The following is a 113401-nucleotide window of genomic DNA, read 5'->3' on the forward strand; positions in this document are numbered from 1 at the left end:
GGCGATCCACCAGGCGATCGCACCGATGATCGGCACGAGCATCACGTTCAGCATCCACAGCGCCTTCGCGGTGTCCTCCATCCGGGTTCGGGCGAGCTGCGACGCGACGACGAGGACGACGATCAGCTGGATGAGTCCGAGCGCCAGGAGGAAGTAGGGCATGGCCGAACTGTCGGGCAGCCCCCGGATGCTGGGCCAGACGCAACATGCCCGCATCCTCGGGTGCCGGGCGGCTGCGCCCGTGCCCGCCGCCGGCTTCGTCGGCTCCACAGGCGTTCGGGCGGGGATGTCCCTTCGCAGCGCGTGTGGTCATGTGGTCATGTGGTCGCGGGCGGTGTGGTCATGTGGTCATGTGGTCGCGGGCGGTGTGGTCATGTGGTCGTGTGGTCGGCCGCGCCAGGGCGAGACCAGGACCGGGACGGGCACCGAGACCGCGACCCACTCCCGCTGCCGGCGCCGGCGACGCAGTGGGTGCGGCCGATCGATCGTCTGCCGGATTCGACACCGTCGACGATGCACGAGGCCCCGGGCCGCAGGTCATGCACCTGCTCCCGGGGCCTCGCTCGGTCGTCGCCGACGGCGGTTGCCGCCCGGCGCCCGCGCCGCCCTTCGGGTCTGGCGCCGAGCCTTCGGAGACGACGGGCGTCGACGGGCGTCGACGACGAACGTCGCGGACGACTAGTACTTGGAGATCACCTTGATGCCGGCCGGGCCGACGGGCACGTCGACGTAGCATCCGGCGTCGTAGGCGGCGTTCCACGCCGACTTCTGCAGCGAGTGCGCGGTCGAGAGAGCGAACGAACGGGTGCCCGCGTAGCGGCAGAGCTGGTACCAGGTGTTGCGACCGACGATGCCGTCGGACGTGAGGCCGACGTAGCTCTGGAAGCGGCGCACGTTCGTGCTCGTGTTGGCGCCGAAGCTGTTGTCGACGGCGAGCTGGTAGCCGCCGTAGACCGAGCCGCGCGAGTAGGCGATGCCGTTCAGCATGCGCTGGATGTATCCGACGCAGGTCGCGTACCCGCCCGAGGAGTACTGGTAGGCGGTGCAGCCCTTGCCGGTCGACCCGGTGTTGGCGCTGGCGGCGGTGGCCGGCGCGACGGCGCATCCCACGGCGATCGCGAGCGCGAGCGCTCCCCCGGCAAGTCGGCTCTTGAGTGTCTTCAACGCACGCTCCCTCTCATGTTCGCTCGGCACGCCTCGGCGGCCGGTCGCCCAGCGCGGCTGCTGGGCGCGGTCAGCGTATCCAGCGGCGCGAGACCCCGGGAATGGGCAGGACTCCCCACCCGCGGCGGGCGCTCGAGCGGGCTGCGCTCAGATCCACCCCTGCTGCCATGCCGTCTCGGCGGCCTCGTGGCGCGAGCTGGCATCGAGCTTCGTCATCGCCGACGAGAGGTAGTTGCGCACGGTGCCCTGCGCGAGGTGCAGGCGCTCGGCGATCTGCTGCACGCTCATGGTCGAGCGGCTGAAGCGCAGCGCGTCGAGCTCGCGGTCGGTGAGCGGGCAGCGCTCGGCGGTGAGGGCGGCGGCGGCGATCTCGGGGTCGATGTAGCGCCGCCCGCCGGCGACGTCGCGGATGACGTGCGCGAGCTCCTCGGCCGGCGTCGACTTCGGCACGAATCCCGACACCTTCGTCGCGAGCGCCCGCCGCAGCACGCCCGGGCGCGCGTGCCGGGTGACGATGACGACGCGCGTCGAGACCTGCGCGAGGATGCGCGCCGCCGCCTCGAGGCCGTCGGCCTCGGGCATCTCGAGATCGAGCAGGCACACGTCGGGACGCGCCGCGATCGCCTGCTCGACGGCGGCGACGCCGTTGTCAGCGCTCGCCACGACCTCGATGTCGGGCTCGAGGTTCAGCAGGGCGACGAGCGCCCCGCGAATCAGGTGCTCGTCATCGGCGATCATGAGCCGGATGCCACGCGCCGCATCGCTCTCGACCGCACCGACCGCTGCCCCGTTCACGCCGCGACCCCCGCTCGCACGGGCACGGTGGCTCGGAGCTCGAAGGTGCCGGCCGAGGCATCCTCGTCGTGTTCGAGCGTGCCGCCGACGGCGGCGAGCCGATCGCGCAGGCCCGCGAGTCCCGAGCCCGGCGTGCGCGCCGCGGTGGTGCGAGCGGTGGCCGGCGCCGAGGCATCCGTCGTCGTGATGCCGTCGTTCGCAATGCGCAGCTCGCAGCGCTCGCCCGTCGTGGCGAGCGCGATGGTGACGCTCGTCGCCTCGCTGTGGCGCAGGATGTTCGTCGTCGCCTCGCGCACGACCGAGGCGAGCGCGCTCTGCGCGGCGGCATCCGCCGGAAGCGGGCCGAGCCGCAGCTCGCACGCGGCACCCGAGGCGGTGAGCACCTCGCGGGCGTTCTCGAGCTCGTCGTCGAAGGCGACCTGGCGGTAGCCGGCGACGAGCGAGCGGGTCGCTTCGAGGGCCTCCTTCGCGATCATGCGGGTCTCGTGCACGAGCTCGCGCGCGGCCGCAGGGTCGCGCTCGAGCAGGCGCTCGGCGAGCTCGGACTTCAGCGAGATGACCTGCAGGTGGTGCCCCTGGATGTCGTGCAGGTCGGAGGCGAAGCGCAGCCGCTCCTGCGTGACGGCGAGCTCGGCGGCCGTGCGCCGGTTGCGGTCGAGCTGCACGACGACCTCCCACCACCAGAGGCTCGTGAGCAGCATGATCGGCAGCATCAGGGCGAAGAGGCCGATCATGAAGGTGTTCGAGCTCTGCGGCCCGTCGGGTGCGCCGTGCAGGGCGGTGAAGATCGCGACGTGCGCGACGGTCAGGATGAGGGCGGCGAGCAGCACGAGTCGCCGCGGCGTCTTCGGCAGCAGGGCGGCGACGAGGGATGCCGCGGCCCAGAGTGACACGGCCGCGGTGAGCGCCTCGCCGGGGGCCGCGAGGCCGAGGAGCCAGACGAGTGCGGCGGGGGCGATGAGCGCCGCCGTCATGCCGGCGTGGGGCAGCCCGCCCCCGCGCCCGACGCGCAGGAACCAGCAGTACCGCAGCTGCGTCGCTGTGGCGACGAGCTGCAGCACGAGCACTGCGATCGCGAGCACTCGGTCGGTCGAGTAGGGAGCGCCAGCGACCGTATCGAGACCACCCCCGCCCGCGCTCATCACCGTCTCCACCATCGCCAACACCACGATCAGATCGAAGAACCCGAAGAAGAACACGATCGACGCGAGCGTGTACAGCCAGGTCGTGTGCACACTCCGGGCGGCTGGTTCGGCAGGCATGGGGCCGAGCCTATGCCAGTGACATTTGTCACGCCGGGCGCGTGCGCTTTCGCACGGGAACGCGTGACGCGACGGCACTGCCGAGGAGAGGACGGTTGTCGGAGGCTTGAAGCATCAGCTCGCCGCTCCTCGTGCGGCTCGGGCTTCTCGCTTCACCTTCTGAAAGGACTCATCATGATCGATGCACTCCAGGACTTCGCCAGCTCGCTCCCCGGCGTCATGCAGTGGCTCGGGGTGATGCTCATCTCGGCCATCCCGTTCGTCGACTCGTACTTCGGATCGGTCGTCGGCGTGCTGATCGGCCTGCCACCGGCGGTCGCGATCGGGGTCGCCGTGATCGGCAACGTGATCTCGATGCTCGGGTTCGTGTTCGCCGCGAGCGGGGTGCGGACGAAGGTGGTCGCGGGGAGGGCGGCTGCGGCTGGTGCCGGAGCATCAGCCGATTCGCTCTCGTCTGACCGCTCGTCGTCTCGCAACGAGAAGGTGCGCCAAGCCTTCGACAAGTACGGCGTCGCCGGCGTGAGTCTGCTCGGCCCCTTCGTGCTGCCCAGCCAGTTCACCTCGGCGGCGATGGTCTCGTTCGGGGCGAACCGTAACGCAGTGATCGCGTGGCAGATCGTGTCGATCGTGATCTGGGGTGTGGTGGCCGGGGTTGCTGCTTCGCTGGGTGTGGCGTTGGCGCGGTGACGACTCCGTCGGCGGCCCGAGCCCGAAAGCCGCCCGCACCGAGCCAAGGAAAGGAGCGCTGCTCAGCGCCAATGTCGTTGGTCGCCCGCATACTGTTCTGCTGCCCGGACACGCCGCGCCGCAGAGAGACGCTCATGACTCAGTCCGCGCCTTCGAGCCAAACTAGAGTTGCTCGTGTGATCACCGGGGAACTGAAGAGCAAAATCGACCGCGTCTGGGACGCCTTCTGGTCGGGCGGCATCAGCAACCCGCTAGAGGTGATTGAGCAGATCACGTACCTCCTGTTCATCCGTCGCCTCGACGACATTCAGACGCTCGCTGAGAAGAAGGCACGTGTCACCGGTACGGGCGTCAAGGACCCAGTGTTTCTCCCCGAACAAGACGGGCTGCGATGGAGTCGGCTGAAGGCCCTTGGGTCTCCCGAGCTGATGTACCAAGCATTTGGCGACAGAGTCTTCCCGTTCCTGCGCAGCATGGGCGACGGCACGACGTACAGCGAGCATATGAAGGATGCCCGCTTCACGATCCAGAAGCCGGCGTTGCTCTCAAAGGTCGTCGACATGCTCGACGGCATCCCGATGGCCGATCGCGACACCAACGGCGACCTTTACGAGTACCTGCTATCCAAGATCGCCTCCGCCGGCGTCAATGGACAGTTCCGCACCCCGCGCCACATCATCGACCTGATGGTGCAAATGACCGCGCCGGCGCCGACCGACGAGATCTGCGATCCGGCCTGCGGCACCGCCGGGTTCCTCGTCGCGGCGAGCGAGTACGTCCGCGACGCCCACGGCGATGCGCTGCTCGACGAGGAACAGCGACGTCACTTCCACCACTCAATGTTCCACGGCTACGACTTCGATTCGACGATGCTCCGCATCGGCAGCATGAACATGCTCATGCACGGCATCGAGTCGCCCGACATTCGTTACCGCGACTCGCTCTCCGAAGGCGCCGCTGCGGATGCCGAGAAGTACACGCTCATTCTCGCCAACCCGCCGTTTGCCGGATCACTTGATTACGAGTCGACCGCGAAAGACCTGCAGCGCACGGTCAAGACCAAGAAGACCGAGCTGCTCTTCATCGCCCTGTTCCTGAAGCTACTCAAGCCCGGCGGACGTGCAGCCGTCATCGTGCCCGACGGCGTGCTGTTCGGGTCGAGCACCGCACACAAGGCGCTACGGAAGGCTCTCGTCGAAGACCAGAAGCTGGATGCCGTCGTGAAGCTCCCCTCCGGAGTCTTCCGCCCCTACGCCGGCGTCTCGACAGCGATCCTCTTCTTCACGAAGACGAACTCGGGTGGCACCGAGGACGTGTGGTTCTACGACGTGCGCGCGGATGGATATTCGCTCGACGACAAGCGCAACCCCGTCGAGGCAAACGACCTGCCCGACGTGCTTGCCCGATGGCAGACGGTGGATTCCGAGAAGATTCGCGCTCGCACGGATCAGTCGTTCCTAGTGCCGAAGGCCGAGATCGTCGCGCAGGGGTATGACCTCTCACTCAACCGCTACAAGGAGATCGTCCACGACGAGATCGAGCACCGCGCCCCGCTCGATATTATCGCCGACATCGAAAAGTTGGATGCCGAGATCGCGGCCGACCTCGCCGAGCTGAAAGCGATGCTCGCGTGAGGACTGTTGCCCTTGGCGAGATCGTGGATTTCTACAGTGGTGGGACGCCAGCGAAGTCGAACCCGGAGTACTGGCGGGGTAATGTGCCGTGGTTCAGCGCTAAGGATCTGAAGCGCCCACGTCTATCCGACTCGGCCGACCACATTTCAAGCGATGTCTTCAGGGCGACATCGCTGCGCATGTTGCCGGCGGGCACCATCGCGATGGTCGTTCGCGGCATGATCTTGGCCCACACCGTGCCGATCTCGATCCTCGATGTTGACGCCGCGATCAATCAGGACCTGAAGGCGCTGCTACCCAAGCGTGAGATCGATTCTTCGTTCCTTGCCGCGATGCTCCGCGCGCAGCACGCGAACATCCTCTCACTGGTGGGAACAGCAGCTCACGGCACTCGCAAGCTAGATACCCGGGTGCTTGAGGAGATTCGCGTGCCCCTTCCCTCGGTGGAAGAGCAGCAAAGGATCGCCGCCATCCTCGACCGAGCTGATGCGATCCGTGCAAAGCGTCGGCGAATGCTCGCCTACCTCGACTCGCTGGCGCAGGGTCTGCTCCTTGACATGTTCGGTCATGTGACGGCGACGCGCCCGCTTTCGAGCCTCGTCGAAGAGTTCAGGTATGGCACGTCGAACAAGTCTGGCCCAATGGGGCTGCCTACGTTGCGGATTCCCAACATCGTCGGTGGAGGCATCGACCACGCTGAAATCAAGACCGTCGTGGTGAACGAATCGGAACTTGACCGGCTAGCCCTGCGCGACGGGGACCTCCTGTTCGTCCGGACCAATGGGAACCCGGACAACATAGGCCGATGTGCGGTGTTTACCGAGTCAGCCGTCGCTGATGCGGGGTTCACCGACTCGCAGTGGATCTTCGCTTCCTACCTCATCCGGGCGCGTCTCCGCGAACCTGATGCAGCTCCGTTCCTCGCGACGTATCTTGCAACACCAGGTGGCCGCAAGCACCTCCGCGATCGCGCGAAGACTTCCGCTGGTCAATACAACGTCAACATCGAGAGCATCGGCTCTGTGCCGGTCCCTGACGTCAGCCACGCCGGACACATCACCTTCACCTCGCGTCTTCGACTAATTGAGGACCAGCGAGCGAAGGTTCATTCGGCTCTCGTCGCCGACGACGAACTCTTCGCGTCGCTCCAATCCCGCGCGTTCCGAGGGGAGCTGTGACGCCGATGCCCGTCGAGATGAGGATGTGGCGGATAGACGGCCAGATACCCAAGCCACTGTCCCCTGCTGCCCTCCCTACCGAAAGCGAGCTGCATCAGTTCCTGAGGAAGGACCCTTCGCTGCTCGGCATCCCGCTGCTGGTGATCGGGAGCGAGGTGCCGACGCCGTACGGCAAGCGTCTGGATCTGCTCGCGGCTGATGAAGACGGCAACCTCCATGTGTTGGAACTCAAGCGCGACAAGACGCCCCGCGAAGTCATCGCGCAGGTACTCGACTATGGCTCGTGGGTGTCGACGCTCTCGCGCGACGACGTGATCGACATCGCCGAGAAGTACCTAAATCAGCCGTTCGAGACGGCGTTCGAGGCAGTCTTCGGATCCGCGCCTCCCGATGAACTGAACGCCGAGCTGCAACTCACCGTGGTTGCCTCAGCGCTGGACGCCAGCTCCGAACGCATCGTCACCTATTTGCGCACCTTCGGTGTGCCGATCAACGCGGTCTTCTTTACCTACATCGAAGACGACGACCGGCGGTATCTGGCGCGGTCGTGGCTCGCGGCGTCCGTCGATGCACCCGCGGCGAAGACGACAAAGTCGACATCGAAGCGCGCTCCGTGGAACGGGGTCGACTGGTATGTCTCGTTCGGAGGCGATCGACCCTGGGAAGATGCGCGCCGCTTCGGGTTTGTCTCGGCTGGCGGGGGCAAGTTCTACTCGCAGACGATCAGGTCGCTCCCGGTCGGGGCGCGTATCTGGGTCAACGTCCCAGGTACCGGCTTCGTTGGCGTCGGCACAGTTCTCGCACTGGCCCAACGCTTCGAAGGCGCGAGCGTGAAGGTCGACGGCGACTTCGTCCCCCTCGCTTCACAGCCGCTCACAGGTGCATACGCGCACCAAGGCGATGAGATCGACGAGAACGCGGAATGGGTCGTTTCGGTCGAGTGGCTCGCGACCGTGCCCGAGAAGGATGCCTACTGGGTGAAGGGCATGTTCGCGAGCCAGCACAGCGCGTGCAAGCTCCGGCAGGAGTTCACCCTGGATCGCCTTGCCGAGCACTTCAACATCCACGACGACGAGTGATGTAGCGAAATGGGGAACTTCGACTTCGTACGCGTGGCGCTGCCACCGTTGCACGGCGATTGCGCTCGTGCGGAGTCGTACCTCTCATCCGACCCGCGATCTGCCTGCTTCTACAGTCGCCGCGTCGTCGAACTCCTCGTGAACTACCTCTACGACGTGCTGTCGCTGCGTGAGCCGTACCGCGACGACCTGGCGGCGAAGATCAGTGACGCGGCGTTCAAGACGCGGGTGCCGCCGACGATCACGCAGAAGCTGACGGCAATTCGTCGCATCGCAAACACGGCCGTGCACGACAACCGCCAGATCGGCAGGGACGTGTCGCTCGCGGTTCTGCGCGAACTGTTCAATGTCGTCGTGTGGGTGTCCTACCACCACTCGCCGCGACCCGACATCGTGCCGCTTCAGGCGCGGTTCGACCCGACGCTGGCCGCAAGTGCCGCACCGCTGTCTCGCGAGGAGGTCGCCCGACTCGCTGAGAAGTTCCGTCAGCAGGACGAGGCGCACGCGCGGGCGCTCGCCGAGCGAGACGACCGGCTCGCCGCGCACGAGGCCGAGATCGCTGAGCTGAAAGCGCAGATCGTGGCCGCCCAGGCAACCGTCGCGCCCGACACACGTGACTACGACGAGGCCGCGGCGCGCGACCTATTCATCGACGTACTGCTGCACGAGGCCGGGTGGCCGCTCGACCTGGCTCGTGATCGCGAGTACGGAGTCAACGGTATGCCCACCGCGGAGGGCCGCGGGTTCGTCGACTACGTGCTCTGGGGTGCGGACGGACTGCCGCTCGCGGTCGTTGAAGCGAAGCGCACGGCGAAGTCGCCGGAAGTCGGTCAGCAACAGGCGAAGCTCTACGCCGACTGTCTGGAGCGGGAGTTCGGGCGCCGCCCGGTGATCTTCTACACGAACGGCTACGTTCACCGCGTTTGGGACGATGCCGGTGGGTATCCACCGCGCGAGGTCCAGGGCTTCTACACGCGCGACGAGCTGGAGCTGCTCATGCAGCGCCGTCACACGAAGCAGCCGCTGTCCACCCAGCCGGTGAACACCGATACTGCCGGGCGCCCGTATCAGGTGCGTGCTATCAAGGCGGTCGGCGACGCGTTCGACCACAAACAGCGTGAAGCACTGCTGGTGATGGCGACGGGCTCGGGCAAGACGCGGACGACGATCGCGCTGGTCGACCTTCTGCAGAAAGCGAACTGGGTGAAGCGGGTGCTGTTCCTCGCCGACCGGACCGCGCTCGTGAAGCAAGCGGCGAACGCGTTCACGACGCACTTGCCGGGATCGACCACCGTCAACCTCGTCACCGAGAAGGCCATCGACGGGCGGGTCTATGTGTCGACCTACCCCACGATGATGAACCTCATCAATGTGGTCAACGACGACCTCCGCCGGTTCGGGCCCGGCTACTTTGACCTCATCGTGATCGACGAGGCACACCGTTCCATCTACGCCAAGTACGGTGCGATCTTCGACTACTTCGACGCGATGCTCGTCGGCCTCACCGCGACCCCCAAGGATGAGGTCGACCACAACACCTACCGGCTGTTCCACCTCGAAGACGGCGTCCCCACCGACAACTACTCACTCGACGAGGCCGTCACCGAGGGATACCTTGTGCCTCCGCGCGGGGTGAGCTTCGAGGGCGGGTTCCTGCGCTCGGGCATCCGCTACGACGATCTCAGCGAAGACGAGAAGGAACAGTGGGACTCACTGGACTGGGGAGACGATGGTCCGCCCGATGAGGTCGGTGCCGAAGAGATCAACCGGTTCCTGTTCAACGAAGACACCGTCGACAAGGTCCTTGAGACCCTGATGTTGCGCGGGTACAAGGTGGCCGGCGGCGACCGGATCGGCAAGACGATCATCTTCGCGAAGAACCAGAAGCACGCCGAGTTCATCGAGCAGCGCTTCAACATCGCCTACCCCGAGTATGCAGGCCACTTCGCCCGCGTCATCACCCACGGCACGCCCTACGCGCAGTCCCTCATCGACGACTTCTCGATCGCCGACAAGGCACCGCACATCGCGATCAGCGTCGACATGCTCGACACTGGCATCGACGTGCCCGAGGTCGTGAACCTCGTGTTCTTCAAGATGGTGCGCTCGAAGTCCAAGTTCTGGCAGATGATCGGCCGTGGCACCCGCCTGCGCCCCGACCTGTTCGGACCCGGTGAAGACAAGAAGGACTTCCTCGTCTTCGACTTCTGCGGCAACCTCGAGTACTTCAGCGAGGATCTCCCAGGCTCGCAGGGACAGCTCCAGAAGTCGCTCTCGCAGCGACTGTTCGAAGCCCGCCTCGGACTCGTGACCGCGCTCGGCGATACCCAGCCCGAGCTGCGCTCGTCGACGGCATCCGCCCTGCACACGATCGTCGCGGGAATGAGTCTCGATAACTTCGTGGTGCGTCCCCATCGGGCTGCCGTCGAAGAGTTCGCTCAGGCGGATGCTTGGCGCCAACTCACGCCCACGAAGGCCGAACGGTTGCTGCGCGTCTCCAGCCTGCCCTCCTCGGTGCGCGACGACGACGAAGACGCGAAACGGTTCGACCTGTTGATCCTTCGACGCCAGCTGGCGCAGCTCGATGGCGACGCGGTTCTCGCCGAGCGCATCCGCGAGACGGTACAGCAGATCGCGACCGCCCTGCTCGGCAAGACAGCGATCCCGTCGGTGGCGGAGCAGGCGGTGCTGCTGGAGTCCGTAGCCGGTGATGAGTGGTGGATCGACGTGACGCTGCCGATGCTCGAACTCGCACGGCGACGGATCCGGAGCCTGGTGCGGTTCATCGAGAAGACGCACCGCAGCCCCGTCTACACCGACTTCGAGGACCTCCTGGGCGACGGCGTCGAGATCGACCTCCCGCGCGCCACGCCGGGCACGGACTTCGAACGCTTCCGGTCCAAGGTGGAGACATACCTTCGCCAGCACCTCGACAACCTGGCGCTGCAGCGACTCAGGCGAAACAAACAGCTCACTCCGGGCGATCTCATCGAACTAGAAGACATGCTCGTGGAGGCTGGCGCCGGCCCTGTCGACATCGTATGGGCGAACGACCGCGTCGGGGGCCTCGGGATCTTCGTCCGCGGCCTCGTAGGTCTCGATCGGTCAGCCGCCGCAGAGGCGTTCGAAAGCTACCTCGACGAGACCAAATTCACTGTCGATCAGATTCGCTTCGTGACCCTCATCGTGGACGAACTCACGCGCAACGGTGTCATGGACCCGGGGCGCTTGTTCGAGCCCCCGTACACCGACCATGCACCGACGGGGCCCGACTTCATCTTCCCAGAGGCCGACGTCGACCTCATCGTCGAAACTCTACGCAGCATTAACGAGACAGCGATTCCCGCCGAAGTCGCTTGACGCTCGCAAACTCTGAGTCCGGGTGAGGCGAGACGACGTCTTTCTGTCAGCGCATCTCGGCGGATGCTCCCGGTTCGTGCTTCATACCCGATACGAGACTGGCTCGACGTTGGAGCAGATGATCGACCGTGATCACCGCGCCCGCGAGCGGCGATGCGAGTTGCTCACAAGCGGGACGATGGCGAGCCTCAACCTTGAGGAAGAGCTTCGCTCTGCAGCGCACCACCGTTCGCAGACACCGGCCGTTCTTGCGTCGCTTCGCTCCTCCTCAACCCGCTGAGGCCGACGGCTCGATGTTCTGGTTCAGGTGGAAGGCGTTCGTCGGGTCGTATTCATCCTTCGCGGCGCTCAGCCGCGCGAGGGGCTCGGGTGCGTACGCACGTCGCACGCCCGCTGAGCCTTCGTCACTGAGCGCGTTGACGTACGCGCCACTCGCGAAGGGCTCCATCGCAGCGGCGTACCGGCGCGCCCCCACGACCCGCGCCTCATCGTCGGCAGGGTCAATCCACTTCGACGCACAGACGAACTCGAATGCCGTGTCGCGCCGCGAGAAGGCAGTCTCGCCAGGCGCCACATCGGCGATCGCGCCGCCATAGGCCTGCAGGCTCACGTTCGGCAGGTCGTCGCCATCCCGCGCGAGCACCGCGTCGAGGACGTCGTCGCTCAGTTCGCTGAAGTAGTGCCCCTTCCAGTAGCGGCGCCACTCGTGCGCCTCGACGTCGTCTTCGCGGGTCTGCAGCTCGAGGTACGTCATCGGCACGATCACCCGCTCGAAGCCGGCGTCGACCTCGGCGAGACTCGTCGCGAGCGCGGCCGCCGCGGCCTCGCCGTCGACCGGGTCGCCGACCCAGACGAAGCCGAGCGACAGCGTTCCGTCTGAGATCGTCGCGTTGTAGGTCGCGCGACGATCGGCATCGGCGCTTTCGTCGCGCCAGCGACGCATGGCCGCGGCGCCGGATGCCACGGGGTAGAGGTACTCGACCGAGAGCACGTCTCCGGGTTCGGGGTGCAGCACCAGCTCGAACTCGGTCACGACGCCGAAGTTGCCGCCGCCACCGCGCAGCGCCCAGAACAGGTCGGGGTGATGGTCGCGGTCGACGCGCAGAATCTCGCCGTCGGCGACCACGAGCTCGAACGAGACGACGTTGTCGCACGTGAGTCCGTGCTGCCGGGCGAGCCAGCCCATGCCGCCGCCGAGCGCGAGCCCGCCGATGCCGGTGTGCGACACGTTGCCGGCCGTCGTCGCGAGGCCGTGGGCCTGGGCCGCACGGTCGAGTGCGCCGAGCAGCGCACCGCCCTGCACGCGAGCGCGGTGAGCCGAGGCATCCACCTCGACCGAACCCATCTGTCGCAGGTCGATCATCAGCCCGCCGTCGGGCACGGCGTGGCCGACGATGCTGTGCCCGCCACAGCGCACGCCGATCTCGAGGTCGTTCGCGCGCGCGAAGCGGATCGCCTCGGCGACGTCCTCGGCGCTCGAACAGGCGGCGATGTACCGGGGTCTGCGGTCGATCATCGCGTTCCACACGCGCCGCGCGTCGTCGTAGCCGTCGTCACCCGGTTCGAGCATCTGCATGAGCACTCCCCTGCTTGTCTCCGGGCCGAGGATGCCGCGGACAGGCGCCGGCGTCAAGAGTCGCCCGCACTTGAAGATCCGCCACTACCGGCAGTCCTTAAGGCCTCCGATGCCGCAGAACCTGCGATCGCGTTTCTCGGTTGGGTCTAGCGACGGGCGCGGTGCATGCATTTGGATGATGGGCAGCGGGCGACACGTCGCCCAAGATTCGTGAACGACGACGACGCGAGGAGGTGGCGCAATGGGGCACTGGTGGTGGCGTTGATCAAGAGAAACGGAACTCCTCGAGCGATCTGACTCGAGGATGATCTGTTTCCACCGACACGAGGGTAGGGCGGAGCATCCGCCCTACCCTCTCTCGTTCTCACCTGGTGACTCGAGGCCGGCCGTCGACTACGGTGGGCCGCAGGAGGTCACCATGTCATTCGATACGAACGTCGACCCGGGGTCTGAGACCGACCTCGCCATTCACCGGGCGCTCGAGGCCGCGAGCCTGCGCGCCGGAGACTCCCTCGGCAGCACGACCGCCTCAATCATCGAGTGGGAGCCGTCGGCCGCCGAAGCCGGCGATCTCGGCGACGCCGCCGACGGCGACTAGCGGGGCGCGGCACGGTCAAGCGAGCTACTCGCGTGACGGCGCGGTGGTCTCGATTCGCTCCTGCGTCGCTTCTCGATCACCCTGGGTGGGGTGCTTCTTCGTCACCAGGTACGACCCGGCCAGCACGAGCACGAAGCCGACGATCGTCCACACGGTCACCCGCTCGCCCAGCACGACGACGCCGGCGATGATCGCGACGGCCGGGTTCACGTACGTGATCGTGGTCGCCTTGACCGGGCCGATCTCGGCGATGAGGCTCACCATGAGCAGGAACGCGAGCGCGCTGCAGACCACCGCGAGCACGATCACTGAGACGATGACGGGCGGAGACGGCCAGGCTGTGGGAAGGCCCTCGGCCAGCAGCACGAACGGCAGGTAGGCGATCGCGGCGCCCGCGAGCGAGACGGCGACGATGCCGATTCCGGGCAGGTCGGGCATCCAGCGGGCGAGGATGGCCGGGCCGAGCGCGTAGCCGACGACGACCACGGCCATCTGGGCGACGGCGAAGAGGTCGGAGCCCGCGACATCCAAGCCGACGAGCGCGGCGACGCCGAGCATGCCGAGCGCGATGCCGATCCAGTTCGTGCCCGAGAGGCGCTCGGGCCGGCCCATGAGGAACGCGATGGCGACACCCGCGAGCGGCACCGCCGCGAGCAGCAGCCCGGCGGTCGAGCTCGGCAGCGTCTGCTCGGCCGAGCTCAGGAAGTACCACGGCAGCACGATCTCGACGAGGGTGTAGGCGAGCATCGGCTTCCAGCGGCGCAGCACCGGGCCGACCTCGTGCCGGAAGATCGCGAGCGGCAGCAGCAGGATCGCCGCGAGCCCCGAGCGCGCGAGCACCACCATGCCGGGCTCGAGCTCCGACACGGCGACCTTGATGAAGAGATATGGGATGCCCCACGCGATTCCGAGCGCGATGAAGAGGAGCAGTCCGCGGCGAGTCACTCGAGTATTCTGCCGCCGGCTCCCGACATCGCAGCCATGCTCGACGGTCGAAATGGCGCGAGATCGCGCCAACCTCGCTCAGCGTTTCACACGCGAATGGGGGCTCACGCCGCGACGCCCCCGACCCCTATGGTCGGAGGTCAAGCCATCGCCGATGGGCCGACCGCAGCGCCGCGGCGGCAGGAGAGGACGAACCCGCCGTGACCTCGACCCAGCCCGATACGTTCACGCTCGCCGACCGTCAGCCTGCGGCATCCGTGATCGCCGAATGCCTGCGCACGCAGGCGATAGCGACGCCTCGCTCGCCCATCGCCCGCTTGTTCGGGCGCACACCGCTGAGCACCGACGCGGAACCCTGGTACGTCGGAGCGCTCGGCGAACTCGAGGTCGCCCGCCGGCTCGATTCGCTCGGGTCCGCCTGGCGAGTGTTCCACTCCGTGCCGGTCGGCCGCGGCTCGAGCGATATCGATCACGTCGTCATCGGCCCGCCCGGAGTCTTCACGATCAACACGAAGCACCACGAGGGCCAAGAGATCTGGCTCGGCGCGAAGCGTCTGCTCGTCAGCGGGCAGCCCACCGACCACCTCCGCAACGCGAGCTACGAGGCCAAGCGCGCGTCGCGACTGCTCTCGGCCGCGGCACACGGGCTCATCGACGTCACGCCGGTCATCGTGATCGTGGGAGCTCGGCGCCTCACGGTGCGCGAACGGCCCGCCACCGTCGTCGTGCTGCGCGAGCGCGGGTTCATCAAGTGGTTGGAGTCGCTGCCAGCCGTCGTGCCGACCGAAGCGGTCGAACAGATCGCGGATGCCGCGGCGAAGCCCGCGACCTGGCACGAGATGCCGGTGCTGGAAGATGCCGATGTCGCGGCGTTCGGTCGGCTGCGGCGTGAAGTCGATGCCGCGCGCACACGGCGGCGTGGTTGGGCGATCGCCGGGCTGCTCGCGATCTTCGCGGCGCTGCCGCTCGGCGCGATGGCGGCCTGGACGTCGGTGATGGCGGTGTTGGTGCCCTAAGGCTCTTCGTCCGCCCGACGTGTGGTCTCGATACGCTTCGCTACTCGACCGACGGAGTGAGCGTCAGTCGAAGATCCCGTCGAGCACGCTGCCGATGACGAGGCCGCCGAGGATGCCGCCCATCACATCGGAACTGCCGCCGCGGCGGCCGCCGCCCCAGCCGGGGTCGCCCCACCCGCCGCCGGGGCCCTGCGGGCGCGAGGAGTCGATGTCGCGCTTCGCGAGCTGCAGCGCCTCGGCGGCGAGGTGGGCGACCCGACGGGCCATCGCCATCGCCTGTTCGCGGTGGTCCTCGCCGATGACCGAGACGGTCGCGGCGGGCGCGCCCAGGAAGTGGTCGAGGTCGATGCGCACGCGCTCGGCCTCGGCGAGGCGGGTGCGGGCGTCGGCGCCGATCCAGCCGCGATGGCCGGCGATGACGTCGCGGGCGACCGCGAGCTGGCGGTCGGCGTCATCGATGGCGTGGTGCACGTGCTCGAGCGGCGGAATGGGGCGCGCAGCGCGCTCGCGTGCGGCGGCGATCGCGGCGTCGAGCCCGGCGTTCGCGTCGCGCAGACGGGTGAGTTGCGCGAACGGGTCGGTGTTGACCCCGGCGGCCGGCAGCGCGGCGAGCGCACCCTGCAGCTCGGCCATCGCGGCCGTGACCGCGGGCGTCTGCGGTTCGCGCTGCGCGACGACGAGGTCGCCGCGGGAGTCCTCGACGATCGCGGCCAGCGTCGACTCGGCGCGCAGCGCCTCGATCTCGAAGGTCTCGACCGCGTCGAGCAGCGTGGATGCGCGTCGCGTCGACTCGGTCGCCGCCTCGAGGGCGAGGTTGGCCTGCTCGCGCTGGCCGGCCTCGCGGCGGCGCTCTGCCACGGCGGCGCCGTGCTCGGCGAATCCGAGCAGTTGCTCGGCCTCCCTCGGGTTGACGTCGACCTGGGCGAGCGCCTCGCGCGAGTAGCGGGCGGCGAGGCGCTCGATGGTCTCGCGCGCGTGCGGCACGAGTGCGCGGAGGCGCGTGACATCCGCTCGGACGCCCGCGATGATCTCGGGCGCGCGACGCGCCCGCGCGATCTTGTCGGCGAGCGCGGCCGTGCGCTCGTCGAGCACGTCTTCTGCCCAGTCGCAGAGCTGCACGATGCGCGCGTTGCGGGTGCGCAGCTCGTCGGCGGTATCGGGGATCTCGTCGTAGTTGAGCTGGTTCAGCCGGAACGCCTCGCCCAGGTGCTCGCGCACCGCGGCGAGTCCCTCGCTCAGCTCGACCGTGGCGTCGTGCCCGAGCTCGGCCTCAGCGAAGGCGAGCTCGTCGGACGTGACGCGTACGCGCTCGTCGGCCGCGACCAGCGCAGCGCCGGCCCGCTTCGCCAGATCGGCGTCCTGGGCCTGCAGTTCCAGATTTTCGCGCTTGCGCTTGCCCCAGAATCCAGCCATGCGATCGATCCTAGGGGCGCGGGCTGGAAGGGGGCCGCGACTTCGTCGCCCATCGTGAACGAGGGGCCGCTACGGCAGGTCGAGGGCGAGCTCGAGGACATACTGCCGATCCTCCGGCACGGAGTTGCGAAAGCATGCGACGTGACAGAAGAACTGGTTTCCTTCGGCGTGCGGCGAGTCGTCCAGCCATGACTCGACTCGACTGGTGAACGCACCACCACGTTTCGCGAGGAAGAGAAACGACGCCCCATCGGCCGCGTCGTCAGTCCGCTGCCCGCACCAGATGCACGACATTATCGTCTGAGCCGATTCCACGAGCCCAGACTATTGGTGGTGACCGAACAGCTCCGCTCCTTGCTACTCAGAATCCTCTCGGGGCGCGGTGCGCGTGAGCGATCCGAAGCGCTTCGCGCGACCTCGAGTTGCGACCCGCCGGATCAGTGCTGCAGCACCGCCCACGCCAGCAGGCTGTCGATGCGGCGGATGTCGGCGCCCTTGGTGAGCTTGACCTTGATGTGGCCGGCGCGGGTCCAGAGTTCGACCTCGGCGTCGCGGTCGAGCAGGCCGCCCGCGTTCTCGGTCGACCACATGTTGATCGAGCTGTACGGCAGCGAGTAGACCTCGACCTTCTTGCCCGTGATGCCCTGCGCGTCGCGCACGATGAGGCGCTTCGTCGTGAACGTCGCCGAGTCGCGGAAGGTCTGGAACGAGGCGACCGCCTGCTCGCCCTCGACGAGCAGCGGCGTGATGTCGGCGGGGATCGGGATCTCGTTGCGCAGGGTCCACGCGAGCATCGGTGCGGTTTCCATCGGGGCCTTCCTCGAGATGACGTGCCCGCCCGGCGCGGAGCACACGCGTCGCAGCCTAGCGGCGCGACGATCACCGGCACGGGCCGAGCGGTGCGAGAGCTGCACGGCGCCCCCGTTCTGGGGCGTCAGATCTCACTGAGATGGATGCCTCGCGCTGGGTGCCGCGGGAGGGTGCCGCTCTGGACGGTGCGACCACATGACCACATGACCACACCTCGGCCGACCACATGACCACATGACCACACGTCTCGGCGAGGAACACTCGCTCCTGCGGGCCCCGAACTCCTCGCGTCACCAGACGCCCGACTACAGCACCGGCACCCGCCGCTCGTGCTCGTCGAGCACGTACACCTGCGTCGCGGTCGCGCGGAAGAGCCGGAACGGCGCCTCGCCGGTCACGTCGGACGCCGACCAGCGGCGCAGGCCGCGCCCGGTCGACTTCGCGTCGTACACGGCGATCGCCGCCTCGAGCTCGGCCGACGGCACCTCGCCCGCAGTGCCCTCGACGTAGACGGCGATCGCGCTGCCGACCGCGACGGTCGAGTCGAAGACGGCGAGCGCGACCTCGGGGCGGGCGGCGAGGTTCTGCGAATGGCGGGTCTCGGGGCGCGAGACCCAGTAGTACTCGCGCAGCTCGTGCTCGGCGAACCAGACGGGCGTCGCCCACGGTGTGCCCGCAGCATCTGCGGTGGCGATCGTCAGGTACGAGGCGGCGTCGACGACGCGGCGGGCGGCGTCGGCGGGTGCGGCGTTCACGTCGGTGGGCATGTTCATGGGTAGCACTTGCACGTGGCGGCCGAAAGGGGTGCCGCGATCACGGCTCGGGCACGCCGCCGCGCGGCCCGGCCTCCTGCAGTCGGGCCGCTCGGATGTCGCGCCGCGCGAGGTGCAGCGCCTCGCTCGCGAGCGATGCGACGTGCTGCGCCATCGCGATCACGTGCGCTCGGCGGTGCTCGTCGGTCAGCGTGATCGGCGCGCTCGAACCGCCGAGGTAGTGGCCGAGGTCGGTGCGCACCCGCTCCGACCTGGCCAGCTGCGCGAGCGCCTCGGGGCCGACCCATCCGGGGTGCCCGCCGACAGTGTCGCGCACCAGGTCGAGCTGCTGGTCGGCATCGTAGATGGCGTGGCGCACGTGCTCGGGCGGCGGGATCGGCTGCGTCGCCCGCTCGCGCACCGCCTCGATCGCGGCATCCAGCGCCTCCTTCGCCGCCCGCAGCCGCGTGAGATGGGCGATCGGGTCGGTGTTGACGCCGGCCGACGGAAGCGCGTCGAGCGCGGCCCGCATCCCGGCGATCGCGTCGGCGACGCCGCGCGATGGCGGGGCCTCGAGCGCGGCGGAGAGCTCGCGGCGCGACTGCTCGACGAGCGCCGCCAGCCTGGACTCCGCATGCAGCGCCTCGACCTCAAAGGTCTCCACCGCGTCGAGCAGTGTCGCCGCCCGGTGCACCGCCTCGGTGGCCGCCTCGAGCGCGAGGTGCGCCTGCTCCCGCTGCCCCGCCGCGCGCCGCCGCTCGGCCACGCGCGCGCTGTGCTCGGCGAAGTCGAGCAGCCGTTCCGCCTCGGCGGGATCGTTCGCCACGTCGGCGAGCGCCTCGCTCGAGTAGCGGGCGGCGAGCTGTTCGACGATGTCGCGCGCCTGCGGGATCCGAGCGCGGAGGCGCGTGGCATCCGTTCGGATACCGGCGATGACCTCGGGGGCCCGCCGCGCGAGCGCGAGCCGGTGGGTGAGCATGGCCGACTCCTCGTCGAGCGCGTTCACGGCCGACGTGCACAGGGCGACGATGCGCGCGTCGCGAGCCCGCACCTCGTCGGGGGTGCCGCGCACCGCGTCGCGGTTCTGCCGGTTCACCCGGAACGCCTCGCCCAGCAATTCTCGACCCGTGGCGATCGCCCGGCTCAAGCCATCGGTCGAGTCGGGGCCGAGCTCGGCCTCGGCGAAGGCGAGCTCGTCGACGGCGACGCGGATGCGCTCGTCGCAGGCGAACAGGGCCGATCCAGCCCGCTTCGCCAGGTCGGCGTCGCGGACTTCGAGTTCGTGCGCGTCGCGCCTGCGCCCGACCCGGATCCAGGCCATGCTCCATCTTAAGTGCGAGGCCCGGAGCCCGCCACGCGGCGAGCCCCGGGTCCTGTCCCGGTCCGGGTCGGTATCGCTCAGGCGAGGGCCGGCTCCGGCGCCGGCTCCGGCTCCCGCTCCGGCGAGACCGGCGAGGCACCGATCGTGTCGGACTCGGGCGACTCCGCGACATCCAGCGGGTGGGCGAGCTCGTCGCGACGCATGCGGGCCGCGACGATCGCGACGACGCCGATCACGAGCGGGGCGATGCCGGCGATGAGGAAGACGACGGGCAGTCCGACGAGTTCGCCCGCGGGGCCGGCGAACGCCATCGACACGGGCATGAACGCGAGCGAGACGAAGAAGTCGAGGCTCGAGACCCGGCCGAGCATCTCCGGCGGAACTCGGCGCTGCAGCAGCGTTCCCCAGATCACGACGCCGCCGTTGAACGCGGCGCCGACGGCGAACGCGGCGAACGCCATCACCCACACCTGGTCGGTCAGGCCGAACACCAGCAACGGCAGGCAGCCGAGGCCCCACAGCAGGTTCATGACGGTGAGGTAGCGACGCGGCAGCTTCAGGGATGCCACGACCATCGAGCCGACCGCACCGCCGATGCCGAACGCCGCCAGCACGAGCGCATGCCCCTCGGGGCCGGCGCCCGCGACATCCTTGATGACGAACGGAACCAGCACCTCGAACGGTCCCATGATGATGAGGATCAGCAGCGACGCGAACGACAGGGTGCCGAGCAGCCACGGCGTGCGCACCATGTAGGCGAATCCGTCGCGCACGTCGACGAGCAGGGCCACGGCCGGATGCCCCGTCCCGCCCGCCGGCTCGCGGCGCAGGGGCAGCTCGGGCACGCGTCGCAGGCACACCGCCGCGACCACGCCGGTGAGGGCGGCCACCGCGAGCGCCGCGCCGGGCGACGTGATCGCGATGAGCGCGCTCGCGAGCGCGGGCCCGCCGGCCTGCATGAGCACCGGGCGGGCCATGCCCTCGAAGCCGTTGGCGGCGAGCAGCTCGTCTTCGGGCACGACGCTCGGCAGCAGCGCCGAGTACGCCGGGTAGTAGAGGCCGGCCATCACGCCGCCGACGAAGGCGACGACGGCGAGGTGCCAGACGTCGAGCGATCCGGCGAGCGCGAGCAGGGCGACCGCCCCGACGCTCGCGGCGCGCACGACCTCGACCGTGATGAGGATGCGCCGCTGCGGGATGCGATCGGCGAGTGCGCCGCCCAGCAGGGTGGTGAGGAGCATCCCGATGGCCGACGCGCCGGCGACGAGCGACAGCTCAGCCGCTCCTCCACCGATCGCGACGATCTGCCAGACGAGGGCGACCATCCAGATGCCCGCGCCGACCATCGACGCGACGAGCGCGGCGGCGAGCCAGCGGTAGGCGGGGTTCCGCAGGGGGCGGAGGGCCCGAGGTGTTGCCATGATCTTGCTCCTTGCCGTTCGGTTTCCGTTTCGGATGCGTCGTGAAGCGGTGGTGCAGAGGTGCTTCTACTCATGCGTCGAACGGGGCAGGGCGAGATCGACATCGGGCGTGAGACCGACACCGGTGCCTGTGGGATGCCTCGGCCGCGGCCCTCGATCTCAGCTCGCCTAGACTCCACGCATGAGCACCCGTCGCGACCGCGCCCGCAAGCTGCGCAGGCGACTCCGCCCCGAGAGCACCCGGCCCGCCGTCGTGATCGCGAGCACGATCGTCATGCTCATCTGCCTCGGCGTCGTGTTCCTCTGCGGCTGGATGCTCGTCGACGCGCTGGTGCAGCAGATCGGCCCCTTCGAGACCGTCGGGCGCGCCCGGCCGACGCCGGCGTGGTTCGCCTGGATCGGCTTCGCCGTCGGCGGCGCCGCCGCCGCGCAGATCGCCTATGAGAACGCCGCCTACCTCGTGCGCGTCGTCCGCAAGACGCCGAAGCTCGTACCGGTACCGCGCGAGTACTGACGTCGCGGAGCGGCGCCTATTGCTCGAGGATGCCCTTGAGCGTCTTCAGGTTGCTGCGCATGCCGCGCTCGAAGAGCGGCTCGGCGAGGGGCCCGAGCAGACGCGCGGGCCCAGGCAGTCCGGCCGCACTGATCGTGCCCTCGAGCTCGAGACGGGAGCCGCCCGGTGCGGGCCGGACCCGATAGCGGTACGAGAACGGGGTGGGGCCGTCGACCGAGGCGAAGGTGATCTCTTCGCCCTCGGTGCGACTGTCGACGACCACGGTGTTGGCCGCGGGGCCCGAAGGGAGCCGCCGAAGGACCGTGTACGTCGTGCCGGCGCCACCGGTGCCGTGCACGCGTTCCACCCGTTGCACCGCCGAGTACCACTGCGGCGTGGTGGCGAAGTCGGCGATGAACTCGAAGACCCGCGTGGGCTCGGCGTCGACGTCGAGCGTCAGGGTGAAGGTCATGCGCCCCTCCGTCGGGCTTCGTCGTCGGGTCTCATCGTGGGGAGTCGCTCTCGACGAGGCGACCACATTTCCACTTGACTACACCGGTCGCGACCACAATTCCACATTTCCACACGCTCACCGACGAGAGTCCCCGACCGCGGCCGCGGCGATGGCCTGGCACCCGCCGCGGCGGGATGACCGCTGAGTGGTTCACGTCGGCGAAGCGGTGGTGAAGCAGAGAAGCGGCGCGGCTCTTGGGACCGACCACCGGGTCGCTGAGTCCACGACCGGCGTCGGCGCCAAGATCACGGCCACGGCCCGCGCAAGTTCCCCCTGTGCGCGGGCCGCAGCCCGAGGCATCCCCTCAATCGCCCTTCACGTTCACGATCTGGCGCAGCGTGTGCCGCACCGTCACGAGCGGGGCGGCGTCGGCCATCACCCGGTCGATCGGCTTGTAGGCCTGCGGGATCTCGTCGATGAACGCGTCGGTGTCGCGGAACTCGATGCCGGCCATCGCCTCACGCAGCTGCTCGTGCGTGAAGGTCTTGCGGGCCTTCGACCGCGAGTACTCCCGGCCGGCGCCGTGCGGCGACGAGTTCAGCGACATCGTGTCGCCGAGCCCCTCGACCACGTACGACGCGGTGCCCATCGACCCCGGGATGAGCCCGGGCCGACCGGCGTCGGCCTGGATCGCGCCCTTGCGCGACACCCACACCCGCTTGCCGAAGTGCTCCTCGCTCTCGGTGAAGTTGTGGTGGCAGTTGATGCGCTGCCGCTCCTCCACCGGGCGGCCCACCCACTCGGAGACCTGCCGGATGACCCGGTCCATCATCTCCTCGCGGTTGAGCAGCGCGAAGTGCTGCGCCCACCTGAGCTCGGCGATGTACCGCGTGAACTCGGGCGTGCCCTCGACGAGGTAGGCCAGGTCGGGGTTCGGCAGCTCGATCCACCACTGCTTCGCGAGCCGCTGCGCGACCTTGATGTGGTGCTGGGCGATCTTGTTGCCGACGCCCCGGCTGCCCGAGTGCAGGAACAGCCAGACCCGGTCGTCCTCGTCGAGCGACACCTCGATGAAGTGGTTGCCACTGCCGAGCGTGCCGAGCTGCTCGCGCCAGTTGCCCGCGTACCGCGCCGGGTCGAAGCCCTTCGCCTCGGCGAGGGCCTCGAGCTCGGCGACGCGCGGCTCGGCGGTCGCGACGACCTTGCGGTTGTACTTTCCGGCAGAGAGCGGGATGGCGCGCTCGATCTGCTCCCGCACCTCCCGCCGATCGGCAGGCAGCTCGGATGCCGCGAACTGCGTCTGCACCGCGATCATGCCGCAGCCGATGTCGACGCCGACGGCCGCGGGGATGATCGCACCGAGCGTCGGGATGACCGAGCCCACCGTGGCCCCGAGGCCGAGGTGCGCGTCGGGCATGAGCGCGAGGTGCGGGTAGATGAACGGCATCGTCGACGAGACGCGGGCCTGCTCGATCGTCTGCTCGTCGAGCAGGCTCGCCCACGAGACGAGCCGATCGGAGATCTTCTCCATGTTCCTTTCCTGTCTGGTTGCGGTCGCGCCCCGCGGATGCGGAGTGCGACGGAGCGAGTCCTCGGACCCGAGGGTCTCGTCGCGCGCAGACAGAGAAACACCCCGGGCCTCGAGCGGCACGGGGTGACGGATTCGCGAATGGTCGCGGGCGTCAGGGTGCCTGGTCGAGAAGCTGGTCGAGTTCACGGATGAACCCGCGCTGGGCGGGCTCGTTCATGGGCTCGACGAAGGTCGGCTTGTTCGTGCGCTGCAGATACACGCTCATGGCCGCCTCCATTCCAGATTCCGGGGATGCCGCGCGGTCGGCGCAGCCTTGGAACACTAGCGGGGTTTCGCGGCGGGGGTCAAGGGCGAGCCGGCGAACGTCGTGATCGCCGGGTGGCCCGTCGCTCAGCGCCCGAGCCACCCGCCGTCGACGGGCAGCACGACGCCGTGCACGTAGGCGGCGTCCTCCGAGGCGAGGAACGCGACCGCCCCCGCGATGTCGTCGGGGCTCGCCCAGCGGCCGGCCGGGATGCGCTCGGAGATCTGCCGGAAGCGCACCGGATCGGCCTGGAGGGCCTCGTTCATGTCGGTCGCCACGTAGCCCGGTGCGACGGCGTTGACGTTCACGCCGTGCGCGGCCCACTCGTTCGCGAGCGCCTTCGTGAGCTGGGCGATGCCGCCCTTGCTCGCGGCGTAGCCGGGCACCGTGAGCCCGCCCTGGAAGCTCAGCAGCGACGCGACGAACACGACCTTGCCGTCGCCGCGCTCGACCATGCCCCGCCCAAGCTCGCGCGCGAGGATGAACGGCGAACGCAGGTTGACGCCGATGACGTCGTCCCAGTCGCTCGTCGCGTGCTCGGCCGCGGCGGCCCGGCGGTTGATGCCGGCCGCCTGCACGAGCACGTCGGGGGTGCCATGGCGCCGGCCGATCTCGGCGGCGAGCGCGAGTGCGGCGTCGGGGTCGGCGAGGTCGGCGGCGAGCGGATCGAAGCGCCCGCCGAGCGCGTGCACGTCGGCCGCGGCATCCGCGAGGCCCTCGATCGACGAGCCGACGCCCACGATGTCGGCGCCGTCGCGCGCGAGCCGCAACGCGATGGCGCGGCCGATGCCGCGGCTCGCGCCGGTCACGACCGCGAGGCGTCGCACCGGGACATCCACGGTGCCGACCGCGCCCACCGGGTCGCCCGCCGGGTCGCTCGCGACGCCCGAACCCGCGCTCACGCCGCGCTCCGCGGCGCCCCCATCGACGCCGAGATCTCGGCCGCCGTGGCGACGATGCGTGCGCCGAGCTCGCCGGCCGCCTCGGGCATGACGCGGGTCGACGGGCCGGCGATGCTGACCGCGGCGATCACCTTGCCCTGGAAGTCGAACACCGGGGCGGCGAAGCCGCGGATCCCCTCGCGGTTCTCCTGGTTGTCGATCGCGAAGCCGCGCTCGCGCGTCGCGATGAAGTCGTCGGCGAGCGCCTCGTCGGTGCGCAGCGTGAACGGCGTGCGTGCCGCGAGCGGGTGCGAGATGTGCTCGGTGCGCGCCTCGGCGGGCGTCCACGCGAGGATCGCCTTGCCGATCGCCGTCGCGTACGCGGGCACCGCCGCGCCCACCCGGCTGAACACCCGCACCGGATGCGGGCTGTCGACGAGCTCGATGTAGACGACGTCGGTGCCGCTCAGCACGCCGAGGTGCGCGGTCTCCTGCGTCTCGTCGACGAGCGCGCGCATCGCGGGCAGTGCCGCACGGCGCAGGTCGAGCCGGTGCAGGTACTCCGAGCCGAGCTGCACCGTGGCGACGCCGAGCGTGTAGACGCCGAGCTCCTCGTCGAAGCGCAGGAACTGCCGCGCCTCGAGCGTGCGCAGGATGCGCAGCGTCGTCGGCTTCGAGTACCCGAGGATCGAGCTGCACGCCGCGAGCGTGAGCCCTGGCGGCGGGCTCTCGGCGATCTGGAGCAGCACCTGCAGTGCACGGTCCACGCTCTGCGTGCCGGTCGTGCCTCCGGCGTCAGGCCGGTTCGCCGACGTGTCGACCATCGGGCTTCCCTTTCGATGAGATTTCGGTGGAGTCGAGGGGTGACGCAGGGGGTCGCCCCCCTACGCTAGTGGCCGCCCGCCTCAGGCGAGGGCCGTCACGGCGATCTGATCCATATCGGTGAAGGCCTGGTTCTCGCCGGCCATGACCCAGACGAACGCGTAGTTCGTCGTGCCCGAGCCGAAGTGCACCGACCAGCTCGGCGAGATCACCGCGTCGCGGTCGGCGAGCACGAGGGTGCGGGTGTCGTCGGGCTCGCCCATCACGTGCTGGATGCGGTGCCCCTCGGGGAGGCCGAAGTACAGGTAGACCTCGGTGCGGCGGTCGTGGGTGTGCGGCGGCATGCTGTTCCACACGCTGCCGGGCTCGAGGGCGGTGATGCCGAGCACGAGCTGGTCGCTGCGCACGCCGTCGGCGTGGATGTGCTTGTAGACCGTGCGGCGGTTCGCCGTCGCGGCGTCGCCCGTCTGCGTCGTGTTCGCGTCCTGCAGGCGTACGAGCCGGGTCGGGTGTCCGCCGAACGAGAGCGCCGAGGCGAGGTAGAACGCCGCCTCCTCGTCGCCCGTCGCCGCGAACGACACGCTGCGCGTGCCGCTGCCGATGTAGAGCACGTCGCGGTGCTCGAGCGTGTACTGCACGCCGTCGACCGTGACCGTGCCGGTGCGGCCGATCTGCACGACGGCGAGCTCACGGCGCTCGCAGAAGCGCTCGGTGCGGAGTTCTGCCGGGGCTTCGAGCTCGATCGGCGAGCCGGCGAGCGGCACGACGCCGCCGATGACCATGCGGTCCTCGTGGGTGTAGACGAGCACCTGCTCGCCGGGCACGAACAGCGAGTCGGCGACGAACCGTTCGCGGAGGGCGGTCTTCGAGAGGCCCGCGACGTCGTCGGGGTGTGAGGCGTGTCGGATCTGCATCTGGTGTGCTGCTTTCGTTCTCAGTGGATGACGTTGGTCGGTCGGCCCGCGGCGAAGGCGAGGATGTTGTCGCCGGCGAGGCGGAACACGTCGTCGGCCTCGTTGGTGTGGAAGCCGATGTGCGGCGTGAGCACGGCGTTGCTCGCCACCGACGGGAGCCCGGCGGTGTTCGGCGGCTCCTCGGTGAAGACGTCGATGCCGGCGCCGAAGATGCGGCCCGCCGCGAGCAGCTCGTCGAGCGCCTCGTTGTCGACGACCTCGGCGCGGGCGGTGTTGACGAAGATCGCGTCGGAGCGCAGGCGGCCGAGCATCTCGCGGCTCACGAGGCGGTCGGTCTCGGGCGAGTGCGTGAGGTGCACCGAGACGACGCGGCTGGTCTCGACGAGCTCCTCGAGGCTCACCTGCTCGGCGCCGAGGGCGGCGCTGCGTTCGGGGTCGACGGTGCGGCTCCAGTAGACGGGCTCCATGCCGAGCCCCTTCGCGAGCCCGATGACGCGGGCACCGATCGCACCGGCGCCGATCACGCCGATGCGCTCGCCCGCGAGCTTCACGCCCTGGTGCTTCGCCCAGGCGCCCGAGCGCACGATGCCATCGCCCTCGACCACGCGGCGCGCGACGGCGAACATGAGGGCGACGGTGTGCTCGGCGACGCTCTGGCTCGCGAAGTCGGGCACGTTCGTCACGGTCACCCCGGCGCGCTCGGCCTCGGCCATGTCGACGAAGCGACGGGCGCCGGTGCCGACGAAGCTCACGAGCTGCAGGCTCGGCGCCTGCTCGAGGAGGCCGGCGGGCAGCGGGCCCTGGTCGCCGATGATGTAGAGCGCGTCGAATCCCTGGGCGGCGGCGATCGCCTCCTCGGGGCGGTCGAACCGGCCGCCCTCGATCCAGGCGAACTCGTGGCCCGCGGCGGCGAGGGGCGCGACGACGTCGCGCTCGACGATCTCGCGGTACTGGGCTTCGGTGTCGATGCAGACGATGCGCATCAGTTCGGCTCCTTCACGTGGTGCGTGGTTCGGGGTGGTGCGGTGGTTCCGGGTGGTGCGGGTGGTTCTGGGGTGGTGCGGGTGGTTCTGGGGTGGTGCGGGTGGTTCTGGGGTGGTGCGGGTCGTGCTGGGGTGGTGCGGGTGGCCGGTGGGCCGGCCGGCCCGCCGCCGGTGCTCGCGTGGCCCCGGCGGCGGGCCGTTCAGCGCTCGGTCACTGGCCCAGCCAGCGGTTGAACTGGTCGAGCACGGCGTCGATGTTCTCGGAGTAGTAGCCGACGTCCTGCTTGATCGAGTTCGTCACGTTGTCGCCGATCGGCAGGAACTGCTGCACCTCCTCGGGGAAGGCGGAGGGCTCGAGGCCGACGACCTGCGCGGGGATCGGGGTGGGCACCTTGCTCGCGAAGGCGATCTGTCCCTCGGTGTTCTCGATCACGTGGGCGAGCAGCTCCTGCGCGGCGGCCGCGTTCGGCGCGTCGGCCGGGATCGCCCAGACCGAGTTCGAGTAGCCGGCCTCGTTCCACGAGATCGAGGCCGGGAACCCGTTCTCGGAGCTCGCGACGAACGCGCGGTTCGCCCAGAGGATGCCGATGTCGCACGAACCGTTCTCGAACGACTCGATCGACTGCGCACCGCTCGTCCACCAGGTGATGTCGCCCTTGATCTCGTCGAGCTTCGCGAGCGCGCGGTCGACGTCGAGCGGGTAGAGCTCGTCGGGGGCGACGCCGTCGGCGAGCAGAGCGGCCTCGAGGGTCCAGCCGTACTGCGGGTTGTTGAAGAAGCAGCGCTTGCCGGGGAAGGTCTCGAGGTCCCACAGGTCGGCCATCTCGGAGGGCTTCTCGTCGGGGTAGGCCTCGTCGTCCCACGTCAGCACCATGCCGAAGGTGCCGACCTCGATGCCGTACTCGTCGTACGTGCCCTCGACGAGCTTGTCGACGGGCACGATCGAGGTGTCGATCTTCTCGAGGTAGCCGTCCTCGGCGGCCTGCGTCGCGTCGTTCACGGTCGGCAGGAAGACGAGGCTCCACGGCACCTGGCCCGCCTCGGAGGCGGCGAAGAACTTCGTCGCGGCCTCGTTGTAGTCGTCGGTCACCGTGACGCCCGTGTCCTCGGTGAAGTCGCCGAACAGCGTCGCGTCGAGGCCCTCCCACACGTTGCCGCCGCTCGTGTCGTAGAAGAGGATGTCGCCGCTGATCGCGCCGTCCTCCGACGAGGCGGCGCCGTCCGACGAGGAACACGAGGTGAGGGCGACCGCCGAGGCGATCGTCGCGGCTCCTGCGAGCAGGAGGCGGTGACGACGGATGGTGTTCATGTGCTGCTCCTAGATTTCTCGTGACTGCTGGGGGTGTTCGGGCCGTGGGTCGTGTTCGGTTGTGGGGTTTCGCTCCGGCGGTGCAGGGTCCGCGAGGTCGAAAGAGGGGGGCGGATGCCTCGGCTCAGGCCGAGGCGGCGGGTTCGGCCGCGACGAGCGCGACCTCGCGGGCACGCACGAGCAGCGAGACGCGGTCGCCGACGGCGGGCACGGATGCCGCGGGGTCGAGGTCGGCCGTGCAGCTGATGCCCGAGGCATCCAGCCGGATACTGCGGCGCTGCCCGAGGAAGCGCACCTCGGTGACGACCGCGTCGCTCAGCCGCTGCAGGCCGGCGGGCACCTCGGCGCCGCCGAGGATCAGCTGCTCGGGTCGCACCGACACGACGACGTCGTCGCCGGTGATCGCCGGGTTGGCCCGGGCGTGCAGCTCGTGGTCGCCGACGCGCACCGCGGCGGTCGCACCGTCGAGCTGCGTGATGCGGCCCGGGAACAGGTTCGTCTTGCCGAGGAACTTCGCGACGAAGAGGTCCTTCGGGTCGCGGTAGAGCTGCTCGGGCGTGCCGAGCTGGCAGATGCGGCCGTCGCGCATGACGCCCATGCGGTCGGAGAGGATGAACGCCTCCTCCTGGTCGTGCGTGACGTAGACGGCGGTCGTGTTCGACTCCTGCTGGATGCGCCGCACCTCGGCGCCGAGCTCTTCGCGCAGGCCCCGGTCGAGCGCGCCGAGCGGCTCGTCGAGCAGCAGCACGCGCGGGCCCTGGGCGAGCGCGCGGCCGAGGGCGACGCGCTGCTGCTGGCCGCCGCTGAGCTGCGACGGGTAGCGGTCGGCGAAGCCGCCGAGCGCGACGAGCTCGACCATCTCGGCGACGCGCGCGGCGCGCTTGGCCGCGGGGAGCTTGCGCACCTTGAGCCCGTACTCGATGTTCTCGGCGACGGTGAGGTGCGGGAACAGCGCGTAGTTCTGGAACACGAAGCCGATGTCGCGCTTCTGCGTCGGCGTGCGCGTCACGTCCTTGCCGTCGATGTGCAGCGTGCCGCGCGCGGGCTCGAGCAGGCCCGCGATGATGCGCAGGAGCGTCGTCTTGCCCGAGCCGCTCGGGCCCAGCAAGGTGAAGAACTCCCCCGCGTGCACGTGCAGCTCGGTGTCGGCGAGCGCCGGCACCCCGTTGTAGTCGAGGCCGATGTCGGTGACCACGACCTCCCCGCGGCGGTCGCCGGCGGTGGTCGGGTTCGCGCCGTTCGTACGGCGTGCGGTCGAGATGGTCATGGCTCTCCTATCGGGCCGAGGGCTCGGCCGGTCCCCGGCGGTTGGTCGTACGGCTCGTGACGCTGCGCACGACGACGATGACGACGACGACGAGCACGAGGAGCGAGGCGACGGCGGGCACCGTGGGCACGATGCCGCTCTCGAGGTACTTGTAGATCGTGACCGGCAGCGTCTTGGTCGGGCCGGTCTGGATGAACAGCGCGAGCACGACCTCGTCCCACGAGGTGACGAAGGCGATCGCGAAGGCGCCGATGACGCTCGGCATGATGCCGCGCACCACGATGGTCCAGAAGGCGCGGGTGCGGGAGGCGCCGAGGGTCCAGGCGGCCGACTCGATGCCGCGGTCGGCCGCACTCATGGCGGCGACGATGAGCGCGTAGCTGAGCGGCGCCGCGATGATCGTGTGGGCGAGGATCAGGCCGATCACCGAGCCGGTGAGGCCGAGCTTCAGCTGCACGTCGAACATGCCGATCGCGAGCAGGATCGCGGGCGTCACGATGGGCGCGAACGCGAGTCCGCCGATGAGGGCCTTGCCCGTCGTCGAGGTCATGCGGCTCGTGACCCGGGCGAGGATGAGCGCCATGCCGACCGAGAGCACCGCGGTGCCGACGGCGACGATGATGCTCTGCATGATCGGCCCGAGCCAGGTCTGGCTCGTGAACACCTCGGCGAACCAGCGCAGCGTGAAGCCGCGCGGCGGGAAGACGACGGTGCCGGTCTCGCCGACCGCGAGCGGGAAGACGAAGAGCACGGGGATCACGAGGAACATCACGGTGATGAACGTCACGACGGCCGAGACCGCCATCCACGGCGACCAGCGGAAGGGCAGCGAGGTGCTGACGCCCTTCGCCTGCGAGGAGCCGATGCCGCCCGGCTGGAAGCTGCCCGCGACCTTCACCACCCCGACGTAGCAGATGATCGTCGCCACGAGCAGGAGGATGCCCATGGCACTGGCGATGCCCCACTGGTACACGTCGATCTGCTGCTGGATGTAGACCGAGATCGTCTGCTCCTGCGGGCCGCCGAGGATGGCCGGCACGAGGAAGAAGCTGAGGCCGAGGATGAAGACGAGGAGCGCCCCGCTCACGATCGATCCGCGCACCATCGGCAGGTAGACGGTGAAGAAGGTGCGCACCGACGACGCCCCGAGGGTGCGGGCCGCGAGCACGAGGTTGTCGTCGACCGAGGTCATGCCCGCGTAGAGCACGAGGATCATGTAGGGCAGCAGGTACATGACCGTGCCGACGAGCGTGCCCGCCTGCGTGTACAGCAGCGAGGTCTCGCCGAGCCCGAGCGCGAGGCTCAGCTGGTTGACGATGCCGTTGGGGCTGAGGATCGACGTGACCGCGAAGAGGCGCACGACGATCGACACCCAGAACGGCACGAGGATCAGGAGCAGCAGCAGGCCCGCGGTGCGCTTCGACAGCCGCGAGATGAAGTAGGCCGTCGGGAACCCGAGCAGCACGGTGAGCAGCGTCGAGTTGATCGCGAGCAGCACGGTGCGCCATTCGATGCGCAGCAGGAAGTCGTCGACGAACAGCTGCTGGTAGTTCGTGAAGTCGAGCACGGGCGCCGCCGCGTCGAACTTGCCCTCGGGGCTGAGCGAGCGCAGCAGCACGCTGACGACCGGCCACACGAAGAAGATCAGGTAGATCGCCACGACGGGCGCGAGCAGGGCCACGCGGGCCGCGACTGCGCCGATGCGCCGTTTGATGACAGGATCGGCGTTGATCGCCAAGGGGGTCGTGGGGGTCGAGGCATCCGTCGCGGTCATGTCATCTCCTCTCGTTCGTTGATTTTGGAACACCGTACCGAAATCTGATTTCGGTCAGATTTCGGCGGTGTTCCGCCGGGTTTCGGGGGCGTCGAAGATCGTGTAGACCTTGAGCACGGTCGCCGTGACGCGCCAGGTGCCCGTCCAGCCGGGCTCGAGCACGACGACGGTGCCGGGTGCGATGCGGGTGACCGCGCCGTCGGCGTGGGTGATCGTGCCCTCGCCCGCGAGGAACTGCATGACCTCGCCGGCCTCGGGCTTCGCCGAGGCGAACTCGCCCGGCGTCACCTCCCACACGCCGATCTCGAGGCCGTCGCGCGCGGCGAGCACGTGCTCGCCGGTGCGCGGGTCGCCCGCGAGCACCCGGGCGGGGGCGCCGGTCGGCTCGAGCGCGAGGTCGAGCAGTTCGGCCGGCGAGAAGTGGGCTGCGAGGTTCACGGGTGCTCCAGGGTGGTGACGGGGGTGGATGACTCGGTGCCGGCCTGCCCCCGCCGCGCCGGAGCGTCGGCGAGGGCGGCCCGGTTCACGAGCGACGGGATGTCCTGGCCGCGCAGGACCGCGGCGCAGCGCTCGGCGAGCCGCGCGCGGAGGCGCTGCTCGGAGGCTTCGGAGTACCACGCGAGGTGGTTGGTGATCACGACGTTGGGCGCCGCGAGCAGGGGGTCGGCGGCGGCGGGCGGCTCGGTCTCGAGCACGTCGAGCGCGGCCATCGCGATGCGGCCCTCGTGCAGGGCTGCGGCGAGCGCGGCGCCGTCGACGAGCCCGCCGCGCGAGACGTTCACGAGCGTGGCGCTCGGCTTCATGCGTGCGATCGCCGCGGTGTCGATGAGGTGGTGGGTCTCGGCGGTCAGCGGGCAGTGCAGGCTCACGACGTCGCCCTCGGCGAGCGCGGTCTCGAGGTCGACGAGCTCGACGCCCTCGAGGTCGCCGGCGAAGGGGTCGTAGGCGATGACGCGCTTGACGAACGGGCGCATGAGCCGGATCACCTCGCGCCCGATGCGGCCGACGCCGATGAGCGAGAGCGTCGCCGTCGAGAGCGGGGCGATCGGTCGCAGCTGCGCCCAGTCGGCCCATTCGCCGCGGCGCACGAGCGCGTCGGCGGCGGTGATGCGGCGGTTCGCGTCGAGGATGAGCGCGGCGGCGTGGGTCGCGACCTCCTCCTCGCAGTAGTCGGGCACGTTCACCACGGGGATGGAGCGGGCGGAGGCCGCGGCGAGGTCGATCGTGTCGACGCCGACGCCGTATCGGCCGATGACCCGCCACGAGGGGTTCGCGTCCATGACCTCGGCGGTGATGTCGGCGTACTGCACGAGCACGCCGTCGGCGGGGGCGCCGCCGTTGAGGCTGCCGCTCGCGGCCCGGGCGTCACGCACCGCGACCTCGGCGGGCGCTGCCGCCGCCGACTCGACCTCGACGTCGCCGTACGACGAATCGAGCACCTCGAGCAGCAGCCCGGCGCCGCGTGAATCCCTTGCCTCGGTCACTCGACCACACCTCCGTTGTTGTGATTTTGGAATGCTATTTCATTTTCTGCGAATTTCGCAAGGGCCGCTTCGCAGCCCGCCGGGAGCGAGCCCCGACCCGACCGCGGGCGATGCCGACGAGCACCGCCCGCGCGGGGGCATCCGTGCGTCAGGACGCCGCGTCGGGAAGGTCGATCATCATCGCCCGGGCCCGCTCGGTGCCGCGGTTGCGACCCCGATGCGGCCGGTTGCCCGGAATGAGGTAGCCCTCCCACGCGCTCGCCGAGATCTCGCCGCCGTCCTCGAACTCGAAGGTCAGCTCGCCCTCGAGCACCACCCCGTAGTGCGACCGCGAGCACCAGGCGGTGCGACTGGCGCCGGCGTCGTACTCGACCGCGTTCCAGACCGTGCCGTCGTGCGCCGGCACCGCTCGCAGGCGGCACCCCGCCGGGCCCGACGTGTCCCACTCGACCCCGGTGAACTCGATCTTCTCCTGCTGCTCGACTGCCATCTCACGGTCCTCTCCAACTCGCTGGGTGTACTCGATCGCGTCGGAGGACGGTGGGGAATCGGCGGCACCGGCGGCGACGGGGCGTCGCCTCCGGTTCCGGGCAGCACCCAGCGCACGACCGACCGGCGGGCGCGCCGACGGTCGGGCGGACGGCGCGGCGTGCCTGCGTTGCGACGAGCTCGCCCTCGGGAAGGGCGGCGCGCAGCGGCGGGCCCGCCGAAATCCACGATCCTCGACGGTCGCCGCGAGCCGTGCGAACGCATCTGCGCGTTCGAAGCCCTCCGGCGACCTGCTCTCCATACTCATACGGCGCGCCGATCATGTCAAGAGATTTTGGAATGCTGTTCCAATTCGATCGACCGCAGCACCGAAGATCACAACTGGGTCACTTGTCCCACTGTTCTCTTGACCGAGCCGTACCCGGTACGGATGCTGGTCTGACTCGACCCCCGAAGTCACGATGGAGTGCAATGCGCCAGGTTCGCCGTCCGATCGTCGCCGTCTCCGCGACCGCCGTCCTCCTGTTGCTCCAGGCGCTCATCGACCCGACGGGGCTGCTCGCGCTCGTCGGCTGGCCCGGCGGCCTGCCGCAGGCCGAGCTCTGGTGGCCGATCGCCCGCTACGTGGTCTTCGTGCCCGTCATGCTCGCCGTGGTGTGGTGGAGCGCCGCCCGCGCGGGCGACCGCTTCTGGACGCTCACGGCCGGGGTCGTGCTCGCCGCCCTGCTGGCGCAGGCGGCCGCGTGCCTCGCGATGACGGGCGACCTCGCACTGTCGGCGTGGGCGGCCGGGTACATCACCGCGAAGGCCGTGCCGTCGGCCCTGATCGTGGCGGGCGTCGTGCGGGTGGCCGAGCGGATCGTCGCTCGGCGGCGCGGTCTCGTGACGGCCTTCCGCGCCGCCCCGGCCGACGGGCGCTCGATCTGGCCGGCGGCCGTCGCGTTCGGCGCGGCCGCGCCGCTGCTCGCGGGCTCGTGGTGGACGGGCGCCACCTCCGCCCCCGGCATCCCGACGCCGCACCCCGGCAGCGGACTGCCCGGGATCGTGGGCATGGTCGTGGCGATCGCCCTCCTCATCGGCGCCGCGTGGCTCGGGCTCCGCTGGACGCGTCCGCGTGTGCCGGGCCTCCTCGGCGCCTGGCTCGGCGCGCTCGTCGCGGGCGGGCTGTTCGGTCTCGTGCAGGGCATCATCGGCCTCGTCGTCGACGACGGGTTCCGCGGCGACCTGTGGCCGCTGATGGCGACGTACGTGCACGTCGCCGACGGCCTCGCCTTCGGCGCCTGCACCGGCTGGCTCGCCGGCGCGGTCGCGCTCGTCGCCGACCGGGTGCTCGCGAAGCGCACCGCATCGGATGCCACACCCGCGACCGTCGCGGTCGCCGCGGGCGCCGCCGTGGCCGTCGTCGCGGTGGCCGCGCTCACCGCCTCGCTCCTCGCCCCGGCCTCGGGCGCCGCCGTCGCCGCCGGGCGCGGCGAGGCATCCGTGCCCGCCGGGTTCCTGCGCGTCGAGAATGGCGTCATCGCCGACGGCGAGGGCCACCAGGTGCTGCTGCGCGGCGTCAACGTGAACCAGCTCGTCGACTTCTACCAGGCGAGCCCCGACCTGCCCGTCACCCGCGAGCTCACCGAGCAGGACTTCGCCGACATGGCGACGTACGGCTTCAACGTGGTGCGCCTCGGGCTCTCGTGGTCGGCGCTCGAGCCGACGCGGGGGTCGCTCGATCCCGAGTACCTCGCGACCGTGAAGCAGGCCGTCGCGTGGGGCGAGGAGCACGGCATCCGCACCGTGCTCGACATGCACCAGGACGGCTGGTCGAACCTGCCGACCGCCGAGGGCACCGTGTGCCGGCCCGGCACCGACCCGATGTGGGGCTACGACGGCGCCCCCGAGTGGGCGACCCACTGGGACGGCGCTCCGCGCTGCTCGTTCACGGGCCGCGACATCTCCCCCGCCGGCGACCGCGCGTTCGAGCACTTCTGGTTCGACACCGACGGAATCCGGCAGGCGCTCGTGCGCACCTGGGGCGAGCTCGCGGGCGAGTTCGCCGACGAGCGGGCCGTCGCAGGATTCGACCTGCTCAACGAGCCGGGCTTCGGCGAGACCGCGCCCGTGACGACGTCGCTGAAGCTCGGCGAGTTCTCGGCCGACGCGATCGAGGCGATCCGCGAGGCCGGCGCACCGCAGATCGTGTTCGTCGAGCCGAGCATCCTGTGGTCGGGCCTCGGCTTCGACAGCGGCCCGCGCCCCGGCTTCACCGACGACGCGAACGTCGTCTTCTCACCGCACCTCTACGCCGAGTCGATCACGATGGATGCCTCGCTCGGCCTGCCGACGATCGTCGGCACCGAGCGGCAGTTCGAGCTCGGCCAGCGCGTGGCCGACGAGCTCGGCATGCCGATGTGGTCGGGCGAGTACGGCTACTGGGGCGACGACGCGTCGACCGCGGCGCACCTCTCGCGCTACGCCGCCGAGGAGGACGCGCGCATGCTCGGCAGTGCGTACTGGGTCTGGAAGCAGGCGTGCGGCGACCCGCAGAACGGCATCCAGGAGCTCGGCAACGGACTCCTCTCGGAGTACTGCGCGACGGGCGAGGAGGCGCCGCGCAAGGACCACCTGCTCGACATCCTGTCGCGGGCGTACCCGCAGGAGGCGCCTGGCATGCTCACGAGCCTCGAGGCCGGGGTCGCGGGCGACGACCGCGCCGAGCTGGCGTTCACGGGCGTCGTCGACGAGCCGACCTGCGGTCTCCGGGTGTGGATCCCGGGCGAGGCCGAGCCTCGGTTCTCGGAGCAGGGCGGCCTCAGCCGGGTCGAGTTCGAGCAGGTCGAGGGCGGCTGGCTCGTCACCGGCTGCGCCGACGGCGAGTACGCGCTCACGACCGGGTAGCGAGGGATGCCTCGGGGCCGTGTCGGCGGTGACGCAGCCCCGAGGCCCGCGGCGTCACGCCGGGCGCCGGGCGCCGGGCGCCGAAGTAGGGTGGTGCGGTGCCCGAGATCCTCCGCGTCGACCCGGCGAGCGCCGACGCCGTCGCCGTCCTCCGTCGCTACTACGACGACATCATCACGCGGTACTACGGCCGGCCGGCGACCGAGGCCGAGGTCGAGCAGCAGCTCGCGGAGGATCCCGACGACGACCTGCGCGACGACCTGGGCGTGTTCCTCCTCGCGTACGACGACGGGCGGGCGCTCGGCTGCGCCGGAGCTCGCTACCCCGATGCCGAGACGGCCGAGCTGACCCGGGTGTTCGTCGCACCGGAGGGCCGCGGCTCGGGCCTCGCCGCAGCCCTCGTCGGCGCCGTCGAAGCCGAAGCGCGGCGAGCCGGGCGCACGCGCGCCCGACTCGACACCCGCGGCGACCTCGTCGAAGCCCGCGCGCTCTACGCGAAGCTCGGCTACGTCGAGATCGCGCCGTTCAACGACAGCCCGTACGCCGAGCACTGGTTCGCGAAGGAACTCACCGGGGAGCCGTGAACGCGCCCGCAGAGGGGTTCGATCCCGGCGATCGGTGGTGAGGCAGAGAAGTGGTGCGTTCTCACCGGCACGAACCTCTCCTCACGGCGGTGTCAACCGCCTCCCCGCGGGCCGTTCGTCGTGCGATCGTGGCGACGACACCGACGGAGGGAAGCGCCATGACCGACATCTCGAGCGGCTTCAGCAACCCGGGCGATGACGAGAACGCCGACCGCCCGGACGACCTTCCGGCGACCGAGGACGCCGACGGTGAGGCCGACGCCCGTCACGGCGATGCCGCGGACCCGCACGCCGGCACGAAGAAGCCCGACGGGCTCGGCTCAGGGGGCACGATCCCGAACGTCCCGGGTGGCGTGGGCGTCGGCGCGGGGGCGCCGACGACCTTCGAACCCGAGGAGGACGTCGAGGCGGCGCGACGACGCGACGACCGGTCGACCATCTGAGCCCCGCTCAGGCGGACGGGCCGAAGCCGGCGACTATCCGAGCGCCTCGCGGGCGTGGCGGTACTTGGCGGCCAGCCGCTGCTGGGCGTCGTAGTCGAGCTTGCGCAGGCGCCACGGCGCCGAGTTGTCGGCGACGTCGGCGAGCTTCACGCGGCGGGCGAGCGGGTTGGTGCGGATCCGCGCGAAGTACGCGTCGTCGCTCATCTCGGGCGTGCGGGTGAGCAGCAGCACGACCTCGACGATGTCGGGTCGCACGCCCGCCTCGAGCAGCTCCTGCTCGGAGACGGCGCTGCGCTCGATCACGTCGTGCAGCCAGGCGGCCGCCGTCGCCGTCGGCTCGGTCGCCGCGTCGAAGTGCTCGGCCACGCGACCGGGGTGATCGATGTAGTCGGCGCCGACCTGGTCGACCTGCCCGCGGTGCGCCACGAAGGCGATGCCCTTCGCGAGCGCGACCTGCGCGGCCGCATCGGCGTCGACGGCGGGGGCCGGCGCGGAGTGCAGGGCGGGCGCTGCGATCGGGGTCACGGATGCCGCGGGCGCGAGCGCATCCGTCGGGTTCGTCATCATCGCCACAGGGTTCGTCTCCTCGTTCGAGTCGTGGTCGGAGGCCGGAGCCGCGTCAGGGGCGGCAACGGTCTCGGGGGTGGCCTCCGCGGCCGGCGGGAAGGCCGGCGCAGGAGTCTGGATCGGTTCGGGGGGCGGCCCGGGCACGAGCGACAGCCGCGGCGTCGGCGGCACCGGGGACACGACGGGCGGCACGGGCACGAGCGAGAGCTTCGGCGGCGTGAGCGGCGCGGACGCCGCGGGCTCGGGAAGCACGTGCGTCGCGGCGTCGATCTCGGGGGTCGGGTCGGGCTGCACTCCGGACGCGGGCTCCGCCGCGGCCGTCGCTGCGGCGATCGGCGCCGGCTCGGCAGCACGGGGAGGCTCGACTGCGCCGGCCGATTCGGCATCGACGGTCGGGCCGGGGATCGCAGGCCCGGCAGTATGGTTCGCCGGTGCGGAGGCCGTCGGCGCGGCCGGGGTGCCGGGCTCGGCCGCATGCGCGGCCTGCGCCTGAGTTGCTGCAGGCTCGGCATCGTCGGGCTGCCGGTCGATCGTCTCCGCCCACTGCATGAGCACCGGCTCGACCATCAGGGCGTCGGGGTGCGATGCGGGGGCCGGCTCGGGCTCGAGCGGGTCGAGGTTCAGCTCGGGCGGCTCGAACCCGGCCCGGCGCAGCAGTTCGACCCAGGCCTCGGCATCGGTCTCGGGTGCCGCGGACGGCTCGGACGACGACGCGAGCGGCGCGGGCTCGGCGTGCGGCACCTCGGCGGCGACCTGCCCGGCGACGGGCGGCACCTCCGTCGGCAGCGCCTCCACCGGCGAAGGCGCTTCGCCGGTCTCCGCGACCACGCCGGCGGGCGTCGTCGGGCCCGTGGCATCCGCAGCCGCGACCTCGGAGGCGAGCGCCTCTCCGGCACTCTCGGCCGCCAGCTCGGCGAGCGGGTCGCGACCGCGCAGCGGGCGCACGAAGTTCAGTTCGGCCTCGAGCTGGGCCATCTCGCGCGCGTCGAGCTCGAGCATCGAGCGGGCATCGCCGAGGCTGCGGCGCACGAAGTAGTACTCGTCGACCTCGGCGAGGCGGTCGCCGTCGCTGGTCGTGAAGTATCGACGGCGACCCCCGTCGCTGACGGCGAGGATGACCTCGACGAAGTCGCCGCTCGGCACCTCGCAGCAGAGGTAGTAGCGCTCGATCTCGGCGGGCGCGGCGGCGGGCTGCCCGGGCGCCGCCGCGGGTGCGGATGCGGGTGCGGATGCGGGTGCCGCGGGCAACGAGGAACCCGCGCCCTGCGGGGGCACCGCGGCGCCGCCCTGCTCGGGCGCCGGCGGAGCCCACACGCTCGCGCGGTCGGGCATGCGGCGCGGCCGCAGGGTGCCCCCGAGCTCGGCGCTGCGTCGCGCGGCACGGGACTCGGGCTCGGCGGCCCCAGGCAACCCTGGCGTGGACTGATCGTCTGCGGGGATCGTCAATCTGGCTCCTGGGGGTGGGCGCCGGGGCGGGCGGGGGAATCGGCGAGCGCTCGGGTGCGGCACGCCTCTCCGATGCTAGGCGCTCCATCGCCGGGAAACGAGGAACCCGGCGAAGGATGTGCGAATCAGCTCGGCGCGGTCACCCCGTCGTCGGGCTCCTGGAAGACCGTGAGCTGGAGCCCGGCCGGGCCTGCGAGCCGCGAGTTGATCGAGCGCCACGGCGTCTCGCGCGGGGTCGCGAGCAACTCCGCCCCCGCGTCGACGAGCTCGTCGGTGACCGTCGCCGTGTCGTCGACCTCGAACGCGACTCGGAGGTGCGCGCTCTGTACTCCGTCGGTCTCGACCCGGTCGATGAGCCGAACCTGCGCGGGGTTCGAGAGCTCGAGCGTCGCCCGGCCGGCGTCGAGGATCATCACCCGGGCGCCGTCGTCGCCGTCGTAGGCCTCCTCCTCGGCGAGGCCGAGCACGTCGCGGTAGAACGCGACGGCCGCCTCCCAGTCCTCGGCCTCCACCACGAGGCGGAGCTGGCGTACCCGGCGGGGCGCCGAGGCGCCGCTGTTCGATTCGTGGGTCATAGGGTCACGATACGGGGCGACGGGACTCGAGACGCTCGCTGCGCTCGCGCCTCGACCAGCGGGGTTGCCGGCGCTCGTTCGACCGCAGGGCGCTCGCCGGGCGCGGCTGAGGATTCCGACAAGTGATTCGCACGAGGCATCCGGTTCTCGCACAATCGGAGGCATGCGCATGACTCCGCGACGACTCGCCATCGGCATGAGCCTCTGGGCCCCGAACCTGTGGTCGGGCATCCGCGTCAGACGGTTCGCCGACGACTGGACCAGCGCCACCGTCGAGCTGCACGTGAACGCGATCACCCGCAACTACGTCGGCACGGCCTTCGGCGGCTCGATGTCGGCGATGACCGACCCCTACTACTTCATGCTGATCATGCACCAGCTCGGGCGCGACTACGTCGTGTGGGACACCCGCGGCGAGATCGAGCTCGTGAAGCCCGGCCGCGGGGTGCTCACCGCGCACTTCGAGGTGCCGAAGGCGAAGGCCGAGGAGCTGCGCGAGCGCGCCCGCGGCGGCGCGAAGGTGCTCGAGTGGTTCGAGACCGAGATCACCGACCGCGACGGCGACGTCGTCGCCCGCGTGCGCCGCGAGGTGTACGTGCGCGAGAAGCCGCGCGTGACGCGGGCGGCGGGCGCCGCGTAGCGACAACCGGATCTCGACCGTCGACATCGGCGAGGCACCTGATTAGATGGATGCCACGTGCCCTTCAACGAAGACGAGGTCGATGGATGACGACGATGCGGCGAACCCTCGGAGTCGGAACGGCGCTCGCGCTCGCGCTCGGCCTGGCCGCGTGCACGACGACGCCCGACTCCCCCGCACCGACGAGTCCCGTCGTGCAGCTCGGTGCGCCGGGCGAGCCCAACCGCACCCTCTCCCCCGACGAGGCCGGCGATGCGATCGACGCACCCGAGCACACCGAGCTCGACACCGCGTTCATGCGCGACATGATCCACCACCACGACCAGGCGATCGAGATGACCGCCCTCGTCGAGGAGCGCACCGACGACCGCGACATCCAGCTGCTCGCCGAACGCATGTCGGCGAGCCAGCAGGACGAACGCACGCTCATGGTGACCTGGCTGCAGGAGCGCGGGGAGCCCGTCAACGACCAGGGGCACGATGCGCACGCGAGCGACGGAGGCGCGATGCCGGGCATGCTCAGCGACGAGCAGATGGCCGAGCTCGAGGCGGCCGAGGGCGACGCGTTCGACCAGCTGTTCCTCGTGTACATGATCCAGCACCACGAGGGCGCGGTGCAGATGGTCGACGAGCTCTACGCCTCGGGCGGCGGGCAGGAGTCGGCGACCGACCAGTTCGCCCGCCACGTCGAATCCGACCAGGGCATCGAGATCGCCCGCATGCAGCAGATGCTCGCCGAGCGGGCGGGCTGACCCGCCGCTGACGCGACGGGGCCCGGCGGTCGTCGACCGCCGGGCCCCGTTCTGGGTGAGGGGGCCGTCACCCGGCCCCCTCACCGGTTCATCCGAAGGTCGCCGCCAGCGCGGTCAGCCCCTGCACGACGTTCGAGTCGGACGGAGCACCCGACTTGCGGGCCGCGTTGTCGAGCTGGGCCGCGACCGCACGGCCGGCGGCCGCACCGTCGGCGAGCTTCTCGGCCTTGTCGATGTGCTTGCGCACCTCGGCGAGGGCCGCGCCGCTCAGCGTGCCGGCGCGCTCGGCCTGGTCGACGTACGACCGTGCGACCGCGAAGCTCGGCTCGTGCACGATGGCGGTCTGCGCCTGCGCGTTGAACTCGCCGAGCTGCACCTCGCCGGCAGCCGCGATCTCGTTCTCGGTCATCATGTCGCTCGCGGTGAGCGCCATGGTGTCGAAGCCGCGCGCGATCTCGCTGCCGAGCACGTTGCCGTTGTACCAGTACGTCGACCAGTAGCCGCCGAGCGAGAGCGCGCTGGCGCTGATCGGGCCGCGGTCGAGATAGGCGATCTCGGTCGGGTTGGCCGTGTCGGTGAAGTCGATGATCGACAGGCCGCCCTGGTACCAGGCCTGCACCATGATGTCGCGACCCGGCACCGGGATGAGCGAGCCGTTGTGCGCGACGCAGTTCTCCTGCACCGTCTGCGGGACCGGCAGCTTGTAGTAGCTCGCGAACTCCAGCTTGCCGTCGACGATGTCGAACAGCGCGTTCGCGCCCCACTCGGGCTGGTCGGTCGCACGGCAGCGGGCGCCTGAGCCGCCGCCCCACTCGTCGGTGAAGATGACCTTCGTGCCGTCGTTGTTGAACGTCGCCGAGTGCCAGTAGGAGAAGTTCGGGTCGGCGACCGCGTCGACGCGAACGGGGTTCACCGGGTCGCTGATGTCGAGCAGGATGCCGTTGCCCTGGCACGCGCCCGCCGCGAGCCCGATCTCGGGGTACGCGGTGATGTCGTGGCACGTGTTGGTGTTCGGCGTCGGGCTGTAGACCGTGCCGCTCGGGTGCAGCTGACCCCCCAGCGTGTTCTGCAGGCCGTTGTACGCGCCCGTGTCGGGGTTGGTGAAGATGCGGGGCTGGCTGACGACCGCGGCCGTCTCGGGGGCGTCGAGCGGCACCTTGATGACGTCGATGCGCCACTGCGTCGGGTCGCCCGAGGTCACCGGCTCGGCGGTCAGCGTCGCGTTCTGGCAGCCCGCGAGCTCGAGCGGCGAGCGCACGCCGGACGTGCCCGAGTTGTAGATGTAGATGTTCTCGGCATCGTCGGGGTCGGTCACCACGGTGTGCGTGTGCGATCCGCGGCAGGTCTGCACGCCCGGCAACTGCACGGGGTTGTCGATGTCGCTGATGTCGAAGATGCGCACCCCGCGGAACCGCTCGGGGTTCACCGGGGTATTGCCCGTGCCCTGCGTGCCGCAGTCGACGCGGCCGAGGCCCTGTTCCACCGACATGAACAGCAGGTCGCCGTACACCGAGACGTCGCCCTGCCCGCCCGGGCAGAGGAACGACTTCTGCAGTACGGGCGCCGCCGGGTCGGAGACGTCGTACACCTGGAACCCCTGGTAGCTGCCGACGACCGCGTGGTCGCCGGTGAATGCGAGGTCGGAGTTGATGGAACCGGCGGCGAACGGCCCGGCGCCCGGCGTGCTCGACAGCAGGTCGATGCCGCTCGTCGCGAGCCCGGCGTCGAAGAGCCCCGCAGGCAGGTCGACGCGGGGGTCGTCTTCAGCGACCGCCGCAGTGGCGGTCATCAGGGATGCGCCGAGCAGCAGTGCTCCGGCGGCGGCGAGTGCGCGTGTTCGCCCTCGCGGGGGTCGGTGGTGGAATCTCATCGCTGGCCCTCATCTCGTCATGACTGAACTTCTTCGTTGCAACAGACGATCGAGCCCTCCGATGGGCGAGCGGCCACACCCCCGTGCCCGCCCGCGGCCCCGGAAGGCCGACCAATTCCCCCAACGTATCGAGAAAGGCGTGGGCGGCGCAGCAGAAATCTCGGCTCGGCAGGACGGACGGTACGTGGAGCGCGGCGGCGGCGGACGCTTGGCGCCCGCCGCCGCCCCGCGCAGGCTCAGCGCGCCACGTCGTAGACGGCCTTCACGATGCCGTTCGAGTAGGCCTCGTGCTCGACGAGGTCGAGCTTCGCAGTCAGCCCGGGGTCGTCGCCGAAGAGCCGCTTGCCGCTGCCGAGCAGCACCGGGAAGACGAGCAGGTGGTAGCGGTCGACGAGTCCGGCCGTCGCGAGGCCCTGCGCGAGCGTCGCGCTGCCGTGCACGATGATCGGCCCGCCGTCGCCCGCCTTCAGCTCGGCGACGTCGTCGAGCGTGCGCAGCACGTGGCAGTTCTGCCACTCGGGCAGCAGGGTCTCGTCGGTCAGGGTCGAGGAGACGATGTACTTCGGCATCGCGTTGTACTCGGCGAACTCGTCGACCATCGTCGGCCAGACCGGGGCGAACTCGTCGTAGCTGACCCGGCCGAGCAGCATCGCCCGTGCCTCGAGCTGCTCCGAGCCCTTGATCGCGTACGCCTCCTCGACGAAGGGCACCTCCTTGAAGGTCCAGCCGGCGCGCGGGTGCGAGCCGCCGCCGGGAGAGTCGACGACGCCGTCGAGGCTGATGAACTCGCTGACGATGAGGGTGCGCATGAGGTGTCCTTTCGCGGCGACGGAATTTCCGTCTCATTGTGGCGTCGAACGACGACGGCCGCGATCGACATGGACCGCGAGATTTCTTCGGGCTGCACTAGGCTCGCTCGCAGTGACACGGGGTGCCGCCCACGCGCGGCTGAGATCACACCCGTCGAACCTGATCTAGTTCGGACTAGCGAAGGGATGTCGCCATGAGCGCGCGCCTGTACGACCCCGCCCACTCGAGCGCACTGCGGCTCGATCGACTGCGCGAGAGCCCGCCGCTCGTGCAGTGCATCACGAACACGGTGGTGACGAACTTCACGGCGAACGTGCTGCTCGCCGTCGGCGCCGCCCCCGCGATGGTCGACATCGTCGGCGAGGCGGGCGCGTTCGCTCGCGTCGCGAGCGCACTGCTCGTGAACCTCGGCACGCCGAATCCCCAGCAGCGGGATGCCGCCCGCGAAGCGGTCGCCGCCGCTCGCGAGGCGGGGACGCCGTGGGTGCTCGACCCCGTCGCGATCGGCGCGCTGCCGATCCGCACGGCCCTCGCGCACGAGCTCGTCGAGTTCGGGCCGACGGCGATCCGGGGCAACGCGAGCGAGATCCTGGCGCTCGCGGGTGACGGAGCCGGCGGTCGCGGCGTCGACGCCGCCGACTCGACGGAGGCCGCGGCCGGTGCCGCAGCGCTGCTCGCCGAGCGCTTCGGCGCGGTCGTCGCGGTGTCGGGCCCGGTCGACCTCATCACCGACGGCACGCGCACGGCGCGCATCGCGAACGGCGACGCGCTGCTCACCCGGGTCACGGGCGGCGGCTGCGCGCTCGGTGCGGTGACGGCGGCGTTCCTCGCCGCGGGCGACGACCCGTTCGAGGCGACCGTCGCGGCGAACCTCGTCTACACCGTCGCCGCCGAGCTCGCGGCCGAGGGTGCGAGCGGCCCCGGCAGCTTCGCGCCCCGGTTCGTCGACGCGCTCGCGGCGGTCGATGCGGCGGCGCTCGCCGGCCGCGCGCGGGTCACGGCCTCCCTCGCCGGCGACGCGGATGCCTCGGCCCCGCTGCCGGGCGCGGGCGACGCGCCGCTCGAGATCGCCGCTGCTGGGGCCGGCGCATGATCGCCCGCACCGCGCTCGACCTCTCCCTCTACCTCGTGACCGACCCGGTGCTCTGCGGCGAGCGCGGCGTCGTCGACGTCGTCGCCCGGGCCGTCGAGGGCGGGGTGCGGGTCGTGCAGCTGCGCGACAAGCACGCCGGGGCATCCGCGATGCTCGGCGAGCTCGCCCGCCTCGCCGAGGCGATCGACGGACGTGCGGCCCTGCTCGTGAACGACCGGCTCGACGTCGCGCTCGCGGCGCGCGCCGCCGGCGTGCGCGTCGACGGCGTGCACCTCGGTCAGGGCGACGCGACCGCCGCCGCCGCCCGCGAGCGACTCGGCGCCGACGCGATCGTGGGGCTCACGGCGAACAGCCGCGCCCACCTCGACGCCGTGGCCCGGTTGCCGCGCGGCACCGTCGACTACCTCGGGGTCGGCGTGATCCGGCCGACCGCGACGAAGCCCGACCATCCGCCCGCCCTCGGCGTCGACGGCTTCGCCCGGGTCGCGGCCGAGGCCGAGCTGCCGTGCGTCGCGATCGGCGGCATCGGGCTCGCCGACCTCGCCCCGCTCCGCGAGGCGGGCGCTGCGGGCGTCGCCGTCGTCTCGGCGCTCTGCGCAGCCGACGACCCCCGCGCCGCCGCGGAGGTGTTCGCCACCGAATGGACGACCCGCGAGACGGAGTCGGCCCGATGACCGCGCGCGTGCTCAGCATCGCCGGCAGCGACCCGTCGGGCGGCGCAGGGATCCAGGCCGACCTCAAGTCGATCGCCGCGGTCGGCGGCTACGGCATGGCCGCGATCACGGCCCTCACCGCGCAGAACACCCGCGGGGTGCGGGCGGTGCACGTGCCGCCCGCGGCGTTCCTCGCCGCGCAGCTCGACGCGATCTCCGACGACATCGAGATCGACGCCGTGAAGCTCGGCATGCTCGCGAACGCCGAGGTCATCGGTGTCGTCGCCGAGTGGCTCGGCCGCGTGCGGCCGCCCGTCGTCGTGCTCGACCCCGTCATGGTCGCGACGAGCGGCGACCGCCTGCTCGCGCCCGACGCCGAGCGGGCGATGCGCGAGCTGCTGCCGCTCGCCGACCTCGTGACGCCGAACCTCGCCGAGCTCGCGGTGCTCGCCGGGCTCGGGCAGGAGGCGGAGGGCGCGGACGGCGCCCGCGGCACCCCGGCTCACCCGGTCGCGACCACCTGGGCCGAGGCGATCGCCCAGGCCGAGGCGGTCTCGGCGCGGTTCGGGGTGCGCGTGCTCGCGAAGGGCGGGCACCTCGGCGGCGACACGGCTCCCGATGCGCTCGTCGACGCGGCGAGCGCGACCGTCGTCGAGTTCCAGGGCGAGCGCATCGCGACGACGGCGACGCACGGCACCGGATGCTCCCTCTCCTCCGCGATCGCGACGCTCGCCGCGAGCGGCGGGGCGGGCGACCGCGCGAGCAGCACCGCGCGCGAGGCCGGCGGCGACGACCCCTGGCTCGCCGCTATCGCGGAGGCCCGCCGCTGGCTGCGCGAGTCGCTGCGGCACGGCGAAGCCCTCGAGGTCGGCGGCGGGCACGGCCCGATCAGCCACTTCGCCGGGCTCTGGTCGCGCGGCGGCACCCGCACCGCGCCCACCCCGGCCGAGGTCGAGGCCGAGTGGTGGGCGTCGATCCGCGGCATCCGCGACGACATCGACGCACTGCCCTTCATCCGCGGGCTCGCCGACGGCACGCTCGCCCGCGAGCCGTTCCTCGGGTACCTCACGCAGGACGCCCACTACCTGCGCGACTACGCCCGCGTGCTCGCCGAGGCCTCACGTCTCGCACCGGATGCCGCGGGGCAGGCCTTCTGGGCGGACTCGGCCCACGGCTCGATCATCGGCGAGCTCGAACTGCACACGGGGTGGCTCGGCCGCGAGGCCGGCACCGGGGCATCCGCACCGCCCGACGCGACGACGACGGCGTACCTCGACCACCTGCTCGCGACCGCGCAGCGAGGCGATCACGCCGTGCTCATCGCGGCGCTGCTGCCGTGCTTCTGGATCTACACCGACCTCGGCGAGCGCCTCGCCGCCGGATCGTTCGGCTCGGCCGCCCTCGATCCGGCGCACCCGTACGCCTCGTGGCTCGCGACCTACGCCGACCCCGGCTTCGCCGTGGCGACGCGCGAGGCGATCGGCTTCGTCACGCGGGCCGCGGCGAGCGCGACGCCCGAGCAGCGCGAGCGGATGCACCGCGCCTTCGTCGCCTCGTCGCGGCACGAGCTCGCGTTCTTCGCGGCGCCGCTCGCGTCGCAGCGCGGCACAGGTGCGCCCGCTGCGACGGTCTCCGCGTCGCCGGCGGTGCCCGCGTGAACGGCGGCGCACCGATCGCGGCACCGGCTCCCGAGACCGGGCCCGTCGGGCCCGCGTCGCCGCCCGCCGATCCGACCCGCGCCCGCCGCGCGCTCGCCGCGGCCGCCTTCGGCACCGTGCTCGAGTGGTACGACTTCTTCCTCTACGGCACCGCGGCGGCGCTCGTCTTCCCGACGCTGTTCTTCCCCGCCGACGAGCCGCTCACGAGCTTGCTGCTCTCGTTCGCCGTGTTCGCGACCGGGTTCGTCGCCCGCCCGCTCGGCGGCCTCGTCTCGGGCTCTCTCGGCGACCGATTCGGTCGCCGCCGCGTGCTCGTGGCGACGCTGCTCGCGATGGGCATCGCGACGGCGCTCATCGGGATGCTGCCGACGCACGCGCAGATCGGGGCGCTCGCGCCGGTGCTGCTCGTCGCGTTGCGCCTCGTGCAAGGCCTCGCGACGGGCGGCGAGTGGAGCGGGGCCGTGCTGCTCGCCCTCGAGCAGTCGCCGCTCCGGCGCGGGTTCCGCGGCGCGTTCATCTCGAGCGCGGTCTACGTCGGACTCATCCTCGGCAACCTCGCCTTCGTGGTGCTCGTCGCCGTGCTCGACGAGCAGGCCCTGCTCGACTGGGGCTGGCGGGTGCCGTTCGTCGCGAGCCTCGTGCTCGTCGCGATCGGCTGGTGGCTGCGCCGCCGGGTCGACGAGTCGCCCGAGTTCCTCGCGGTGCTCGACGCCCGTCGTGAGGCGCGACGGCCCGTCGCCGAGGTGCTGCGGCGGCCACGCGGCATCCTCGCCGTCTTCCTGGTGCGCGTCGGGGTGAACACGACCTTCTACGTCGTCTCCGTGTTCTGCCTGAGCTACGCGTCGACGGTCGTCGGGATGCCTCGCGAGGTCACCCTCACCGCGCTGCTCGCCGGGGCCGCGGTCGCCGCGGTGCTGTGCCCGTTCTGGGGCGCGCTCGGCGACCGGGTCGGCCCGCGCCGCCTCGTCGTCGGCGGCCTCGTGGCGTTCGGCGTGCTGGCCGCACCCCTCTTCCTCGTGCTCGACACCGGGTCGGCGGCGCTCATCGTCGGCGTGGTCGTCGTCGCGATCGGCATCGTGAACTCAGCGGCCGACGGCGTGCAGCCGGCGTACTTCACCGTGATGTTCGACACCCGGGTGCGCTACTCGGGCCTCTCGATCGGGCGCGAGGCGGGCGCGATCGTCGGCGGCGGGCTCGCGCCGCTCGCGGCGACCGCGCTGCTCGCCTGGTCGGGGCACTGGTGGCCGATCGCCGTCATGATGGCCGTCGCAGCCGCGGTCGGGCTGGTCGGCACGGCGATCGCGCCGCGATCGGAACGCTGAACGGGCGCGCTGCCCGCGGATCGACGACGACGAAGCCCCCGGCCGCGGCGGCCGGGGGCTTCGTCGTCTCATCGCGAGGCGAGCAGGGTCACTTCGGGCAGGCCCAGTAGCCCTCGCCCTCGTACACGTACCAGACGAGCGTCTCGCCCGGGCAGGGCCCGCAGCCGTCGTCGTCGCGCGGCCCCTCGGTGGGCTGCGGCACGGGTGCGCTCTCGACGGGCGCCTCGACGGCGGGGGCGGATGCCGCGGGAGCGGACTCGTCCGACTCCTCCTCGACCCATTCCTCGACGTCGGCGGTCTCGGCTTCGGCTGCTGCCGCTGCGGCGGCGGCGTCGGCCGCGGCCTGCTCGGCGGCCAGGCGCGCCGCCTCGGCCTCGGCGGCGACGCGCGCGGCCTCCGCCGCGGCTGCGGCCTCGCGCGCGTCACGGTCGGCGGCGGCCGCGGCCAGGAATGCGGCGGTGTCGTGCTCGGGGTTCGCGCTCGGCGACGTCGAGGACGCCGCCTCCGCTGCGGCGGAGCTCGGCGTTTCGACGGCGAGCGAGTTCGCGGTCGGCATGAACGCCGCGCCGAGTGCGAGCGCAGCGATGATGGCGAGTGATCTCATCTGACGGTCCAATCGTTCTCTGGATGATCGTGCTGTCATACGGTGGGCCGGTGATGGGGGCTGGTGCGGGATCCGTCTCGACGAGCCGGCGATGAGATCGGGTTGCGCGGCTCGCGGGCGTGGTGACGGACCCGCCTGGGTCGACGACCTGGGTCGTCGCGCGGGGCTCTCGGCTCAGGTCGGATCGCGACCGGAGTGGGCGGGCAGGCGCATGGCGGCCGGATCGGCCTGAGGGCTGCACCGAGCCCCGTTCCTCGCAGAGGAGAACACAGCCACCCCTCACCCGCTCAGGCGATCAGTCCCCCCGATCGCGCTGCCCCCGAAGACCTCATGGGTCTTGCATGTCTGCGACCATCGTGGCGCGAAGCGCCCGCGACGCGCGCGCGAATCGCTGGGAGTCGGCGTTTCCGGCTCGCCGTGACGCGATCGCGCCGCGGGCGCGCCCGACGTGGGCGATCGTGCCCGTGCCGCTCAGTCGGCGCTGCGGGCGACGATCGCGTCCGACTCGCGGGCGACCCACTCGACGAGAGGCAGCATGTGCTCCATGAGGTCGCGGCCGAGTGCGGTGAGCGCGTACTCGACGCGCGGCGGCACCTCGGGGTGGGCGGTGCGCACGACGAGCCCGTCGGCCTCGAGGGTGCGCAGCGTCGAGGCGAGCATCTTCTCGCTGATGCCCTCGACCTCGCGGCGCAGCTCGCCCCAGCGATGCGTGCCGTCGGTGAGCGCGAGCAGCACGAGCACGCCCCACTTGCTCATGATGTGGTCGAGCACGACGCGCGTCGGGCAGCCGTCGGTGAAGACCTCGCCCGACTGCTCCCGGATCTCCGCAAGACTTACCGTCATGCAGGTACCTTACTTCAAAGTGGGTACCGCTTCGAGGGAAGGTTCGCTGGCGGCATCCGGTTCTCCTCCCGTGAACCCATCGGAAGGAACACCATGACCATCCTCGTCACCGCCGCCTCCGGCCAGCTCGGCCGCCTCGTCGTCGACGCGCTCCTCGACCGCGGCGTCGCCCCGGGCGACGTCGTCGCCACCGCACGCGACACGTCGAAGCTCGCGGATGCCTCGGCGCGAGGCGTGCGCACCGCCCAGCTCGACTACGACCGCCCCGAGACCATCGCCGCGGCGCTCGACGGCGTCGACACCGTGCTCCTCATCTCGGGCAGCGCCCCGGGCTCGCGCGTGCAGGGCCACCGCAACGTCATCGACGCGGCGGCCGCGGCGGGCGTCGCGAAGCTCGTCTACACGAGCGTCCCCCAGGCGACGACCGCCGAGTTCGTGCTCGCGCCCGACCACAAGGCCACCGAGGAGGCGATCGCCGCCTCCGGCGTCCCGGCGGTCATCGCCCGGCACAACTGGTACACCGAGAACTACACGAGCGATGTGGCCCGCGCCGCCGAGACGGGCGTGATCGCCGCGAGCGTCGGCGACGGCCTCGTGGCGAGCGCCACCCGTGCCGACCTCGCCGCGGGCCTCGCCGCCCTGCTCACCGACGACGGACACCTCGGCGAGGTCTACGACTTCACCGGCGAGACCGCGTGGTCGTACGAGGAGCTCGCGGCCGCGGCATCCGAGATCACCGGCCGCGAGGTCGTCTACACGGCGCTGACCCCCGAGGCCCACCTCGCGGCGCTCGAGTCGGCCGGGCTCGACGCCGGCACCGCGGGCTTCGTCGCGGGCATCGACGACGGCATCCGTCGCGGCGTGCTCGCGAACGCCGACGGCACGCTCGCCCGCCTCATCGGGCGGCCGACGACCTCGCTCGTCGAGGGCCTGCGCGCGGCCGTCTGATCCACGCGGCCTCGGGCGCCGTCCTCTCGATCCATGGCAGGACGGCGCCCCGCTTCCGCGCGACCGACGGCCGGATCACGGCGATCTCCGGCGTCGGGGTACAGCGTCGCGGGACGAGTGGCCGCAACGGGGGACATCCCATCGAACCATGCGGAAACAAGGTCGGAACGGGGATTCCCAGGGCATGGGCCGCGTGCTAGCGTGACCGCACCCTACCCGGCGATCCCGGGTGCCTTCACGAAGGAGTGCAAGTGAAACGACGCACACGAGGCCTGCTCGCCATCACCGCGGCGAGCGCCACGGTGATGACCGGAATCGCGTTCGGACCGGCCGCGGTGGCCGCGCCCCCGGCCGACGACTCCGGGAAGTCGCCCGCCGCAGCCCAGCGCCTCGACAACCGACCCGGCCCCCTCACCGAACGGCAGAACGAGCGGCGCAAGGTCGCGCACGAGCTCGTGAGATCGGGGCAGGCCTCCCCGAACGAGGACGGCGTCGTGGCCCTGAACGACGAGGGCGACAAGTTCGCCGAGGTCGCCGTCGAGGGCACCGGCCAGGTCTTCACCATCCTCTCCGAGTTCGGCGACCAGGGCAGCGGCAAGCTCGGCACCGTGCCCGGCCCGCTGCACAACGAGATCCCCGAACCCGACCGGGCGGTGAACAACAGCACGCATTGGCTGCCCGACTTCGACCGCGAGAGCTACGAGGAGCTGTTCTTCGGCGAGGGCGAGTCGTTCGCCGACTTCTACTCGAAGCAGTCGAACGGCAAGTACACCGTCGCCGGCGAGGTGACCGACTGGGTGCAGGTGCCCGGCAACGCGTCGACGTACGGCGACAACTCGGTCGAGGACTACGGCGGCGCCTGGCAGTTCATCGAGGACACCGGCAACGCCTGGTACGACGCCCAGCGCGCGGCCGGCAGGTCGGTCGCGGAGATCCAGGACGAACTCGAGTCGTTCGACGTGTGGGACCGCTACGACTTCGACAACGACGGCGACTTCGACGAGCCCGACGGCTACCTCGACCACTTCCAGGCGGTGCACGCCGGCGAGGGCGAGGATGCGGGCGGCGGCCTGCAGGGCGAGGACGCGATCTGGTCGCACCGCTGGTACGTCAACTCGACCGACTACGGCACCACCGGCCCCGAGGGGGCGAAGTTCGGCGGCGCCCAGATCGGCGACACCGGCTTCTGGATCGGCGACTACACGGTCGAGGCGGAGAACGGCGGGCTCGGCGTGTTCGCGCACGAGTACGCGCACGACCTCGGCCTCCCCGACTTCTACGACACCAACGGCGGCGAGAACTCGACCGCCTTCTGGACCCTCATGTCGAGCGGCTCGTGGCTCAACCGCGGCGGCGACGACATCGGCACCACGCCGAACTACATGGGCCCATGGGAGAAGCTGCAGCTCGGCTGGCTCGACTACTCGGTCGTCGACCCCGGCGATGCGGATGCCTCGTACACCCTGAGCCCGGCCGCACTGCAGGCCGAGGGACAGGATCAGGCGCTCGTCATCGACGTGCCCGACGCGCAGATCACGACCGACTACGTCGACCTCGCCGGCGGGCATGCGTGGTGGACGTCGAGCGCCGACGACCTCAACACGACGCTCACCCGCTCGCTCGACCTGAGCGCGGTGAGGTCGGCGACCGTCACGGCGAAGGCCTGGTACGACATCGAGGCCGGCTACGACTACTTCTACGCGGAGTACTCGACCGACGGCGGCGTCGAGTGGCTGCCCGCGGGCAAGGCCCTCTCCGACACCTCGAACGGCAAGTGGTCGACACTGAGGTACTCGGTGCCGGGCGGCTCGGCCGACACCCTCTTCCGGTTCCGGTACCAGTCCGACGGCGGCGTGCACCTCGCGGGCGCGTTCCTCGACGACATCGTCGTGAAGTCGGGCGGCACCACGCTGCTCAACGACGACGTCGAGGGCGGTGCGAACGGCTGGACCGCCGAGGGCGGATTCAAGATCAGCACGGGCTCCGAGACCTCGACGGGCGACCGGTACTACCTGGTCGAGAACCGCACCTACGTCGGCTACGACGAGACCCTGGCGGTCGGGCCGTACCAGTTCTCGAACGGCATCACGAAGCCCGACTGGGTGGAGCGGTTCCCCTACCAGGACGGCCTGCTCGTGTGGGCGATCGACGAGGCGTACACCGACAACAACACGATCGACCACCCGGGCAACGGCCTCGCGCTGCCGGTCGACGCGCGTCCGGCGAAGTTCACCTACTCCGACGGCTCCGGCCCGAGCAACCGGCGCCAGCCGCTCGACGCGACCTTCGGCCTGCAGCAGGCCGACGGCGTCGTGCTGCACAAGGAGGTCGTCGTGGGCAAGGGCAAGAACCAGACCGTCGACGTCCTCGGCGCCGCGGCACCGACCGGGCAGCAGACGGCGACGTTCACCGATGAGGACGTCGACGCCTACTTCGACGCGAGCAACGAGCTCGGCGGCGTGCTGCTCGCCGGGCACGGCGTCGTCGTCACCGTCACCTCGCAGGTGACGAGCGGCACCATGACGATCGACGTGCACAACCCCGCCGAGTAGTCGACCTGCACGACTGACGGGCCCGTCTCCGCGAGGAGGCGGGCCCGTCGCCGTGCGCGCCGTGCGGCGCGGCGACGCGTCGCTCCCGTGGTCGAGGCCCTTCCGCCCGTACGCTCGCCCCAAGGTCGACCTGAGGGGGGACTCGATGACCGCGCCCATGTACCCGCCGCCGCCGTCGGAGGCGCTCAACACGATCGAGCACATGCGCGATGCGGTGTTCTTCGACGAGCCGGGCCGCGTGCAGCGCGTGCGCCGGTTCTGGATCCTGCTCGTGCTCTCGTCGGCCATCGCCGCGAGCGGCGTCGTCGGCGACTCGACGGCCACCGTGATCGGCGCGATGATCGTCGCGCCGATGATGCTGCCGATCCAGGGCACCATGCTCGCGACCGTGCTCGGCGAGCGCGTCAACTTCGGGCGCTCGCTCCTGACGATGATCGCGGGCGCCGCCGCCGCGATCGCGATCGGCTACCTCGTGGGACTGCTCGTCGTCATCCCCCAGACCGCCGCGACGAACACCCAGATCGCCGAACGGGCGACCCCCGACCTCATGAGCCTGTTCGGCGCGCTCGCGACCGGTGCGGTCGCGTCGATCGCGCTCGTCCGCAAGGACATCTCGGACACGCTGCCGGGGGTCGCGATCGCGATCTCGCTCGTGCCGCCGCTCGTCGTGGTCGGCGTCGCGGCGGAGTCGGGCGACTTCGCCGCGTCGATCGGCTCGCTGCTGCTCTTCGTGGCGAACGTGGCGGCGATCCTCGGCACCGGGGTCGTCGTGATGGCGTTCTACCGGGTGCAGCGGTGGGGATCGTTCACAGTCGGCCAGGCGACGCCCGCGGCGATGGCGACGACGACCAGCGGCGCGATCCGCCCGCTCGCCACGGTGAACCGGCGCCGCTCGCACATCACGATCGCGGTGCTGCTCGTGCTCATCGCGATTCCGCTGACCATCTCGACCTACCGCACGGTCACGGTCACGATGGCGTCGTCCGACGTCGACACGGTCGCACGGTCGTGGGCCGATGCGCAGGATCTCGAGGTGCTCGACATCGCGGCCGAGTCGCCGGGCTACGTCGTGCGAGTGACCGGGGGCGACGCGATGCCCGACGTCGCGTCGCTGCGCAGCTCGCTCGAGGCCGACGACGTCGACCCCGCGACGGTCGTGGTCGAATGGGTGCCGACCACTCGCGTCGTCGTCGGCGACTGAGCGCCGGCGAGACGCCCCGCCCGCGAGGTCAGCGCGAGCGGAGCCAGCCGACGAGCGCCGACCGGAACTCATCGGGCTGCTCGACCCACGGGTAGTGGCCGCAGCCCTCGAGCCACCGGAGCTCGGCCCCGATCGCCTCGGCGTACGCCTCGACGGTGCGCACCCCGACGAGGATGTCCTCGTCGCCGGCGATCACGAGCGCCGGCCGAGCCGGGGCGGCCATGATCCGTTCGACCGCATCGCCCGGGATGTCGGTGAAGTACGCATCGAGCGCCGCGAGCGACCACGCGCCGACCGCGGCGTGCCGCTGTTCGCGCCCGGTCCAGCGGGCGTAGCCGGCCGGTCCCTCGATCTCGCGCGCCCGCTCGAACTCGGCCTGGTCGCGCGGTTCGGCCCCCGTCATCGAGTCGAGCGCCCGGTCGACGAGCGGATCGTTCCGCCGCCGACCGATCTCGATGCTGTCGCGCGGCTCGGCGGTAAACCAGGCTGCGGCGGGCGTGATGAGCGCGAGGCGGGCGACCCGCTCGGGCGTGCGCGCCCACGCCGCGAGTGCGAGCCGGGTGCCGGCCGAGTGGGCGACGATGTCGACGGCGTCGAGTCCGAGGTGGTCGGCCAGGTCGGCCAGGTCGTCGGCGTCGGTCCACCATCCGCGCGAGAGGCCGCCGGTCGTGGGCGTGCCGCGCGGATGCAGCACCGCGAGGGCGCGCCCTGCGGCGTCGGCCGCGCCCGCGAGGTCCTCGAGGTACTCCGCGCCCCGGCACGGCCCGCCGGGAACGACGATCGCCGAGGCATCCTCGTTCGACGAGCCGATGAGGTGGTAGGCGATCGTTCGTCCGTCACGGGCTTCGAAGGTCAGCACCCGCCCGACGATAGTCGAAGCCGGGCCGCCCGGTCAGCGCCCCGCACGCGAGACGGGCGACCGGGATGGCGTACGCGAACGGGCCCGCCTCCGAGGAGGCGGGCCCGTTTCTGCGGCGCGGGGCAGGGGGTGCACCGCAGTTCCGCGCACCGAGCGGCGGCGGGGTCTGCGTGGGGACTAGCCCGCGAGCAGCGTCAGCGAGTCGATGACGCGGTTCGAGAAGCCCCACTCGTTGTCGTACCAGGAGACGACCTTGATGTGCTTGCCGTCGACGCGCGTGAGCTCCGAGTCGAAGATCGACGAGTGCGGGTTGCCGACGATGTCGCTCGAGACGAGCGGCTCCTCGGAGTACTCGAGCACGCCGGCGAGGGGGCCCTCGGCGGCGGCCTTGTAGGCGGCGAGCACCTCCTCGCGCGTGACCTCCTTCGAGACGGTCGCGTTGAGCTCGACGATCGAGCCGACGGGGATCGGCACGCGCATGGCGTCGCCGTTCAGCTTGCCGTCGAGGTTCGGCAGCACGAGGCCGATGGCCTTCGCGGCGCCGGTCGACGACGGGACGATGTTCTCGGCCGCGGCGCGCGCACGACGGGGGTCGGAGTGCGGCGCGTCCTGGAGGTTCTGGTCCTGCGTGTAGGCGTGCACCGTGGTCATGAAGCCGTGCTCGATGCCGGCGAGGTCGTCGAGCACCTTCGCGAGCGGGGCGAGCGCGTTGGTGGTGCACGAGGCGTTCGAGACGATGACGTCGGTCTCGGCGTTGTACGCGTCGGTGTTCACGCCGTAGACGAGGGTCGAGTCGGCGCCCTTGGCGGGAGCCGAGACGAGCACCTTCTTGGCGCCGGCGGTGATGTGCGCCTTGGCGGCCTCGGCGTCGGTGAATCGGCCGGTCGACTCGAGCACGAGCTCGACGCCGAGCTCGCCCCAGGGCAGCTTCACGGGGTCGCGCTCGGCGAGGACCTTGACACGGCGGCCGTCGATGACGAGCACGTCGCCGTCGACCTCGACGGGGTAGCCGAAGCGGCCGCCCGCGGTGTCGTACTTCAGCAGGCGCGCGAGCTCCGCCGGCGAGGTCAGGTCGTTGACGGCGACGAGCTCGAGGTCGGAACCGCGCTCGACGAGTGCGCGCACGACGTTGCGTCCGATGCGTCCGAAGCCGTTGATGGCGATGCGGGTGGTCATGGCGGGGAAGGGTCCTTTCATTCCGCGATGGTTCCACTCTCGCCCCGGGGTGCCTCGCGCGCGAGTGGCACGCAAGCCAGTACTCGAAAGGATATCGCCAAGCTCGCCCCGCACCGCCGATATCGTGGGCGCATGCCCTACGCGCCGCTGCCCTTCGCCCTGGAGACCGAACGCCTGACGCTCCGGCTCTGGCAGGAGTCCGACGCCGAGGGCTACCGCCGCCTCGTCTCCGAGCGCGAGGGCGACCACGCCTCGCGCACGAGCGGCGGGCCCGAGCCCGACGGCGAGCCGATGAGCCTCGACGCCGCGCTCGACGACATCCGCGGGGCGCGCGAGACCGCGCCGGGCCGAGGCATCCACCTGCTCGCGATGCACCCGCGCGGCACCGACGAGTTCCTCGGGTACTGCGGCCTCGTCATCGGGCGGTCGACGATCGACGAGCCCGAGCTCGCGTACGAGCTGCTGCGCAGCGCGCACGGCCGCGGCTATGCCACGGAGGCCGCCGCAGCCGTCGTCGAGGCGGCCCGGGCGACCGGCCGGCGCCGGCTGTGGGCGACCGTCGGCAGCTGGAACGCGCCCTCGTTCCGGGTGCTCGACAAGCTCGGGTTCCGGCGCGATCGCACCGTGGTCGAGGACGAGGCCGGCGAAGTCGTGTGGACGGTGCTCGACCTGGCATGACCGCGCGGGCCGCGCCCGCCGCGCGCTACTCGCCCCTCGAGAACGTCTCGCGGTAATCGCTCGGCGAGGTGCCGAGGATCCGCTTGAAGTGCAGCCGCAGGTTCGCCCCGGTGCCGAGACCCGCGCGCGCCGCGATCTGGTCGATGCCGAGCTCGCTGCGTTCGAGCAGCTCGCGCGCCATGTCGACCCGGGCGCGCAGCACCCACTGCATGGGCGTGTAGCCCGTGTCATCGACGAAGCGGCGTGAGAACGTGCGCGCCGACACGTTCGCGTGCCGCGCGAGCGCGTCGAGGGTGAGCGGCTCGTCGAGCCGGCGCAGCGCCCACTCGCGGGTGTCGGCGAACACCGCCCCGAGCTCGGGCGGCAGGCTCCGCGGCACGAACTGGGCCTGGCCGCCCGAGCGGTACGGCGCAGCCACCAGCCGCCGCGCCGCGTGGTTCGCGACCGCGACCCCGTGGTCGCGGCGCACGAGGTGCAGGCAGAGGTCGAGGCCCGAGGCGGCGCCGGCGCTCGTGAGCACGGTGCCCTCGTCGACGAAGAGCACGTTGGCGTCGACGTTCACGAGCGGATGCCTCGTGGCGAGCGCCCGCGTGTAGTGCCAGTGCGTCGTCGCCCGGCGGCCGTCGAGCAGCCCCGTCGCGGCGAGCGCGAACGCCCCCGTCGAGATCGCGGCGAGCCGGGCGCCGTGCGCGTGGGCCGCGCGCAGCGCCTCCACCACCGCGACGGGCGGGTCGTCGAGATCGGGTCGGCGGTAGCCGGGGATGAAGATCGTCTCGGCCCACGCGAGCGCGTCGAGCCCGTCGGCCACGTGGTACGAGAGCCCGTCGCCGCCCGTGACGAGGCCGGGCGCGGCGCCGCAGACGCGCACCTCGTAGGGCATGCTCGCCCGAGTCGAGAACACCTGCGCGGGGATGCCGACGTCGAGGGGCTTCGCCCCGGGCAGGACGAGCACGGCGACGCGATGGAGACGACGAGGCATCCGGCCAGAATGCCACGACTCGCAAGGTTTCTGCCACTCCCATCGCGGGGCCCGCGAGGCGGGCCGTCAGGCGGGCAGCTCGAGCACGCCGTCGACCCGGCGCGGCACGCCCGTGTAGCCCTCGTGCAGCTCGACGGGCAGCACCCCCTCGGGGGCGTCCTGGAACGCGACCGGCCGCAGGAACCGGCGGATCGCGCTCACCCCGACGGAGGTGTGCTGGCTGTTCGTCGCCGGCCAGCCGCCGCCGTGGTGCTGCGCCCACGACACGCGCACGCCCGTCGGGTAGCCGTTGTAGACGATGCGGCCCGCGAGGGGCACGAGCCGGCGCGTGAGCGAGGCGACGAGCTCCGACTCCTCGGGCTCGCCGTGCACGGTCGCGGTGAGCGAGTCGGGCACGGCGGCGAGCGCGGCGACGACCTCGTCGACCGAGTCGTAGCGCGCGACGACGACGAGCGGGCCGAAGGCCTCCTCGGCGAGCGCGGGGGTGAACGCGGCGGCGTCGATCGTGAGCACCGTCGGAGCGGCCTCGAATCCGGTCGCGTCGTCGGCGACGGTGCCGGCCGCGGCGGGCTGCGCACCGCCGTCGTCGACGAGGCGGTCGCGAATCTCGGTGAACGAGCTCGCGATCCGCTCGTTGAGCAGCACCTGGCCGGATGCCTCAGCCGCCCGCCGCACGAGTCCCTCCACGATCTCGTCGCCCGCGCCGCGGGGCACGAAGGCGATGCCGGGCTTCGTGCAGAACTGGCCCGCGCCGAGGGTGAACGAGCCGAACAGGCCGGCCGCGATCTCTTCGGCCCGCGCCTCGGCGGCGCCGGGAGTGACGATCAGCGGGTTCACGCTCGAGAGCTCGCCGTAGAAGGGGATGGGCTGCTCGCGCCGGTTGATGAGGTCGATGAGGGCCTGCCCCGCTCCGAGCGAGCCGGTGAAGCCGACCGCGGTGATGCGAGGGTCGGCGACGAGGTCGCGGCCCGACTGGGTGCCGTAGACGATGCCGAGCAGCCCCTCGGGTGCACCCGCCGCCCGCGCCGCGCGCGACAATGCTTCGAACGAGCGCTGCGAGGTGAGCAGGTGCGAGCTGTGGGCCTTCAGCACGACGGTGTTGCCGCCCGCGATCGCCGACGCGGTGTCGCCGCCCGCGACCGAGAACGCGAACGGGAAGTTGCTCGAGCCGAAAACGGCCACGGGGCCGATCGGCACGAGCATGCGTCGGATCTCGGGTCCGGGGCCGATGGGCGTCTCGCCCGCGTGGTCGATCGTCGCCTCGAGGTAACCGCCCTCGCGCACCGCCTCGGCGAACAGCCGGAACTGGAACGCGGCCCGCGACAGCTCGCCGTTCAGTCGCGCGGTGCCGAGCCCGGTCTCGCGATCGGCGGTCGAGACGAGCAGCTCGCGGTCGTCCTCGAGCCCGTCGGCGAGCGCCTCCAGGAGCGCGGCGCGCTCGTCGCGGCTCGACCAGCGCTGCACCTCGAAGGCGGTGGCCGCCGCGTCGACGGCGCGGGCGACGCCAGCCGGGTCGGTCGGTTCGAGGCCGGTGTCGGCGGTGACGGCGGTGCGGGGGTCGGTGGTGCGCAGCATGGGTTCTCCGGTTGTCGGGCTGGACGTCGGTCGGGTCGGTGCGGTCGGGTGCGTTCGCGAGCTCAGAGCAGCCCGCGGCGGGCGAGGCCGCGGTAGAGCTCGTCGATGCCGAGCGTCCACGGGGCGACCTGCTCGCTCGGGCGCACCCGGTTGATGAGGGCGCCGAGCCGCGGCTCGCGGATCGTCACGAGGTCGTCGGTCTTGTGGGTGAAGCCGTGACCCTCGACGTCGCGGTCCTGGATCGGCGCGAACAGGGTGCCGAGGTAGAGCACGAAGCCGTCGGGGTAGCGGTGGTGGTCGCCGATCGTCTGGGCGACGAGGTCGGCGGGGTCGCGGCTGATGCGGGCGAGCGGGCTCGTCGCCTCGAGGCGGAACCCGTCGACGCCCTCCACCTCGAGCGTGACGACCGCGCTGCGGACGTCGTCGAGCGAGTAGCCGCCGTCGAAGAGCCTGATGAAGGGGCCGACCGCGGCGGAGGCGTTGTTGTCCTTCGCCTTGCCGAGCAGGAGCGCCGAGCGGCCCTCGATGTCGCGCAGGTTGACGTCGTTGCCGAGGGTGGCGCCGACGATGCGCCCGTCGGAGGCGACGACGAGCACGAGCTCGGGTTCCGGGTTGTTCCACGCCGACGTCGAGAGCACGCCGACATCCGACCCCGACCCCACCGTCGCGAGCACGGGCGCCTTCGTGAACACCTCGGCGTCGGGGCCGATGCCGACCTCGAGGTACTGGCTCCACATGCCCTTCTCGATGAGCAGCTCCTTGAGCGCCGCCGCCTCGGGCGAGCCGGGCACGAGGTCGTCGAGCGAGCCGCCGAGGAGCCCGAGCACCTCGTCGCGCACATCGGCCGCCGAGTCGGCGGCGCCGCGCGCCCGCTCCTCGATGATGCGCTCGATCATCGACACCGGGAAGGTCACGCCGGCCGCCTTCACGACGTGCAAGTCGATCGGGGAGAGCAGCCACGGCCGGCCCGCGTCGCGGGTGTCCTCCGGGGTGTTCGCGACGAGCTCGGCGAGGCTCGCGACGACCGGGCCGTCGGCCGCGGCGAGCGCGGCGGCCGGGTCGGCCTGCTCGGTGAGGGCGCGCATCGTGGCGAAGCTGCCGCTCACGTCGACGACGCCGTGCTCGCGGATCGCGACGACGCTCGGCCCGCCCGCGGCGGGGTCGAAGATGCGTCCGGCGAGCGTGCCCTCGGTGCCGTCGACGGGCAGCATGGCGGCGGCGTCGCCGATGGTGGTCCAGGTCACGTGCAACTCCTCGGTTCGGTGTTCGTCAGGATGCCTCGGGCCGCGTCAGCGGCGGTGGAACTCACCGGCGCGCCGCTCGGCGAAGGCGGCGCGGCCCTCGTCGGCGTCGGCGGTGGCGAAGGTGACGGTCTGCAGGTCGCGCTCGTAGCGGATCGCCGCGTCCTGCGGCATGTTGGCCGCGGCGCGGAGGTTCGCCTTCGCCGTCTCGGCGGCGATCGGCGGGCGCTCGGCGATGGTCGCGCCGAGCTCGACGGCGCGGTCGACGAGCCGCTCCGGCTCGACGAGCTCGGTGACGAGTCCCCAGCGCAGCGCCGTCTCGGCGTCGATCGCCTCGCCGGTCATGAGCATGACCGCGGCGTTCGACGGGCCCACCGAGGCGGCGAGGAACGCCGACATGCCCCCGCCGCCGATCCAGCCGAGCTTGATCTCGGGGGCGGCGAAGCTCGCGCTCGTCGAGGCGAGGCGGATGTCGCAGATCAGCGCCGTCTCGAGGCCGCCGCCGAAGGCGTAGCCGTTCACGGCGGCGATGACGGGCTTGCGGCACTCGCGCAGCGCGTCGCAGTAGTCGATGCGGTTGCGGAAGTCCCAGGGCGTCGCGTACTTGTCGAGCGTGCGGATGTCGCTGCCCGCGCAGAACGCCCGCTCCCCCGCGCCGGTGAGCACGACCGCGCGCACGGCGTCGTCGTCGTTGACGCGGTGGATGACCCGCACGAGCTCGTCGCTCATCTCCTGCGTCACGGCGTTGAGCTTCGCCGGGCGGTCGATCGTGACGACCGCCACGCGGCCGCGCAGTTCGAGGCGGATGTCGCCGGTCGAGGTGGTCTCGGTCATCGCAGTGCTCCTTCTCGGGCGAGTGCGTCGAATCGTCGGTCGAGTTCGCGGATCGCGGCGCGTGCGTCGGCGCGGGCGATCACGGCCTTCCGCACCAGCTCGGACGCCTCCGACTGGAAGGCGGTGAAGCCCGCGACCCGCGGGCGGACCCACGCCGACTCGATCGTCTTGAGGGTGGCGCGGTAGAAGCTGCGCGACGCGGCGTTCACCCGCTCGTCGAGCCACGCGCTGCGCGCGCTCGGCTGCCCCTCGTGGTCGGGGATGAAGCCGGCCTGCACGACCGGGTCGAGCAGCCGGCGCAGGTGCTCGAGCAGCTCGTCGTCGACCGCGGCACGACGCGAGATCGCGAGGCCGGTGCCGCCGATGGTCGAGCCGCGACGGGAGCCCTGGCGCGCGGCGGGCGCGTCGGCGAACCGGAGGCCGTCGTCGCCGGCCGTGTAGTTCACGTAGCCGTAGACGAGCGGCACGTACGAGAGGTCGCGATCGCGGCGCATGCGCTCGAGCAGGCCGATCGGATTCAGCAGCGCGCTGCCCTCGGGCGCCCGGCCCGCGAGGTCGCGCAGCAGCGAGAGTGCGCGCTCGGCGACGGGTTCGGAGACGAAGCCCGAGCCGGGTTCGGTGCGCGGCTCCTCGCCGAGCGCGACGCAGAGCGAGGCGAAGGTGAGGAACGCGTGCGGGCCCGCGAGGCTCAGGGCGACGGGCTCGTGGTGCGAGAGCGCGAGCACCTCGCCCCAGGTGCGAGGGGCCGACCGCACCCGCTCGGGCAGGAGCGCGGCGACCTGCGTCGCCGCGTCGAGCGGCAGCGCCCAGACGTCGCCGCCGAGACGGTAGCTCGCGAGGCTGGGGCCTACGCTCGCGCCCTCGAGGGCGTCGAGCCACTCGCGGTCGAACAGCTCGCCGAGCGGGCGGAGGCTGTCGGTCGCGAGCGCGTCGCCGAGGTGCGGGTGGTCGAGCACGATCACGTCGTAGCGACGGGCGAGGTCGTCGATCGGCGCCGACTCGAAGCCCTCGAGCGAGTGCGCGTCCCACGAGATGAGCCCCGGGGATGCCGCGGCCGCAGCCTCGAGCGCGGCGCGCCCCCGCGGGTGGTCCCACGTGAGGCCGCGGAACCGCGTCGACGCCGACGGGGAGGTCATCGCCGCAGCATCCGATCGCTCGCGGCGCCGTGCTCGAGCAGCTGCTCGACCTGCTCGGCCGTGTAGCCGAGCTCGCCGAGGAGCTCGCGGGTGTGCTCGCCGGTGAGCGGAGCGCCGCGGTCGATGCGGGCCGGCGTCGCCGAGAACGCGTACGGGAAGCCCGGCGTCTTCACGCGGCCCTCGGTCGGATGGTCGTACTCGACGAAGGTGCCGTTATGGGCGATCTGCGGGTCGTCGACCAGGTCCTGGTACGAGTACACCGGACCGATCCAGATCCCCGCGGCGCCGAGGAGTTCGATCCAGTGCGCGCTCGTGCCGGTCGCGAGGCGCGCGGCGATGCGCTCGTGGAGCTCGTCGCGGTGCGACCAGCCGTGCTCCTCGGCCTTCCAGCCGGCGAAGGAGGGCTCGTCGATGAGCTGGCCGAGCAGCTCTGGCTCGGCGAAGGCGAGCGCGACGTAGCCGTCGAGCGTCTTGAACACGCCGTAAGGCGCGCGGATGTACGCGTGCGCGAGCGCCTCGCGGCTGCGCTGCTGCGGCTTCTGCCCGACGGTGAAGACGCTGAGCTCCTGCATCTGCAGGGTCGTGACGGCGTCGAGCATGTTGACCGTGACGAGCTGGCCCTCGCCGGTGCGCTCGCGGTGGAGCAGCGCCGCGAGCACGCCCTCGAACGCCGTCGAGGCGGTGACCGCGTCGGCGAGGAACTGGCCCGCCGGGCTCGGCTCGTCGCCGTCGCGCCCGGCCGAGAGCATCGCGCCCGACATCGCCTGCACGAGGAGATCCTGCCCGGGTCGGTCGCGGTACGGGCCGCTCTCGCCGTAGCCCGAGATGGAGACGTAGACGATCGAGGGGTTGATCGCCTTCAGCGACTCGTAGTCGACGCCGAGGCGCGCCGCGACGCCCGGGCGGTAGTTCTGCAGGAACACGTCGGCCGTGCGCACGAGCTCGTAGAGCGCGGCGCGGCCCTCGTCGTGCTTCAGATCGAGGGCGAGCGACCGCTTGTTGCGGTTGAGCGAGAGGAACGAGACGTTGATCTCGTTGCCGCTCGCCCCGCCGGCGGAGGCGTGGCGCTGCCACTCGCCGGTCGTCGGCTCGACCTTGACGACGTCGGCGCCGAGGTCGCCGAGGCGCTGGGCCGCGAATGGCCCCGCCATCGCGATCGAGCAGTCGACGACGCGGTAGCCCGCGAGCACGGAGGGGACGTTCATCTGGAGCTCCGGAATGGGATCGGTGGGTGGGTCATGGGGTGGGTCTCAGGGCGTCGGCGCCTCAGTCGTGCACCGCGACGACCGCGCCGTCGGCGGCCGAGGAGCGGAGCATGGCGTCGATGAGCTCGACCGAGCGGGCCGCGACGCGCGCGTCGGAGTTGTTCTCGTCGCTCGTGCCGGCGACGAGGTCGATGAAGCGATTCGGCGGCACGAGGCACTCGTAGGCGCCGGCACCGGGCTCGATGTCGAGGTCCCACTTCCTGCCGTCGTAGCGGTGCAGGCTCACCCGCTCGCGCTCGGTGTCGACGAGCAGCATGCCCTCGCTGCCGAAGACGCGCACGTCGACCTGGTACGGGTCGCCGTCGGGCACGGTCGCCGCCCCCGAGAGCGAGCCGATCGCGGCGCCGTCGAAGGAGATCGTCGCGGCGTTGAAGAGGTCGACCGCCGCGCCCGCCCGGCTGACCCGGGCCGAGACGGTCGCGGCGCGCAGCTCGGTCAGCCAGAACATCAGGGCGCTCGAGTGGGTGACCTGTCCGTGGGCGTAGCCTCCGCCGCGGTTCGGCGACTGCCAGGTCGACTTGTCGGGGCCGCTGTCGGTCGCCGAGTCCCAGAGCTGGCGGATGTCGTCGGGGTCGCCCGCGAAGAGCCCGCGCGTCGGCGAGGCCATGTTGCAGACGACGTGCTGGATCTCGCCGAGGTGGCCCGCCTCGACGAGCCGCCGCGCCTCGACGGTGAAGGGCTTGTAGTTCCAGCCGTACGGCACGAGGAAGTGCACGCCGGCGCGCTCGACGCGCTCGACGAGATCCCACGCGCTCGCGGAGTCGAGCGTCGTCGGCTTCTCGACCTGCACGTGCAGACCCCGCTCGATCGCCGCGACGGCCTGCTCGTAGTGCAGGTCGTGCGGGGTCGTGATGACGACGGCGTCGAGGTCCTGGTCGAGCAGCTCCTCGTAGCGCTCGGTCGCCATGCCGAAGCCGAACTCGGCGCGCACGCGCTCGAGCTGCGGCCCGAAGCCGCAGACGCCGACGAGCTCGACGTCGTCGCGGGCCGCATAGATCGGGAAGTGGTTGCTCGTCGCCCACCAGCCGGCGCCGACCGCGCCGATGCGCACCCGGCGGCTCATCGCACCCACCGCCACGTGCGGAGGCCATCGGCCCGGCGGCCCTCCTCGACGAGGCCGCGGTCGCGGAGGCGCTCGAGGTTGCCCGTCGCGGGGAACACCGAGTAGTCGAGCGCCTCGGACGGCCACGGGCCGAGGCCCGCCCCGGCGGCGCGCACGAGTTCGAGCGTCGTGCGCGGTTCGTCGGACTCGCGCAGCACCGCGGTGAGGGCAGCGTCGACGACGGCGACGTAGTCGGCCGACTCGTCGAGGAAGTGCCAGGCCTGCGCACCCTCGTAGACGGGGTAGTGCGCGGTGAGCACGAGCTCGGGCGCGAGCGCTCGGAACGTGTCGATGCTCGCGAGGTAGGGGTCGGTGTCGCGGTACGTCGGCGGGAACGCCGGCTCGCCGGTGGCGAAGGGCACAGTCTCGCCGAGGGTCGCGTCGCCGATGAGGACGGCGCCGTTCGCGGGGTCGTGCACGGCGAGGTGGCCCGGGCTGTGCCCGGGCACGTGCAGCACGGTCACGGCACGGCCGCCGAGCTCGAAGACCTCGCCGCCCTCGAGCCCGCGGTCGAGCGGCACCAGGTCGCTCACGCCGCGGAGGTACGCGGTGGTCTCGGCCGGGTCGTCGAAGCCGTCGGTGCCGCGGAACTCGCCGTAGCGCTCGTCGATGAGCCGCTGCACGTCCTCGGTGAGCTCGCGGTCGAGACGGTGCGCGAGCAGCTCGACGTGCGGCAGCGCCGCGCGGAGCGCGCCGTTGCCGGCGGTGTGGTCGTAGTCGCAGTGCGAGTTGATCGCCCAGCGCAGCTTCGCCGGGTCGATGCCCGCAGCCTGGAGGTAGGGCAGCAGGGTCTCGGTGATCGACTCGCGCACGCCCGTGTCGAGCAGGAGCGCGGCGTCGTCGCCGACGAGCAGGTACATCGCGATGAAGCGCTCGCCGAGCGGAGCGACCACGCGGTGGAGCCCCGGGCGGATCTCGCCGACGGGCCCGCCGGTGTGCTCGGCGAAACGCGGGCCCGCCTCGGCGCTCATCGCTCGACCCCGTCGAGGATCAGCCGGAGCCCGGCGCGGTCGGGCCGCATGTGGGGCCCCGCGGTCGACTCCCAGCCCTCGCCGCGCGCGGCGGCGTCGATCGCGGCCTCGTCGACGGTGATGCCCGAACCCGGCTCGTCGCCGAGGACGATGCCGCCGTCGACGAACTCGTGGTCGACGGTGAGGCCCGAGGCGAAGTCGAGGGCCTGCACCTCGGTCGTGAGGTGGTTGGGCACTGCGGCGGCGGCGGCGGCCACGGCGGGATTCGCGTTGTAACCGACGACGCTCACGGGCAGGTCGCGCGCGGCCGCGGCGAACGAGAGCCGCACGAAGTGGCTGACGCCCCAGATCGCCCCGGCCTGCACGATGTCGGGGGCGCCGGCGTCGAAGAGGCCGCGGAACTGGTCGACGCCGGTCAGGTTCTCGCCGGTCGCCACCGCGCAGCGCACGGCGTCGCTGAGCCGCGCGTGCCCCGCGGCATCCCACCGGCGGAGGGGCTCCTCGACCCAGAGCAGGTCGACGTGCTCCTCCAGGGCGGCGACGTAGCGCACCGCCTGCTTGACCTGCCACGACTCGTTCGCGTCGATCATGAGGCCGGGCGTCGAGGTGTTGCCGCGGAAGGCGTCGGCCAGGATGCCGAGGCGGCGCAGGTCGGTCTCGAAGTCGAGCCCGCCCTTCAGCTTGCCCGCGACGTAGCCGCGCTCGGCGTAGGCGGCGTAGAACACCGCGAGCTCCTCGTCGTCGAGGGCGATGTCGAGGCCCGAGGCGTACCCGGGCACGAACTTGTCACGGGCACCGAGCAGGCGCCAGAGCGGCTCGCCCGCGGCCTTGGCCTTGATGTCCCACAGGGCGGCGTCGAGGGTCGCCAGCCCGCCGTAGGTGGCGCCCGCGTGCCCGGACTTGAAGACCTGCGCGGTCATGCGGTCGAACAGCGCGGTGACGGCTCGCGGGTCCTCGCCGATGAGCGCGGGGAAGAGCCGGTCGAGGTCGGCGTGCGAGCCGACGCCCACGCCCTCGATGCCGGCGTCGGTCTCGACGATGACGATGGGGACCTCGGTGACCGCCTCGCGGATGTGGCCGTTGACGTCGCCGATGGAGCGGTTCCACACGTGGCGCGTGGAGAGGGTGCGGTACCCGGTGATCTTCATATCGTCCTCGATGTGCTCAGGGTAGATAGAACATACATCATACGACATACCTGTTTCAAGCCCGCGGGCCGCTGCATCATACGTCGCACGTTTTGTCTAAGATCGGGGCCATGACCTCGCTCAACGCGCCGGCCGCCGACGCCGACCCCAAGCTCGGCGCCCGCCGCGGCCCAGCCGAACGACTCGGCGTGGGCGTCGTGCACGACCTCGTGACCGCGATCGTCACCGGATCGGTGCAGCCCGGCGAGCTCCTCCCGAAGGAGTCCGAGCTCTGCGATCACTTCGGCGTCAGCCGCACCGTCATCCGCGAGTCCATGAAGCGGCTCGAGGAGAAGGGCCTCGTGCAGGTCGTGCAGGGCCGCGGCACCGAGGTCAGCGACCCCTCCGAGTGGAACGTGCTCGACCGGGTCGTGCTCAACACGATGATCGAGAACGACGACGAACTCGGCATCCTCGACGAGCTCGCCGTCGTGCGCGCCCAGCTCGAGTCGGTCATGGCCGCCGGCGTCGCGGGTGCGCACCACGACGACGACCTCGCCGCACTCACCGACGCGCACGACGAGCTCGTGGCGGTGCGCGACCAGCAGGAGGCCTTCGCCGCCGCCGACGTCGAGTTCCACGCCCGGCTGATGGCGATCTCGGGCAACCACCTCGCCCAGGGCATCGCCCGCACGCTCACGCGCCGCGCCCGCGACTACTCCCGCTTCTACGGGGCCCCCGGCCCCGAGGCGGTCGGCCTCACGATCGACGAGCACCGCCGCATCCTCGACGCGATCATCGCCGGCGACGCCGAGGCGGCCTCCCGTGAGATGAGCGAGCACATCACGCAGGCGTGGGCGCGCCGCCGCATCCCGGGCCGCACCGCGGAGTGACCGGCCGGGCGACCGGCGCGGCGGACGCAGCGGGCCCGGCGGGCCCCCGCTCGGGGCGACGCCCCGGCGGGCAGCGCGGCGCTCCGCGGCAGGGCGACCGCGTCGCCCGCCCGCGGCCCGTTCAGTCCTGAACCGGACGCACCCGCAGTCCACCGAAGCCACCGTCCACCGCGAGCACCGACCCCGTCGTCGACGCCGAACGCGGACTCGCGAGATACAGCACCGCCTCGGCGACCTCGCCGGCGGTGACCAGCCGTCCGATCGGCTGGCGGGCGTTCATCGCCGCCCGCTCGGCCTCGGGGTCGGCGACGTTCGCGATCATGCGCGCCACCCAGGGCGTGTCGGCCGTGCCCGGCGACACCGCGTTCACCCGGATGCCCTCGTGCACGTGATCGGCGGCCATCGACAGCGTCAGCGCGTGCACGGCGCCCTTCGACGCCGAGTACAGGGCGCGCTGCTGGATGCCGGTGGTCGCCGCGATCGACGAGAGGTTCACGACCGAGGCGTGCCGCGAGCGGCGCAGCAGCGGCAGCGCCGAGGCGACGACCCGCGCCATCCCCGTGACGTTGATGCTCAGCACACGGGCCCACTCGGTCTCGTCGAGGCCCTCGACCGTGCCGAACGCGCCGATGCCGGCGTTGTTGACGACGACGTCGACGCCCCCGAAGCGCGCCCCGACGTCGGCGACCGCGCGCGCCACCGAATCGCCGTCCGAGACGTCGGCGACGAAGCCGGCGAGCGGCTCGGCGAGGCCATCGACGTGCAGGTCGAGCACGGCCACCCGGGCGCCGCGCGCTGCGAGCGCCTGCGACACGGCGAGGCCGATGCCCGAGGCGCCGCCGGTGACGACGGCCGTGAGCCCGGCGAACTCGCCGGTGCCCACGTCGACCCCGCCGGCCGCCCCGGCGGTCACGCCTGCCCCCTGAAGGTCTGCCGCGCGGTGCCGAGCCCGTCGATCGAGAGCTCGACGACATCACCGTCGCGGAGGTACGGCTCGCCGGGCAGGCCGAGCGCGACGCCCGCGGGCGTGCCGGTGTTGATGAGGTCGCCGGGGCGCAGCACCATGAACTGGCTGAGGTACCAGACGACGTGGTGCACACCGAAGATCTGGTTGGCGCTCGTGCCGTCCTGCCGCGTCTCGCCGTTCACCGACAGCCGCATGCCGAGCGCCTGCGGGTCGGGCACCTCGTCGGCGGTGGCGACCCAGGGCCCGAGCGGGTTGAACGTCTCGCAGCTCTTGCCCTTGTCCCACTGGCCGCCCCGCTCGAGCTGGAAGTGACGCTCGGAGACATCGTGCGAGAGCACGTAGCCGCCGATCACCCCGGCGGCGTCGGCGGGTGACTCGAGGTAGCGGGCCTCGCGCGAGATGACCACGCCGAGCTCGACCTCCCAGTCGGTCTTCTCGGAGCCGCGCGGAATCAGCACGTCGTCGAACGGGCCGACGATCGTCGACGGGTCCTTCATGAAGACGACGGGCTCGGCGGGGATCGCGGCACCGGTCTCGGCGGCATGGTCGCTGAAGTTGAGCCCGACGCAGACGACCTTCGTCGGCTGGGCGATCGGCGCCGCGAGCTCGAGCCCCTCGAGCGGTCGGCCCGCGCCGGGCGCGCCCGACCATGCGGCGGCGTCGGCGACGACGCGCTCGACCACGCCGGCGAGGTCGTCGCGCGCGAGGAAGGCGCCGTCGATCGCGGCGGTCGCGCGGGACAACTCGTAGACGAGACCGTCGACGACGACTCCGGGGACGACGCGTCCTGCGTCGCGGTACTGCACGAATCTCACGGGTGGGTCCTTTCGAGTGGAACAGCGGGCTCGCCGGGGCGGGCGATCGAGCGCGGGTCGACGAGGCCGGCGTCGGCGAGCGCGCCCCACAGCTCGTCGGGGATGCCGGCGGCCAGGCGCTCGACGTTGCCGTCGACCTGGGCGGCGGTGCGCATGCCGAGTGCGACGCCCGCGACGGCCGGGTGCCGCAGCGGGAACGCCAATGCCGCCTCGGGAAGGCTCACGCCGAACGACTCGCACACGTCGGCGAGCCGGTTCGCCCGGGCGAGCAGCTCGGGCGGCGCGGGGAGGTAGTCGTAGCTCGCGTCGGCCGGCGGGCGGGCCGCCGAGAGCAGCCCCGAGTTGTAGACGCCGACCGCGATGACCGAGGCGCCCGCCTCGCGCGCCGGTTCGAGCACGGCGTCGAGGCCGCCCTGCTCGAGCAGCGTGTAGCGCCCGGCGAGCATGACGACGTCGATGAGCCCGTCGGCGATGAGCTCGGCGAGGCCCTCGCTCGAGTTCGTGCCCACGCCGACGGCGGCGACCACGCCCTGCTCACGCAGCTCGACCAGGGTCTCGAGCGCCTGCCGGGCGGCGTCGTCGCGGTACGCGTCGGGGTCGTGGGCGAACACCACGTCGACGCGGTCGACGCCGAGGCGGTCGAGGCTCGAGTCGAGCGAGCGGAGCACGCCGTCGCGACTGAAGTCCCACTGGCGCATGAGGTCGTCGGGCACCGCGAAGCTCTCGTCGCGGCCGGTCGGCGCCGGGTTCGGCACGAGGAGGCGCCCGACCTTCGTCGAGAGGCTGAACTCCTCGCGCGGGCGGCCGGCGAGCGCCGCGCCGAGGCGGCGCTCCGAGAGGCCGAGCCCGTAGTGGGGCGCGGTGTCGAAGGAGCGGATGCCGCGCTGCCAAGCCGTGTCGACGGCGCCGCGCGCCTCCTCGTCGCTCGTCTCGCGGTAGAGGTTGCCGAGGGAGGCCGCCCCGAAGCCGAGCTCGGAGACCCAGGCCCGCGTCGTGCCGAGCGAGCGACGCGGCAGCGGCGGCGGCAGCGCGCTCATCGTGCGATCCCGTAGGCCGTGCGGGCGCTGCCCGCGTCGACGGCGTCGCGCTCCGCCGCCGAGAGCGGCGCGGTCAGTCGCAGGTACTCGACGAACCACCCGCGATAGCCGTCGGCCGCGAGCCGCACGAGCGGCCAGTCGGAGCCGTACATGAGCCGCCCCGGGCCGAACGCGGCGAGCGCCGCGTCGAACGCGCGGTCGAGCCGCTCGGGCGCCGCGGCGTCCGCGTCGCCGCCGCTCACGAGTCCCGACACCTTCGCGCTCACGTGCTCGCACGCGGCGAGCGCCGCGACGCCGGCGCGCCAGTCGGCCTCCGCCTCGGCGTCGAGCGGCGGGTTGCCGAGGTGGTCGAGCACGAGCCGGGTGCCGGGCACGCGGCGCGCCAGGGCGGTCGCCTGCCCGAGCTGCCACGGCCTGACCACGAGGTCGAAGGCGATCCCGCGGCGGCCGAGCTCGGCCACGCCCGCGGCGACGTCGTCGCGCCCGAGCCAGTCGGGGTCGGCATCGACATGCGCGAGGTGCCGGATGCCTCGGAGGAGGCCCACTGCGGGATGCCCGGCGAGCTCGTCGAGCTGCGCCGCGACGTCGCCCGTGAGGTCGACCCAGCCGACGACGGCCGCCACTGCGGTCGAGGCCGACGCCGCGTCGAGCAGCCAACGGGTCTCGTCGAGCGAGTGGTCGGCCTGCACGACGACGGCCCCCGTGACGGCGATCGCCGGCGACGACGGCGACGCGTCGGCCGAGCGCGCGGCGCCGTCCGGGTCATCCGCACCGTGCTCGCGACCGACCTCCCCGAGCTGGTCGGCGAGGTCGCCAGCGCCGAAGTCGCGTGCGATCGCCGACATCGCAACGGGGTCGATCCACGGCTGCGGGGTGAGCGCCAGGTCCCACAGGTGCACGTGCGCGTCGAGCAGCTCGCGGCTCAGTCCATGTGCCATGCGAGCTCCATCTCGCGCCACAGCGGGCCGTCGTCGACGCCGCCGAAGCGGCGCTGCAGGGGGTGGGTGAGCTCGGCCCACCGGCGGCTCGTCGGATCGGCGTCGATGCGCGCCATCGCCGCTTCGACGTCGTCGCCCGTGAACTCGTAGGTCGCGAAGAGCGTGTCGCCGAGCACGAAGATCGAGAAGTCGCGGATGCCGTGCTCGCGGAGCGCGGACTCGACGCCCGGCCACACCTCGCGGTGCAGCCGCAGGTACTCCTCGCGCGTCTCGGGGCGCACCTCGTACGCGAACCCGAACCTGCGGACCTGCTGCCCGGTCATCCCTTCGTGCCGCCCGCGGTCATGCCCTCGACGAGGAAGCGCTGGGAGAACAGGAAGATGATGAGCACCGGCGCCACCGACAGCAGCGTCGCGAGGGCGAGCGTCGGCAGCTCGATGACGGTCGAGGTGGCGGTCGTCGGATTGAACTGCGGCACGTTCGCGAGCATGTTCGCGAGGCCCACCTGCACCGGAACCTTCTGCCCGCCGACCATGAGGAACGGCAGGAAGTAGTTGTTCCAGTTGCCGACGAAGTTGAAGAAGCCGACGAGCGCGATGACGGGGGTCGCGAGCGGCATCGCGACCTGCGCGAACACCCGCAGCTCCCCCGCGCCGTCCATGCGGGCCGCGTTCAGGAGGTCGCGCGAGACGGCCGTCGAGAAGTAGATGTACGTGAGGTACACGCCGAACGGGAAGAAGGAGAACGGCAGGATCACCGACAGCGGGGTGCCGATCAGGCGGAGCGCGGACAGCTCGAGGAAGATCGGCAGCACGAGCGCCGTGTTGGGGATGAGCATGACGATGAGCGTCGTCATGAGCAGGAGCTTCCGGCCGCGGAACTCGCCGAGCGCGAGCGCGTAGCCGGCGGGGATGCTCACGACGAGCGTCAGCGCGAGCGCGCCGAAGGAGTAGAGGGTCGAGTTGCCGAGCCAGGTGAGGAAGACCCCGTCCTGGAAGGCGAACAGCGCGTTCCAGTTCGCGGCGATCTGCTCGAAGGAGCCGAAGGAGAAGGGCGCGTCGAGCAGCAGCTGGCGCCCGTCCTTCGAGGGGGCGATGAGCAGCCACACGATCGGCAGCACGAAGAACACGGCGAATCCGGCGAGCAGCACGAAGATGAGGATCTTCGACAGCCACTGTCGCGGGTTCGTCGTCGCCCGGCGTCGGGCCTGCGAGCGGTCAGTCACTTTCGAACAGCTTTCCCCGGAAGATGAACACGGACGAGAGGATCAGGGCGACGGCCAGCAGCACGATCGAGATCGCGGCGGAGCCCGAGAAGTCGCCCTGGCGGAACGCGTAGAGGTAGGCCAGCTGGTTCAGCGAATAGTCCTCGGGCACGACGCCGCGGGTCGCCTGCGACAGGATGCGCGGCTCGACGAAGAGCTGCGTGCCCGCCGCGAGCGACATGATGCCCATGTACGAGATCCACTTCGTCATCATCGGCAGCTGGATGTGCCAGGCCGTCTTGACGGCGCCGGCACCGTCGATGCGGGCGGCCTCCATGATCTCGGGGTCGATGTTGTTGAGTGCGCCGTACTGGATCACGATCCAGCCGCCGGCGCCCGTCCAGAAGGCGATGATCGTGAAGACGACCGGCAGGTTGTCGAGCGACACGACGCGCACGAGCGACTCGTAGCCCATCGCGTGAAGGAGGCCCGAGACCGGGCTCACGGTCGGGTCGAGCACGAAGAGCCAGAGCATGACGCTGGATGCCCCGGCGATCGCGCCGGGGATGTAGAACACGAAGCGCGAGAGGGAGGACGCCCAGCGCAGCTTGACCGCGTGCACAACGAGGGCGAGCAGCACGACGATGACCGTGAGGCTGACGAGCCAATAGACGATGTAGAGCGAGACGTGCAGCACCGCAGGCAGGAAGCGGTAGTCGTTGAACACCCGCACGAAGTTGTCGACGCCGACGAAGGCGCCGTTTCGGGTGAAGGCGAGGAAGAGCGCGTACAGCGTCGGGAGCAGTCCGAACGCGAGCAGGAGCAGGGTGTACCCGCCGACGAAGACGTAGCCGAAGCGCGCCTGGCGCTTCTGGCTCGGAGAGTGCCGGAGCCGGGCCGACGGCCGGCGCTGGCCACGGGGGGCAGCACCGGCCGTCGTGATGGAGCGAGTCTCGGACAAGCTACTTCACCGTGTATCCGTTGACGGTCGCCTCGTTGTCGAGCTCCTGCTTCCACGCGGGAAGGAGCGACTCGATGGACTCGCCCTCGGCGATGCCCGGGATGACGACGGTGGCCCAGGCCGACTCGGGGCTCCACTTGGTGACGCTCCAGCCCGACCAGATCTGGCCGGCGGCGTCGGACATGACCTGCTCGAAGTCGTCGTTCACGAAGTAGCCGGTCTCGGCCTGCTTCGCGAGCCAGCCGTCGGCGGCCTCGACGTAGGCGGGGTAGCCCGACGACGCCTCGACCTGGAACTCGGGCGCGCTCGTCGCGAACTCGAGGAACTGCTCGACGGCGTCGAGGTTCTTGGAGTGGCTCGATGCGTACCAGATGCCGCCGCCGACGTTGCCGGTCTCGATCTCGCCGTCCTCCCAGCGGAGCGGGGCGCCGACGCCGATCTCACCGGCGGGCACCGCGAGCGCGCCCTGGAAGATCGCGCCCGTGTACCAGACCGGTCCGGGCACGGCGACGAGCTTGTCGGCGTACTTCTGGGCGAACTCGGCGCTGAAGAAGCTGTCCTTCACGAGCGTGCCGTTCTCGAGCATGCCGTCGAGGATCTTCGAGATGGCGACGGTGTGCTCGTCCTCCACGTCGCTCGAGAACTCGGTGCCCTCGGCCTGGAAGACCGGGGACTCGGAACCGCCGTAATAGACGTACGTCATGAACGAGTCGCCGAGGCTGCCGAGGATGTACCCGGGGTGCTCGGCGGCGAGCTTCTCGCCGAGCTCGGCGTACTCCTCCCACGTCGTGGGCACCTCGTAGCCGAACTCGTCGAGCAGGCGCTGGTTGTAGTAGGTCACGTCCTGGGCGAGGTCGTTGCGGAGTCCGTAGACCGTGCCGTCGACGGTCGCGTAGTCGAGCGAGCCCTCGGCGAAGCCGGCCAGGAAGTCATCGTCGATGAAGCCCTTGTCGAGCGGGGCGGCGAAGGCCTGCTGCCCGTTGGTCTCCTGCGAGGCCCAGAGGGCGTCGTTCTGCTGGGTCGAGAACACGACGTCGGGCCAGCCCTCGCCGGCCTGGTCCATGAGCGAGATCTTGGTCTGGAAGGTGCCCGAGCCGCCGGCGTTGCCGTCGTACACCTCGTACTCGACGGGCACGTCGGGGTTGGCCTCCTTGAAGGCCTTGACGGCGGGCTCGCGGGAGGCGTCGACCCAGACGGTGATCGGGCTGTCGGCGACCTGCTCGGCCGTGGCGAAGCCGTAGTCGCTGTTCACCTCGCCACCGGCGGGCCCGGAGCATGCGGAGAGGAGCAGAAGCCCGGCCGCCGCCGATGCGGTGCCGGCGACGAGCCGGCGAGCTCGACGGGCCGATGACGAGTGCTGTGACATTTCGCGTCCTTTTCTGGTCGGCGTCTCTGACGACAATGGTGCCTGAAGGCTGGAGCCATTAGATCATACGTGTGACGTAATCGCAATCCGTGCGATCATGTTGATGTGATGTATGACCAATCGAGGGAGCAATGATGCGATCAGCCCGATACCTCCGTGACGGACGATTCGAGGTCCGCGACGACACCACGACCGCGCCGGCGCCCGGAGACGTGCGGATCCGCGTGTCCTACGTCGGCATCTGCGGCACCGACCTCCACATCAAGCACGGCGCGATGGACGCCCGCGTGCCCGACGAGGCGATCATCGGCCACGAGATGAGCGGCACGATCGAGTCGATCGGCGAGGGCGTCGAGGGCTGGACCGTCGGCCAGTCGGTCACCGTCATGCCGCTCGACTGGGACGGCACCTGCCCCGCCTGCCTCGCGGGCAACACCCACATCTGCCAGAACCTGAGCTTCGTCGGCGTCGACAGCGCCGGGGCCCTCCAGGAACTCTGGAACGTGCCGGCCGAGCTGCTCGTCGCCCTGCCCGACGGCATGTCGCTGCGCGACGCCGCCCTCGTCGAGCCGGTCGCCGTCGCGGTGCACGACGTGCGGCGCTCGGGCCTCGCCGCAGGCGACCGCGCCGTCGTCATCGGCGGCGGTCCCATCGGCGTACTCATCGCGACCGCCGCCCGCCGCTTCGGCGGCGACGTGGTCCTCCTCGAAGTCGACCCCGGCCGCCGGGCAGCCGCCGAGACGCTCGGTCTCGCGGCCCTCGACCCCCGCGATACCGCGACCACGACGCACCTCGACGAGTGGACGGGCGGCGCCGGCGCCGACGTCGTCTTCGAGGTCTCGGGAGCCGCGGCCGCCGTGCTCGGCGCGACCGGGTATGCGAAGGTGCGCGGCACCCTCGTCATCGTCGCCATCCACCCCGAGCCGCGCCCGATCGACCTGCACCGCGTGTTCTGGCGCGAGCTCACGATCCTCGGCGCCCGCGTGTACCAGCGGCCCGACTACGAGACCGCGATCAACCTCATCGCCGACGGCGACATCCCCGTCGACGAGCTCGTCTCGCACGTCGTGCCGCTCGACCGCATCGGCGAGGCGTTCGACGCCCTCGAGTCGGGTGGCGCCATGAAGGTGCTCGTCGCCGTCGACGAGGCGGGGGCGGCGGCATGAGCGCGTTCGATCTGAGCGGCCGCCTCGCCGTCGTCACCGGAGCCCGCCGCGGCATCGGCTTCGGCATCGCCGAGGCGCTCGCCGAGGCGGGAGCCGACATCGTCGGCGTCTCCTCGAGCCTCGAGCCCGACGGCGGCGAGATCGGCGCGCGCGTTCGCGCGCACGGCCGCGACTTCCGGGGCCTCGCCGCCGACTTCGCCGACCCCGCCGCCGTCGACCGCCTGGGCGACGAGCTCGCCGCGCTCGCCCCCGACATCCTCGTGAACAACGCCGGCACCATCCGCCGCGCGCCCGCCGCGGAGCATCCGATCGACTGGTGGACGGAGGTGCTGCAGGTCGACCTCACGAGCCAGTTCCAGCTCACGCAGGCCGTCGGCCGCGGCATGCTCGAACGCGGCCGGGGCAAGGTGATCTTCACGGCCTCGCTGCTCAGCTTCCAGGGCGGCATCAACGTGCCCGGCTACGCCGCCGCGAAGTCGGGCGTCTCGGGGCTGACGAAGGCGCTCGCGAACGAGTGGGCGTCGCGGGGCGTGAACGTGAACGCCATCGCCCCCGGCTACATCGCGACCGACAACACGCAGGCGCTGCAGGACGACCCCGACCGCTCGCGCAGCATCCTCGAGCGGATCCCCGCCGCCCGTTGGGGCCGCCCGGCCGACCTCGGCGGCGCCGCCGTGTTCCTCGCGAGCCCCGCCTCCGACTACGTCTCGGGCGTCGTGCTGCCCGTCGACGGCGGCTGGCTCGGCCGCTAGGAGCGGTCGAACGCGGAAACGGCCCCGGCAGCGCTCGCTGCCGGGGCCGTCGTCGTGCGGGAGGTCAGCGGCGCGCGCCGGCCTCCGCCATCACCTGCTGCGCCTCGGCGGGCCACTCCTCGCGCGGCACCCCGTTCAGCTCGACCTCGTCGGTCCAGAAGGTGCGGTACTCGGGGAAGCGCACGTAACGCTCGTTGCCGCCCGTCCACCAGTTGCCCGTGAACTGGAGGTCGAGGGTGTTGAAGATCTCGGGCCCCTTCGTGTCGGCGTTCACGTAGATGTACCGGCTCGAGTCGAGGATGACGTTCTCACGCACCTCGATGTACCGCGATCCCTGGTCGATGAGCATGCCGAAGGTCTCACGGCTGTCGTAGATGTAGTTGCGCTCGATGACCGTGCCCGGGCTCGCCGACAGGGTGTAGATGCTGCCGCCGTCGTGCATCTCGTTCTTCGTGTCGTAGATGAGGTTGTACGCCACGTGGTTGTCGCGGAACGTGGTCGGCGTCTCGTACCGGGGCTGGATCTCGTAGCGGCCGGCCTGCGTGTAGTACTCATTGCCGCCCGGGTCGTTGATGCCCCAGCCCCAGCCGATGTCGATGCCGTCGTACGGCAGGTCCGTCAGCGTGTTGTGCGAGATCTCGGCGCGCGTGACGTACGTCGACAGGATGCCGGCGCTGTCGCGGTAGCTCTGGCCGACCCGCGTGATGGTGTTGTCGACGATCGTGATGTCGCGCACGGTCATGCGCTCGTCGCTCGGGTGATGCGCGTCGGGCTGCACGCCGCCGACGACGATGCCCGAGCCGCCGAGGTCGGCGAACTCGTTGCCGAGCACGTGGATGTCGCTCGCGCCGTAGCCGACGCCGGTCTCGTGCGCGTTCGGGTCCATGCCGATGCCGAGGCCGACCGATCCGAGCTGGTCGAAGCGGTTGCCCTCGAAGGTGACGTGGTTCGCCGCCGAGACCTGTACGGCCGCGGGGATCTGCCACCACTCGTCGCGCGTCTCCTCGAACTCGGGGCAGCCGTCCTGGCAGCTCGTCAGGTAGTCCGCGGGCGGCGAGTACTTCCCGACGACGTGCGCGCCCGACTGCTGGTCGGCGTAGCCCTGGTCCGAGCTCGGCCGCAGCCACGTGGTGTGCGCGAACTCGAGGTTCTCGAACGAGAGGCCCGTCACGGGGGCCTCGTAGGTGCCACCGACCTCGACGAGCGTCTCGAGCTCGGGCAGCCGCACGTCGACGCCGTCCATCGTGGCGCCCGCCTCGGCCTTGTAGTAGACCTTGCCCGCGGGCGAGTCGAGGTACCACTCGTCGGCGTTCGAGAAGAACTCGTAGGCGTTCACGAGGTAGAGCGCGCCGCGGTTGTAGGGCGACTTCAGCGTGTCGTAGCCGAAGTTGTTGTTCTCCCAGGCGGGCTGCACCATGTTGATGTCGTCGCCGACGATCGACTCGACGGGCGAGATGCGGTCGGTGAAGGACCCGAGGCTGACGATCTCGAGATCGGACTGGTTGCCGAGCGCCGAGAGGTCGCCGAAGCGGTCGTCGCCGAGGGTGAGGCCCTGCTCGGTCCAGGCGAGGTGCGCGCGGTCCTTCTTGTCGGCGCCGAGCAGCAGCTTGGTCTTCTCGGCCGGCTGCCCGTCGACGTAGAGCTGACGCGACTCGGTGCCGGGGGCGACATCGGCGACCCAGATGTTCTGCTCGGCGTCGTGCAGGCTCCAGCCGGTGACCTGCCGGCCGCCCGAGAGGACGGCCTGCTCGTCGTCGGCGCTCGTCCACGTCACGGTGTGGCCGTTCGCCCCGGCGTCCTTCGGGCCGAAGCGCAGCGGTGCCTCAAGTTCGTAGGTGCCGCCGTCGAGCACGACGCGCACGTCCTGCTGCTTGGCCTTGTTCTGCACCACCTTCTGGGCGGCGTGGATCGACTTCACGACGATGTCGCCGTCGGGCGCTCCGGACTTGCCGTTCGGTGCCACGACGACGACGAGCTCGCCCTTCGGTGCGGCTGCGGCCGGAGCGGCCGTGCAGACGACACCGGTCGCCGCGAGCGCGAGCACGCCGGCGATGCCGGTGACGCGGGCGGGGATGGATATCTTCATTGATCTGACTCCCAGTAGATATGTCGAATGACGTATTACGTATCCCAACGTAGAGTGGCCCTCGAACGGGTGTCAAGGATGTGACGCCGCCGCAGCTGCCCCGTCGGCGTCACTCGCCCGGCCGGGACGGCCGACCTACGATCGGAGCATGAGCGACCCGACGCAGCCGTGGTGGAACAGCGACGACGACCTCGGCGGCCTCGGGTTCGCCCGCATGTTCGCGTACACCGGCCTGCTGCTCGGCGTCGGCGCGCTCGTCATGGCCCTCATCGCGCCGCTCGAGGGCGACGCGCTGCGCACGGTCTGGATCGCCGGCTTCGGCTGCACGGCGATCTGGGTCGCCGCGATGGCGCTGCCGCGCTACCGCAGCGCGGGCGTCAGGCCCTCCTGGGCGGTGCGCACGGCCTGGGTGCTCGGCGGACTCGCCGTGCTCGTCGCCGCCTACGCCTTCGTCGTCATCTGGCTCGCCTCGAGCGGCATCGAGCTGCCGGCCCCGGCGTACTGGCTCGCGCCCGAGCAGCGGCCGGTCGGGGTGACGGCGTCGGCACTCGGGCTCGCCGCGTAGCGCGGGGTCAGACCGGCGGCGTGGCGTCGAGCGCCGCGAGCACGCGTGCGACCGAGCCGCCGAGGTTCCACTCGTCGACGAGCCCCTCGAGCACGGCCCGGCGCCCGCCCGTCACCGGGTGCAGGTGCGCATCGACCTCGGGGAGCTCGAGGTCGCGCACGACCTCGACGACCCGCGGCGCGACGGCGAGGTAGTCGGCGGCCGCAGCGAGCTTCGCGCGCACGCCGGCCGACATCGGCGCCGAGGCATCCGATGCCGCCTCGATGATGCCGTCGAGGTCGACGAACTGCTGGATCAGCCCGGACGCCGTCTTCTCGCCGACGCCCGCGACGCCCGGCAGCCCGTCGGAGGAGTCGCCGCGCAGCGCGGCGAAGTCGGCGTACTGCTGCGGCAGCACCCCGTACTTGCCGACCACGACGGCGTCGGTCACGAGCTCGAGCTTCGACATGCCGCGCGCCGTGTAGACCACGCGGACGGATGCCTCGTCGTCGACGAGCTGGAAGAGGTCGCGGTCGCCCGTGACGACGTCGACGGGCCGGCCCGCACCGGTCGCGAGGGTGCCGATCACGTCGTCGGCCTCATGCTCGGGCGCGCCCACGATCGGCACGCCGAGCAGGCCGAGCACCTCGCGGATGAGGGGGATCTGACGCACGAGCCCTGGCGGGGTCTCCTCGACGTCGACGCCGCCGGGCACCGCCCGCTCGACCCGGTGCCCCTTGTAGCTCGGGATGAGGGCGACTCGCCACCCCGGGCGCCAGTCGTCGTCCCAGCAGGCGACGAGCTCGGTGGGCTCGAACTCGGTGACGAGCTTCGCGACCATGTCGAGCAGGCCCCGCACCGCGTTGACGGGTGTGCCGTCGGCGCGCTTCAGCGAGTCGGGCACGCCGTAGAAGGCGCGGAAGTACAGCGAGGCGGTGTCGAGGAGCATCAGTCGGTCGGCCACACCGCGATCTTGGCACGGACCTCCGGCATCCTCGATAGCGTGGGCGCATGAGCGGCGAACCGAACGACCGTCCGATCATCCCCGCGAAGCGCAAGACGCTCCCACCGGTGCAGCGCTGGGTCTTCTGGCCCGCCGCGATCGTCATCGCCGCCTTCGTCGCCTTCGCCCTCATCGCCCCCGAGGCTGCCGAGACGATGTTCGGCGCGATCCAGGCGGGCATCGTCAACGCCTTCAACTGGTACTACGTGCTCATCGCCGCGTTCTTCGTCGCGTTCAGCCTCTTCGTCGGCTTCAGCCGCTTCGGCGACATCCGGCTCGGCCGCGACGACGACGAGCCCGAGTTCTCGCTGCTCGCCTGGTTCTCGCTGCTGTTCGCCGCGGGCATGGGCATCGGCCTCGTCTTCTACGGCGTCAGCGAACCGCTCAGCCACTACGTCTCCCCCAGGCCCGGCGTCGAGGGCACTCCGCCCCAGCTCGCGCAGGCGGCGCTCAGCCAGACCTACCTGCACTGGGGCGTGCACGCGTGGTCGATCTACGTCGTCATCGGGCTCGCCCTCGCCTACGCGATCCACCGCCGCCGCCGGCCGATCTCGATCCGCTGGACGCTCGAGCCGATCCTCGGCAAGCGGGTCGAGGGCGGCTGGGGACACGCGATCGACGTCATCGCCCTCGTCGGCACGCTCTTCGGCGTCGCCACCTCGCTCGGCCTCGGCGTGCTGCAGATCAGTGCCGGGCTCGACTTCGCCGGCATCCTCGAACCCAACGAGGTCACCGAGGTCGTGCTCATCCTCGTCATCTCGGTGTTCGTGCTCATGTCGGTGCTCTCGGGCGTGACCAAGGGCATGAAATGGCTCTCGACGGCGAACCTCGTGCTCGCGGGCCTGCTCGTGCTGTACTTGCTCGTGTTCGGCTCGACCGAGCTGCTGCTGCGCGAGTTCGTGCAGTCGATCGGCAACTACCTGCAGGGCTTCATCGGCCTGTCGTTCAACGTGAGCGCCTTCCAGGGCGCGGCCGGCGAGGAGTGGCAGGCGAGCTGGACCTCCTTCTACTGGGGCTGGTGGATCTCGTGGGCGCCGTTCGTCGGCATCTTCATCGCGCGGGTCTCGAAGGGGCGCACGGTGCGCCAGTTCGTGACGGGCGTCATCCTCGTGCCGACCCTCCTCGGCATCCTCTGGTTCGCCGTGCTCGGCGGCTCCGCGCTCGCGATCGAGATGGCCGAACCGGGCGCGCTCACCCAGTCCGACGGCTCGGTGAACGTCGAGGCGGCGCTCTTCCAGTTGCTGCAGCACTTCCCCGGCTCCCAGGCGCTCACGATCGGCGTGATCCTCCTCATCGGCATCTTCTTCGTCACCTCGGCCGACTCGGGCGCGCTCGTCATGGGCATGATCGCCACCGGCGGCCAGCTGAACCCGAAGCGCTGGATCCGCACCTTCTTCACCGCGATCACGGCCGCGCTCGCGATCGCGCTGCTGCTCTCGGGCGGGCTGAAGGCCCTGCAGACCGCGGCGATCATCATCGCCCTGCCGTTCAGCGTCGTGATGCTGCTCATCTGCTGGTCGACGATCATCGCGTTCACCCGCGAGCGCCGCGCCTACGCCAAGGCCGAGCGGGCGCAGTTCATCGACCACATCGGCGAGTACTACGGGCTCGAGGTCGAGGAGCCGCTCGAGCGCGGCATCGTCGCCGCCCCGCCGGCCTGGGTGCGCGGCCTCCGCCGACGACTCGGGCTCCACGCGGATGCCACGGGGTCGCCGCGTCGCGCGTCGACCCGCGCGCTGTCGGCCGAGAACGCCCTGTCCGACAACGTGCCGACCGACGACGTCGACGAGGTCGTCGACCACGACCCGCTGGCGAGCGGCGACGATCCCGAGATCCCCGAGCACGGCGAGGACGACCCGCGCACGCTTCCCCGCTAGCGGGCCACAATGGAGCGCATGGGGATCACCTCGACCTTCCGGGCGACGAAGCGGGTGCCGATCCTGCAGGTCGCGAAGGCGGCCGTGGCGACGATCTCGGCCTGGCTCGTCGCCGGCTGGTTGATCCCGGGGCAGCTGCCCGTGTTCGCGGCGATCGCCGCCCTGCTCGTCGTGCAGCCGAGCGTCAACCAGTCGTTCGGCAAGGCGATCGAGCGGTCGATCGGCGTTATCCTCGGCGTGCTCATCGCCACCGGCATCTCGCTCGCCTTCGGGCAGAACAGCGCGATCATCCTCGTCGCGATCGTCGTCGCGATGCTCGTCGCCTGGGCGCTGAAGATGACGCCCGGCACCTCGAACCAGGTCGCGATCAGTGCGATGCTCGTGCTCGCGCTCGGCGCCTCCTCGCCCGAGTACGCCATCGACCGGGTGCTCGAGACCCTCATCGGCGCGCTGATCGGCATCGTCGTCAACACGCTCATCGTGCCGCCCGTCGCCGTCGCTCCCGCCCGGCGCGACCTGGCACTCCTCGGCGGCGAGCTCGCGGCATCCCTCGACCGCCTCGCGAGCGCCCTCGAGTCGCCGCAGTCGCCCGCCCGGCTCCAGCAGCTCATGCTCGAGGCGCGCCTCATGCGGCCGATGCGGGATGCCGCGGACGCGGCCATCGCCGCCGGCGAGGAGTCGCTCACCCTGAACCCCAGGCGCTCGGCGCACCGCACCGATCTCGCCGATATGCGCACGCTCATCGAGCGCCTGAGCCCGATCGTGACCCAGGTGATCGGCATGACGCGCGCCTTCTTCGACCACTACGACGACGCCCTCTCCGAGGAGCCGACGGTGCAGGCGATCGCCGAGCAGCTGCGCAGAGCCGCCCACGACGTGCGGCTCGCGGTGCACCTCGCCGACATCGAGCCCGAGCCCGAGCCGCTGACCTCGGTGGTGCCGGCGCTCACCGCGCCGCTCGTCATCGCCCCGCCCCGCTCGGGCCACTGGATCCTCGTCGGCTCGCTCATGGAGGACCTGCGGCGCATCCGCGGCGAGCTGCTCGACGACGAGTAGCCGGGCCGGCAGCGCCGCGGGCCGCTCCCGACGGCCCTCTTCCGGCCTCCCCCCGGATTGGGGCTCACCGCCGTGCCACCGGAGGTGCAGACTGACCCCGAGCACCGTGACAGGCCGGCTCCCCGTACCCCGTCGCCCCGACGGATGTGCCTTGTCTCGGAACGCCGCGTCTGATGAGGAGGCGAAATTGCGGCTGCTTCTCCAACCCCGACCCGAGCGGACCGAATTCGACTGGATCGACGCCAGGGTCCCCGACCTCGCCGCTCTCAGCGCCGGCGAGACGACCGTGCTGCGCGCCCTCGCCACGGGCGCGTCGAACACGGCGATCGCGACGACGCTGTGCGTGTCGGAACGAACCGTCGAGTCGCACGTCCGATCGATCTTCGTGAAGCTCGGGCTCCTGCAGTGCGCCGACGAGAACCGTCGCGTCATCGCCGCCGTCGTCTGGACGCGGTCGGCGGCCTAGGCCGCGCCTCGCCCGGCCGGCGCCGCCCTCGGGCCCCGCCGGCCGGGCACCTCGCGTACGCTTCCGGACATGAGCACAGTCGCGCCGGGGTTCGATTTCTTCGCCGTCGGCGAGCTGCCCGCACCGAACCTGCCTGCGGCGGAGGTGACGGCGATCGTCGCCGCCGAGTGGGGCCTCGAGGTCGAGCTCGAGCCGCTCGGCAGCCAGCAGGACCAGAACTTCGTCGCCCGCAGTCGTGACGAGGCGTCTCGGCCGATCGGCGTCGTGAAGGTCACGAACCCCGCGTTCACCGCGACCGAGCTCGCCGCGCAGGACGCCGCGGCCGAGCGCATCGCCGCCGCGTGGCCCGAGCTGCGCATCGCCACGACGACGAACGCGGACGGCGACGGCACCGTCGCCGGCACCGGCCCCGGCCGCCGCCCCGGCCCCCGCTCGGTCGTCGCCGAGACGAGCGAGGGCCCGCTCGCGATGCGGCTCCTCAGCTTCCTCGACGGCGGAACCCTCACGGGCGACGCCTTCCTCGCACCGACGGTCGTCGCCCGCCTGGGCGAGCTCGCCGCGAAGTCGAGCCTCGCCCTCGCCGGGCTCGAGCACCCGGGCCTCGAGCGGGTGCTGCAGTGGGACCCCCGCTTCGCCGACCGCGTCGTCGCGCTCCTCGCCCCGCACCATCCCGACCCCGAGCGGCGCGAACGGCTCGTCGCGGCCGCCGAGTCGGCCTGGGCGACGGTCGCCGGGCTCGCCGACGAGCTCCCGCAGCAGGCGGTGCACCTCGACCTCACCGACGACAACGTCGTGTGCCGGGCCGAGGGCGGCCGACGCCTGCCCGACGGCATGATCGACTTCGGCGACGTGACGCGCAGCTGGGCGGTCGCCGAGCTCGCCATCACGATCTCCTCGGTGCTGCACCACGCGGGCGCCGAGCCCGCCTCGGTGCTTCCCGCGGTGCGCGCCTTCCACGAGCTGCGCCCGCTCTCGGCGGGCGAGGTCGCCGCGCTGTGGCCGCTCGTCGTGCTGCGCGGCGCCGTGCTCGTCGTCAGCGGCGAGCACCAGGTGCAGCTCGACGGCGGCGCGAACGCGTACGCCGCGGCCGGGCTCGACCGCGAGTGGCGCATCTTCGAGCAGGCGTGCTCGGTGCCCGCCGACGTGATGACCGCGGTGATCGCCGACGCGCTCGGGCTCGGGCAACTGCCGGTCCCCCACACCCATGCCTCGCCGCCGCACCACCTGCACACCGCCCGCGCCACTTCCAGTGGCGCGGAGGTCGTCGAAGTGGCGCGACCGACGGCCGGCACCCGCGGGCCGGTGCGGCTCGACGTCTCGGTGTTCGCCGACGCGATCGACGGCGGCGCCTGGCTCGACGGCGAGGCGCTCGAGGAGCAGCTCGCGCTCGACGCGCTCGACGCGGGGGCGCCGGCCGCCTGGCTGCCGCGCGGGGCGCCCCGGCTCACGGCGAGCCGCACGCTCTCCCCCGTCTCGCCCGCGACCGTGCCGATCGGCGTCGACGTCTGGTACGCCGAGCCGCAGCGGCTCGAGGCATCCGAGCATCTCGAGATCGGCGGCGCGGCGCAGGACGCCGACGGCATCTGGATCGTGCCGGCGCGCACGCGCATCAGGGCGCGCCTCGGCCGGGCCGGCGCGCCCCACCTCGTGCGCCCCGAGTACGCGGCGGGATGGCTCGCGGTGACCCTCGACCCCGCGCCGATGCTGGAGCTCGAAACGGCGAGCACCGGCGCCGATGCGGGTCGGGACTCGCTCGCGGCCCGACGGGACGCGCTCCTCGACCGCCGCAGCGCCGCCTTCGCCGAGGTGCAGGAGCACTACTACGACGCCCCGCCGCAGATCGAGCGCGGCTGGCGCGAGCACCTCGCCGACACCGGCGGGCGGGTCTACCTCGACATGGTGAACAACGTCACGCCGCTCGGGCACGGCCACCTCGGCGTCGCCGCGGCGGTGAACCGCCAGCTGCGCCGGCTCAACACCAACTCGCGGTTCAACTACGAGGCCGTCGTCGAGTTCAGCGAGCGCCTCGCGGGCCTCGTGCCCGAGCCGCTCGACACGGTGTTCCTCGTGAACTCGGGCTCGGAGGCCACCGACCTCGCGATCCGCGTGGCGCTCGCGGCGACCGGTCGACGCGACGTGGTGAGCGTGCTCGAGGCGTACCACGGGTGGACGTACGCGTCCGACGCGGTGTCGACCTCGACGGCCGACAACCCGAACGCGCTCGAAACCCGCCCCGACTGGGTGCACGCGGTCGAGGCGCCGAACTCCTTCCGCGGCAGGTACCGAGCGGCGGATGCCTCGCGCTACGCGCCCGAGGCCGCCGCGCGGATCCGCGAGCTCGCCGCCTCGGGCCGGCCGCCGGCCGCGTTCATCGCCGAGACGTTCTACGGCAACGCCGGAGGCATCCCGCTGCCCGACGGCTACCTCGCCGAGGTGTACGCCGCGGTGCGCGAGGCCGGCGGGCTCGCGATCGCCGACGAGGTGCAGGCCGGGTACGGCCGGCTCGGCGACTGGTTCTGGGGCTTCGAGCAGCAGGGCGTGGTGCCCGACGTCATCGCGGTGGCGAAGGCGATGGGCAACGGACACCCGCTCGGCGCGGTCATCACGACCCGCGACATCGCCGCGAGGTTCCGCAGCCAGGGGTACTTCTTCTCGTCGACGGGCGGCAGCCCGGCCTCGTCGGTCGCCGGACTCGCGGTGCTCGACGCGTATGCCGCCGACGGGGTGCAGGCCCACGCCGCCGAGATCGGACGACAGCTGAAGCAGGACCTCGAGGAGCTCGCGAGCCGTCACCCCCTCATCGGGGCGGTGCACGGGCTCGGCCTCTACCTCGGCGTCGAGTTCGTGCGCGACCACGAGACGCTCGAACCCGCGACCGAGGAGACGCGGGCGATCTGCGACCGACTGCTCGAGCTCGGGGTGGTCATGCAGCCGACGGGCGACCACCAGAACGTGCTGAAGACGAAGCCGCCGCTCTGCATCGAAGCCGCCTCGGCCGACTTCTTCGTCGAGATGCTCGACCGGGTGCTCACCGAGGGGTGGTGAGGCGCACCTCGTCGACTCAGGCGAGCAGGTCGCGAACGGCCAGCCCCCACTCGAAGCCGCACTCGCGGCAGTCGAAGATCGGGGCGTCGTCGGAGAGGAACGGATCGACCGACTCGGCCTCGACCGCGAGGTCGAGCGGGCCGTAGACGATCGCGCGCACCGACCCCGAGCCGCAGCGCGGGCACGGCTCGTCGAGCACCTCGATGGGGGCTTCGCTCTGCGTCTGGTTCGTCATGGCAGCCAAGGTACGCCGCCCCTCCGACATCGGGGGTCATCGCCCGGGCGAGTCCGACACCGCTCGCCCCGACATCCCTAGACTGGGCGCGTGCTCACCGCCGTCGTCCTCTTCGCCATCGTGCCGGCCAGCGTCATCCTGGTGCTGGGGCTCGTCGCGCGCGTCGTCGCGGCGCAGCGGGTGAACGCGCGGGTCGTGCAGTACACGGCCCCCCGAGGGTCCACGGTCTTCCGCGACGCCCTCCTCGTCGACGCCGACCGACGTGCGCCGTCGGCCGCGCTCATCGACCTCGCCGTGAAGCGCAAGGTGCGGCTCATCGCGGGCGCACCCGGCACGCGCGAGCCGATCGGCGTCGAGCTCACCGACGGCGTCGTGCTCACGGCCGACGAGACCGCGCTGCTCGAGACGCTCTTCGGCCCCGAGCACACGGGCACGCGCCTGCGACGCTTCTCGGCCGACCGCCGCGCGCTGGCCGGCCGGCTGAAGACCCTGCTCCTGAACACCGAGCACGGACTCGCCCGCGACGGGCTCATCGCCGAGCGCCGGGTGACGTGGCCCGGCACGACGCTGACCTCGCTCGCGTACCTGGGCATGCTCGTCGAGGGCCTCTTCATCGTCTTCGCCCTGATCGGCGGCGACCTGCCCGCGCTCGTCGCGACGCTCGTCGCCCTCGCCCTGACCATCGCGACGATCTTCGTCACCCCGGCCTGGTGGCGCCGCTTCCAGCCCGCGGCCACGCCGATCCGCGAGCACCTCGCGGGGCTGCGCCGATACCTCGAGGTCGCCGAGGCCGATCGCCTCCGGGCACTGCAGTCGCCGAGCGGCGCCGAGCTGCGGGCGGACGCCTCGGTGCCGGCTCCGTTCGCCGACGCCGTGGGCGAGGCATCCGCACCGCTCGCGCGGTTCCACCTCAACGAGCGCCTGCTGCCGTACGCGGTGCTGTTCGGTATCGAGCGCGAGTGGATCGCCAAGCTGAAGCTCGAGGCCGAGACCCTCGCGCACACGAACGTCGACACCCTCGGCGACCTCGTCGAGGTGACCGCCGACGTCGCGACGGCGATCGACGCGGTCGGCAACGTGGTCGAGCTCACCTCCGCGCTCGGCGATCTCGTCGACGGCGCCGGCTCGGTCGTCGAGGGCGTCGGCGGCATCTTCGAAGCGTTCGGGTCGTGAGCGAGGTGCTGACCGAGCTCGAGGAGCGCCTCACCGTCGAACTCGACGGCGGGCCCGTCTCGGCGATCGCGGGGCGCGCAGCCGGCTCGGGCCCGGCCGAGGCCACGATCGTCGTCGCCCATGGGGCGGGCGCGGGCATGGAGCATCCGTTCATGTCGGGCTATACGCGCGCGCTGAACGACGCCGGTTTCGCGACGCTGCGCTTCAACTTCGCCTACCGCGAGGCCGGGCGGAGGTTCCCCGACCGGCCGCCGGCCGCGATCGGCGCGTGGCGCGACGTCGTCGCGGTCGCGATGAGCCGTGCCGCGGACGAAGGGCGCGCGAGTGCGCCGATCTGGGCCGCGGGCAAGTCGTTCGGCGGGCGCATGGCGTCGATGGCGGTCGCCGAGGGCATGGAGGTCACGGGGCTCGTGTTCCTCGGCTATCCGCTGCACGCGCCGGGCAAGCCCGAGAAGCCACGCGACGAGCACCTGCCCGGCATCACCGTGCCGATGCTGTTCCTGCAGGGGCGCAACGACCCCTTCGCGATCCCCAACGAGCAGCTCGACGAGGTGGCCGCACGGGTCGGCCCGAACGCCGTCGTCGAGTGGTTCGAGGGCGGCAACCACTCCTTCGAGGTGAAGGGCGCGAAGCGCCCGGCCGCCGAGATCGGCGCGGGGCTCGCGGCCCCGACCGCGGAGTTCGTGCGCGCGCACTGAGCCGCACGCGCCGTTCTTCGAGCACCCGCGCGTACGCTGAACGCATGGGCGAGACGCGCTCCCGCAGGACCTGGGTGCTCCCGGCCGCCGCCGGCGCGGGCGCGGCCGCCCTCGGCGCGGGGCTCGGCGAGCTGACCGCCGCCGTCATCGCGCCCGAGTCGGGCCCGTTCGTCGTGATCGGCGCAGCCCTCATCGACCTCGCGCCGCCGTGGGCGAAGGACACCGCGATCGCGCTCTTCGGCACCGGCGACAAGCCGGCGCTGCTCATCGGCATCGGCGTGGTGCTGCTCGTGGCCGCCGGTGCCGCGGGGGTGCTCGAGCTCCGCCGCCCGCCGTGGGGGCAGGTCGTGCTCGGCCTGTTCGCGGTGGCCGGTGCGGTGGCCGCGGCGACGCGGGCGAACGCGCCGATGCTCGCGGTGGCGCCCTCGCTCGTCGCCGGGATCGCGGCGGTGGTCGCGCTGCGGGTGCTCGTGGGGCGGTTGCGCCGGCTCGAGACGCCCGTCGGGGCGCGCGCCACGACCGACGTGGACCCCGGCAGTGGCGAGGAGGCTGCAGCGGCATCCGACGGCGCGACGCGGCGCGGGTTCCTCGCGTGGGCGGGCGGAGCCGCCGTGATCGGCGTGCTCGCCGCCGTCGCGGGGTCGGCGCTGCGCGCCGGCGGCCGGGCGCTCTCGGCGGTGCGCGAGGCGATCCGGCTCCCGGCCGCGGCGACGACCGCGTCGGTGCCCGCGGGCGCGGAGCTCGGCATCGACGGGCTCACGCCGGTCATCACGCCGAACGGCGACTTCTACCGCATCGACACCGCCCTCGCGGTGCCCCTCGTCGACCCCTCGGAGTGGCGCCTGCGCATCCACGGGCTGGTCGAGCGCGAGGTCGAGCTCACCTGGGACGAGCTGCTCGCCCTTCCCCTCGACGAGAGCATCACGACGCTCGCCTGCGTCTCGAACGAGGTGGGCGGCAGCCTCATCGGCAACGCGGTGTGGCTGGGCCATCCGATTCGCGAGCTGCTCGCCCGGGCGCGCCCGCTCGCCGAGGCCGACATGGTGCTCTCGCGCAGCGTCGACGGGTTCACCGCGTCGACGCCGCTCGAGGTGCTGCAGGACGACCGGGCGGCGATCCTCGCGGTCGGCATGAACGGCGAGCCCCTGCCGATCGAGCACGGGTTCCCGGTGCGCATGGTCGTGCCGGGCCTCTACGGCTACGTCTCGGCGACGAAGTGGGTGGTCGAGCTCGAGGTCACCCGTTTCGACGCCGTCAACGCGTACTGGACCGACCGCGGCTGGAGCGCCCGCGGCCCCATCAAGCTCTCGTCGCGCATCGACGTGCCGCGCAGCGGTCAGTCCGTCGCCGCCGGAACCGCCGTGCTCGCGGGCGTCGCCTGGCACCAGCACGTCGGCATCGCCGCCGTCGAGGTGCAGCTCGACGGCGGCGAGTGGCGGCCGGCGACCCTGGCGATGGCGATCTCCGACGACACGTGGGTGCAGTGGCGCGCTGAATGGCGGGATGCCTCGCCGGGCGCCCACACCGCACGCGTGCGCGCGATCGGTGCGGACGGCGAGGTGCAGACGGCCGACGAGCAGGGCGTCGTGCCCGACGGCGCGACGGGCCTCCACGAGGTGACCTTCGAGGTCGCGTGAGCCCTCGCGGTGCCGCCTCCAGGGCCAGCCGCTCGCCCGCTCAGATCGCCGAGTAGCCGCCGTCGATGACGTGGTAGCTGCCGGTGACGAAACTCGCCGCGTCGCTCGCGAGGAACCCGACGAACGCGGCGACCTCCTCGGGCTCGCCGAGCCGGCCGATCGGATGCTTCGTGACGAGGAACTCGACGAGCGCGTCGTCGGCGTGGAGGGTGAGCATCGGCGTCCTGATGAAGGCGGGGCCGACGGCGTTCACGCGGACCCCGTAGGGCGCGTACTCGGCCGCCGCGCTCTTCGTCAGGCCGACGAGCGCGTGCTTCGAGGTCACGTACGCCGACTGCGCCGGGAACCCGACGCTGCCGAAGACCGAGCTCATCACCACGATCGAGCCGCCGCCATTCGCGACGATCGCCGGCAGCTGCGCCTTGAGGTTGCGGAAGGTGGCGTTGACGTTGAGTTCGATGACCGACTGCCAGCTGTCGTCGGGGTAGTCGCCGATCGGCGCCGCCGCACCGCCGATCCCGGCGTTGTCGACCGCGATCCGCAGCGGGCCGAGCGCGTTCGCCTCCTCGATCGACGAGGCGATCCAGGCGGTGTCGGCGGCATCGCCCGGCGACGCCGCGGCAGTGCCGCCCGCCGCCCGGATCTCCTCGACGACTGCGTCGGCCCGGCCGGCCTCGACGTCGTTCACGAGCACGGATGCCCCGTTCGCCGCCAGCAGGAGGGCGGTCGCTCGGCCGAGGCCGCTGCCCGCCCCGGTCACGATGGCCGAGCGGCCACCCACGTCGTACTGCGCCATTGCAGACTCCATCCGGCCGGGCGCTGCACCGGGAACCCTTCTCGGCCGGCCCGCCGGAGCCAGACTAGTAAGTTAATCCCGGTTCCGGTCAACTCTGACGGTTATCGGCCCATCCTTTGGGCCCGAGCGAACTCGACGCCCCTCTCCGAGTGGAAGAGGGGCGTCGAGCCCGAGGCATCCCGGGCGAGGAGAGGCGGCTAGGAGAGGCGCGGGGTGCGCGGCGGCTCGGTGCGGCGCGAGCCGGTCGACTCGAAGGCCGCGGCGAGCGTGAGCAGCGCGGTGTCGTCGTAGGCGCGTCCGGCGAAGGTGAGGCCGACCGGCATGCCGATGTCGGCCATCGTGCCCATGGGCACCGTGACCGTCGGGATGCCGAGGTGGCGCGGCACGAGGTTGCCGTTCGACACCCACACGCCGTTGCGCCAACCCAGGTCGGCCGAGGCCTCGTTCACGTCCATGTCGGCGGGGCCGACGTCGGCCGCGGCCGGGAAGACGACCGCGTCGAGGCCGAGCCCGTCCATCCACTGCTCGAGGTCGCTGCGGCGGGTCTCCTCGAGCCCGCGCAGCCCCTGCTCGAGCTCGGGGATCTCGGCGACCGACGACACGGGGTGCTCGCGCACTTGGGCCGGGTACGTCGCGATGTCGTCGTCGAAGCCCTCGTAGCGATCGGGCAGCGCGCCCTCGGGGTGCGGGAAGATCGAGGCGCCGTCGACGTCCGCGAGCGTCGAGAGGTTCGGGTCGCCGTTCGCCGCGAGGAAGTCGTCCCACGCCCACGCCGACAGGTCGATGATCTCGCGGTGCAGGAACTCGGGCGAGACGAGCCCGCGCGTCGCGATCGTCGGGGCCCCCGGCCGGTCGCCCTCGTAGTTCGACACCACCGGGAAGTCGACCTCGACGACCTCGGCGCCGGCCGCCTCGAGGTCGCGTCGCGCCGACTCCCAGAGGGCGATGACCGACGCGCGCGTCTCGATCCGGCGACCGGTCGGGCCGCCGATGCCGACGTGCTCGCCGGTGCCGGCGAGCGAGTCGGCGTTGACGTACATCCGGGGCACGCCGAACCGCTTGCCGGCGAGCGCGGCGCGCGCGGCCGAGGCATCCTCGACCCGGAGCGCCGGGTACGACGGGGGCCTGACCTCCGAAGCCGCCGGCAGCGCCACCCACGGCTGCGCGCGCCAGAAGTCGCCGCGCGTCTCGGCGTCGTCGGCGACGATGACGTCGAGCACCTCGAGCAGGTCGGCCATGCTGCGGGTGTGCGGCACGACGACGTCCATCGTCGGCACGAGCGGCCAGTTGCCGCGCGTCGAGATGACGCCGCGCGACGGCGTGTAGGCGCAGAGCGCGTTGTTCGACGCGGGGGCCCGCCCGCTCGACCAGGTCTCCTCGCCGAGCCCGAACGCCGCGAACGACGCCGCCGTCGCGGTGCCCGAGCCGTTCGACGAGCCCGAGCCGAAGGCCGCCGTGAGGAAGTCGGCGTTGTACGGGCTCTCGGCGCGGCCGTAGACGCCGCGCTGCATGCCGCCGTTCGCCATCGGGGGCATGTTCGTGAGCCCGACGAGCACGGCGCCCGCCGCGCGCAGGCGCTCGATCGTGAAGGCGTCGCGCTGCGCGACGAGGTCCTTGAACGCGGGCGATCCGGAGGCCGCGGTCAGCCCACGGGCGAGGTAACTGTCCTTGGCGGTGTACGGGATCCCGTCGAGCGGCCCGCGCACCTCGCCGCGGGCGCGGCGCTCGTCGGCGGCGGCCGCGTCGGCCCGCGCCTCGGGGTTCATGACCACGAGGGCGTTGAGCGCCGTCGCCGTGCCGGGCGCGTCGTACGCCGCGATGCGCGCGAGGTACGCGTCGAGCAGCTCGACCGAGGTGGTCTCGCCGCGCTGCAGCGCGCTCCGCAGCTCGGCGATCGAGGCCTCGACGACGTCGAACGATCCGCCGCTCATCGGCCGACCACCGGCTGCTGCTGGGTGATGCAGTGGATGCCGCCGCCGCGGGCGAAGATGTCGCGCGAGTCGACGGTCACGGCACGCCGGCCGGGGTAGGCCGCCTCGAGGATCTCGCGGGCCGCGGCGTCCGCCTGCTCCTCGCCGAAGCCGCACGCGATGATGCCGTCGTTCACGACCAGGTGGTTCACGTAGCTGTAGTCGACGAAGCTTTCCTCGTCGCGCAGCGTCTCGGGCGCCGGCAGGTCGACGATCTCGAAGCGGCGGCCCGCGGCATCCGTCTGCTCGGCGAGCAGGGCGCGGAGCTCGCGCGTGACCTCGTAGTCGGGGTGCTCGGGGTTCTGCTGCGAATGCAGCAGCAGCGTGCCGGGCGAGGTGATCGTCGCGACGATGTCGACGTGGCCGTTGGTGCCGAACTCGTCGTAGTCGCGGGTGAGGCCGCGGGGCAGCCAGACGACCTTCGTCGCGCCGATCGTGCGGGCGAGCTCGGCCTCGACGCGGGCCTTGTCGGCGTAGGGGTTGCGGCGCGGGTCGAGCTGCACGGTCTCGGTGACGAGCACGGTGCCCTCGCCGTCGACGTGGATTCCCCCGCCCTCGTTGACGAGCACGCTCGACACGAGTTCCGCGCCGACGAGCGGGGCGATGAAGCGGGCGATCTCGGCCGACTTCCGCCACTCGGCCCACTCGGGGGCGCCCCAGCCGTTGAAGGTCCAGTCGACCGCGCCGAGCACGCCGGGCCGCTCGTCGTCGACGACGAAGGTCGGGCCGAAGTCGCGCATCCAGAACTCGTCGAGCGGCGCCTCGATGATCTCGACGTCTCCGCTCAGCATGCGGCGGGCGCGCGCGAGCTCGCTCGGGTCGACGACCATCGTCACGGGCTCGAACTCGGCGACGGCGTGCGCCACCGCCGTCCACGCGGCGTAGCCCTCCTCGCGTTCGGCGGCCCCCTCGCCGAGGGTGATGCCCTCGCGCGGGAACGCCATCCAGGTGCGCTCGTGGGGTGCGGTCTCGCTCGGCATGCGCCAGCTCATGCTGATACCTCCATGGTGTTGCGGTCGGCGGTGGTCGAGGCGGATGCCTCGGGGTCGAAGTCGTCGGTGCGACGGGCGCCCGGGGCATCCCCGAACTGGATATCACGCGGCGCACCCGGCCGCAGCGCCGGATCGCGGAACGGCCGCGTCGTGAGCCAGAGCAGCGCGTACACGCCGCCGCCGATCACGGGCGCGAGCAGGGCCGAGAGATCGGCGCCGCCGAGCGCGGTCGCGATCGGGCCGACGTAGAGCGTGGTGTTCGCCATCATGATGGCGAGCACGGTGCCCACGATCTGGGCGATGACGCCGGGCCAGAAGAATCCGCCCGAGTACCAGAACGGGCTTCCCGGGCGCTCGTCGTTGAGGGCGACGCCGTCGTACCCGTTGCGGCGCAGCATGATGTCGACCGCGTAGATGGCGACGAGCGGGCCGAGCACGGTGACGCTGAGCTCGAGCGCGTACTCCATCGTCTCGAGGAACCCGGGCGAGAGGAACACGAGCCACGCCGCGGCCGCGGTCGCGAGGAGGCCGGTGAGCACCACGGTCGTCGCCCGGTGGATCGCGAAGCCGAGGCCCTGCGCGTAGAGACCGGTGGAGTAGGCGACCAGGACGTTGTTCGAGATCGAGCCGAGGATGACGATGCCGAGGAAGACCGGCGTGAACCACGCGGGCACGATCTCGCCGATCGTGAGCTGCGGGTCGGTCATGTCGATCGCGGTTCCGGCGATGACGCCGAGCGAGCCGATGAGCACGGCCGGGATGAACCCGCCGAGCGCCGTCCACCAGATGATGCCCGCCTTCGACGCGGTCTTCGGCAGGTAGCGGGCGTAGTCGGCACCGGTGCCCCACGACAGCGGGCCCGACGAGACGATGGCGTAGCCGAGCAGCGCCATCGCCCAGTGCTCCCCGACCGGGAGCTCGGCGGGCGTGTACGAGAAGTCGGCGGCCTGCAGCACGAAGATCGCGAGCACGACGAAGGCGACGGCGAGCGCGGCCGAGAAGTACGGGGCGAGCTTCATGATGGTCGCGTGGCCGTAGACGCCGAAGATGAAGCTCGCCACGGCGACGACGCCGAGCACGACCCACTCGCTGCCGGCGGGCACGGCGACGCCGAGCAGGTCGAGCAGCGCGAGCGAGGCGAAGGTCGCGACGGCGATGTTGATGATCTCGTAGAAGAGGCCGATCACGACGCCGAGCGCGCCGCCGAAGATGCGGTTGCCGCGGATGCCGAACATGGCGCGCATGATCGTGACGCTCGGCGTGCCCGAGGCGGGGCCGCTGACGGCGAGCCAGCCGACGGCGATCCACCAGAGGTTGCCGATGACGGTGATGGCGAGCGCCTCCCAGAGCGGGAGGCCGAGGAGGATCAGGATGCCGCCGAAGGCGAAGTAGAGGTAGTTGACGTTGGCGCTCGCCCAGACCCAGAACAGGGAGGAGGGGCGGCCGTGACGCTCGGCCTCGGGCACCACGTCGATGCCGCGGGTCTCGATGCGACCGGCGCGGTCGGATGCCGCGGGGTGGGTCAGTGCGGTCGGGATGGCGTCGTTGCTCATCGTTGAGGCTCTTCTCGTGGGGGCGCTCGGGGAAGCGATCGTGAAGCCGGTGTCGGACCGGTTATTGACCAACTGATCAATAATGCAGTGAGACTACATACAATGGGTGATCATGTCAACGCCGACCCGAGTGCGCGCCGCCCGCAAGTCACCGGCGGAACGCGCCGACGACATCGCCCGCGCCGCCCGCGACCTCGCGCTCGAGCACGGGCTCAGCGCCATCACGCTGCGCTCGGTGGCCGCCGCAGCCGGCGTCGCACCGGCGCTCGTCGCCCACTACGTGCCGAGCATGGAGACCCTCCTCGCCCGCACCTTCTCGACGGTCGTCTCGGCCGAGATCGCGGAGGTCGAGGCGCTGCTGGCGACGATCGAGGGGCCGCGCGCGCAGCTCGGCGCCGTCGTGCGCACGGTGCTCGACGGCACCCGCGACGACGTCACCGTCGTGTGGGTCGAGGCCTGGGCGCTCGGCCGCCGCAACGAGACCCTCGCGATCGCCGTGCGCGAGGAGATGGACGCCTGGCAGTCGATCCTGCAGGAGGTCGTCGAGGCCGGCGTGCGCTCGGGCGACTTCGAGACGACGGATGCCGCGGGCGCCGCCTGGCAGCTGCTCGGCATGGTCGACGGGTTGAACGCGCAGGCGCTCGTGCGCTGGGGCGACACCGGGGCGCGCGCGGCGCTGACGCTGCACGCCGTCGAGGGCATGCTCGGCCTGCCGCGCGGTGCGCTCGACGCGCCTCCGCCGGCCGAGTAACGAGGCTCCCCGGCGGTCCCGGCGCGATGTCGGCGCCCGCGGGTACCGTGGAGGCATCCGAACGAAGGAGCCCGATGTACCTCTCGAACGGCTCCGTCGTGACCAGCGCGAGCGACCTGAAGAAGGCGAGCGACTGCGAGTTCGCGTTCCTCCGCGAGCTCGACGTGAAGCTCGGGCGCGAGACGCTCTTCGCCCCGCTCGACGACCCGATGCTCCGCCGGGCCGGCGAACTGGGCGACGTGCACGAGCTCCGGCTGCTCGAGGCCTACCGCGCCGAGTTCGGCGACGGGGTGGTCGAGATCGAGCGTCCCGACGTGCGCGACGACGACGCCGTGGCCGCCGCGGTCGCCGCGACGATCGCCGCCTTCCGGGCCGGCGCGCCCGTGGTCTTCCAGGCGACCTTCGGCGACGAGCCGGTGCCGGGGCAGGGGTTCATCGGCTTCGCCGACTTCATCGTGCGGCAGCCCGACGGTCGCTACCGCGTGCAAGACGCGAAGCTCGCTCGCCGCGCGCGGGTGACGGCGCTCCTCCAGCTCGCCGCCTACGCCGAGCAGCTCCTCCGGCTCGAGGTGCCGCTCGACGACACCGTCGAGCTCCTCCTCGGCGACGGCTCGGTGAGCGCCCACCGGCTCGACGACATCCTGCCGGTGTACCGCGAGCGCGTCGCCCGCCTGCAGCGCATCGTCGCCGACCGCGTCGCCGACAGCGGGCCGGTCGCCTGGGGCGACCCGCGCTACGACCACGACGGCCGCTGCCCGACGTGCGAGCTCGAGGTGCAGGCGCGCCGCGACGTGCTGATGGTCGGGGGAATGCGGGTCACCCAGCGCGAGCCGCTCGCCTCGGCCGGCATCACGACGATCGACGAGCTCGCCGCGTCGACGGGCCCCGTGCCCCACGTGATGGAGGCGACCCTCGACAACCTTCGAGCGCAGGCCCGGCTGCAGCTGCGCGCCGAGGCCGAGCTGAGCGCCGCGACCGCCTCGGGCGCGTGGCGCGAGGGCGACCCGCCGCTGCCGCCGCCCGTCGGCGTGCGCGACGCCCGCGCCATCGCGGCGATCCCCGAGCCGAGCCCGGGCGACCTGTTCTTCGACTTCGAGGGCGACCCGCTCTACACCGAGGGCGACGGCACCAGCTGGAACCTCGACTACCTGTGGGGCATGGTCGACACCGACGAGACCTTCACCGCGTTCTGGGCGCACTCCTTCGCCGAAGAGCGCGAGGCCCTGCTGCGGTTCCTCGAACTCGTGAAGCTGCGCCGGCAGGCGCACCCCGGGCTGCACATCTTCCACTACGCGAGCTACGAGCGCACGCACCTCACGGCCATCGCGGCCCGGCACGGCGTCGGCGAGGCCGAGGTCGACCAGCTGCTCGCCGACGGCGTGCTCGTCGACCTCTACCCGATCGTGAAGCGGGCGGTGCGGGTCGGCAGCCGCTCGTACTCTATCAAGAAGCTCGAACCGCTCTACATGGGCTCCGAGCTGCGCGAGGCCGACGTGAAGTCGGGCGCCGACTCGATCACCGAGTACGTGCGCGCGAGCGAGCTGCGGGCGACCGCGCGCGCGACGGGCGACGACGACGCCGCAGCCGAGGCCGCCCGCATCCTCGCCGACCTCGCCGACTACAACCGCTACGACTGCGTCTCGACCCTGCGCCTGCGCGACTGGCTGCTCGCCGTGGGCGCCCGCGAGGGCATCCGGCCGGTCGCCGCCTCGATGCTCGCCGACCGTGCAGAGGGCAAGATCTACGAGGCCTCGCCGCTCGCGCTGCAGCTCAAGGCGATCGTGCGCGAGCGCGACGACCTCACCGCCGCCGCGGCGGGGTCGGCGCACCTCGTCGGCGCCGAGCGGCGCGACGCCGACACCCAGGCCCTCGCGCTCGCCGCTGCGGCGATCGACTACCACGCCCGGGAGGCGAAGAGCTTCTGGTGGTCGCACTACCTCCGCTGCGACCAGCCCCTCGAGACCTGGGAGGAGCACCGCGACGTCCTCGTCGTCGACCCGGCGCGCTCGCGCGCGGTGGGCCGCTGGTACGAAGAGCCCCGGTGGCAGAGCGCGCGCCGCGAGCTGCAGCTCGACGGGCGCATCGCCCCGGGCTCGAGGTTCAGCGTCGGCGGTGACGTGTTCCTGCTGTACGACTGGCCGGCCCCGTTCCCCTCGCAATCGACCCGGCCGGGCCAGCGCGCGTGGTCGAACGCGACGGTGGTCGAGGTCACCGACGAGGGTGTGCGCGTCGAGGAGCGCGGTCAGCCCGGCATCACCTGGACCGAGCTCCCGCTCGCGATCGCACCCGGCGCGCCGCCGCGTTCCGACGCCCTGCGCGACGCGATCGCCGAGTGGGCGACGCCGATCCCCGGCGCGGTCCCCGAGCTGCCGCCCGGTGCCGCGATGGACGTGCTGCGGCGCCGCCCGCCGCGAGCGCTCGGCGGGCTCGTACCGCTCGGCGCCGACCACGACTACGTCCCGGCGGTCGTCGAGTCGGTGCGGCGGCTCGACCGCTCCTTTCTCGCGGTGCAGGGCCCTCCCGGCACCGGCAAGACCTACCTCGCGGCGCACGTGATCGCCGCGCTCGTGCGCGACCACGGCTGGCGCATCGGCGTCGTGGCCCAGTCCCACTCGGTCGTCGAGAACGTGCTCGACGCGGTCGTGAACGCGGCGGGGCTCGACGGCCGGCTCGTCGCGAAACACCTGAAGGACGCGAGTGCGGGCGGCAGTCATGGCTTCACCGCGCTGACCGCCAAGGACGGCGTCGCGGCCTTCACCGGAGAGCGCCCCGGCGGCTACGTCATCGGCGGCACCGCGTGGGACTTCTGCAACGTGCGACGGGTGCCCCGCGGCTCGCTCGACCTGCTCGTCATCGACGAGGCCGGCCAGTTCTCGCTGGCGTCGACGATCGCCGTCTCGGTCTCGGCGACCCGGCTGCTGCTGCTCGGCGACCCGCAGCAGCTGCCGCAGGTGAGCCAAGCCCTCCACCCCGAGCCGGTCGACGCCTCGGCGCTCGGCTGGGTGGCCGACGGCCACGACGTGCTGCCGGCCGAGTTCGGCTACTTCCTCGCCGAGAGCCGGCGCATGCACCCGGCCGTCGCGGGCCCGGTGTCACGACTCTCGTACGAGGGCGAGCTGCGCTCGCACCCGGTCGCCGAGCGCCGTTCGCTCGACGGCGTCGCGCCCGGCGTCACCCCCGTCCCCGTCGCGCACGAGGGCAACTCGACGTACTCCCCCGAAGAGGCCGAGTCGGTCGTGCACCTCGTGCGCTCGCTCATCGGGCGCGAGTGGAGCGACGCCGCCGACTCGTCGAGCGGCCCGGTCACCGCGCCGCCGCGTGCGCTCGAACAGCGCGACCTGATCGTCGTGACGCCGTACAACGCGCAGCTCGCCACCGTGCGGGAGGCGCTCGACTCGGCCGGCCTCCCCGACGTCCCGGTCGGCACGGTCGACAAGTTCCAGGGCCAGGAGGCGGTCGTCGCGATCGTCTCGCTCGCGGCGTCCTCAGCGCACTCCGCACCGCGCGGGCTCGAGTTCCTGCTGCTGAAGAACCGGCTCAACGTGGCGATCTCGCGGGCGAAGTGGGCGGCGTACCTCGTCTACTCACCCGGCCTGCTCGACGGGCTCCCCCATCGCGCCGAGGGCGTCGCACAGCTCAGCGCGTTCATGCGGCTGGTGGGCGCCGCGTCGCCGCGCCGGGTCGGTTCGCGGGAGTCGTCGATCGCCGGGCTCGACGCGTCGCGGCTGGCCGCGCCGAGCACGGCGAGCTGAGCCCGACCGGCCGAACCCGGGCGCATCCGTCGTCAGAACGAGGGCGACGGCGAGGGCGACGGCGAGGGCGACGGCGCGGGCGATGCCCCGGGCGGGCGATCAGCCGAAGTCGAGACGGGTCCCGCCGAGCCGCTCCGGCCGAAGCCGGATGACGACCCGGCCCTCGGCGACCGCGTCGGCGAGGAACGCGCTCGGGTCGGCGGGCCGGGCGGCCTCCGGCACCATCGACAGGAGCGCCAGGCCGACCGCGTCACCCGGCTCGGCCGTCGGCGCGGAGACCTCCGCGACCCCCTCGACCGCGGCGAACGACCAGTGGTCGTCGGCCGAGACGTGCAGGGTCGCCCGCGGGTCGCGCCGCAGGTGCGTCGCCTTCAGGCGCGTGCTCGTCGTCGAGAAGCGGGCGACGCGCTCCGACGGGTCCCAGTCGTAGAGCATGGTGGTCAGGTGGGGCTGCCCGTCGCGCTTCAGCGTGGCGAGCACCCCGAAGCTCTGTGCAGCGAGCAGGTCGGAGGCCTCGGTCTCGGTGAGCGGCACGGGCCTGGCGTTCTTCGTCATGTCAGGGCGAACCGAGGTCGACGCCGAGGCATTCCGCCGAGTCGCAGGATGTCGGAAAGCCGCGTACCGGGTCGGGCGTCGGGCGGCTCGCGGGAATACCCCGGACCCGTAATGCGTACAGTACCTGTGTGACTTCCTCCACTCCTGCGAACCCCGACCGCATCACCATGTACGGCGCCGCCTGGTGCGGCGACTGCCGCCGTTCGAAGCGACTGCTCGACGGCCGCGGCATCGACTACGACTACGTCGACCTCGAGGTGAACGTCGAGGCCGCCGAGATCGCCAAGTCGATCTCGGGGCGCACCAACATCCCGGTCGTCGTCTTCCCCGACGGCACCCACTTCACCGAGCCCAGCGACGCCGAGCTCGGCGCGAAGCTCGACGAGACGCTCGCCGCGTAGCGCGGCGGCACCGCTTCGGCGCGACGGTCGATCCGTAAGCGATCCGTCGCGATCCGACCGCCGGCCGTTCGGATCGCGTAACAATCGCGCGGGCCGACGGGAGTCGGCGTAGAACGGAAGCATGCCTTCGACCCCGCCGCGCCTCGCATGACGCTCACCCGTCTGCTGCCGACGCTGCGGCGCTCGATCCCCGATCCGATCGCGCCCGAGCGCTGGCCGGCGGGCACCCGCGCGACGACGACCGACCTCATCGTGGGCGGCTTCTCGATGACCCGACTCGCCGAACGCGACGGCACCCCACTCGCCCACCTCGCCCCGACGCCCGCGGGGGCGCACGGCGGGCCGGCTCGGCACCTCGGGGTCGCGCTCGCGACAGTGCGGGAACGTTCGTCGGGTTCCGGCGTGCTCGAGCTCGCTACCGACGCCGAGTGCGGACCGCACCGGCCCGACTGGTCCGAGGCCCGCCTCATCGGCCGGGTCTCGGTGGCGAAGATCACGACGGCAACGGTGCGCTTCGCCGCCGGCGGGGGTCACGCGCTCGCGCGGCTCGAGCTGCCGGCCGATGTCGCGGTCGGCGACCTCATCGCCGTGCCGATCGAGGCCGGCCGCGTCACGATCAGCGTGGCGGCCGCGGCTCCCGAGCGTCAGCGCAGCGCCGGAACGACCTCCGCCGCGAACAGCTCGAGCCCCGACCGGTCGTACGCCGCCTCGGGCGCGTAGAGGATCGCGTAGTCGAGCCCGACCGTGCGCCGCTCCTCGAGCTTCGCCACGATCTCGTCGGGAGTGCCGACGAGCGCACCGGCCGCGGCGTGGAAGTAGTTGTCCATGAACTTCGCCGCCCCCTCCGCGCCGAGGTGCGGCTCGACCCGCGCCTCGATGCGGGCGAGGCGCGCCTCGACGTCGGCCGTCGACGAGCCGATGACGGTGTTGAAGTTCATCGATCGGGTGATCTCCGAGGCATCCCGGCCGATCGCCTCGCAGTGCCCGCGCAGCACCTCGCCCTTGTGCGCGAACTCCTCGAGGGTGCCGGTGAAGTTCGTGTACGCGGCGTACTTCGCCGCGATCTTGAGCGTGACCTGCTCGCCGCCGCCCGCGATCCAGAAGGGGAGCCCGCCCTCCTGCAGCGGCTGGGGCTGCACGATCGCCCCGTCGACCTGGTAGAAGCGGCCGTCGAGCGTGGCCTGCCCGGTCGTCCAGGCCTGGCGCATGATCTCGACACCCTCGCGCAGCATGCCGAGGCGCTCGGGGATCGACGGGAAGCCGTAGCCGTACGCCTCCCACTCGTGCTCGTACCAGCCGCCGCCGATGCCCATCTCGACGCGCCCGCCCGAGACGAGGTCGGTGGTCGCCGCGACCTTCGCCAGGTAGGCGGGATTGCGGTAGCCCATGCAGGTGCACATCTGGCCGAGCCGCACGCGCGACGTCGAGGCGGCGAAGGCGGCCATGAGGGTCCACGCCTCGTGGGTCGCCTCGGTCGGCGACGGCACCGGGGTGGTGTGGAAGTGGTCGTAGACCCAGATCGACTCGAACGGCGACTCGGCCGCATCGGCGAACTCGGCGAGGCCGCGCATCACCGCCCAATGCTCGGCGGGATCGATGCCGACGAGGTCGTAACGCCAGCCCTGGGGAACGAACATTCCGAAACGCATGGGCAACAGCCTAGGAGAGCGCGGGGCGAATACCCGCCGGCGCCCACTCCGTACGGCGAACCTCGTTTCAGCGTCAGCACTGAGGACGATGCGAGGGCCCGGGCGTAGCTTCGGCCGAATGAACGGTCAGCTCCATTGCGATTTCGCCGTCGCCGATTTCGACGCGACCGTCGTCGAGACCTGCGACGCACGCCTCATCCGCGTCACCGGCCACGGGCTCGCCCCGTCGACCGGCTGGCAGCTCGAACTCGTCGCCGCAAACCCCGGCGTCGTGCCGCACCCCGAGAGCCTCTGGCTCGAGATCCGCGAGACCCCGCCCGCCGAGCCCCGCCCGCGCGTGCTCGCCGAAGTGCCCGTCGAGGCCATCATCGAGGACTCGCACGCCCGCGAGATCATCGTGCGGTTCCGCTGGCGGGAGGGATTCCGCCTGCCGCTGCGCGAACGGGTGCCCTCGTTCCGCTGAGCGCCTCGGCCGCTGCTTCTGCAGGAGAAGTGCACTGGCGAGCCCTGACACGAGCTGCCAGTGCACTTCTCCTGCACGAGCAGCAGCAGCACGGATGCCACGGGGCGCGCCCCGTGGCATCCGTCATGCGACCCGCGCGTCGTGCGCGTGCGCGTGCGCGTGCGCGCTAGGCGAGCGCGAAACGGAGCTCGGCCATGGCCGGGCCCGCCCACACCGTGCCGTCGAGGTCGTCGCTGCGCACCGTGACGACCTTGCCACCCTTCGAGATGACGAGCAGCGCGAGCTGCGGCAGCAGGTCGCCTGCGCGGGTGCCGTCTTCGAGCGTCGCGCCCGATCCGTGGTCGCTGGCGAACTCGATGGCGCCCGACTCGTGGTCGAGCGTGCCGTTCACCGTGGTGGTGAAGTCGAACCACAGGGTCTCGACGGCGCCGTCTGCGGCCTCCCGGCCGATCGCGGCGAGGTCGCGCTCGACCCGGCCCGCGGTGCCCTCGGTGAGGTCGCGGAGCGCCTGTTCGGCCTCGTGCACGTTGAGCTTCGCGAGCTGCTGGCGCAGGGCCTCGTCGACCTCGGCCGGGCCCAGCCGGTCGGGCGAGCCGGGCACCGCGATGACGCGGCGCGAGTTGCGGGTGTTCGCGAGGAACAGGCTCAGCAGCGGCTCGGCGGCGAACACGAACACGGGCACGCGCTCGTCGGGGTCGCGGGCGAGGAGCTCGCGACGCGCGATCTCGATGACGCGCTTCGAGTACTGGTCGAGCAGGGTCTTGCGGCCCTCGTCGCCCATCAGGCGGCTCGCTCCCCCCTGGCTCGAGGTGCCGCGGTTGGCGCCGCGCGGACGGTCCTCGTTCGGTTCGCGGTTCGTGGCCTCGTCGAGGTTGGCCGCACCCGACTGGTCGACCTCGAGCTTGGCCGCCCGGTCGGTCGGCGTCGCGTGCCACAGGCACCACTCGTGCGCCGAGAGCGTGAGCGCGAACGCCTCCTGGTCTTGGCTGGGCGCCCGCAGCAACTGCCCGAGCGTGAAGTGCGAGCCGACGTGCCACGCGTCGTCGAGCCGGTTCGGCAGTACGAACACCTCGCTGAAGCCGGGTGCGACGAAGATCGCCATCGACCGCGCGAGGCCGCCCCAGAGGCGCTGGTCGCCGATGATGGCGTCGCGCTCGGTGCGGAGCGCCGCGACCTCGGCCGAGGAGGCGCCGTCGGCGCGGACCTGCTCGATGGCCTCGTCGAACGCGCTGCGGGCGGCGACCTCGGAGCGCTCGCGCTCGCTCACCACCGGCGAGGTCGAGAGGTAGACGGTGATCGCGGGGTGATGCACACCCGCGAGGGCCGCGAAATCGGCAGTGGTGGGCAATTCGTAGTGGACGGTCATTCGTATCCTCCCCCGAGATCGCGCGACGACGATGTCGCTCGCTCTCCAGCCTATGAAGGCCGGAGCGCGAGCGACACCCCCCACACGAGATCCACGGGTCGAGAACCCGGCGACCGCGCGGTCACCCCACGGGGTGGTTCGAGCGGATGACCCGGGTCGGGTCGATCGCCCGCTTGAGCGCCCGCAGGCGGGCGAGCCGGCCGCCGAAGAACTGCACGGCGTCGCGACGCTGCTCGGCGAAGTTGAGGTACTCCTCGGGTGCGCGCCACGGCTCGATCTGCGAGAACAGGCGGCCGAGCGAACGCGCGATCGCCTCGTCGGCGCCGGGCATCGCCATGGCGCCGGCGAACACGAGGTAGTTCGCCTCGAAGCCCGCGGTGGCACCGGGCACCGGCAGTCCGAGCTCGGCCGAGCGCTGCACGGCCGCATCGGGCTCGACCGCACCGCCGAGGTGGCGGATCTCGGTCGTGAACAGCGCGGTGTCCGACCCGGCACCGACGGCGCCGACGAAGGCGCGCACGGCGGCCGGCGGCAGCTCGCGCAGCATCATGCCGTCGCCGCGACCGGGCACGGGTCCGGGCGGGTCCATGTGCAGGGCCAGCAGCTCGGCGGGCGACTGCGGGTGAATGGTGTCGAGCTCGGGCTCGAGCGCGCGCAGCGGGGCGAGCAGCTCGTCGGCCTTCGCCGGCGAGTCGAGCACGACGGCCTCGACGATCACGACCGAACGGCCGGAGAGGAAGGGCGGCAGCTCGGGCAGCGGCGGCAGGTGCATGATGCGCACCACGCTCTGCACGGCGTCGGGCACGGTGCTCGTCCAGTCGGCCCAGACGGCGGCGACCTCCTCGGCGCGCTCGACCGGCCAGAGCAGCATGCCCGCGACCACCTCGGTGATCGGGAACAGGCGGAACTCGAGCGCCGTGACGACGCCGAAGTCGCCGCCGCCGCCGCGCACCGCCCAGAACAGCTCGGCGTCGTGCTCCTCGTCGACGCGGCGGAGCCGGCCGTCGGCGGTCACGATCTCGACGGCGAGCACCTGGTTGGCGGCGAGGCCGTGCGTGCGGGCGAGCCAGCTGACGCCGCCCCCGAGCGTGTAGCCGACCACGCCGACGTCGTGCGACGAACCGGCGAGCGCGGCGAGGCCGTGCGGCGCGGCGGCGGCGACCACGTCGCCCCAGAGCGCACCGGCCTCGACGCGGGCGACCCGGCGCTCGGCGTCGATCTCGACGCCGCGCAGCTCGTGGGTGCGCAGCAGGATCGCGTCGGCGAGCCCGTTGTCGGCCGCGAGCGGCCCGGCGTTGTGGCCGGTGCCCTGCGGGGCGACGGCGAGGCCGTAGCGGGCGCCGAACGAGACGGTGCGCACGAGGTCCTCGGTCGACCGGGCCGTGACGACGACCGCGGGTCGCTGGTCGACGTCGAGGTTCCAGGCGGTGCGGGCGGCGTCCCAGTCGGGATCGCCCGACAGGTGCACGCGGCCGGCGAGCTGCTCGTCGAGCAGGGCGAGGGCCTCGCGGAGCGAGAGGGTGGCGATGTCGGGCACGGGCTGCTGGAGGGCGACGTCGGCCACCGGGGCGTCGGCCACGGCGGCGGAGGGCACAGGGGTGTTCACGGGTGGTTCCTTTCAGGTTGATGCTCGCGGGCCGGTTGCCTCGGTTCGTGAACCGGCCCGGCGGCCGCATCGATGGATGCAGCACTCGCGACGAGAACCCATCCAACGACGCGGAGAAGCCCCGGTCACCCGTGCCATCCCTCCGATCCGCTCAGGGGATTCCCTCAGTCCCGTCCGCGCCGCGCCGTGCCCCGCACGGAATACCGGATGCCGCACGGCGGTTGCCGAAAGCGATGAACATCTCGCCGCGCCTGTCCGTACTCGACCTCGTCCCGGTTCGGAGCGTCCAGACGAGCCGAGATGCCGTCGCGGCATCCGTTCGCCTGGCGCAGCTCGCCGACCGGCTCGGATTCACCCGCTACTGGTTCGCCGAGCACCACAACATGCCGGCCGTCGCCTCGACGACGCCGCCCGTGCTGATCGCGTCGATCGCGGCGCAGACCGAGCGCATCCGCGTGGGATCGGGCGGGGTCATGTTGCCGAACCATGCGCCGCTCGTCGTCGCCGAGCAGTTCGCCGCGCTCGAGGCGCTCGCCCCGGGCCGCATCGACCTCGGCATCGGTCGCGCGCCTGGCAGCGACCCGGTGATCACGCAGCTGCTGCGCATCTCGGGGCCGACGGCCGAGGTCGACCGCTTCCCCGACCATCTGGCCGACATCCTCTCGCTGCTCTCGCCCGACGGCGCGACGCTGCGCCTCACGAGCGGGCGCGAGTACCCGATCACCGCGACGCCCGCCGCGTCGGAGGTGCCGCCGCTGTGGCTGCTCGGCTCGAGCGACTACTCGGCGAAGCTGGCCGCCGAGCTCGGCCTGCCGTACGTCTTCGCGAACCACTTCTCGGGCCAGGGGCTCGAGCGCGCGCTCGAGCTCTACCGCACGGGGTACCGCCCGAGCGAGGCGCACCCCGAGCCCGAGACCTTCCTCACCGTCAACGCCTCGGTCGCGCCGACGCTCGACGAGGCTCGCGCGCGGGCCCTGCCGCAGCTGCGCTCGATGGCGCGGCTGCAGCTCGGCCGGCCGATGCGGCCACTCGAGACGATCGACGAGGCGCAGGCCGCGCCCGCCGATTCGCAGGCGGCGGAGCTCATCGCGACGATGGAGCGTCGCTGGGTGATCGCGGATGCCGCGGGCGCGGCCTCGGAGCTGCGGACGCTCGCCGCACGCCACGGCATCGACGAGATCATGGTGGCGCCGATCGCCGGCTCGTACGCCGCGGAGCCGCTCGACCGCACGCCGGGTCGCGAGCAGACGCTCGAGCTGCTGGCGGGAGCGCTGGCCGAGTAGTTCCCGAGAACGAGGAAGCCCGGCCGCTGCGCGGTCGGGCCTCCGGGTTCGGCCGGCTCAGGCCGCGAGGCCGAGCCGGCGCAGGTCCTCCGTCGAGGCGCGGTACTCGTCGCCGTCGGCGATGGTCGTCTCCCGGGGCACGCGCGCCCCGTTCTGCACCTTCGCACCGTTGCCGATGGTGGCGTACGGCCCGATGACGGCGTTGCGACCGACCACGGCGCGCCGCCCGACGTGGGCGTTCACGCCGATCACGGCGCGTTCGGCGACGATCGCGTCGCCCTCGATCCAGCCGCCAGGGCCGATCTGGGCGCCGCGTTGCACTTCGGCGCCGGGATCGACGTAGGCCGTCGGGTCGACGAACGCGCTCGGGTCGACCTTCGCAGTGGTGGCCACGAGGCCACGACCGTTCGCGTGCTTGCGGTAGCGACGCAGGATCCCGGCTTCGTCCTCGAACTCGACATAGCTGATGCCCACGTTCTCCTCCTTCCGGCGTGGCGCCTCCACGCCCGAACATAGACACAACATCCGCGCTGACCGGGGTATTCCCGCCCGCACTCTTCGCGGTGGCGGGTGAGCGGCCCTGGGCGAGATTAGGCTGTCCTAAGCCCCACGGACGCCGCGCCGAGAGCCGTCGTCCGACCGCCCACGACCCAGGCCAGGCATGCGCACTTCGCACATCATCGAGCTCGACCGCGTGAGCATCCGCCACGAGGGCGCGAGCCGGGCGACGCCGGCCGAGGTGTCGTTCGCGGTGGCGCCGGGCGAGGTCGTGCTCATCCTCGGTCCGAGCGGGTGCGGCAAGTCGACCCTGGCGCTGGCGCTCGACGGGCTCGTGCCGCACGCCGTGCCCGCCGAGCTCGACGGCACCGTGCGGGTGGCGGGCCTCGACAGCCGCGATCATCCGGTCGGGGTGCTGAGCGAGCACGTGGCGATGGTCTTCCAGGACCCCGACGCGCAGATCGTCACGGGCACCGTGCTCGACGAGGTGTGCTTCGCGCCCGAGAACCAGCTCGTCGGGGCATCCGAGGTGCTCGCCCGCGCTGAACGCGCCCTGAAGCTCGTCGGCCTCTGGGACCGGCGCACCGAGAACCCCGACCGCCTCTCCGGCGGCGGGCGGCAGCGACTCGCGATCGCGTGCGCGCTCGCGATGGCGGCACCCGTGCTCGTGCTCGACGAGCCGACCGCGAACCTCGACCCCGCCGGCATCGACGAGGTCTACGCCGTGCTGCGCGAGCTCGCCGACGACGACCACCACGCGATCGTGCTCGTCGAGCACAATCTCGACGCGGCCGTCGACCTCGTCGACCGGGTGATCGTGCTCGACGCCTCGGGGCGGCTCGTCATCGACGGACCCGCTCGCGAGACGCTGCGGGAGCGCGCCGACGAGCTGGCCGCGCTCGGCGTCTGGCTGCCGGTCTCGACGCTCGCGGCGATGCGCCTCCGCGACGCGGGCGTGGCGATCGGGCCGCTGCCGCTCACCCCGGCCGAGCTCGCCGCGGCGCTCGATCGGCTGCCGAGCCTGCCCCCGCCGCTCAGCGCCTCCTCCCCCGTGCGCTCGACGGCCCTCGCGCCGACGCCCTCCCTCGCCCACGCGACGGGCGCCGTCGCGGCGCACGCCGACCCGGTCATCCGTGCGCGCGGGCTCGCCGTACGGCGCGGCGGGAGGCGCGGCCCGGTCGTCGTGCGCGACGTGGACCTCGAGGTCGCCGCGGGCGAGTTCCTCGCGATCGTCGGCACGAACGGCGCCGGCAAGACCTCGATGCTGCAGGCGCTCGCCGGCGTCATCGAGGCGCCGCGCGGCGGCGTCGAGGTGCTCGGCATCGACCCCGCCCGCGCCGACGCCCGCGAGCGGGCGCGGCGGGTGGGCTTCGTCTTCCAGAACCCCGAGCACCAGTTCATCGCGGGCACCGTCCGCGAGGAGCTCGAGCAGGGACTCCGGCTGCAGGGCCTCGACGACGACGAGGCGACCGCGTCATGCGATCGGATGCTCCGCCGCTTCGGCCTCGACGAGCTCGCCGATCAGCACCCGTTCCTGCTCTCGGGCGGGCAGAAGCGCCGGCTCTCGGTGGGCACGGCGCTCGTGGCGGGCGCCCCGGTGCTCGCCCTCGACGAGCCCACGTTCGGCCAGGACCGCGCCCGCGCGGCCGAGCTCCTCGACATGCTCCGCGGGCTCAACGACGAGGGCACCACGGTGCTGGTCGTCACGCACGACCTGCAGCTCGTCGCCGACTACGCGACCCGGCTCGCCGTCATGGAGGGCGGGCGGATCCTCGGCGTCGGCCCGACGGCCGAGGTGCTCGCCGGGCCGCTGATCGAGCAGGCGGGGCTCCGGCATCCGCCGCTCGCCCGCGCGACGCGCGGACTCGAGCACCACCCGGGGTGGCGCGCCGTGACCCGCATGTCGCAGCTCCCGGTCGCCGCGGGAGGGGCGCGATGAGCGGCATGGCCGGCGCGACCCCGCCCCCGAGCGGCGCGAGCCCCGTCCCGGCCGACGCGGCCGCGCCCACCGTCGCGTCCCGGGCCGTCGTCGCGCCCCGGCGCGGCCCGCTCGCGACGCTGAACCCCCTCGCGAAGCTCGCCGCGCCCCTGCCGGCGATGCTCGTCGTCGTGTTCAGCCGCGACCCGTTGCTGCCGCTCGCGTTCATCGTGCTCTCGCTGCTCGTGCTGCTCCTCGGCGCCCGGCTCTCCGGCCGGGTCGTCGCGGCGCTCCTCATCGGGACGCCACTCGCAGCGGTCGTGCTGGGGTTCAGCTTCGGCGTCTGGGTCGACCCGGCGAGCCTCTCGGGCCCCGCGACCTCCACCGTGCTCTTCTCGATCGGCGGCTGGAGCTTCACCCTCGCCGCCTACGCGGTCGGGTTCACGACGGGGCTCCGCATCATCGCCGTCCTGATGCTCTCGCTCATGGCCGGCCTCACCTCGACCGGGCCCGAGTTCGTGCGCGCGATGGTGCAGAACCTGCGGGTGCCCTACCGCATCGGCTACACGGCGCTCGCGGCGCTGCGCTTCGTGCCGCGCTTCGGGCACGAGCTCGAGATCATCAGGGCGGCGCACCGGGTGCGCGGCACCGTGCGCGGCCGCGGGCCGATCGCGGCCGTCCGCCGGGCGCTCGGCACCGCGGTGCCGCTGCTCGCCTCGGCGATCCGGCACGCCGAGCGCGTCGCCCTCGCGATGGATGCCCGCGCCTTCGGCGCCCATCCCACCCGCACCGAGCGGACCCTGAGCCCGTGGCGACTGCGCGACACGCTCTTCGTCGTGGGGTTCGTCGCGGTGAGCGCGATCATCGTGTGGGCGACCTGGGGCCGCTGAGCCCGCGCCCGACCCCCACACGGACCCGCACCCTGCAGTGCACGTATTCAGGACAAAGCACGCTCGTCAGGACGTTTTCCCGGATTTCGTCCTGACGAGCGTGCTTTGTCCTGAAACATGCTCGGTGCAGCCTGGTCTGGCCGGGGCGTCATGGCGACCGCCGCGGACGACGAAGGGCCGGATGCCGCGCGGCATCCGGCCCTTCTCGTACTCGATCGCTACGCCGCGGGCGCGGTGTCCTCGATCTCGACGAGGAACACGAGGGTCTGCCCGCCGAGGTCGTGCGCGGCGGGGTCGGTGCCGTACGCGTACTCGGGCGGGATCACGACGATGAGCTTGGTACCGACCTTCTGGCCGACGAGCGCCGCGCCGAAGCCCTGGATCACGCCGTCGGTCGTGAACGTCGAGGGCTCGCCGCGGGTGTAGCTCTGGTCGAAGACCTCGCCGCTGTCCCAGCTGATGCCCTGGTACTGCACGGTGACGCTGTCGCCCTCGCCGACGGTGTCGCCGTCGCCCTCCTCGAGCACCTTCATCTGCAGCTCGGTGGGCGCGTCGACCTTCGGCAGGGTGACGACGGGGGCCTCGCCCTCGGCGCCGAACTTCACCTCGGGCACGTTCTCGGTCCACTCGGCGGGCTTCAGCGGCTGCTGCACCTCGACGACGTCGACGACGACCACGACGTCCTCGTCGGCCGCGAGGCCGATGGTCTCGTTGCCCTGGCCGTCGTACAGCGCGGCGGCGGGCGCCACGGTCACGGTGCGCGAGCCGAGCGGCACGCAGTCGATGCCGGCGCGGAACGCGTCGAACACGGTCTCGTCGCCGACGGTGATCTGGGCGGGCTGCGAGAGCAGCTGCTCGCCCGAGGTGCCCGAGTAGAGCGAGACGACGGCGTTGATCTTCTGGCCGGCCTCGGTCGTGTCGCCGTCGCCCTCG

102 protein-coding genes and 1 riboswitch (2 of these 103 running past the window's edge) are annotated in these 113401 nt (G+C 71.9%); of the genes, 40 read left to right on the forward strand and 62 right to left on the reverse strand.

All coding sequences use genetic code 11. The features are described 5' to 3' along the window. From ACFVTH_RS04160 to ACFVTH_RS04175, 4 genes are all read right to left on the reverse strand, one after another. A protein-coding gene (locus ACFVTH_RS04160; protein WP_387087013.1) for a PLDc N-terminal domain-containing protein crosses the window boundary here: on the reverse strand, positions 1-162 show its 5' portion. The gene continues 36 nt to the left of window position 1, outside the view; 162 of the gene's 198 nt are visible here — the first part of the coding sequence; it begins with the start codon at positions 160-162; its stop codon lies off the left edge, out of view. Between the two features lie 516 nt (positions 163-678). Next, positions 679-1164 (reverse strand): peptidoglycan-binding protein, encoded by a 486-nt coding sequence (locus ACFVTH_RS04165; protein WP_387087015.1) that lies wholly within the window; start codon positions 1162-1164, stop codon positions 679-681. 147 nt (positions 1165-1311) lie between these two features. Next, positions 1312-1902, reverse strand: a complete 591-nt coding sequence (locus tag ACFVTH_RS04170) for a DNA-binding response regulator (RefSeq protein ID WP_387088707.1) — start codon at positions 1900-1902, stop codon at positions 1312-1314. Between the two features lie 53 nt (positions 1903-1955). Then, positions 1956-3221 (reverse strand): sensor histidine kinase, encoded by a 1266-nt coding sequence (locus ACFVTH_RS04175; RefSeq protein ID WP_387087017.1) that lies wholly within the window; start codon positions 3219-3221, stop codon positions 1956-1958. A gap of 174 nt (positions 3222-3395) precedes the next feature. Here ACFVTH_RS04175 and ACFVTH_RS04180 point away from each other — a divergent pair, with 174 nt between their 5' ends. The 5 genes from ACFVTH_RS04180 to ACFVTH_RS04200 all read left to right on the forward strand — a co-directional run bounded on the left by ACFVTH_RS04180 (position 3396) and on the right by ACFVTH_RS04200 (position 11159). Next, a complete protein-coding gene (locus tag ACFVTH_RS04180; RefSeq protein ID WP_387088710.1) occupies positions 3396-3908 on the forward strand; it encodes a hypothetical protein in 513 nt (170 codons plus the stop codon). Between the two features lie 176 nt (positions 3909-4084). Continuing rightward, positions 4085-5542, forward strand: coding sequence for an N-6 DNA methylase (locus ACFVTH_RS04185; protein WP_387087019.1), 1458 nt, complete (start codon positions 4085-4087; stop codon positions 5540-5542). Continuing rightward, positions 5539-6720, forward strand: coding sequence for a restriction endonuclease subunit S (locus ACFVTH_RS04190; RefSeq protein ID WP_387087021.1), 1182 nt, complete (start codon positions 5539-5541; stop codon positions 6718-6720). Before ACFVTH_RS04185 ends, ACFVTH_RS04190 begins: the two co-directional genes overlap by 4 nt. 5 nt (positions 6721-6725) lie before the next feature. After that, positions 6726-7799, forward strand: a complete 1074-nt coding sequence (locus ACFVTH_RS04195; protein WP_387088713.1) for a hypothetical protein — start codon at positions 6726-6728, stop codon at positions 7797-7799. 9 nt (positions 7800-7808) lie between these two features. After that, positions 7809-11159, forward strand: coding sequence for a DEAD/DEAH box helicase family protein (locus ACFVTH_RS04200; protein WP_387087023.1), 3351 nt, complete (start codon positions 7809-7811; stop codon positions 11157-11159). A 268-nt stretch (positions 11160-11427) separates the two neighbouring features. Here ACFVTH_RS04200 and ACFVTH_RS04205 read toward each other — a convergent pair whose 3' ends face one another. After that, entirely contained in the window at positions 11428-12735 is a 1308-nt protein-coding gene (locus tag ACFVTH_RS04205) for an FAD-binding oxidoreductase (protein WP_387087025.1), read from the reverse strand. Positions 12736-13153: 418 nt separating this feature from the next. Here ACFVTH_RS04205 and ACFVTH_RS04210 point away from each other — a divergent pair, with 418 nt between their 5' ends. Continuing rightward, a complete protein-coding gene (locus ACFVTH_RS04210) occupies positions 13154-13333 on the forward strand; it encodes a hypothetical protein (protein ID WP_387087027.1) in 180 nt (59 codons plus the stop codon). A 24-nt stretch (positions 13334-13357) separates the two neighbouring features. Here ACFVTH_RS04210 and ACFVTH_RS04215 read toward each other — a convergent pair whose 3' ends face one another. Further along, positions 13358-14278, reverse strand: a complete 921-nt coding sequence (locus tag ACFVTH_RS04215) for a DMT family transporter (protein WP_387087029.1) — start codon at positions 14276-14278, stop codon at positions 13358-13360. Between the two features lie 200 nt (positions 14279-14478). Between ACFVTH_RS04215 and ACFVTH_RS04220 the strand changes: the two genes are divergently transcribed. After that, the gene (locus tag ACFVTH_RS04220) at positions 14479-15294 is read left to right on the forward strand and encodes a nuclease-related domain-containing protein (protein WP_387087031.1); all 816 of its coding nucleotides are present in this window, start codon (positions 14479-14481) and stop codon (positions 15292-15294) included. A gap of 63 nt (positions 15295-15357) precedes the next feature. Here the strand turns inward: ACFVTH_RS04220 and ACFVTH_RS04225 are convergent, their stop codons facing one another. The 6 genes from ACFVTH_RS04225 to ACFVTH_RS04250 all read right to left on the reverse strand — a co-directional run bounded on the left by ACFVTH_RS04225 (position 15358) and on the right by ACFVTH_RS04250 (position 21047). Beyond that, complete coding sequence (locus ACFVTH_RS04225) at positions 15358-16707, reverse strand: hypothetical protein (protein ID WP_387087033.1); 1350 nt, start codon at positions 16705-16707, stop codon at positions 15358-15360. Between the two features lie 69 nt (positions 16708-16776). Continuing rightward, positions 16777-17022 (reverse strand): hypothetical protein, encoded by a 246-nt coding sequence (locus tag ACFVTH_RS04230; protein ID WP_387087035.1) that lies wholly within the window; start codon positions 17020-17022, stop codon positions 16777-16779. 122 nt (positions 17023-17144) lie between these two features. After that, positions 17145-17516 carry a PH domain-containing protein gene (locus ACFVTH_RS04235; protein ID WP_387087037.1) on the reverse strand — a complete coding sequence of 124 codons (372 nt, stop codon included), beginning with the start codon at positions 17514-17516 and terminating at the stop codon, positions 17145-17147. 306 nt (positions 17517-17822) lie between these two features. Continuing rightward, positions 17823-18290, reverse strand: a complete 468-nt coding sequence (locus ACFVTH_RS04240) for a pyridoxamine 5'-phosphate oxidase family protein (RefSeq protein ID WP_387087039.1) — start codon at positions 18288-18290, stop codon at positions 17823-17825. A 40-nt stretch (positions 18291-18330) separates the two neighbouring features. Next, positions 18331-19590 (reverse strand): hypothetical protein, encoded by a 1260-nt coding sequence (locus ACFVTH_RS04245; protein WP_387087041.1) that lies wholly within the window; start codon positions 19588-19590, stop codon positions 18331-18333. A 77-nt stretch (positions 19591-19667) separates the two neighbouring features. Further along, complete coding sequence (locus ACFVTH_RS04250) at positions 19668-21047, reverse strand: MFS transporter (protein WP_387088716.1); 1380 nt, start codon at positions 21045-21047, stop codon at positions 19668-19670. A gap of 145 nt (positions 21048-21192) precedes the next feature. Here ACFVTH_RS04250 and ACFVTH_RS04255 point away from each other — a divergent pair, with 145 nt between their 5' ends. Next, complete coding sequence (locus ACFVTH_RS04255) at positions 21193-21525, forward strand: hypothetical protein (protein ID WP_387087042.1); 333 nt, start codon at positions 21193-21195, stop codon at positions 21523-21525. Between the two features lie 16 nt (positions 21526-21541). Here ACFVTH_RS04255 and ACFVTH_RS04260 read toward each other — a convergent pair whose 3' ends face one another. The 12 genes from ACFVTH_RS04260 to ACFVTH_RS04315 all read right to left on the reverse strand — a co-directional run bounded on the left by ACFVTH_RS04260 (position 21542) and on the right by ACFVTH_RS04315 (position 33717). Continuing rightward, the gene (locus ACFVTH_RS04260; protein ID WP_387087044.1) at positions 21542-21976 is read right to left on the reverse strand and encodes an SRPBCC family protein; all 435 of its coding nucleotides are present in this window, start codon (positions 21974-21976) and stop codon (positions 21542-21544) included. 346 nt (positions 21977-22322) lie between these two features. Further along, the gene (locus ACFVTH_RS04265; RefSeq protein ID WP_387087046.1) at positions 22323-23489 is read right to left on the reverse strand and encodes an RtcB family protein; all 1167 of its coding nucleotides are present in this window, start codon (positions 23487-23489) and stop codon (positions 22323-22325) included. 390 nt (positions 23490-23879) lie between these two features. After that, the gene (locus ACFVTH_RS04270; RefSeq protein ID WP_387088720.1) at positions 23880-24632 is read right to left on the reverse strand and encodes an SDR family oxidoreductase; all 753 of its coding nucleotides are present in this window, start codon (positions 24630-24632) and stop codon (positions 23880-23882) included. A gap of 59 nt (positions 24633-24691) precedes the next feature. Further along, on the reverse strand, positions 24692-25498 hold the full coding sequence (locus ACFVTH_RS04275; protein ID WP_387087048.1) for an IclR family transcriptional regulator: 807 nt from the start codon (positions 25496-25498) through the stop codon (positions 24692-24694). A gap of 81 nt (positions 25499-25579) precedes the next feature. Continuing rightward, positions 25580-26410 carry a 5-dehydro-4-deoxy-D-glucuronate isomerase gene (gene kduI, locus ACFVTH_RS04280; protein WP_387087050.1) on the reverse strand — a complete coding sequence of 277 codons (831 nt, stop codon included), beginning with the start codon at positions 26408-26410 and terminating at the stop codon, positions 25580-25582. 20 nt (positions 26411-26430) lie between these two features. Next, positions 26431-27393 (reverse strand): 2-hydroxyacid dehydrogenase, encoded by a 963-nt coding sequence (locus tag ACFVTH_RS04285; protein ID WP_387087052.1) that lies wholly within the window; start codon positions 27391-27393, stop codon positions 26431-26433. Between the two features lie 211 nt (positions 27394-27604). Then, positions 27605-28702, reverse strand: a complete 1098-nt coding sequence (locus tag ACFVTH_RS04290) for an extracellular solute-binding protein (RefSeq protein WP_387087054.1) — start codon at positions 28700-28702, stop codon at positions 27605-27607. A gap of 124 nt (positions 28703-28826) precedes the next feature. Further along, complete coding sequence (locus tag ACFVTH_RS04295; protein ID WP_387087056.1) at positions 28827-29969, reverse strand: ABC transporter ATP-binding protein; 1143 nt, start codon at positions 29967-29969, stop codon at positions 28827-28829. Between the two features lie 7 nt (positions 29970-29976). Then, the gene (locus ACFVTH_RS04300; protein WP_387087058.1) at positions 29977-31743 is read right to left on the reverse strand and encodes an ABC transporter permease; all 1767 of its coding nucleotides are present in this window, start codon (positions 31741-31743) and stop codon (positions 29977-29979) included. A 54-nt stretch (positions 31744-31797) separates the two neighbouring features. Beyond that, on the reverse strand, positions 31798-32181 hold the full coding sequence (locus ACFVTH_RS04305; RefSeq protein ID WP_387087060.1) for a cupin domain-containing protein: 384 nt from the start codon (positions 32179-32181) through the stop codon (positions 31798-31800). Continuing rightward, positions 32178-33227, reverse strand: a complete 1050-nt coding sequence (locus ACFVTH_RS04310) for a C-terminal binding protein (RefSeq protein ID WP_387087062.1) — start codon at positions 33225-33227, stop codon at positions 32178-32180. The genes ACFVTH_RS04305 and ACFVTH_RS04310 overlap by 4 nt, the downstream gene beginning before the upstream one ends. Before the next feature lie 148 nt (positions 33228-33375). Further along, complete coding sequence (locus tag ACFVTH_RS04315; RefSeq protein WP_387087064.1) at positions 33376-33717, reverse strand: cupin domain-containing protein; 342 nt, start codon at positions 33715-33717, stop codon at positions 33376-33378. Positions 33718-34187: 470 nt separating this feature from the next. Between ACFVTH_RS04315 and ACFVTH_RS04320 the strand changes: the two genes are divergently transcribed. From ACFVTH_RS04320 to ACFVTH_RS04330, 3 genes are all read left to right on the forward strand, one after another. Continuing rightward, positions 34188-36602, forward strand: coding sequence for a glycoside hydrolase family 5 protein (locus ACFVTH_RS04320; protein ID WP_387087066.1), 2415 nt, complete (start codon positions 34188-34190; stop codon positions 36600-36602). Positions 36603-36700: 98 nt separating this feature from the next. Then, on the forward strand, positions 36701-37186 hold the full coding sequence (locus tag ACFVTH_RS04325) for a GNAT family N-acetyltransferase (RefSeq protein ID WP_387087068.1): 486 nt from the start codon (positions 36701-36703) through the stop codon (positions 37184-37186). A gap of 158 nt (positions 37187-37344) precedes the next feature. Further along, positions 37345-37629: a hypothetical protein gene (locus tag ACFVTH_RS04330; RefSeq protein ID WP_387087070.1), complete on the forward strand. Its 285-nt coding sequence runs from the start codon at positions 37345-37347 to the stop codon at positions 37627-37629. Positions 37630-37662: 33 nt separating this feature from the next. On the opposite strand, the gene ACFVTH_RS04335 is transcribed toward ACFVTH_RS04330, so the two are convergent. Both ACFVTH_RS04335 and ACFVTH_RS04340 read right to left on the reverse strand, forming a co-directional pair. Continuing rightward, positions 37663-39642, reverse strand: a complete 1980-nt coding sequence (locus ACFVTH_RS04335; protein WP_387087072.1) for a hypothetical protein — start codon at positions 39640-39642, stop codon at positions 37663-37665. Between the two features lie 125 nt (positions 39643-39767). Continuing rightward, positions 39768-40217, reverse strand: coding sequence for a VOC family protein (locus tag ACFVTH_RS04340; RefSeq protein WP_387087074.1), 450 nt, complete (start codon positions 40215-40217; stop codon positions 39768-39770). Between the two features lie 169 nt (positions 40218-40386). On the opposite strand from ACFVTH_RS04340, the gene ACFVTH_RS04345 reads away from it, so the two are divergent. Together ACFVTH_RS04345 and ACFVTH_RS04350 are read left to right on the forward strand one after the other, a co-directional pair. Further along, positions 40387-40857, forward strand: coding sequence for a DUF4442 domain-containing protein (locus tag ACFVTH_RS04345; RefSeq protein WP_387087076.1), 471 nt, complete (start codon positions 40387-40389; stop codon positions 40855-40857). A gap of 95 nt (positions 40858-40952) precedes the next feature. Next, positions 40953-41609: a DUF305 domain-containing protein gene (locus ACFVTH_RS04350; protein WP_387087078.1), complete on the forward strand. Its 657-nt coding sequence runs from the start codon at positions 40953-40955 to the stop codon at positions 41607-41609. An 88-nt stretch (positions 41610-41697) separates the two neighbouring features. On the opposite strand, the gene ACFVTH_RS04355 is transcribed toward ACFVTH_RS04350, so the two are convergent. Further along, positions 41698-43398: an LVIVD repeat-containing protein gene (locus ACFVTH_RS04355; protein WP_387087080.1), complete on the reverse strand. Its 1701-nt coding sequence runs from the start codon at positions 43396-43398 to the stop codon at positions 41698-41700. A 317-nt stretch (positions 43399-43715) separates the two neighbouring features. Continuing rightward, entirely contained in the window at positions 43716-44288 is a 573-nt protein-coding gene (locus ACFVTH_RS04360; RefSeq protein WP_387087082.1) for a dihydrofolate reductase family protein, read from the reverse strand. Positions 44289-44396: 108 nt separating this feature from the next. After that, positions 44397-44492: riboswitch (TPP riboswitch) on the forward strand. Between ACFVTH_RS04360 and thiM the strand changes: the two genes are divergently transcribed. The 4 genes from thiM (at position 44483) to ACFVTH_RS04380 (ending at position 49015) form a co-directional block, all read left to right on the forward strand. Then, the gene (thiM, locus tag ACFVTH_RS04365) at positions 44483-45382 is read left to right on the forward strand and encodes a hydroxyethylthiazole kinase (RefSeq protein ID WP_387087084.1); all 900 of its coding nucleotides are present in this window, start codon (positions 44483-44485) and stop codon (positions 45380-45382) included. It overlaps the preceding riboswitch by 10 nt. Continuing rightward, complete coding sequence (gene thiE, locus ACFVTH_RS04370; RefSeq protein WP_387087086.1) at positions 45379-46056, forward strand: thiamine phosphate synthase; 678 nt, start codon at positions 45379-45381, stop codon at positions 46054-46056. The genes thiM and thiE overlap by 4 nt, the downstream gene beginning before the upstream one ends. Then, positions 46053-47693, forward strand: a complete 1641-nt coding sequence (locus tag ACFVTH_RS04375) for a bifunctional hydroxymethylpyrimidine kinase/phosphomethylpyrimidine kinase (protein ID WP_387087088.1) — start codon at positions 46053-46055, stop codon at positions 47691-47693. Before thiE ends, ACFVTH_RS04375 begins: the two co-directional genes overlap by 4 nt. Further along, entirely contained in the window at positions 47690-49015 is a 1326-nt protein-coding gene (locus ACFVTH_RS04380; RefSeq protein ID WP_387087090.1) for an MFS transporter, read from the forward strand. The genes ACFVTH_RS04375 and ACFVTH_RS04380 overlap by 4 nt, the downstream gene beginning before the upstream one ends. A gap of 88 nt (positions 49016-49103) precedes the next feature. Here ACFVTH_RS04380 and ACFVTH_RS04385 read toward each other — a convergent pair whose 3' ends face one another. Together ACFVTH_RS04385 and ACFVTH_RS04390 are read right to left on the reverse strand one after the other, a co-directional pair. After that, positions 49104-49619 carry a hypothetical protein gene (locus ACFVTH_RS04385; protein WP_387087092.1) on the reverse strand — a complete coding sequence of 172 codons (516 nt, stop codon included), beginning with the start codon at positions 49617-49619 and terminating at the stop codon, positions 49104-49106. A gap of 471 nt (positions 49620-50090) precedes the next feature. After that, a complete protein-coding gene (locus ACFVTH_RS04390; RefSeq protein ID WP_387087094.1) occupies positions 50091-50462 on the reverse strand; it encodes a winged helix-turn-helix transcriptional regulator in 372 nt (123 codons plus the stop codon). Positions 50463-50555: 93 nt separating this feature from the next. Here ACFVTH_RS04390 and ACFVTH_RS04395 point away from each other — a divergent pair, with 93 nt between their 5' ends. The 3 genes from ACFVTH_RS04395 to ACFVTH_RS04405 all read left to right on the forward strand — a co-directional run bounded on the left by ACFVTH_RS04395 (position 50556) and on the right by ACFVTH_RS04405 (position 55163). After that, a complete protein-coding gene (locus ACFVTH_RS04395; protein ID WP_387087096.1) occupies positions 50556-51410 on the forward strand; it encodes an SDR family oxidoreductase in 855 nt (284 codons plus the stop codon). Positions 51411-51661: 251 nt separating this feature from the next. Beyond that, positions 51662-53962, forward strand: coding sequence for an immune inhibitor A domain-containing protein (locus ACFVTH_RS04400; protein ID WP_387087098.1), 2301 nt, complete (start codon positions 51662-51664; stop codon positions 53960-53962). Positions 53963-54107: 145 nt separating this feature from the next. Next, entirely contained in the window at positions 54108-55163 is a 1056-nt protein-coding gene (locus ACFVTH_RS04405) for a DUF389 domain-containing protein (RefSeq protein WP_387087100.1), read from the forward strand. A 28-nt stretch (positions 55164-55191) separates the two neighbouring features. Here the strand turns inward: ACFVTH_RS04405 and ACFVTH_RS04410 are convergent, their stop codons facing one another. Both ACFVTH_RS04410 and gap read right to left on the reverse strand, forming a co-directional pair. Beyond that, positions 55192-56022: an alpha/beta fold hydrolase gene (locus ACFVTH_RS04410; protein ID WP_387087102.1), complete on the reverse strand. Its 831-nt coding sequence runs from the start codon at positions 56020-56022 to the stop codon at positions 55192-55194. Positions 56023-56199: 177 nt separating this feature from the next. Next, positions 56200-57198, reverse strand: a complete 999-nt coding sequence (gap, locus tag ACFVTH_RS04415; RefSeq protein ID WP_387087104.1) for a type I glyceraldehyde-3-phosphate dehydrogenase — start codon at positions 57196-57198, stop codon at positions 56200-56202. A gap of 132 nt (positions 57199-57330) precedes the next feature. Here gap and ACFVTH_RS04420 point away from each other — a divergent pair, with 132 nt between their 5' ends. After that, on the forward strand, positions 57331-57876 hold the full coding sequence (locus tag ACFVTH_RS04420) for a GNAT family N-acetyltransferase (protein ID WP_387087106.1): 546 nt from the start codon (positions 57331-57333) through the stop codon (positions 57874-57876). Positions 57877-57901: 25 nt separating this feature from the next. Here the strand turns inward: ACFVTH_RS04420 and ACFVTH_RS04425 are convergent, their stop codons facing one another. From ACFVTH_RS04425 to ACFVTH_RS04465, 9 genes are all read right to left on the reverse strand, one after another. Further along, the gene (locus ACFVTH_RS04425; RefSeq protein WP_387087108.1) at positions 57902-58855 is read right to left on the reverse strand and encodes a GlxA family transcriptional regulator; all 954 of its coding nucleotides are present in this window, start codon (positions 58853-58855) and stop codon (positions 57902-57904) included. 66 nt (positions 58856-58921) lie between these two features. Further along, positions 58922-60430, reverse strand: a complete 1509-nt coding sequence (locus ACFVTH_RS04430) for an aldehyde dehydrogenase (NADP(+)) (RefSeq protein WP_387087110.1) — start codon at positions 60428-60430, stop codon at positions 58922-58924. Positions 60431-60492: 62 nt separating this feature from the next. Continuing rightward, complete coding sequence (locus ACFVTH_RS04435) at positions 60493-61674, reverse strand: fumarylacetoacetate hydrolase family protein (RefSeq protein WP_387087112.1); 1182 nt, start codon at positions 61672-61674, stop codon at positions 60493-60495. Between the two features lie 45 nt (positions 61675-61719). Next, on the reverse strand, positions 61720-62505 hold the full coding sequence (locus ACFVTH_RS04440) for an enoyl-CoA hydratase/isomerase family protein (RefSeq protein WP_387087114.1): 786 nt from the start codon (positions 62503-62505) through the stop codon (positions 61720-61722). Then, positions 62502-63641 carry a hypothetical protein gene (locus ACFVTH_RS04445; RefSeq protein WP_387087116.1) on the reverse strand — a complete coding sequence of 380 codons (1140 nt, stop codon included), beginning with the start codon at positions 63639-63641 and terminating at the stop codon, positions 62502-62504. Before ACFVTH_RS04445 ends, ACFVTH_RS04440 begins: the two co-directional genes overlap by 4 nt. Continuing rightward, positions 63638-64846 (reverse strand): CaiB/BaiF CoA transferase family protein, encoded by a 1209-nt coding sequence (locus ACFVTH_RS04450; RefSeq protein WP_387087118.1) that lies wholly within the window; start codon positions 64844-64846, stop codon positions 63638-63640. Before ACFVTH_RS04450 ends, ACFVTH_RS04445 begins: the two co-directional genes overlap by 4 nt. Before the next feature lie 61 nt (positions 64847-64907). Then, entirely contained in the window at positions 64908-65969 is a 1062-nt protein-coding gene (locus ACFVTH_RS04455) for a Gfo/Idh/MocA family protein (protein ID WP_387087120.1), read from the reverse strand. Beyond that, a complete protein-coding gene (locus ACFVTH_RS04460; RefSeq protein WP_387087122.1) occupies positions 65966-66979 on the reverse strand; it encodes an MBL fold metallo-hydrolase in 1014 nt (337 codons plus the stop codon). The genes ACFVTH_RS04455 and ACFVTH_RS04460 overlap by 4 nt, the downstream gene beginning before the upstream one ends. Beyond that, the gene (locus tag ACFVTH_RS04465; protein ID WP_387087124.1) at positions 66976-68127 is read right to left on the reverse strand and encodes a mandelate racemase/muconate lactonizing enzyme family protein; all 1152 of its coding nucleotides are present in this window, start codon (positions 68125-68127) and stop codon (positions 66976-66978) included. The genes ACFVTH_RS04460 and ACFVTH_RS04465 overlap by 4 nt, the downstream gene beginning before the upstream one ends. Positions 68128-68237: 110 nt before the next feature. Between ACFVTH_RS04465 and ACFVTH_RS04470 the strand changes: the two genes are divergently transcribed. Then, the gene (locus ACFVTH_RS04470) at positions 68238-68999 is read left to right on the forward strand and encodes a FadR/GntR family transcriptional regulator (RefSeq protein ID WP_387087126.1); all 762 of its coding nucleotides are present in this window, start codon (positions 68238-68240) and stop codon (positions 68997-68999) included. Positions 69000-69120: 121 nt separating this feature from the next. Here the strand turns inward: ACFVTH_RS04470 and ACFVTH_RS04475 are convergent, their stop codons facing one another. Genes ACFVTH_RS04475 through ACFVTH_RS04510 form a run of 8 tightly spaced genes read right to left on the reverse strand, consistent with a single transcriptional unit; the run spans position 69121 to position 76287 of the window. Next, on the reverse strand, positions 69121-69912 hold the full coding sequence (locus ACFVTH_RS04475; protein WP_387087128.1) for an SDR family NAD(P)-dependent oxidoreductase: 792 nt from the start codon (positions 69910-69912) through the stop codon (positions 69121-69123). Then, positions 69909-70781 (reverse strand): fumarylacetoacetate hydrolase family protein, encoded by an 873-nt coding sequence (locus ACFVTH_RS04480; RefSeq protein WP_387087130.1) that lies wholly within the window; start codon positions 70779-70781, stop codon positions 69909-69911. Before ACFVTH_RS04480 ends, ACFVTH_RS04475 begins: the two co-directional genes overlap by 4 nt. Beyond that, complete coding sequence (locus ACFVTH_RS04485; RefSeq protein ID WP_387087132.1) at positions 70778-71818, reverse strand: aldo/keto reductase; 1041 nt, start codon at positions 71816-71818, stop codon at positions 70778-70780. Before ACFVTH_RS04485 ends, ACFVTH_RS04480 begins: the two co-directional genes overlap by 4 nt. Then, on the reverse strand, positions 71815-72756 hold the full coding sequence (locus tag ACFVTH_RS04490) for an amidohydrolase family protein (RefSeq protein ID WP_387087134.1): 942 nt from the start codon (positions 72754-72756) through the stop codon (positions 71815-71817). The genes ACFVTH_RS04485 and ACFVTH_RS04490 overlap by 4 nt, the downstream gene beginning before the upstream one ends. After that, positions 72741-73079 (reverse strand): L-rhamnose mutarotase, encoded by a 339-nt coding sequence (locus ACFVTH_RS04495; RefSeq protein WP_387087136.1) that lies wholly within the window; start codon positions 73077-73079, stop codon positions 72741-72743. The genes ACFVTH_RS04490 and ACFVTH_RS04495 overlap by 16 nt, the downstream gene beginning before the upstream one ends. Then, complete coding sequence (locus tag ACFVTH_RS04500) at positions 73076-73981, reverse strand: carbohydrate ABC transporter permease (protein ID WP_387087138.1); 906 nt, start codon at positions 73979-73981, stop codon at positions 73076-73078. The genes ACFVTH_RS04495 and ACFVTH_RS04500 overlap by 4 nt, the downstream gene beginning before the upstream one ends. Beyond that, complete coding sequence (locus tag ACFVTH_RS04505; protein WP_387087140.1) at positions 73974-74921, reverse strand: carbohydrate ABC transporter permease; 948 nt, start codon at positions 74919-74921, stop codon at positions 73974-73976. The genes ACFVTH_RS04500 and ACFVTH_RS04505 overlap by 8 nt, the downstream gene beginning before the upstream one ends. A 1-nt stretch (position 74922) precedes the next feature. Continuing rightward, the gene (locus ACFVTH_RS04510; RefSeq protein ID WP_387087142.1) at positions 74923-76287 is read right to left on the reverse strand and encodes an ABC transporter substrate-binding protein; all 1365 of its coding nucleotides are present in this window, start codon (positions 76285-76287) and stop codon (positions 74923-74925) included. Positions 76288-76421: 134 nt separating this feature from the next. Between ACFVTH_RS04510 and ACFVTH_RS04515 the strand changes: the two genes are divergently transcribed. Then, the gene (locus ACFVTH_RS04515; protein WP_387087144.1) at positions 76422-77453 is read left to right on the forward strand and encodes a zinc-binding dehydrogenase; all 1032 of its coding nucleotides are present in this window, start codon (positions 76422-76424) and stop codon (positions 77451-77453) included. Continuing rightward, positions 77450-78205: an SDR family oxidoreductase gene (locus tag ACFVTH_RS04520; RefSeq protein ID WP_387087146.1), complete on the forward strand. Its 756-nt coding sequence runs from the start codon at positions 77450-77452 to the stop codon at positions 78203-78205. The genes ACFVTH_RS04515 and ACFVTH_RS04520 overlap by 4 nt, the downstream gene beginning before the upstream one ends. 64 nt (positions 78206-78269) lie before the next feature. On the opposite strand, the gene ACFVTH_RS04525 is transcribed toward ACFVTH_RS04520, so the two are convergent. Further along, positions 78270-80291, reverse strand: coding sequence for a right-handed parallel beta-helix repeat-containing protein (locus tag ACFVTH_RS04525; RefSeq protein WP_387087148.1), 2022 nt, complete (start codon positions 80289-80291; stop codon positions 78270-78272). Between the two features lie 148 nt (positions 80292-80439). Between ACFVTH_RS04525 and ACFVTH_RS04530 the strand changes: the two genes are divergently transcribed. Then, complete coding sequence (locus ACFVTH_RS04530) at positions 80440-80856, forward strand: hypothetical protein (protein ID WP_387087150.1); 417 nt, start codon at positions 80440-80442, stop codon at positions 80854-80856. Positions 80857-80863: 7 nt separating this feature from the next. Here ACFVTH_RS04530 and ACFVTH_RS04535 read toward each other — a convergent pair whose 3' ends face one another. Next, the gene (locus ACFVTH_RS04535) at positions 80864-81784 is read right to left on the reverse strand and encodes a 5'-3' exonuclease H3TH domain-containing protein (protein ID WP_387088723.1); all 921 of its coding nucleotides are present in this window, start codon (positions 81782-81784) and stop codon (positions 80864-80866) included. Positions 81785-81846: 62 nt separating this feature from the next. Here ACFVTH_RS04535 and ACFVTH_RS04540 point away from each other — a divergent pair, with 62 nt between their 5' ends. The 4 genes from ACFVTH_RS04540 (at position 81847) to ACFVTH_RS04555 (ending at position 88282) form a co-directional block, all read left to right on the forward strand. Beyond that, complete coding sequence (locus ACFVTH_RS04540; RefSeq protein WP_387087152.1) at positions 81847-83715, forward strand: BCCT family transporter; 1869 nt, start codon at positions 81847-81849, stop codon at positions 83713-83715. A gap of 18 nt (positions 83716-83733) precedes the next feature. Then, entirely contained in the window at positions 83734-84771 is a 1038-nt protein-coding gene (locus ACFVTH_RS04545; RefSeq protein ID WP_387087154.1) for an aromatic acid exporter family protein, read from the forward strand. Positions 84772-84958: 187 nt separating this feature from the next. Beyond that, a complete protein-coding gene (locus ACFVTH_RS04550) occupies positions 84959-85237 on the forward strand; it encodes a response regulator transcription factor (protein ID WP_386942377.1) in 279 nt (92 codons plus the stop codon). 69 nt (positions 85238-85306) lie between these two features. After that, entirely contained in the window at positions 85307-88282 is a 2976-nt protein-coding gene (locus tag ACFVTH_RS04555; RefSeq protein ID WP_387087156.1) for an aminotransferase class III-fold pyridoxal phosphate-dependent enzyme, read from the forward strand. A gap of 16 nt (positions 88283-88298) precedes the next feature. Here the strand turns inward: ACFVTH_RS04555 and ACFVTH_RS04560 are convergent, their stop codons facing one another. Continuing rightward, positions 88299-88517, reverse strand: a complete 219-nt coding sequence (locus ACFVTH_RS04560) for a hypothetical protein (protein WP_387087158.1) — start codon at positions 88515-88517, stop codon at positions 88299-88301. Between the two features lie 90 nt (positions 88518-88607). Between ACFVTH_RS04560 and ACFVTH_RS04565 the strand changes: the two genes are divergently transcribed. The 3 genes from ACFVTH_RS04565 to ACFVTH_RS04575 are packed head-to-tail and all read left to right on the forward strand — an operon-like array spanning position 88608 to position 92025. Next, positions 88608-89690, forward strand: a complete 1083-nt coding sequence (locus tag ACFVTH_RS04565; protein ID WP_387087160.1) for a hypothetical protein — start codon at positions 88608-88610, stop codon at positions 89688-89690. An 8-nt stretch (positions 89691-89698) separates the two neighbouring features. Further along, positions 89699-90388: an alpha/beta family hydrolase gene (locus tag ACFVTH_RS04570; RefSeq protein ID WP_387088726.1), complete on the forward strand. Its 690-nt coding sequence runs from the start codon at positions 89699-89701 to the stop codon at positions 90386-90388. A gap of 44 nt (positions 90389-90432) precedes the next feature. After that, positions 90433-92025: a molybdopterin-dependent oxidoreductase gene (locus ACFVTH_RS04575; protein WP_387087162.1), complete on the forward strand. Its 1593-nt coding sequence runs from the start codon at positions 90433-90435 to the stop codon at positions 92023-92025. A gap of 40 nt (positions 92026-92065) precedes the next feature. Here ACFVTH_RS04575 and ACFVTH_RS04580 read toward each other — a convergent pair whose 3' ends face one another. From ACFVTH_RS04580 to ACFVTH_RS04595, 4 genes are all read right to left on the reverse strand, one after another. Continuing rightward, on the reverse strand, positions 92066-92821 hold the full coding sequence (locus ACFVTH_RS04580) for an SDR family NAD(P)-dependent oxidoreductase (protein ID WP_387087165.1): 756 nt from the start codon (positions 92819-92821) through the stop codon (positions 92066-92068). A 197-nt stretch (positions 92822-93018) separates the two neighbouring features. After that, positions 93019-94752, reverse strand: a complete 1734-nt coding sequence (locus ACFVTH_RS04585; RefSeq protein WP_387087167.1) for an amidase — start codon at positions 94750-94752, stop codon at positions 93019-93021. Next, a complete protein-coding gene (locus ACFVTH_RS04590) occupies positions 94749-95783 on the reverse strand; it encodes an agmatine/peptidylarginine deiminase (protein WP_387087169.1) in 1035 nt (344 codons plus the stop codon). The genes ACFVTH_RS04585 and ACFVTH_RS04590 overlap by 4 nt, the downstream gene beginning before the upstream one ends. Then, complete coding sequence (locus tag ACFVTH_RS04595; RefSeq protein ID WP_387087171.1) at positions 95780-97336, reverse strand: purine-cytosine permease family protein; 1557 nt, start codon at positions 97334-97336, stop codon at positions 95780-95782. Before ACFVTH_RS04595 ends, ACFVTH_RS04590 begins: the two co-directional genes overlap by 4 nt. 112 nt (positions 97337-97448) lie before the next feature. Between ACFVTH_RS04595 and ACFVTH_RS04600 the strand changes: the two genes are divergently transcribed. Together ACFVTH_RS04600 and ACFVTH_RS04605 are read left to right on the forward strand one after the other, a co-directional pair. Then, positions 97449-98087 carry a TetR/AcrR family transcriptional regulator gene (locus ACFVTH_RS04600; protein ID WP_387087173.1) on the forward strand — a complete coding sequence of 213 codons (639 nt, stop codon included), beginning with the start codon at positions 97449-97451 and terminating at the stop codon, positions 98085-98087. Positions 98088-98161: 74 nt separating this feature from the next. After that, complete coding sequence (locus ACFVTH_RS04605) at positions 98162-101839, forward strand: TM0106 family RecB-like putative nuclease (protein WP_387087175.1); 3678 nt, start codon at positions 98162-98164, stop codon at positions 101837-101839. A gap of 99 nt (positions 101840-101938) precedes the next feature. Here the strand turns inward: ACFVTH_RS04605 and ACFVTH_RS04610 are convergent, their stop codons facing one another. Then, positions 101939-102394 (reverse strand): PPOX class F420-dependent oxidoreductase, encoded by a 456-nt coding sequence (locus tag ACFVTH_RS04610; protein ID WP_387087177.1) that lies wholly within the window; start codon positions 102392-102394, stop codon positions 101939-101941. 167 nt (positions 102395-102561) lie between these two features. On the opposite strand from ACFVTH_RS04610, the gene ACFVTH_RS04615 reads away from it, so the two are divergent. Further along, the gene (locus ACFVTH_RS04615) at positions 102562-102795 is read left to right on the forward strand and encodes a glutaredoxin family protein (protein ID WP_387088729.1); all 234 of its coding nucleotides are present in this window, start codon (positions 102562-102564) and stop codon (positions 102793-102795) included. Positions 102796-102942: 147 nt separating this feature from the next. Then, positions 102943-103515 carry a hypothetical protein gene (locus tag ACFVTH_RS04620; protein WP_387087179.1) on the forward strand — a complete coding sequence of 191 codons (573 nt, stop codon included), beginning with the start codon at positions 102943-102945 and terminating at the stop codon, positions 103513-103515. On the opposite strand, the gene ACFVTH_RS04625 is transcribed toward ACFVTH_RS04620, so the two are convergent. Beyond that, complete coding sequence (locus tag ACFVTH_RS04625; protein WP_387087181.1) at positions 103440-104444, reverse strand: LLM class F420-dependent oxidoreductase; 1005 nt, start codon at positions 104442-104444, stop codon at positions 103440-103442. The genes ACFVTH_RS04620 and ACFVTH_RS04625 overlap by 76 nt on opposite strands. A 118-nt stretch (positions 104445-104562) precedes the next feature. Between ACFVTH_RS04625 and ACFVTH_RS04630 the strand changes: the two genes are divergently transcribed. Beyond that, positions 104563-104907 (forward strand): hypothetical protein, encoded by a 345-nt coding sequence (locus tag ACFVTH_RS04630; protein ID WP_387087183.1) that lies wholly within the window; start codon positions 104563-104565, stop codon positions 104905-104907. Positions 104908-105073: 166 nt separating this feature from the next. Here the strand turns inward: ACFVTH_RS04630 and ACFVTH_RS04635 are convergent, their stop codons facing one another. Both ACFVTH_RS04635 and ACFVTH_RS04640 read right to left on the reverse strand, forming a co-directional pair. Continuing rightward, positions 105074-106273: a hypothetical protein gene (locus ACFVTH_RS04635; protein WP_387087185.1), complete on the reverse strand. Its 1200-nt coding sequence runs from the start codon at positions 106271-106273 to the stop codon at positions 105074-105076. A 121-nt stretch (positions 106274-106394) separates the two neighbouring features. Then, positions 106395-107879 (reverse strand): FAD-binding protein, encoded by a 1485-nt coding sequence (locus ACFVTH_RS04640; protein ID WP_387087187.1) that lies wholly within the window; start codon positions 107877-107879, stop codon positions 106395-106397. A 233-nt stretch (positions 107880-108112) separates the two neighbouring features. Between ACFVTH_RS04640 and ACFVTH_RS04645 the strand changes: the two genes are divergently transcribed. Further along, positions 108113-109162: an LLM class flavin-dependent oxidoreductase gene (locus tag ACFVTH_RS04645; RefSeq protein ID WP_387087189.1), complete on the forward strand. Its 1050-nt coding sequence runs from the start codon at positions 108113-108115 to the stop codon at positions 109160-109162. Positions 109163-109219: 57 nt separating this feature from the next. Here ACFVTH_RS04645 and ACFVTH_RS04650 read toward each other — a convergent pair whose 3' ends face one another. Beyond that, positions 109220-109636 (reverse strand): transferase, encoded by a 417-nt coding sequence (locus ACFVTH_RS04650; RefSeq protein ID WP_387087191.1) that lies wholly within the window; start codon positions 109634-109636, stop codon positions 109220-109222. 187 nt (positions 109637-109823) lie between these two features. Between ACFVTH_RS04650 and ACFVTH_RS04655 the strand changes: the two genes are divergently transcribed. Further along, the gene (locus ACFVTH_RS04655; protein WP_387087193.1) at positions 109824-111599 is read left to right on the forward strand and encodes an ABC transporter ATP-binding protein; all 1776 of its coding nucleotides are present in this window, start codon (positions 109824-109826) and stop codon (positions 111597-111599) included. Next, entirely contained in the window at positions 111596-112468 is an 873-nt protein-coding gene (locus tag ACFVTH_RS04660; RefSeq protein ID WP_387087195.1) for an energy-coupling factor transporter transmembrane component T family protein, read from the forward strand. The genes ACFVTH_RS04655 and ACFVTH_RS04660 overlap by 4 nt, the downstream gene beginning before the upstream one ends. Positions 112469-112686: 218 nt before the next feature. On the opposite strand, the gene ACFVTH_RS04665 is transcribed toward ACFVTH_RS04660, so the two are convergent. After that, a protein-coding gene (locus tag ACFVTH_RS04665) for an FKBP-type peptidyl-prolyl cis-trans isomerase (protein ID WP_386942352.1) crosses the window boundary here: on the reverse strand, positions 112687-113401 show its 3' portion. 248 nt of this gene lie beyond the right edge of the window; the window shows 715 of its 963 coding nt (coding positions 249-963); its start codon lies off the right edge, out of view; the stop codon is at positions 112687-112689.

It is taken from the genome of Agromyces sp. NPDC058104, assembly GCF_042884835.1.
Taxonomy (GTDB): Bacteria; Actinomycetota; Actinomycetes; order Actinomycetales; family Microbacteriaceae; genus Agromyces.

Bases quoted from the DNA above. Each gene is read 5' to 3' on its own strand.
- ACFVTH_RS04170 (WP_387088707.1), bottom strand. From the start codon at position 1,902: ATGATCGCCGATGACGAGCACCTGATTCGCGGGGCGCTCGTCGCCCTG.
- ACFVTH_RS04175 (WP_387087017.1), bottom strand. From the start codon at position 3,221: ATGCCTGCCGAACCAGCCGCCCGGAGTGTGCACACGACCTGGCTGTAC.
- ACFVTH_RS04180 (WP_387088710.1), top strand. From the start codon at position 3,396: ATGATCGATGCACTCCAGGACTTCGCCAGCTCGCTCCCCGGCGTCATG.
- ACFVTH_RS04195 (WP_387088713.1), top strand. From the start codon at position 6,726: ATGCCCGTCGAGATGAGGATGTGGCGGATAGACGGCCAGATACCCAAG.
- ACFVTH_RS04200 (WP_387087023.1), top strand. From the start codon at position 7,809: ATGGGGAACTTCGACTTCGTACGCGTGGCGCTGCCACCGTTGCACGGC.
- ACFVTH_RS04205 (WP_387087025.1), bottom strand. From the start codon at position 12,735: ATGCAGATGCTCGAACCGGGTGACGACGGCTACGACGACGCGCGGCGC.
- ACFVTH_RS04210 (WP_387087027.1), top strand. From the start codon at position 13,154: ATGTCATTCGATACGAACGTCGACCCGGGGTCTGAGACCGACCTCGCC.
- ACFVTH_RS04225 (WP_387087033.1), bottom strand. From the start codon at position 16,707: ATGGCTGGATTCTGGGGCAAGCGCAAGCGCGAAAATCTGGAACTGCAG.
- ACFVTH_RS04235 (WP_387087037.1), bottom strand. From the start codon at position 17,516: ATGGAAACCGCACCGATGCTCGCGTGGACCCTGCGCAACGAGATCCCG.
- ACFVTH_RS04240 (WP_387087039.1), bottom strand. From the start codon at position 18,290: ATGAACATGCCCACCGACGTGAACGCCGCACCCGCCGACGCCGCCCGC.
- ACFVTH_RS04245 (WP_387087041.1), bottom strand. From the start codon at position 19,590: ATGGCCTGGATCCGGGTCGGGCGCAGGCGCGACGCGCACGAACTCGAA.
- ACFVTH_RS04255 (WP_387087042.1), top strand. From the start codon at position 21,193: ATGAGCACCCGTCGCGACCGCGCCCGCAAGCTGCGCAGGCGACTCCGC.
- ACFVTH_RS04260 (WP_387087044.1), bottom strand. From the start codon at position 21,976: ATGACCTTCACCCTGACGCTCGACGTCGACGCCGAGCCCACGCGGGTC.
- ACFVTH_RS04265 (WP_387087046.1), bottom strand. From the start codon at position 23,489: ATGGAGAAGATCTCCGATCGGCTCGTCTCGTGGGCGAGCCTGCTCGAC.
- ACFVTH_RS04275 (WP_387087048.1), bottom strand. From the start codon at position 25,498: ATGGTCGACACGTCGGCGAACCGGCCTGACGCCGGAGGCACGACCGGC.
- kduI (WP_387087050.1), bottom strand. From the start codon at position 26,410: ATGCAGATCCGACACGCCTCACACCCCGACGACGTCGCGGGCCTCTCG.
- ACFVTH_RS04285 (WP_387087052.1), bottom strand. From the start codon at position 27,393: ATGCGCATCGTCTGCATCGACACCGAAGCCCAGTACCGCGAGATCGTC.
- ACFVTH_RS04290 (WP_387087054.1), bottom strand. From the start codon at position 28,702: ATGAACACCATCCGTCGTCACCGCCTCCTGCTCGCAGGAGCCGCGACG.
- ACFVTH_RS04295 (WP_387087056.1), bottom strand. From the start codon at position 29,969: ATGACCATCTCGACCGCACGCCGTACGAACGGCGCGAACCCGACCACC.
- ACFVTH_RS04300 (WP_387087058.1), bottom strand. From the start codon at position 31,743: ATGACCGCGACGGATGCCTCGACCCCCACGACCCCCTTGGCGATCAAC.
- ACFVTH_RS04315 (WP_387087064.1), bottom strand. From the start codon at position 33,717: ATGGCAGTCGAGCAGCAGGAGAAGATCGAGTTCACCGGGGTCGAGTGG.
- ACFVTH_RS04320 (WP_387087066.1), top strand. From the start codon at position 34,188: ATGCGCCAGGTTCGCCGTCCGATCGTCGCCGTCTCCGCGACCGCCGTC.
- ACFVTH_RS04330 (WP_387087070.1), top strand. From the start codon at position 37,345: ATGACCGACATCTCGAGCGGCTTCAGCAACCCGGGCGATGACGAGAAC.
- ACFVTH_RS04340 (WP_387087074.1), bottom strand. From the start codon at position 40,217: ATGACCCACGAATCGAACAGCGGCGCCTCGGCGCCCCGCCGGGTACGC.
- ACFVTH_RS04345 (WP_387087076.1), top strand. From the start codon at position 40,387: ATGACTCCGCGACGACTCGCCATCGGCATGAGCCTCTGGGCCCCGAAC.
- ACFVTH_RS04350 (WP_387087078.1), top strand. From the start codon at position 40,953: ATGCGGCGAACCCTCGGAGTCGGAACGGCGCTCGCGCTCGCGCTCGGC.
- ACFVTH_RS04355 (WP_387087080.1), bottom strand. From the start codon at position 43,398: ATGACCGCCACTGCGGCGGTCGCTGAAGACGACCCCCGCGTCGACCTG.
- ACFVTH_RS04360 (WP_387087082.1), bottom strand. From the start codon at position 44,288: ATGCGCACCCTCATCGTCAGCGAGTTCATCAGCCTCGACGGCGTCGTC.
- thiM (WP_387087084.1), top strand. From the start codon at position 44,483: ATGAGCGCGCGCCTGTACGACCCCGCCCACTCGAGCGCACTGCGGCTC.
- thiE (WP_387087086.1), top strand. From the start codon at position 45,379: ATGATCGCCCGCACCGCGCTCGACCTCTCCCTCTACCTCGTGACCGAC.
- ACFVTH_RS04375 (WP_387087088.1), top strand. From the start codon at position 46,053: ATGACCGCGCGCGTGCTCAGCATCGCCGGCAGCGACCCGTCGGGCGGC.
- ACFVTH_RS04385 (WP_387087092.1), bottom strand. From the start codon at position 49,619: ATGAGATCACTCGCCATCATCGCTGCGCTCGCACTCGGCGCGGCGTTC.
- ACFVTH_RS04390 (WP_387087094.1), bottom strand. From the start codon at position 50,462: ATGACGGTAAGTCTTGCGGAGATCCGGGAGCAGTCGGGCGAGGTCTTC.
- ACFVTH_RS04395 (WP_387087096.1), top strand. From the start codon at position 50,556: ATGACCATCCTCGTCACCGCCGCCTCCGGCCAGCTCGGCCGCCTCGTC.
- ACFVTH_RS04405 (WP_387087100.1), top strand. From the start codon at position 54,108: ATGACCGCGCCCATGTACCCGCCGCCGCCGTCGGAGGCGCTCAACACG.
- gap (WP_387087104.1), bottom strand. From the start codon at position 57,198: ATGACCACCCGCATCGCCATCAACGGCTTCGGACGCATCGGACGCAAC.
- ACFVTH_RS04420 (WP_387087106.1), top strand. From the start codon at position 57,331: ATGCCCTACGCGCCGCTGCCCTTCGCCCTGGAGACCGAACGCCTGACG.
- ACFVTH_RS04425 (WP_387087108.1), bottom strand. From the start codon at position 58,855: ATGCCTCGTCGTCTCCATCGCGTCGCCGTGCTCGTCCTGCCCGGGGCG.
- ACFVTH_RS04430 (WP_387087110.1), bottom strand. From the start codon at position 60,430: ATGCTGCGCACCACCGACCCCCGCACCGCCGTCACCGCCGACACCGGC.
- ACFVTH_RS04440 (WP_387087114.1), bottom strand. From the start codon at position 62,505: ATGACCGAGACCACCTCGACCGGCGACATCCGCCTCGAACTGCGCGGC.
- ACFVTH_RS04445 (WP_387087116.1), bottom strand. From the start codon at position 63,641: ATGACCTCCCCGTCGGCGTCGACGCGGTTCCGCGGCCTCACGTGGGAC.
- ACFVTH_RS04450 (WP_387087118.1), bottom strand. From the start codon at position 64,846: ATGAACGTCCCCTCCGTGCTCGCGGGCTACCGCGTCGTCGACTGCTCG.
- ACFVTH_RS04455 (WP_387087120.1), bottom strand. From the start codon at position 65,969: ATGAGCCGCCGGGTGCGCATCGGCGCGGTCGGCGCCGGCTGGTGGGCG.
- ACFVTH_RS04460 (WP_387087122.1), bottom strand. From the start codon at position 66,979: ATGAGCGCCGAGGCGGGCCCGCGTTTCGCCGAGCACACCGGCGGGCCC.
- ACFVTH_RS04465 (WP_387087124.1), bottom strand. From the start codon at position 68,127: ATGAAGATCACCGGGTACCGCACCCTCTCCACGCGCCACGTGTGGAAC.
- ACFVTH_RS04470 (WP_387087126.1), top strand. From the start codon at position 68,238: ATGACCTCGCTCAACGCGCCGGCCGCCGACGCCGACCCCAAGCTCGGC.
- ACFVTH_RS04485 (WP_387087132.1), bottom strand. From the start codon at position 71,818: ATGAGCGCGCTGCCGCCGCCGCTGCCGCGTCGCTCGCTCGGCACGACG.
- ACFVTH_RS04490 (WP_387087134.1), bottom strand. From the start codon at position 72,756: ATGGCACATGGACTGAGCCGCGAGCTGCTCGACGCGCACGTGCACCTG.
- ACFVTH_RS04495 (WP_387087136.1), bottom strand. From the start codon at position 73,079: ATGACCGGGCAGCAGGTCCGCAGGTTCGGGTTCGCGTACGAGGTGCGC.
- ACFVTH_RS04510 (WP_387087142.1), bottom strand. From the start codon at position 76,287: ATGTCACAGCACTCGTCATCGGCCCGTCGAGCTCGCCGGCTCGTCGCC.
- ACFVTH_RS04515 (WP_387087144.1), top strand. From the start codon at position 76,422: ATGCGATCAGCCCGATACCTCCGTGACGGACGATTCGAGGTCCGCGAC.
- ACFVTH_RS04520 (WP_387087146.1), top strand. From the start codon at position 77,450: ATGAGCGCGTTCGATCTGAGCGGCCGCCTCGCCGTCGTCACCGGAGCC.
- ACFVTH_RS04525 (WP_387087148.1), bottom strand. From the start codon at position 80,291: ATGAAGATATCCATCCCCGCCCGCGTCACCGGCATCGCCGGCGTGCTC.
- ACFVTH_RS04530 (WP_387087150.1), top strand. From the start codon at position 80,440: ATGAGCGACCCGACGCAGCCGTGGTGGAACAGCGACGACGACCTCGGC.
- ACFVTH_RS04535 (WP_387088723.1), bottom strand. From the start codon at position 81,784: ATGCTCCTCGACACCGCCTCGCTGTACTTCCGCGCCTTCTACGGCGTG.
- ACFVTH_RS04540 (WP_387087152.1), top strand. From the start codon at position 81,847: ATGAGCGGCGAACCGAACGACCGTCCGATCATCCCCGCGAAGCGCAAG.
- ACFVTH_RS04545 (WP_387087154.1), top strand. From the start codon at position 83,734: ATGGGGATCACCTCGACCTTCCGGGCGACGAAGCGGGTGCCGATCCTG.
- ACFVTH_RS04555 (WP_387087156.1), top strand. From the start codon at position 85,307: ATGAGCACAGTCGCGCCGGGGTTCGATTTCTTCGCCGTCGGCGAGCTG.
- ACFVTH_RS04560 (WP_387087158.1), bottom strand. From the start codon at position 88,517: ATGACGAACCAGACGCAGAGCGAAGCCCCCATCGAGGTGCTCGACGAG.
- ACFVTH_RS04575 (WP_387087162.1), top strand. From the start codon at position 90,433: ATGGGCGAGACGCGCTCCCGCAGGACCTGGGTGCTCCCGGCCGCCGCC.
- ACFVTH_RS04580 (WP_387087165.1), bottom strand. From the start codon at position 92,821: ATGGCGCAGTACGACGTGGGTGGCCGCTCGGCCATCGTGACCGGGGCG.
- ACFVTH_RS04585 (WP_387087167.1), bottom strand. From the start codon at position 94,752: ATGAGCGGCGGATCGTTCGACGTCGTCGAGGCCTCGATCGCCGAGCTG.
- ACFVTH_RS04590 (WP_387087169.1), bottom strand. From the start codon at position 95,783: ATGAGCTGGCGCATGCCGAGCGAGACCGCACCCCACGAGCGCACCTGG.
- ACFVTH_RS04595 (WP_387087171.1), bottom strand. From the start codon at position 97,336: ATGAGCAACGACGCCATCCCGACCGCACTGACCCACCCCGCGGCATCC.
- ACFVTH_RS04600 (WP_387087173.1), top strand. From the start codon at position 97,449: ATGTCAACGCCGACCCGAGTGCGCGCCGCCCGCAAGTCACCGGCGGAA.
- ACFVTH_RS04605 (WP_387087175.1), top strand. From the start codon at position 98,162: ATGTACCTCTCGAACGGCTCCGTCGTGACCAGCGCGAGCGACCTGAAG.
- ACFVTH_RS04610 (WP_387087177.1), bottom strand. From the start codon at position 102,394: ATGACGAAGAACGCCAGGCCCGTGCCGCTCACCGAGACCGAGGCCTCC.
- ACFVTH_RS04615 (WP_387088729.1), top strand. From the start codon at position 102,562: ATGTACGGCGCCGCCTGGTGCGGCGACTGCCGCCGTTCGAAGCGACTG.
- ACFVTH_RS04620 (WP_387087179.1), top strand. From the start codon at position 102,943: ATGACGCTCACCCGTCTGCTGCCGACGCTGCGGCGCTCGATCCCCGAT.
- ACFVTH_RS04625 (WP_387087181.1), bottom strand. From the start codon at position 104,444: ATGCGTTTCGGAATGTTCGTTCCCCAGGGCTGGCGTTACGACCTCGTC.
- ACFVTH_RS04630 (WP_387087183.1), top strand. From the start codon at position 104,563: ATGAACGGTCAGCTCCATTGCGATTTCGCCGTCGCCGATTTCGACGCG.
- ACFVTH_RS04635 (WP_387087185.1), bottom strand. From the start codon at position 106,273: ATGACCGTCCACTACGAATTGCCCACCACTGCCGATTTCGCGGCCCTC.
- ACFVTH_RS04645 (WP_387087189.1), top strand. From the start codon at position 108,113: ATGAACATCTCGCCGCGCCTGTCCGTACTCGACCTCGTCCCGGTTCGG.
- ACFVTH_RS04655 (WP_387087193.1), top strand. From the start codon at position 109,824: ATGCGCACTTCGCACATCATCGAGCTCGACCGCGTGAGCATCCGCCAC.
- ACFVTH_RS04660 (WP_387087195.1), top strand. From the start codon at position 111,596: ATGAGCGGCATGGCCGGCGCGACCCCGCCCCCGAGCGGCGCGAGCCCC.